Source organism: Catellatospora tritici, assembly GCF_019083965.1.
Taxonomy (GTDB): domain Bacteria; phylum Actinomycetota; class Actinomycetes; order Mycobacteriales; family Micromonosporaceae; genus Catellatospora; species Catellatospora tritici.
The window spans coordinates 57672-171855 of record NZ_JAHRCY010000018.1; the positions used below are offsets into that span (position 1 = coordinate 57672).

The 114184-nt window shown below is 72.2% G+C and carries 100 protein-coding genes (2 of these 100 only partly in view); 60 read left to right on the forward strand and 40 right to left on the reverse strand.

Annotated elements, in window-relative coordinates:
* On the forward strand, positions 1 to 60 hold the end of the coding sequence (locus KUA19_RS31475; RefSeq protein WP_308167757.1) for an alpha/beta hydrolase family protein. The gene continues 933 nt to the left of window position 1, outside the view; only the last 60 of its 993 coding nucleotides appear in the window; its start codon lies beyond the left edge, outside the window; the stop codon is at positions 58 to 60.
* Positions 54 to 761: a 4'-phosphopantetheinyl transferase family protein gene (locus tag KUA19_RS44740; RefSeq protein ID WP_217401855.1), complete on the forward strand. Its 708-nt coding sequence runs from the start codon at positions 54 to 56 to the stop codon at positions 759 to 761. The genes KUA19_RS31475 and KUA19_RS44740 overlap by 7 nt, the downstream gene beginning before the upstream one ends.
* Here the strand turns inward: KUA19_RS44740 and KUA19_RS31485 are convergent.
* The 3 genes from KUA19_RS31485 to KUA19_RS31495 form a co-directional block, all read right to left on the reverse strand.
* Positions 740 to 2188, reverse strand: a complete 1449-nt coding sequence (locus tag KUA19_RS31485) for an SDR family NAD(P)-dependent oxidoreductase (RefSeq protein ID WP_217401857.1) — start codon at positions 2186 to 2188, stop codon at positions 740 to 742. The two genes, KUA19_RS44740 and KUA19_RS31485, sit on opposite strands and share 22 nt — an antisense overlap.
* Before the next feature lie 303 nt (positions 2189 to 2491).
* Complete coding sequence (locus tag KUA19_RS31490; protein ID WP_217401859.1) at positions 2492 to 2716, reverse strand: ferredoxin; 225 nt, start codon at positions 2714 to 2716, stop codon at positions 2492 to 2494.
* On the reverse strand, positions 2713 to 3921 hold the full coding sequence (locus tag KUA19_RS31495) for a cytochrome P450 (protein ID WP_217401861.1): 1209 nt from the start codon (positions 3919 to 3921) through the stop codon (positions 2713 to 2715). The genes KUA19_RS31490 and KUA19_RS31495 overlap by 4 nt, the downstream gene beginning before the upstream one ends.
* Before the next feature lie 124 nt (positions 3922 to 4045).
* Here KUA19_RS31495 and KUA19_RS31500 point away from each other — a divergent pair, with 124 nt between their 5' ends.
* Genes KUA19_RS31500 through KUA19_RS31510 form a run of 3 tightly spaced genes read left to right on the forward strand, consistent with a single transcriptional unit; the run spans position 4046 to position 5750 of the window.
* Positions 4046 to 4843: a class I SAM-dependent methyltransferase gene (locus KUA19_RS31500; protein ID WP_308167758.1), complete on the forward strand. Its 798-nt coding sequence runs from the start codon at positions 4046 to 4048 to the stop codon at positions 4841 to 4843.
* Positions 4844 to 4845: 2 nt separating this feature from the next.
* Positions 4846 to 5355, forward strand: coding sequence for a cupin domain-containing protein (locus KUA19_RS31505; RefSeq protein ID WP_217401865.1), 510 nt, complete (start codon positions 4846 to 4848; stop codon positions 5353 to 5355).
* Positions 5352 to 5750, forward strand: a complete 399-nt coding sequence (locus tag KUA19_RS31510) for a VOC family protein (protein WP_217401867.1) — start codon at positions 5352 to 5354, stop codon at positions 5748 to 5750. Before KUA19_RS31505 ends, KUA19_RS31510 begins: the two co-directional genes overlap by 4 nt.
* Positions 5751 to 5866: 116 nt before the next feature.
* On the opposite strand, the gene KUA19_RS31515 is transcribed toward KUA19_RS31510, so the two are convergent.
* Positions 5867 to 6577 (reverse strand): helix-turn-helix domain-containing protein, encoded by a 711-nt coding sequence (locus KUA19_RS31515; RefSeq protein ID WP_254550402.1) that lies wholly within the window; start codon positions 6575 to 6577, stop codon positions 5867 to 5869.
* A 65-nt stretch (positions 6578 to 6642) separates the two neighbouring features.
* Here KUA19_RS31515 and KUA19_RS31520 point away from each other — a divergent pair, with 65 nt between their 5' ends.
* Positions 6643 to 7857 (forward strand): benzoate/H(+) symporter BenE family transporter, encoded by a 1215-nt coding sequence (locus KUA19_RS31520; RefSeq protein WP_217401869.1) that lies wholly within the window; start codon positions 6643 to 6645, stop codon positions 7855 to 7857.
* Here the strand turns inward: KUA19_RS31520 and KUA19_RS31525 are convergent.
* Both KUA19_RS31525 and KUA19_RS31530 read right to left on the reverse strand, forming a co-directional pair.
* On the reverse strand, positions 7791 to 8465 hold the full coding sequence (locus KUA19_RS31525) for a hypothetical protein (RefSeq protein ID WP_217401871.1): 675 nt from the start codon (positions 8463 to 8465) through the stop codon (positions 7791 to 7793). The two genes, KUA19_RS31520 and KUA19_RS31525, sit on opposite strands and share 67 nt — an antisense overlap.
* On the reverse strand, positions 8462 to 9199 hold the full coding sequence (locus KUA19_RS31530; protein ID WP_217401873.1) for an ATP-binding cassette domain-containing protein: 738 nt from the start codon (positions 9197 to 9199) through the stop codon (positions 8462 to 8464). Before KUA19_RS31530 ends, KUA19_RS31525 begins: the two co-directional genes overlap by 4 nt.
* A gap of 178 nt (positions 9200 to 9377) precedes the next feature.
* Between KUA19_RS31530 and KUA19_RS31535 the strand changes: the two genes are divergently transcribed.
* From KUA19_RS31535 to KUA19_RS44745, 4 genes are all read left to right on the forward strand, one after another.
* Positions 9378 to 10439, forward strand: coding sequence for a hypothetical protein (locus KUA19_RS31535; RefSeq protein WP_217401874.1), 1062 nt, complete (start codon positions 9378 to 9380; stop codon positions 10437 to 10439).
* Positions 10440 to 10590: 151 nt separating this feature from the next.
* Complete coding sequence (locus KUA19_RS31540) at positions 10591 to 11565, forward strand: hypothetical protein (RefSeq protein ID WP_217401876.1); 975 nt, start codon at positions 10591 to 10593, stop codon at positions 11563 to 11565.
* Positions 11566 to 11839: 274 nt separating this feature from the next.
* A complete protein-coding gene (locus tag KUA19_RS31545) occupies positions 11840 to 18331 on the forward strand; it encodes an RHS repeat domain-containing protein (RefSeq protein ID WP_308167765.1) in 6492 nt (2163 codons plus the stop codon).
* Positions 18332 to 18395: 64 nt separating this feature from the next.
* Positions 18396 to 19391, forward strand: a complete 996-nt coding sequence (locus KUA19_RS44745) for a WD40 repeat domain-containing protein (RefSeq protein WP_217401878.1) — start codon at positions 18396 to 18398, stop codon at positions 19389 to 19391.
* Positions 19392 to 19470: 79 nt separating this feature from the next.
* Here KUA19_RS44745 and KUA19_RS31555 read toward each other — a convergent pair whose 3' ends face one another.
* The 4 genes from KUA19_RS31555 to KUA19_RS31570 form a co-directional block, all read right to left on the reverse strand.
* The gene (locus tag KUA19_RS31555) at positions 19471 to 20616 is read right to left on the reverse strand and encodes a YeiH family protein (RefSeq protein ID WP_217401880.1); all 1146 of its coding nucleotides are present in this window, start codon (positions 20614 to 20616) and stop codon (positions 19471 to 19473) included.
* Positions 20616 to 20777 carry a hypothetical protein gene (locus tag KUA19_RS31560; RefSeq protein ID WP_217402068.1) on the reverse strand — a complete coding sequence of 54 codons (162 nt, stop codon included), beginning with the start codon at positions 20775 to 20777 and terminating at the stop codon, positions 20616 to 20618. The genes KUA19_RS31555 and KUA19_RS31560 overlap by 1 nt, the downstream gene beginning before the upstream one ends.
* Positions 20778 to 20894: 117 nt before the next feature.
* Positions 20895 to 22532 (reverse strand): RecQ family ATP-dependent DNA helicase, encoded by a 1638-nt coding sequence (locus KUA19_RS31565; protein WP_217401881.1) that lies wholly within the window; start codon positions 22530 to 22532, stop codon positions 20895 to 20897.
* Between the two features lie 74 nt (positions 22533 to 22606).
* Positions 22607 to 23146, reverse strand: coding sequence for a protealysin inhibitor emfourin (locus KUA19_RS31570; protein WP_217401883.1), 540 nt, complete (start codon positions 23144 to 23146; stop codon positions 22607 to 22609).
* A gap of 75 nt (positions 23147 to 23221) precedes the next feature.
* Here KUA19_RS31570 and KUA19_RS31575 point away from each other — a divergent pair, with 75 nt between their 5' ends.
* Positions 23222 to 23722: a DUF1990 domain-containing protein gene (locus tag KUA19_RS31575; RefSeq protein ID WP_217401885.1), complete on the forward strand. Its 501-nt coding sequence runs from the start codon at positions 23222 to 23224 to the stop codon at positions 23720 to 23722.
* Positions 23723 to 23825: 103 nt separating this feature from the next.
* Here KUA19_RS31575 and KUA19_RS31580 read toward each other — a convergent pair whose 3' ends face one another.
* The gene (locus KUA19_RS31580; RefSeq protein ID WP_217401887.1) at positions 23826 to 24890 is read right to left on the reverse strand and encodes a hypothetical protein; all 1065 of its coding nucleotides are present in this window, start codon (positions 24888 to 24890) and stop codon (positions 23826 to 23828) included.
* A 229-nt stretch (positions 24891 to 25119) separates the two neighbouring features.
* Here KUA19_RS31580 and KUA19_RS31585 point away from each other — a divergent pair, with 229 nt between their 5' ends.
* From KUA19_RS31585 to KUA19_RS31615, 7 genes are all read left to right on the forward strand, one after another.
* On the forward strand, positions 25120 to 25926 hold the full coding sequence (locus KUA19_RS31585) for a HEAT repeat domain-containing protein (protein ID WP_217401889.1): 807 nt from the start codon (positions 25120 to 25122) through the stop codon (positions 25924 to 25926).
* A gap of 31 nt (positions 25927 to 25957) precedes the next feature.
* A complete protein-coding gene (locus KUA19_RS31590) occupies positions 25958 to 27052 on the forward strand; it encodes a threonine aldolase family protein (protein ID WP_217401891.1) in 1095 nt (364 codons plus the stop codon).
* A gap of 13 nt (positions 27053 to 27065) precedes the next feature.
* On the forward strand, positions 27066 to 27677 hold the full coding sequence (locus KUA19_RS31595; RefSeq protein ID WP_217401893.1) for a nucleoside/nucleotide kinase family protein: 612 nt from the start codon (positions 27066 to 27068) through the stop codon (positions 27675 to 27677).
* A 73-nt stretch (positions 27678 to 27750) separates the two neighbouring features.
* Entirely contained in the window at positions 27751 to 29790 is a 2040-nt protein-coding gene (locus tag KUA19_RS31600; RefSeq protein ID WP_217401895.1) for a glycosyltransferase family 39 protein, read from the forward strand.
* A gap of 47 nt (positions 29791 to 29837) precedes the next feature.
* Positions 29838 to 31064 carry a bifunctional glycosyltransferase family 2/GtrA family protein gene (locus KUA19_RS31605; protein WP_308167766.1) on the forward strand — a complete coding sequence of 409 codons (1227 nt, stop codon included), beginning with the start codon at positions 29838 to 29840 and terminating at the stop codon, positions 31062 to 31064.
* Positions 31064 to 33385 carry a glycosyltransferase family 39 protein gene (locus tag KUA19_RS31610; RefSeq protein WP_217401897.1) on the forward strand — a complete coding sequence of 774 codons (2322 nt, stop codon included), beginning with the start codon at positions 31064 to 31066 and terminating at the stop codon, positions 33383 to 33385. Before KUA19_RS31605 ends, KUA19_RS31610 begins: the two co-directional genes overlap by 1 nt.
* A 143-nt stretch (positions 33386 to 33528) precedes the next feature.
* Positions 33529 to 34704 (forward strand): sigma factor, encoded by a 1176-nt coding sequence (locus KUA19_RS31615; protein WP_217401899.1) that lies wholly within the window; start codon positions 33529 to 33531, stop codon positions 34702 to 34704.
* 45 nt (positions 34705 to 34749) lie between these two features.
* On the opposite strand, the gene KUA19_RS31620 is transcribed toward KUA19_RS31615, so the two are convergent.
* The 3 genes from KUA19_RS31620 to KUA19_RS31630 all read right to left on the reverse strand — a co-directional run bounded on the left by KUA19_RS31620 (position 34750) and on the right by KUA19_RS31630 (position 36838).
* Positions 34750 to 34974, reverse strand: a complete 225-nt coding sequence (locus tag KUA19_RS31620) for a helix-turn-helix transcriptional regulator (RefSeq protein ID WP_217401901.1) — start codon at positions 34972 to 34974, stop codon at positions 34750 to 34752.
* A 13-nt stretch (positions 34975 to 34987) separates the two neighbouring features.
* Positions 34988 to 35389 carry a hypothetical protein gene (locus KUA19_RS31625; RefSeq protein ID WP_217401903.1) on the reverse strand — a complete coding sequence of 134 codons (402 nt, stop codon included), beginning with the start codon at positions 35387 to 35389 and terminating at the stop codon, positions 34988 to 34990.
* 441 nt (positions 35390 to 35830) lie between these two features.
* The gene (locus KUA19_RS31630; RefSeq protein WP_217401905.1) at positions 35831 to 36838 is read right to left on the reverse strand and encodes a hypothetical protein; all 1008 of its coding nucleotides are present in this window, start codon (positions 36836 to 36838) and stop codon (positions 35831 to 35833) included.
* A gap of 322 nt (positions 36839 to 37160) precedes the next feature.
* Between KUA19_RS31630 and KUA19_RS31635 the strand changes: the two genes are divergently transcribed.
* Positions 37161 to 40307 carry a GH92 family glycosyl hydrolase gene (locus KUA19_RS31635; RefSeq protein WP_217401907.1) on the forward strand — a complete coding sequence of 1049 codons (3147 nt, stop codon included), beginning with the start codon at positions 37161 to 37163 and terminating at the stop codon, positions 40305 to 40307.
* 52 nt (positions 40308 to 40359) lie between these two features.
* Here the strand turns inward: KUA19_RS31635 and KUA19_RS31640 are convergent, their stop codons facing one another.
* Positions 40360 to 41334, reverse strand: coding sequence for an ROK family protein (locus KUA19_RS31640; protein ID WP_217401909.1), 975 nt, complete (start codon positions 41332 to 41334; stop codon positions 40360 to 40362).
* Positions 41335 to 41481: 147 nt separating this feature from the next.
* On the opposite strand from KUA19_RS31640, the gene KUA19_RS31645 reads away from it, so the two are divergent.
* The 3 genes from KUA19_RS31645 (at position 41482) to KUA19_RS31655 (ending at position 44271) form a co-directional block, all read left to right on the forward strand.
* Entirely contained in the window at positions 41482 to 42453 is a 972-nt protein-coding gene (locus KUA19_RS31645) for a LacI family DNA-binding transcriptional regulator (RefSeq protein WP_217402053.1), read from the forward strand.
* A 234-nt stretch (positions 42454 to 42687) separates the two neighbouring features.
* Positions 42688 to 43866, forward strand: coding sequence for an acyltransferase family protein (locus KUA19_RS31650; protein WP_217401911.1), 1179 nt, complete (start codon positions 42688 to 42690; stop codon positions 43864 to 43866).
* Positions 43867 to 43935: 69 nt separating this feature from the next.
* The gene (locus tag KUA19_RS31655) at positions 43936 to 44271 is read left to right on the forward strand and encodes a cupin domain-containing protein (RefSeq protein ID WP_217401913.1); all 336 of its coding nucleotides are present in this window, start codon (positions 43936 to 43938) and stop codon (positions 44269 to 44271) included.
* 4 nt (positions 44272 to 44275) lie between these two features.
* Here the strand turns inward: KUA19_RS31655 and KUA19_RS31660 are convergent, their stop codons facing one another.
* The gene (locus KUA19_RS31660; RefSeq protein WP_217401915.1) at positions 44276 to 46708 is read right to left on the reverse strand and encodes a hypothetical protein; all 2433 of its coding nucleotides are present in this window, start codon (positions 46706 to 46708) and stop codon (positions 44276 to 44278) included.
* 389 nt (positions 46709 to 47097) lie between these two features.
* Here KUA19_RS31660 and KUA19_RS31665 point away from each other — a divergent pair, with 389 nt between their 5' ends.
* Positions 47098 to 48030, forward strand: a complete 933-nt coding sequence (locus KUA19_RS31665; protein WP_217401917.1) for a nucleoside hydrolase — start codon at positions 47098 to 47100, stop codon at positions 48028 to 48030.
* Between the two features lie 12 nt (positions 48031 to 48042).
* Here the strand turns inward: KUA19_RS31665 and KUA19_RS31670 are convergent, their stop codons facing one another.
* Positions 48043 to 48999, reverse strand: coding sequence for a phosphotransferase (locus tag KUA19_RS31670; protein ID WP_308167759.1), 957 nt, complete (start codon positions 48997 to 48999; stop codon positions 48043 to 48045).
* Between the two features lie 362 nt (positions 49000 to 49361).
* Positions 49362 to 50027: a DUF3159 domain-containing protein gene (locus KUA19_RS31675; protein ID WP_217401921.1), complete on the reverse strand. Its 666-nt coding sequence runs from the start codon at positions 50025 to 50027 to the stop codon at positions 49362 to 49364.
* A gap of 143 nt (positions 50028 to 50170) precedes the next feature.
* Between KUA19_RS31675 and KUA19_RS31680 the strand changes: the two genes are divergently transcribed.
* Entirely contained in the window at positions 50171 to 51493 is a 1323-nt protein-coding gene (locus tag KUA19_RS31680) for a M20/M25/M40 family metallo-hydrolase (protein ID WP_217401923.1), read from the forward strand.
* 51 nt (positions 51494 to 51544) lie between these two features.
* Positions 51545 to 52195 (forward strand): hypothetical protein, encoded by a 651-nt coding sequence (locus KUA19_RS31685; protein ID WP_217401925.1) that lies wholly within the window; start codon positions 51545 to 51547, stop codon positions 52193 to 52195.
* 317 nt (positions 52196 to 52512) lie between these two features.
* Here KUA19_RS31685 and KUA19_RS31690 read toward each other — a convergent pair whose 3' ends face one another.
* From KUA19_RS31690 to KUA19_RS31700, 3 genes are all read right to left on the reverse strand, one after another.
* Positions 52513 to 52704 carry a DUF5703 family protein gene (locus tag KUA19_RS31690; protein WP_217401927.1) on the reverse strand — a complete coding sequence of 64 codons (192 nt, stop codon included), beginning with the start codon at positions 52702 to 52704 and terminating at the stop codon, positions 52513 to 52515.
* A gap of 226 nt (positions 52705 to 52930) precedes the next feature.
* Positions 52931 to 53902 carry an aldo/keto reductase gene (locus KUA19_RS31695; RefSeq protein ID WP_217401928.1) on the reverse strand — a complete coding sequence of 324 codons (972 nt, stop codon included), beginning with the start codon at positions 53900 to 53902 and terminating at the stop codon, positions 52931 to 52933.
* Between the two features lie 49 nt (positions 53903 to 53951).
* Entirely contained in the window at positions 53952 to 54419 is a 468-nt protein-coding gene (locus tag KUA19_RS31700; protein ID WP_217401930.1) for a MarR family winged helix-turn-helix transcriptional regulator, read from the reverse strand.
* Between the two features lie 69 nt (positions 54420 to 54488).
* Here KUA19_RS31700 and KUA19_RS31705 point away from each other — a divergent pair, with 69 nt between their 5' ends.
* The 4 genes from KUA19_RS31705 (at position 54489) to KUA19_RS31720 (ending at position 58020) form a co-directional block, all read left to right on the forward strand.
* Positions 54489 to 55331, forward strand: coding sequence for an alpha/beta fold hydrolase (locus tag KUA19_RS31705; protein WP_217401932.1), 843 nt, complete (start codon positions 54489 to 54491; stop codon positions 55329 to 55331).
* Between the two features lie 105 nt (positions 55332 to 55436).
* Positions 55437 to 56489 (forward strand): LLM class F420-dependent oxidoreductase, encoded by a 1053-nt coding sequence (locus KUA19_RS31710; protein WP_217401933.1) that lies wholly within the window; start codon positions 55437 to 55439, stop codon positions 56487 to 56489.
* Positions 56490 to 56495: 6 nt separating this feature from the next.
* Complete coding sequence (locus tag KUA19_RS31715; RefSeq protein WP_217402055.1) at positions 56496 to 57326, forward strand: undecaprenyl-diphosphate phosphatase; 831 nt, start codon at positions 56496 to 56498, stop codon at positions 57324 to 57326.
* Between the two features lie 10 nt (positions 57327 to 57336).
* Positions 57337 to 58020, forward strand: a complete 684-nt coding sequence (locus KUA19_RS31720; protein WP_217401934.1) for an MSMEG_4193 family putative phosphomutase — start codon at positions 57337 to 57339, stop codon at positions 58018 to 58020.
* Positions 58021 to 58223: 203 nt separating this feature from the next.
* Here the strand turns inward: KUA19_RS31720 and KUA19_RS44175 are convergent, their stop codons facing one another.
* Positions 58224 to 59723: a PucR family transcriptional regulator gene (locus KUA19_RS44175; RefSeq protein WP_217401935.1), complete on the reverse strand. Its 1500-nt coding sequence runs from the start codon at positions 59721 to 59723 to the stop codon at positions 58224 to 58226.
* Between the two features lie 106 nt (positions 59724 to 59829).
* Between KUA19_RS44175 and uraD the strand changes: the two genes are divergently transcribed.
* The 14 genes from uraD (at position 59830) to KUA19_RS31795 (ending at position 73700) form a co-directional block, all read left to right on the forward strand.
* Entirely contained in the window at positions 59830 to 60327 is a 498-nt protein-coding gene (gene uraD / locus KUA19_RS31730; RefSeq protein ID WP_217401936.1) for a 2-oxo-4-hydroxy-4-carboxy-5-ureidoimidazoline decarboxylase, read from the forward strand.
* A complete protein-coding gene (gene uraH, locus KUA19_RS31735) occupies positions 60324 to 60650 on the forward strand; it encodes a hydroxyisourate hydrolase (protein ID WP_217401937.1) in 327 nt (108 codons plus the stop codon). Before uraD ends, uraH begins: the two co-directional genes overlap by 4 nt.
* 17 nt (positions 60651 to 60667) lie before the next feature.
* Complete coding sequence (gene pucL / locus KUA19_RS31740; RefSeq protein ID WP_217401938.1) at positions 60668 to 61528, forward strand: factor-independent urate hydroxylase; 861 nt, start codon at positions 60668 to 60670, stop codon at positions 61526 to 61528.
* Positions 61525 to 62379, forward strand: a complete 855-nt coding sequence (locus KUA19_RS31745) for an FAD binding domain-containing protein (protein WP_254550404.1) — start codon at positions 61525 to 61527, stop codon at positions 62377 to 62379. Before pucL ends, KUA19_RS31745 begins: the two co-directional genes overlap by 4 nt.
* Positions 62376 to 62840: a (2Fe-2S)-binding protein gene (locus tag KUA19_RS31750; protein ID WP_308167760.1), complete on the forward strand. Its 465-nt coding sequence runs from the start codon at positions 62376 to 62378 to the stop codon at positions 62838 to 62840. The genes KUA19_RS31745 and KUA19_RS31750 overlap by 4 nt, the downstream gene beginning before the upstream one ends.
* 67 nt (positions 62841 to 62907) lie before the next feature.
* Positions 62908 to 64425: an 8-oxoguanine deaminase gene (locus tag KUA19_RS31755; protein ID WP_254550405.1), complete on the forward strand. Its 1518-nt coding sequence runs from the start codon at positions 62908 to 62910 to the stop codon at positions 64423 to 64425.
* The gene (gene pucD / locus KUA19_RS31760) at positions 64422 to 66719 is read left to right on the forward strand and encodes a xanthine dehydrogenase subunit D (protein ID WP_308167761.1); all 2298 of its coding nucleotides are present in this window, start codon (positions 64422 to 64424) and stop codon (positions 66717 to 66719) included. The genes KUA19_RS31755 and pucD overlap by 4 nt, the downstream gene beginning before the upstream one ends.
* Positions 66720 to 68237: a malate synthase A gene (gene aceB, locus KUA19_RS31765; protein WP_217401942.1), complete on the forward strand. Its 1518-nt coding sequence runs from the start codon at positions 66720 to 66722 to the stop codon at positions 68235 to 68237.
* The gene (locus KUA19_RS31770; RefSeq protein ID WP_217401944.1) at positions 68237 to 69382 is read left to right on the forward strand and encodes a DUF6986 family protein; all 1146 of its coding nucleotides are present in this window, start codon (positions 68237 to 68239) and stop codon (positions 69380 to 69382) included. Before aceB ends, KUA19_RS31770 begins: the two co-directional genes overlap by 1 nt.
* Positions 69379 to 70671, forward strand: coding sequence for an allantoinase AllB (allB, locus tag KUA19_RS31775; protein ID WP_217401945.1), 1293 nt, complete (start codon positions 69379 to 69381; stop codon positions 70669 to 70671). Before KUA19_RS31770 ends, allB begins: the two co-directional genes overlap by 4 nt.
* On the forward strand, positions 70668 to 71693 hold the full coding sequence (gene alc / locus KUA19_RS31780; protein WP_217401947.1) for an allantoicase: 1026 nt from the start codon (positions 70668 to 70670) through the stop codon (positions 71691 to 71693). Before allB ends, alc begins: the two co-directional genes overlap by 4 nt.
* The gene (locus KUA19_RS31785) at positions 71624 to 72268 is read left to right on the forward strand and encodes a nucleotidyltransferase family protein (protein WP_372451906.1); all 645 of its coding nucleotides are present in this window, start codon (positions 71624 to 71626) and stop codon (positions 72266 to 72268) included. The genes alc and KUA19_RS31785 overlap by 70 nt, the downstream gene beginning before the upstream one ends.
* A complete protein-coding gene (locus tag KUA19_RS31790; protein WP_217401951.1) occupies positions 72261 to 73391 on the forward strand; it encodes an XdhC family protein in 1131 nt (376 codons plus the stop codon). Before KUA19_RS31785 ends, KUA19_RS31790 begins: the two co-directional genes overlap by 8 nt.
* A gap of 9 nt (positions 73392 to 73400) precedes the next feature.
* Positions 73401 to 73700 carry a GNAT family N-acetyltransferase gene (locus KUA19_RS31795; protein WP_217401953.1) on the forward strand — a complete coding sequence of 100 codons (300 nt, stop codon included), beginning with the start codon at positions 73401 to 73403 and terminating at the stop codon, positions 73698 to 73700.
* 3 nt (positions 73701 to 73703) lie between these two features.
* On the opposite strand, the gene KUA19_RS31800 is transcribed toward KUA19_RS31795, so the two are convergent.
* Positions 73704 to 74426 (reverse strand): SCO1664 family protein, encoded by a 723-nt coding sequence (locus KUA19_RS31800; protein WP_217401955.1) that lies wholly within the window; start codon positions 74424 to 74426, stop codon positions 73704 to 73706.
* 104 nt (positions 74427 to 74530) lie between these two features.
* Positions 74531 to 75109: a DUF3090 family protein gene (locus tag KUA19_RS31805; protein WP_217401957.1), complete on the reverse strand. Its 579-nt coding sequence runs from the start codon at positions 75107 to 75109 to the stop codon at positions 74531 to 74533.
* Positions 75110 to 75197: 88 nt separating this feature from the next.
* On the opposite strand from KUA19_RS31805, the gene mshC reads away from it, so the two are divergent.
* Complete coding sequence (mshC, locus tag KUA19_RS31810) at positions 75198 to 76439, forward strand: cysteine--1-D-myo-inosityl 2-amino-2-deoxy-alpha-D-glucopyranoside ligase (RefSeq protein ID WP_217401959.1); 1242 nt, start codon at positions 75198 to 75200, stop codon at positions 76437 to 76439.
* A 158-nt stretch (positions 76440 to 76597) separates the two neighbouring features.
* Here the strand turns inward: mshC and KUA19_RS31815 are convergent, their stop codons facing one another.
* The 8 genes from KUA19_RS31815 to KUA19_RS31850 all read right to left on the reverse strand — a co-directional run bounded on the left by KUA19_RS31815 (position 76598) and on the right by KUA19_RS31850 (position 86222).
* Positions 76598 to 77089 carry a hypothetical protein gene (locus KUA19_RS31815; RefSeq protein ID WP_217401961.1) on the reverse strand — a complete coding sequence of 164 codons (492 nt, stop codon included), beginning with the start codon at positions 77087 to 77089 and terminating at the stop codon, positions 76598 to 76600.
* A gap of 69 nt (positions 77090 to 77158) precedes the next feature.
* Positions 77159 to 77524: a hypothetical protein gene (locus tag KUA19_RS31820; RefSeq protein ID WP_217401962.1), complete on the reverse strand. Its 366-nt coding sequence runs from the start codon at positions 77522 to 77524 to the stop codon at positions 77159 to 77161.
* 69 nt (positions 77525 to 77593) lie between these two features.
* The gene (locus tag KUA19_RS31825) at positions 77594 to 78415 is read right to left on the reverse strand and encodes a GntR family transcriptional regulator (protein ID WP_217401964.1); all 822 of its coding nucleotides are present in this window, start codon (positions 78413 to 78415) and stop codon (positions 77594 to 77596) included.
* A gap of 162 nt (positions 78416 to 78577) precedes the next feature.
* Entirely contained in the window at positions 78578 to 79444 is an 867-nt protein-coding gene (locus KUA19_RS31830) for a PAC2 family protein (protein WP_217401966.1), read from the reverse strand.
* 113 nt (positions 79445 to 79557) lie between these two features.
* On the reverse strand, positions 79558 to 84435 hold the full coding sequence (locus tag KUA19_RS31835) for a diguanylate cyclase domain-containing protein (protein ID WP_217401968.1): 4878 nt from the start codon (positions 84433 to 84435) through the stop codon (positions 79558 to 79560).
* Between the two features lie 82 nt (positions 84436 to 84517).
* Complete coding sequence (locus tag KUA19_RS31840) at positions 84518 to 85309, reverse strand: META domain-containing protein (protein WP_217401970.1); 792 nt, start codon at positions 85307 to 85309, stop codon at positions 84518 to 84520.
* A 107-nt stretch (positions 85310 to 85416) separates the two neighbouring features.
* Positions 85417 to 85806 carry a hypothetical protein gene (locus KUA19_RS31845; protein WP_217401972.1) on the reverse strand — a complete coding sequence of 130 codons (390 nt, stop codon included), beginning with the start codon at positions 85804 to 85806 and terminating at the stop codon, positions 85417 to 85419.
* Positions 85803 to 86222 (reverse strand): DUF1622 domain-containing protein, encoded by a 420-nt coding sequence (locus KUA19_RS31850; RefSeq protein ID WP_217401974.1) that lies wholly within the window; start codon positions 86220 to 86222, stop codon positions 85803 to 85805. The genes KUA19_RS31845 and KUA19_RS31850 overlap by 4 nt, the downstream gene beginning before the upstream one ends.
* Positions 86223 to 86356: 134 nt before the next feature.
* Between KUA19_RS31850 and KUA19_RS31855 the strand changes: the two genes are divergently transcribed.
* The 8 genes from KUA19_RS31855 (at position 86357) to KUA19_RS31890 (ending at position 97961) form a co-directional block, all read left to right on the forward strand.
* Positions 86357 to 86695: an Imm51 family immunity protein gene (locus KUA19_RS31855; RefSeq protein WP_217401975.1), complete on the forward strand. Its 339-nt coding sequence runs from the start codon at positions 86357 to 86359 to the stop codon at positions 86693 to 86695.
* Positions 86696 to 86785: 90 nt separating this feature from the next.
* Positions 86786 to 88276 (forward strand): MFS transporter, encoded by a 1491-nt coding sequence (locus KUA19_RS31860; protein WP_217401976.1) that lies wholly within the window; start codon positions 86786 to 86788, stop codon positions 88274 to 88276.
* Between the two features lie 337 nt (positions 88277 to 88613).
* A complete protein-coding gene (locus tag KUA19_RS31865; protein ID WP_217401977.1) occupies positions 88614 to 89618 on the forward strand; it encodes a LacI family DNA-binding transcriptional regulator in 1005 nt (334 codons plus the stop codon).
* Positions 89619 to 89902: 284 nt separating this feature from the next.
* The gene (locus tag KUA19_RS31870; RefSeq protein ID WP_217401978.1) at positions 89903 to 91258 is read left to right on the forward strand and encodes an ABC transporter substrate-binding protein; all 1356 of its coding nucleotides are present in this window, start codon (positions 89903 to 89905) and stop codon (positions 91256 to 91258) included.
* A gap of 71 nt (positions 91259 to 91329) precedes the next feature.
* A complete protein-coding gene (locus KUA19_RS31875) occupies positions 91330 to 92280 on the forward strand; it encodes a carbohydrate ABC transporter permease (RefSeq protein WP_217401980.1) in 951 nt (316 codons plus the stop codon).
* 15 nt (positions 92281 to 92295) lie between these two features.
* Positions 92296 to 93183: a carbohydrate ABC transporter permease gene (locus KUA19_RS31880; RefSeq protein ID WP_217401982.1), complete on the forward strand. Its 888-nt coding sequence runs from the start codon at positions 92296 to 92298 to the stop codon at positions 93181 to 93183.
* A 191-nt stretch (positions 93184 to 93374) separates the two neighbouring features.
* Positions 93375 to 96308, forward strand: a complete 2934-nt coding sequence (locus KUA19_RS31885; protein WP_217401984.1) for a carbohydrate-binding protein — start codon at positions 93375 to 93377, stop codon at positions 96306 to 96308.
* 12 nt (positions 96309 to 96320) lie between these two features.
* Entirely contained in the window at positions 96321 to 97961 is a 1641-nt protein-coding gene (locus KUA19_RS31890) for a glycoside hydrolase family 13 protein (RefSeq protein WP_217401986.1), read from the forward strand.
* Between the two features lie 98 nt (positions 97962 to 98059).
* Here KUA19_RS31890 and KUA19_RS31895 read toward each other — a convergent pair whose 3' ends face one another.
* Entirely contained in the window at positions 98060 to 98911 is an 852-nt protein-coding gene (locus tag KUA19_RS31895; RefSeq protein WP_217401988.1) for an SCO6745 family protein, read from the reverse strand.
* 348 nt (positions 98912 to 99259) lie between these two features.
* Complete coding sequence (locus KUA19_RS31900) at positions 99260 to 99748, reverse strand: PaaI family thioesterase (RefSeq protein WP_217401990.1); 489 nt, start codon at positions 99746 to 99748, stop codon at positions 99260 to 99262.
* A gap of 97 nt (positions 99749 to 99845) precedes the next feature.
* Here KUA19_RS31900 and KUA19_RS31905 point away from each other — a divergent pair, with 97 nt between their 5' ends.
* Entirely contained in the window at positions 99846 to 100634 is a 789-nt protein-coding gene (locus KUA19_RS31905) for a DUF8692 domain-containing protein (RefSeq protein ID WP_217401992.1), read from the forward strand.
* Positions 100635 to 100674: 40 nt separating this feature from the next.
* Positions 100675 to 103533, forward strand: a complete 2859-nt coding sequence (locus KUA19_RS31910) for a helix-turn-helix transcriptional regulator (RefSeq protein WP_217401993.1) — start codon at positions 100675 to 100677, stop codon at positions 103531 to 103533.
* A 36-nt stretch (positions 103534 to 103569) separates the two neighbouring features.
* On the opposite strand, the gene KUA19_RS31915 is transcribed toward KUA19_RS31910, so the two are convergent.
* Together KUA19_RS31915 and KUA19_RS31920 are read right to left on the reverse strand one after the other, a co-directional pair.
* Positions 103570 to 104940 carry a serine hydrolase domain-containing protein gene (locus KUA19_RS31915; protein WP_217401995.1) on the reverse strand — a complete coding sequence of 457 codons (1371 nt, stop codon included), beginning with the start codon at positions 104938 to 104940 and terminating at the stop codon, positions 103570 to 103572.
* 73 nt (positions 104941 to 105013) lie between these two features.
* A complete protein-coding gene (locus KUA19_RS31920; protein WP_217401997.1) occupies positions 105014 to 105361 on the reverse strand; it encodes a hypothetical protein in 348 nt (115 codons plus the stop codon).
* 376 nt (positions 105362 to 105737) lie between these two features.
* Between KUA19_RS31920 and KUA19_RS31925 the strand changes: the two genes are divergently transcribed.
* From KUA19_RS31925 to KUA19_RS31935, 3 genes are read left to right on the forward strand one after another with little or no spacing between them, the layout of a single operon-like run.
* Positions 105738 to 107309, forward strand: coding sequence for a Na+/H+ antiporter (locus KUA19_RS31925; protein ID WP_217401999.1), 1572 nt, complete (start codon positions 105738 to 105740; stop codon positions 107307 to 107309).
* Positions 107306 to 107557, forward strand: a complete 252-nt coding sequence (locus KUA19_RS31930; RefSeq protein WP_217402001.1) for a UBP-type zinc finger domain-containing protein — start codon at positions 107306 to 107308, stop codon at positions 107555 to 107557. The genes KUA19_RS31925 and KUA19_RS31930 overlap by 4 nt, the downstream gene beginning before the upstream one ends.
* Positions 107558 to 107590: 33 nt before the next feature.
* Positions 107591 to 108535 (forward strand): GNAT family N-acetyltransferase, encoded by a 945-nt coding sequence (locus tag KUA19_RS31935; RefSeq protein ID WP_217402003.1) that lies wholly within the window; start codon positions 107591 to 107593, stop codon positions 108533 to 108535.
* Positions 108536 to 108657: 122 nt separating this feature from the next.
* On the opposite strand, the gene KUA19_RS31940 is transcribed toward KUA19_RS31935, so the two are convergent.
* The 3 genes from KUA19_RS31940 to KUA19_RS31950 form a co-directional block, all read right to left on the reverse strand.
* On the reverse strand, positions 108658 to 109287 hold the full coding sequence (locus tag KUA19_RS31940; RefSeq protein ID WP_217402004.1) for an MBL fold metallo-hydrolase: 630 nt from the start codon (positions 109285 to 109287) through the stop codon (positions 108658 to 108660).
* Positions 109284 to 110369 carry an S-(hydroxymethyl)mycothiol dehydrogenase gene (locus tag KUA19_RS31945; RefSeq protein ID WP_217402006.1) on the reverse strand — a complete coding sequence of 362 codons (1086 nt, stop codon included), beginning with the start codon at positions 110367 to 110369 and terminating at the stop codon, positions 109284 to 109286. Before KUA19_RS31945 ends, KUA19_RS31940 begins: the two co-directional genes overlap by 4 nt.
* A gap of 66 nt (positions 110370 to 110435) precedes the next feature.
* Positions 110436 to 110831, reverse strand: a complete 396-nt coding sequence (locus KUA19_RS31950) for a nuclear transport factor 2 family protein (protein ID WP_217402008.1) — start codon at positions 110829 to 110831, stop codon at positions 110436 to 110438.
* Between the two features lie 104 nt (positions 110832 to 110935).
* Between KUA19_RS31950 and KUA19_RS31955 the strand changes: the two genes are divergently transcribed.
* The 3 genes from KUA19_RS31955 (at position 110936) to KUA19_RS31965 (ending at position 113032) form a co-directional block, all read left to right on the forward strand.
* Positions 110936 to 111502, forward strand: a complete 567-nt coding sequence (locus tag KUA19_RS31955) for a TetR/AcrR family transcriptional regulator (RefSeq protein ID WP_217402010.1) — start codon at positions 110936 to 110938, stop codon at positions 111500 to 111502.
* A gap of 51 nt (positions 111503 to 111553) precedes the next feature.
* Positions 111554 to 112057, forward strand: a complete 504-nt coding sequence (locus tag KUA19_RS31960) for an NUDIX hydrolase (protein WP_217402012.1) — start codon at positions 111554 to 111556, stop codon at positions 112055 to 112057.
* A 75-nt stretch (positions 112058 to 112132) separates the two neighbouring features.
* Complete coding sequence (locus tag KUA19_RS31965; protein WP_217402014.1) at positions 112133 to 113032, forward strand: histidinol-phosphatase; 900 nt, start codon at positions 112133 to 112135, stop codon at positions 113030 to 113032.
* Positions 113033 to 113119: 87 nt separating this feature from the next.
* Here KUA19_RS31965 and KUA19_RS31970 read toward each other — a convergent pair whose 3' ends face one another.
* A protein-coding gene (locus KUA19_RS31970) for a WGR domain-containing protein (RefSeq protein ID WP_217402015.1) crosses the window boundary here: on the reverse strand, positions 113120 to 114184 show its 3' portion. It continues 357 nt past the right edge of the window; 1065 of the gene's 1422 nt are visible here — the last part of the coding sequence; its start codon lies beyond the right edge, outside the window — the gene reads right to left on this strand; it ends in the stop codon at positions 113120 to 113122.

Genomic DNA, 114184 nt, shown 5'->3' on the forward strand with positions numbered 1-114184 from the left:
TCGCGGCTGTCCGGCGACGGCACCAAGTCCGAGGTGTCGAAGTTCGAGGCCCGGTGGTGATCGCGGTCTGGTGGGCCCGCCCCGCCGACGCGGGACCGGCGCACCTTGACCTGCTCAGCGACGCCGAGCGGCAGCGCCGGGCCGCGCTGCGCCGGCCCGAGGACCAGGCCCGGCAGACCACGGCCGCCGCGCTGCTGCGCGTGGCCGCGGGCCGCGAGCTGGGTCAGGCACCCCATTCGGTACGGGTCGAGCGAGCCTGCCCCGACTGCGCCGTCCCGCACGGGCGCCCCGTGCTGCCCGGCACCGGCCTGCACGTGTCGGTGTCGCACTCCGGCGACCGGATCGCCGTCGTGCTGGGCCGGGGCGGCCCGCTCGGCGTCGACGTCGAGCACGCCGCCCCGGAACGGGACGTCGCGGGGCTGTCCCGGCTGGCGCTCAGCCCCGCCGAACTGGCCCGGGGCGTCCCCGACCAGGTCGGCTTCTACACGTACTGGACCCGCAAGGAGTCGGTGCTCAAGGCCACCGGCGACGGGCTGCGGGTGGCGATGACCAGGATCGAGGTCTCCGCGCCGCACGAGCCGCCCCGGCTGCACCACTACGATGGGCGCCCCGAGGTCGTCGCCGGGTCGTCGATGTACACGCTGTCACCGGGGACCGGCTACCAGGCGGCGCTGACCGTGCTGGACGTGGCCGGGCCGGTCGAGGTCGTCGAGCGGGACGGGTCGGTGCTGCTCGCCGGTCACCAGGGCGACGGCTTGTAGTCCTTCAGGAAGCAGCCGTACAGGTCCTCGCCGAGCTCGCCGCGCACGATCGGGTCGTACACCCGGGCCGCGCCGTCGACCAGGTCGAGCGGGGCGTGGAAACCCGCCTCGGCCAGCCGGATCTTGGTCGGGTGCGGGCGCTCGTCGGTGATCCAGCCGGTGTCCACGGCGCTCATCAGGATGCCGTCGGAGAGCATCTCGCCCGCGCTGGTGCGGGTGAGCATGTTCAGGGCGGCCTTGGCCATGTTCGTGTGCGGGTGCCCCGGCCCCTTGTACCCCCGGCTGAACTGCCCCTCCATCGCCGACACGTTCACCACGTACTTGCGCCGCGCGGGCGAGGCCGCCAGCGCCGCTCGCAGGCGGCTGACCAGCACGAACGGGGCGGTGACGTTGCACAGCTGCACTTCCAGCAGCTCGATCGGGTCGACCTCCTGCACCACCTGCACCCAGCTGTTGCTGGCGTCGAGGTCGGGCACGAGACCGCCCGCGTCGATGGCGGTGTGGGCGGCGATGCGCTCCAGCGAGGCGCCGCCGGTCGACAGCGCCAGCGAGGTCACCAGCTCCGGGCTCAGCTGCTGGTGCGGCATCGCCTGGATGGCCGCGGCCGCCGGGCTGTCACCCCGGTAGTGCCCGAACGCGATCAGCTCGGGCAGCGGGCCGTCCGGCAGCGGCGCCGACTCGGCCGCCAGCAGCTGCGCGTACGCCCCCGGCGACCGGCGCACCGTCTGCGCCGCGTTGTTGATCAGGATGTCCAGCGGGCCCTGCGCGGCCACGGCGTCGGCCAGCGCCACCACCTGGGCGGGGTCGCGCAGATCGATGCCGACGATGCGCAGTCGGTGCAGCCAGTCCGCGCTGTCGGGCTGCGCCTTGAACCGGCGCACCGCGTCGCTGGGGAACCGGGTGGTGATCGTGGTGTGCGCGCCGTCGCGCAGCAGTCGCAGCGCGATGTACATGCCGATTTTGGCGCGGCCGCCGGTGAGCAGCGCCCGTCGCCCCGACAGGTCCGCGCGGGCCTCGCGGCGCTGCCGGTTCAGATCGGCGCACGGCGGGCACAACTGGTGGTAGAACGCGTCCACCTGGGTGTAGCGCTGCTTGCAGATGTAGCACGCCCGCGCCTTGCGCAGGTGACCGGCCACCTCGCCCTCGGTCGGGGAGGTCAGGCCGAACGCGCCCGCGGTCTCGTCGTCGATGCGGCCCGGCGCGCCAGTGGCCGTCGCGGCGGTGACCGCCTCGTCGGCGGCGAGGATCTCCTCGCGCTTGTCCCGGCGGCGCTGCTGCTTGACGAACTTGAACATGCGCCCGACCGCGCGGCGCACCGCGATCGCGTCCGGGTGGTTGACCGGGAGCTTGTCGATCTCGGCGAGGACGTTCAGGCAGGCTTCCAGGCGGTCAGGGTCGATGCCCTGCCCGTGTTCGTCGACCGTCATGCCCATATCCGTCCCGTGCTCGCCCGCCATGCCCGCAAACTGTACGCAAGCCGGGCGCCGAGAGCCGAATCCCGCCGCTTCCGTGACGGCCACTGTCGGCGACGTCACCCCGTCAGGCCGCCGCCGACGGCTGAGCGGCAACGTGGCATCGAGCGTGGATGTTGGCGTGGGGCGGGCGGCACCGCACACGCGAGGTGATCTTCCGGGGCTGTTTGGCGCGATGATCGCCGTCTTCGGTCAGAACCTAGCCCTGGAGGCGAGATGGTGACCGAAGACGGCGATCTTCGTCAGGCGCGAGCCCGGTCAGGCGGGGGCGATGGTGTCGCCGGTGGTGGCGTCGGTGACCAGGATGGCCTCGACGGGGCAGCAGTCGGCCGCGTCCGAGACCTCCTCGCTCGGGTCGACCAGGTCACGCAGCGGGCGCGACTTCTTGTCGACCAGCTCGAAGTAGTCCGGCGCGGTGCCCGCGCACAGGCCCGATCCGATGCAGCGGCCCGGGTCGACCTGGACCCGCCACTGCCCGCTCACCAGCGCACCGGCAGCGCTCGCAGACCCCGCACCAGCATGCCCTTCTTCCACTCCAGCTCCCCTTCGGCAACGGCCAGTTCCAGGTTCGGGAAACGGGCGACCAGCGAGCCGATCGCCACCTGGAGCTCCATTCTGGCCAGCTGCGCGCCGACGCAGTGGTGCGGGCCGTGTCCGAAGCCCATGTGCGGGTTGCTCTCGCGGGCGAAGTCCAGCTCGTCGGGGTGGTCGAAGACCCGCTCGTCCCGGTTGGCGGAGGCGAGCGAGCCGAGCACCGGCTCCCCGGCGCGGACCAGGATGTCGCCGAGCATGATGTCCTCGGTGGCGTATCGGGCGAACGCGGCGGCGGTGCCCAGCGGGACGTACCGCATCAGTTCCTCGACGGCGGCGGGCACCCGGTCGGGGTGGGCGACCAGTTCACGCCAGCGGTCGGGGTTGGTGAGCAGCACGTATACGAAGTTCGGGAGCTGGGTGACCGTGGTCTCGTGCCCGGCGGCGAGCAGGCCCGCCGACAGCTGCACCAGCTCCTGCTCGGATAGGCGGTCGTTGTCCTCGTCGCGGGCCCGCACCAGCGCACCGAGCAGGTCGTCGGTCTCCTGAACCCGGCGCTGGGCGATGAGCTGAGCGATGTACCCCCACAGGCTGTTCAGGTAGTCCTGGATCTGCTGCGGGGTGAGCGAGGTGGTCGAGATGATCGCCTCGGACCAGACCTGGAATTTGTCCCGGTCGGCGAACGGCACACCCAGCAGCTCGCAGATGACGGCGACCGGCAGCGGGGTGGAGAAGTGCTCGACCAGGTCGCCGGGCGAGCCCTTGGCGGCGAAGTCGTCCAGCAGCCCGTTCGCGATCTCCTGGGTACGCGGCCGCAGCGTCTCGACGCGGCGGGCGGTGAACGCCTTGGCGACGAGTTTGCGCAGCCGGGTGTGCTCGGGCGGGTCCATGGAGAGCATGCCGGAGTCACCCTGGCGCGGATGGGTGCGCGGCTCGTCGCGCCCGACGCTGGCGGCCCGGCTGAACCGCGCGTCGCCCAGCACCGTGCGTACATCGTCGTAGCGGGTGGCCAGCCACGCCTCCTCGCCGTACGGCAGCCGCACCCGGGTCAGCGGCTCGGCGCCGCGCAGGTGGGCGTAGAACGGATCGAGGTTGAGGCGGTCGGCCTCGCCGAACGGATAGTTGCGGGCGGGCATGACCTGAGGCGTCTGCGTCATCGGTGTTCCCCTCACGCGACGAATCGATTTAACTACGTGGATGGTAGTGTCCGGGCCTGGCCCGGTCGATAGTTTTCGCGTGAAATCAGTCGACATTCAGGATAAGTCAGTTGAGACTGGCCCCGTGAGCCAAGATCGCACATTCGAGGAACTGCTGGCCGAGGGTGCCGCGGTGCCGGTGGACGGGTGGGACTTCTCCTGGTTCCAGGGGCGGGCCACCGAACAGCGGCCCGAGTGGGGGTACGCGAAGCTGTTGGCGCGGCGGATGGCCACCGCCCGCGCGGCCCTGGACCTGCAGACCGGCGGCGGCGAGGTGACCGGCGAACTGGAGCAGGCCCCGCCGGTGCTGGTGGCGACCGAGGGCTGGCCGCCGAATCTGGCCCTGGCCCGACGCAACCTGGCCCACCTCGGGGCGACCGTGGTCGACCACGCCGACCGTGACCCGCTTCCGTTCCCGGACGCGTCGTTCGACCTGGTGGTGAGCCGCCACCCGACCGTCACCGACTGGGCCGAGGTGGCGCGGGTGCTGACCCCGGGCGGGACATACCTGTCGCAGCAGGTCGGACCACGGTCGATGTTCGGGCTGGCGGAGTTCTTCCTCGGCCCGCTGGACGGCGGCACCGCGCGCGACCCCGAGGTGATGGCGGCGGGGGCGCGGGCGGCCGGGCTCGAGGTCGTCGACCTGCGCTCGGCCTCGCTGCGTACCGAGTTCCTCGACGTCGCGGCGGTGGTGGTCTACCTGCGCAAAGTCATCTGGATCGTGCCGGGCTTCGACGTGGCGACCCATCGTGACAGGTTGCGCGAGCTGCACGAGTTGATCGAACGGGAGGGGTCGTTCACCGCGTACAGCACCCGGTTCCTGATCGAGGCGCGTAGGCTCGGACCGGTCGGCGCGCGCGCTCGTCAAGATCGTACAGTCTGATCATGATCCAGGACGCTCATCCAGGGGCACCGTTCCGCCCGGTGCTCACCCGCCATGCCGACGCCGAGACCTGTGCCGACCCCAGCAGCGTGATCACGCTGCTGGCCGACTCGGACACCACCGCCGACGGCTTCACCAGCTACCGGTCCAGCTTCGCCATGGGTGCGGTGGGCGCGCCCGCCCACTTCCACACCCGGGCGAGCGAGCTGTTCTTCGTCCTCAGCGGTTCGCTGCGGGTGCTGGTGGGCGAGGAGATCACGACGCTGGGGGCGGGGGACTTCCTGGCCGTGCCGCCGCACACCCCGCACGCCTTCGCGGCGGCGCCGGGCTGCGAGGCCGACGTGCTGTTCGTGTTCACGCCGGGCATGGGCCGGTTCGACTACCTGCGCCTGCTGGGCCGCGTCATGCGCGGCGAGGCCGACCCGAAGGAGATCGCGGAGTCGGCGCAGCGGTTCGACAACCACTACGTCGACAGTCCCGTGTGGCGGGCCGCCCTGGCGGCGTCGGCGTGATCGACTCCAGCACCCACGTCCGGATCGCCCGGCCGTCGCGGGACCTCGTCGCCGCCGAGCGGTTCTACGTGCACGGCCTGGGCCTTTCGGTCCTGTGGCGTACCGGCGAGCGCGTTCCCGGCGAGCACGACCTGCTGATGGTCGGCCCGCGCGACGGTGCCTGGCACTTCGAGCTCACCCACGACCCCGACAACCCGCTGCAGCCCACCCCGACGGTGGACGACCTGTTCGTGGTCTACCTGGGCGAGCCGGTCGACGCGACCCTGGTCGACCGGCTCACGGCAGCGGGCGGCACCCGGGTTCGCGCGCACAACCCGTACTGGGACGAGCACGGGGTGACGATCGCGGACCCCGACGGCTACCGCCTCGTCCTCTGCGTACGCACCTGGGGCTGACCGACGAGCGGGCCCGCTCGGTTCGCGCACTTTCCGGGAACTGCACGAAAGCCGGCCGGGATTCGTGCACTTCCCCGGAAACTGCCGGGCCCGCGCTGGCGGGGCACCACGGGACGCTAGCGCGGGTAGCGGATCAGCAGGCTGGCGGTGACGGGGGTGTCGCCGACGGCGGCGTATACGTGCGGCACGTCAGCCTGCCAGGTCAGGTGCTCGCCGGGGCCCGCGAGCAACGGCGCCTCGGCGGGTCCGGCGCGCAGCACACCGCTGAAGACGGTGATGTGCTCGGTGACCCCGGCGTGGTGCGCGGGCGAGTTCTGCGCGGGGCCGGGCGGGACCGTCATCCGGTACAGCTCGAAGGTCACCCCCGGCTCGTCGAACACGTGCAGCAGCACGGCCTCGACCGCGGTGCCTCGGACCACGGCCGTCTCGGCCGCATCCAGCAGCGCGGTGATCGGCACGCCTAGCGCGGCCGTCACCGACCACAGCGTGTCCAGGGTCGGGTTGCGGGTGCCGAGTTCCAGCCCCGACAGCGTCGCCTTGCCGATCCCGGCGCGCCGGGCCAGCTCGGACAGGGACACCCCGGCCGCCTCGCGCAGGCGCCGCAGCTTCGGACCGATCTCGCCGCCCACGCCGAGGACTGGCGCAGTGCTGGTGCCCTGGCGGCCGTGCGGCGCTTCGGGGCCGGTGCCTCGGCCTGCTGCGGGAAGGTCGCGCGGCACGCCGGGGCCGGGGGCAGGGGTGATGCCGTCGCGTGGCGCTGCCGGGTCGGGGGCCGTCGTGGGCGGGTCGGGTCGGCGGCTGCGGCCGGTTGCCGGGCCTGTGGTCATGGGGCTATCGTGCCCGATGAGTGGGCGTTCCGTATACGGAACGGCAGGGTCGGGAGGGACGGGGCATGGGGCGGACGCTGCAACCGGTGCTGGCCGGGCTGGTGACGGCGCTGGTCGGGTTCGCCAGCACGTTCGCCGTGGTGCTGGCCGGGCTGCGCGCGGTCGGCGCAGACCAGCGGCAGGCCGCCTCGGGGCTGTTGGCCGTCAGCGCCGCCGCCGGTGTCGTCGCGATCGTGCTCGGGCTGCGGCACCGGTTGCCGATCAGCATCGCCTGGTCCACGCCCGGCGCCGCGCTGCTGGCCGCCACCGGCCCGGTCGCGGGCGGGTTCGCGGCGGCGACCGGCGCGTTCCTGCTCACCGGTCTGCTGATCATCGTGGCGGGGCTGTTCGCGCCACTGGAACGGGCGATCACCGCCATTCCGCGCCCGATCGCCTCGGCGATGCTGGCCGGGGTGCTGCTCAACCTGTGCCTGGCCCCGGTGCGCGCGCTGTCGGAGGTGCCGAGGCTGGCCATCCCGGTGATCGTGATCTGGGCGCTGCTGAGCCGGTTCGCGGCCCGTTGGGCGGTGCCCGCCGCGCTGGCGGCGGCGGCCGTGGCGATCGCGCTCACCACCTCGGGCACCCCCGGCGGCGTGGCGGTACGACCCGAGCTGTCCTTCACCGTGCCGACGTTGACGCTTCCGGCCGTGGTCAGCCTGGCCCTGCCGCTGTTCCTGGTCACCATGGCCTCGCAGAACGTGCCGGGCATGGCCGTGCTGCAGGGGTACGGCTACACCCCGCCGCTGCGCCCGGTGCTCACCGGCACCGGCCTGGCCACCGCGGTCGCCGCGCCGTTCGGGGCGCACGCGGTCAACCTCGCCGCGATCACCGCCGCGCTGGCGGCCGGACCCGACGCGCACCCCGACCCGCGCCGCCGCTGGGTCGCCTCGGTCACCGCGGGCGCCGGAATGATCACCCTCGGGCTGTGCGCCACCGCCGCGACGGCGCTGGTGCTGCTGTCACCGCCGGTGCTGATCGAGGCGGTGGCGGGGTTGGCGCTGCTGGGCGCCCTGGCCTCGGCGCTGGCGGGGGCGTTCACCCCGGAGCCGGGGCGGGCCGCCGCGGCGGTCACGTTCGTGGTCACCGCCTCGGGGGCGAGCCTGCTCGGGATCGGGGCCGCGTTCTGGGGCCTGGTCGCGGGCGGGTTGATGCTGCTGCTGCACGCCGAAGGGCTTCAGGCCCGGCTGCGGCGCAGGCGGGCGTACCCCCAGGCGGCCGCGGCCGACCAGAGCACCGCCTGACCCACGACCGTGACCACCTCGGCGGTCGGGTATAGGCCGGAGGTGGTCAGTCGGGTGGTCGCCATCAACGGCGGCACCAGCCACTGCAGCGGCGAGGCCTTGAGCCCCAGCACGATCGCCAGCACCGAGCCGGTGACCAGCACCGCCGCGCCGTTGCCCGCGCTGCGGGTGACCGCGCGGCTGGCCAGCGCGCCCAGCGCCACCGCGCACGGCAGCGCCAGCAGGTGCGCGACGAGCCCGATCGTGGTGCCGGAGCCGTCGTCGGGCTTGAGCGCACCCGCCAGCCACGGCGCCGCCATCGCCATCGCCACCGTCACGAGCCCGGCCGCGGTCGCGGCGAGCAGCCCGGAGGCGAGTTCGCGGCGCGGCGAGCCGACGGCGGTCACGGCCAGGCGGCGCTGCACGTCCGGTTCGACGTCCAGCAGGATCTTGGTCTGCCAGGCCAGCAGCGGGAACAGCACCAGCGCCGAGACGCCGTACGCCTCGGCGGCGCGGGCCTGGCCCCCGCCGTACAGGATGGACAGGGCGGCCGCGGCGGCGATCAGCGGCGCCACCGCCCGCCCGGTGCGGACGAAGCCCAGCAACCGCAGCCTGGTCAGTGCGATCACGAGCCGACCTCCTCGCGTACCCGCAGCACCTGATGTCCCTGCGCGCGCAGCCGCGCCACCGCCTCCGGCAGGTCCGCGGCGGTCACCGCCACCTCGACGACGCAGGTCTGCGCCGGGGCGCCGGACTCCACCGCGACGGTGCCGTCGACCACGGTCCAGCGCGTCGCGCCGGGCAGCCGCACGGTCTCGCCGCGATGGTCGCTGAGCAGCACCGAGCCGCCGCTCGCGGCGACCTCCAGCACGATCTCGGGCACCAGGTCACGGGTGGCCGCGTCCAGGCCCTCCCACGGCTCGTCGAGGATCAGCAGGCGCGGCGGCACCAGCAGGGCCTGCGCCAGACCCACCTTCTGCGCGGTGCCCTTGGACAGCTCGGGCAGCCGCACCTGCCGGAACGCACCCAGCCCCAGCCGCTCGATCCAGGCCTCCGCGGCCGCGCGCGCCGCCGGTGTCGGCAGTCCGCGTACGGCGGCCGCCCCGGTCAGGTATGCCGAGACCGTGAACGGCTGGTCGGCGGGGAAGCGCTCGGGCACCCAGCCGACCGCCGTCGGACGGTCGGCGACGCGGCCTCGGCCGGGGCGCAGCACCCCGGCCGCCAGCTGCAGCAGCGTCGACTTTCCGGCGCCGTTGCGGCCCAGCACGACGACGATCTCGCCGGGGCGGACTGTTGCCGTCACACTCCGCAGCACCCACGGGCCGCTGCGGGCGTAGCGCAGCCATACGTCGTCGAGTCGCATGTCCGCGATTGTGGCAGCCGTCCAGGCTCGCGATGCGCCGACAACGCTGGGAATCAGCTGAGCGAAGGTGAACCAGCTTCACCATATATACCAATTACGAAAGTATGTACCTTTCGCGACTTATGCGGATTACATTCCTTGTAGCCCGTTTCACATCCCCGAACGGTGGAGAGTCGCCATGCGTCCTGCGTTGCGGCGTGGTCTGCTGCTGCTGACCGCGATCGTCGTCGTAAACCTCGGCCTGCCCGTCGCGGGAGCCTCCGCCGCGGCGAAGCTCAGCCACCGCAAGGCCACCGACATGTTCCGCGACGCGGGCATCACCTGGTGGTCCAGCGGCAACTGCGCCGATCGCAACAAGCCCAGCTGCACGTCCTTCGAGGACGTCCGGCGTACCACGGTCGAGGGCCTGCTCACCCTGCGCGAGGCGAGCGACTGCGCGATCATGGTCACCGGCGGCACCGAGACCGGCCACGGTTCGGGCACCTACACCCACTGGAACGGGTGGAAGCTCGACATCAGCAAGTACAGCTGCATCGGCAACTACATCAAGAAGTACTTCAAGTACGTGGGGCTGATCAAGGGCTGGGGTTACCAGTACCGGGCGCCGTCGGGGAACCTGTACACCGACGAGGGCAACCACTGGGACATCATCTTCTACAGCTGCGGTGGCTGCGACGACGGCGCCAACATCTCGCCTTCGCCGTCCACTTCGCCCGCACCGGGTTCCCCGGCACCGAGCGCGTCGCCGTCCCTGTCGCCGTCGCCGGCACCGAGCGCGTCGCCCTCGGCCTCGTCCTCCGCGTCGCCGTCGCCCAGCCCGGCGGCGGGGCCGATCGTGCCCGTCGGGACGCCTTCGCCGTCCGTCTCGCCCTCGACCTCCCTTTCGCCGTCGCCGTCGCCGTCGGTCTCGCATTCGGGGAGCGTGGTGCCCGGGGTGTCGCCGTCCGCCTTGCCGGGCTCGCCGGCACCGAGCCCGACCGGAACACCGTCGGCCGCCCCGGCCGCGTCGCCTTCGTCGAACCCGGACGACCCGCCGTGGGGCGTCGGCGCGGCGCCGGTCACGCGACCCGACTCGGTCCGCAAGATTCCGCCGTCCGGGGTGGTGGGGCCGGGCGGGACGGTGGTCGGTGACCCGGCGCTGCCGCGGATTCCAGGCAAGGTCCTGCGCTCGGTGGACCCGGAGCCGTCCGTACCGCCCCGGATCGTCGATCCGGCCCGTATCGGTGCCCCGTTGGGGTGACCCACGCGCACTGAGCTGCGACGACCCGGCGCGGTCCGCGCGCCGGGTCGGGTAGCCGACTGGCACCCAGTCCATTTCGGAGCAGACTGAAGCTTCACGCCTGCCCGGGCGTGTGCGGCGAAATCTCTCTCCGTATAGGAAGCGAGTGCTCGTGAAGAACATCATCAAGCGGCTGCTGCCGGGGTCGGTGCTGGCCGGGCTGCTGGCGGCGCTGCTGCCCGGCGCCCCCGCGGCGGCGGCGGGCCCGCACGTGATCGACCTCGGCACGCTGACCGGCACCTGCTGCAGCCAGGCCTTCGACATCAACGACCACGGCGTGGTCGTCGGCGAGAGCCAGATCGGCACGCAGGAGAACCCACCGGAGCGGGCGTTCCGCTGGCGCAACGGACACATGCAGGACCTCGGCACGCTGGGCGGGCCCCGCGCGTGGGCGGCGGCGATCAACAACAGCGGCGAGATCGCCGGCGCCAGCGCGCTGCCCGACGGCAGCGTCCACGCCTTCCGCTGGCGTCCCGGATACGGCATGCAGGACCTGGGCACTCTCGGCGGCGACAGTGTCGCGGTCGGGATAGACGAGGCGGGCAACGTCGTCGGCTACTACGCCGACGGCACCGGGGGGCTCGGCGGCTTCCGCTGGCACAACGGGGTGATGACCGCGCTGACCACGGGGGCGGGCGACCCGTTCGTCCCCGCCGCGGTCAGCGCGAACGGCATCATCGCCGGAACGACGGCCGGGGTGGCCGCCACCTGGAAGAACGGCGTGATCCAGACCGTCTCGGGCGGCACCGCCACCGGCGTCAACCGGTTCGGTGACGTCAGCGGCGACGCCGGGCAGGGCGTGTTCCTGCGCAAGGGCGGCGTGCTGGGTGACCTGGCCCTGCCCGCGGGCAGCGCGTACGGCAGCAGCACCGACCTCAACGACTGCGCCGACGTGGTGGGCTGGCGGACCGACGGCTACCTGTTCCGGGCGGTGTGGTGGCCCAAGGGCGGTGCGCCGAAGCTGCTGCCGGGGCTGCGTGGCGGTCAGACGATGGCCTGGGGCAACAACAACAAGGGCCAGATCGTGGGTCAGTCCAATCTGAACGCGACCACCGGCGAGTACCACGCGGTGCTCTGGACGTACTGAGCATCGACGACGGCCCGTGTCCGCGCTGGCGGACGCGGGCCGTCCGTTTTGGCGGGCGGCAGGAGCTCGGCGCCCAGCCGTTACTCAGTCGTGATCTGGGGTTCCTCGAAGGGGGTCAACGCATTTTCATGATTCATGGCAACCTGTCGCTGCCCTGCGGTGGTCGATCGTCACCACCGCGCAACGGGGGAGCGCCGAGGAGGTTGCCGTGTTACAGCGGCAGGGAATCTATAGAAGCAGATGGCTCGCACGTGGACTGACCGCGTTGGCCGTCGTGACAGTGGTCGTCCACGGCACAGGTGCGGCAGTGGCCGCGCCGCGCCGCCCGGCCGCGCCGCCGGCGACGAGCCGCGTCGAGGCGGTGGCGGGCGTGTACGCCGTGCCGTCGCACTTCCAGAACCGGCCCAATCCGGCCGGGCGCAACTTCACGCCGACGGCCCCGCGGTGGCCCGCGGCGGGCACGTCGACGGTGACCGTCCAACCTGACCGGTCCCCGCGGACCCCGTCCGCCGGTGCGCCGGTGTGGGCGCGGGCGAAGGCCGGCGGCTCGTCGTCGGCCCTCGGGGTGCGCGTGTACGACCAGGCCACCGCGGCCGCGGTGGGCGTGCACGGAGTGGTGTTCACGGTGGCCGCGGACCGTTCCGGCCCGGTCACGGTGGGCCTGGACTACAGCGGGTTCGCGCAGGCCTACGGCGGCAACTACGCCAGCCGGCTGCGCCTGGTGCGCCTGCCCGACTGCGCGCTGACCACTCCTGATGCGGCGCGCTGCCGTGTTCCGTCGCCGGTGACCGGCGCCGCCAACGACGTCGTCGCCCGCAGCGTCTCCGGGGACGTCGACCTGACTCCCGCCGCCACGACCGGCGTCACCGCCCTTGCCGCCGCGCGGCCGTCCGGCGTGGTGGTGCTCGCCGCGACGTCGGACGAAGGTGAGGAGGGCGGCGCGGGCGGCACGTACGCCGCGACCGACCTCAAGCCGTCCGGAAGCTGGAGCGGCGGCGGCTCCACCGGCTCCTTCAACTACTCCTACCCGCTCCAGCCGGCCGGGGCGGCCACCTCGCTGCTGCCGAAGCTGGGTCTGGCCTACGACTCGGGCAGCATCGACGGCCAGACCGCCTCGACCCAGGCGCAGGCGTCCTGGATCGGCGACGGCTGGTCGATGCCCCGCTCGTTCATCGAGCAGTCGTTCATCCCGTGCGCCGACGACCCGGAGGGCACGGCGTCGCCGCAGAAGACCCAGGACCGCTGCTACGACGGCAAGATCCTGACGCTGTCGCTCAACGGCTCGTCCACCTCGCTGGTGTGGGACTCCGGCGCCTCGAAGTGGCGGCCGAAGCTCGACGACGGCTCGGTGGTGACCCAGGTCGTCAACTCGAACAACGGCCAGGGCACCTACAACACCGATTACTGGACCGTCACCACCCGGGAGGGCACGGTCTACACCTTCGGGCGCAACCGGCTGCCCGGCTGGAGCAGCGGCAAGGCGACCACGAACTCGGTGGACTACACCCCGGTGTTCTCGGCGCACTCCGGTGACCCGTGCTACAACGCGGCCGGGTTCAACTCCTCGGTCTGCACCATGGCCTACCGGTGGAACCTCGACTACGTGGTCGACGCGCACGGTAGCGCCATGTCCTACTACTACAAGCAGGACACCAACTACTACGGCCAGAACAAGGGCGCCTCGAACGTCAAGTACATCCGGGACAGCCACGTCGACCGGATCGACTACGGCTTCACCGACGGCAACGCCTACGGCACCGTGCCCAGCCGGATCGTGTTCAACACCGGCGACCGCTGCCTGACCGGCACCTGCCAGCCGCTGAACGCCGCGAACAAGGCCAACTGGCCCGACGTCCCGTTCGACCTGGTCTGCGCCTCCGGGGCGACCTGCTCCGCGTGGTCGCCGGCCTTCTTCTCCACCGTCCGGCTGACGTCGGTGGAGTCGCAGCAGTGGTCCACCGCGACCTCGCAGTACGTCCCGGTCGACACCTACACGCTGACCCAGACCCTGCCGCCGACCGGGGACGGGACCTCGCCCACGCTGTGGCTGTCCCAGATCGTGCACAAGGGCTCCGACCTGTCGGGCAACGCCGGTGCCGGCTCGCCCATCACCATGCCGGCGGTCACGTTCGGCGCGGTGCAGCTGCAGAACCGCGTGGACACCGTCACCGACGGGCTCCCCGCGTTCTACAAGTACCGCGTGCAGAACATCACCACCGAGTCCGGTGCCCAGATCACCGTCACCTACGGCCTGGCCAACCCCTGCACGGCGCCGGTGACCGTCGCCCCCGCGACGAACACGACGTCGTGCTACCCGGTGTCGTGGACGCCGCCGGGCTACACCGACCCGTTCATCGACTGGTTCAACAAGTACGTCGTCACCAAGGTGACCACCACCGACCCGACCGGCGGCGCGCCCGCCTACGTCAAGTCGTACAGCTACCTGGGTGGTGCCGCCTGGCACTTCGACGACAACGAGCTGGTCAAGGCCAAGTACCGGACCTACGGCCAGTTCCGCGGCTACGGCGACGTGAAGACGTTCACCGGTGACGGGGTCAACGACCCGCGGGAGCTCTCCGAGGCCACCTACTACCGGGGCATGTCGAAGAACAACAACAGCACCGTCGTCAACGTGACCGACTCCCTGGGCGGCGTGCACGAGGACCTCGACGAGCTCGCGGGCAAGGCCCTGGAGAACACGTCCTGGCTGGGCGAGGGCGGGACGGTGGACCACTCGTCCATCACCTCCTACTGGCTGTCGGCGCCGACCGCGACCCGCACCCGCACTGGCCTGCCGAGCCTGACCGCCAGGACCGTCGCGCCGGTGCTCACGCTGGATCGGCAGGCGGTCACGGGCTCGGGCGCCACGACGTGGCGCTACACGGCGACGGAGACGACCTACGACACGTCGGGCAGCTCAGCGACGTTCGGCCTGCCGCTGCGCGTCTACAACCACACCGTCCCGGCCGACCCGGCCTACGACAAGTGCACCGTCACCAGCTACGCGGCGGCGAACACCGCGAAGAACATCACCGGGCTGGAGAGCCAGGTCGAGACCGACTCCGTCGCCTGCGGCGGGTTCACCCAGGGCAGCCCCCAGTCGGTGCCGGGCTCGGTCAACACGCTGACCGCGCCCGCGTCGGTGTCCCGGCCGGCCCAGGTCGTGTCGCACGTGCGCAACTTCTACGACGACGCCACCTTCTCCACGACGTTCCCGCAGACCGGCGTGCCGACCAAGGGCGACGTCACGATGGTGCGCGAGGCGGTCGACTACACCGGCGGCGCCTTCGTCTACCAGACGACCGCGCGCTCGGTGTTCGACGCGCTCGGTCGGCAGACCCACGCCTACAACGCCAACGGCGACGACACGCAGACGGCGTTCACGATGGACAGCGTCGGCCTGACGACCGGGCAGTCCATCACGAACGCGCTCGGGCAGGTCACCTCCAGCACGCTGGCACCGGCTCGCGGGCTGACCCTGACCGCGACCGACATCAACGGGCTGGTGACCACCCAGCGCTACGACGCGCTCGGGCGGCTCACCTCCGTGTGGACGAATTCGCGCAGCACCTCGCTGCCGGCCAACCACAAGTTCAGCTACGTGATCGCCAACAACGGCGTCTCGGCGTCCACGACGCAGAAGCTGAACGACTCGTCCGGCTACATCACCTCGACCCTGATCTACGACGCGCTGCTGCGTCCGCGACAGACCCAGGCGATGACGCCGCAGGGCGGACGGCTGATCACCGACACCTTCTACAACAGCCGCGGTGAGCCCGCGACCAAGTACAACGGCTGGTGGGACGCGGCCACGACGCCCAACACCACGCTGGTGTCGGCCGCCGATCTCCATGCCGCCGTGCCGGACCAGGGCTTCCTCACGTACGACGGCCTGGGTCGCACGGTGATCGAGGTGTCGGCCAAGAACGGCGTGGAGGTCTCCCGGACCACGACCGTGTACAACGGCGACCGGACCACGGTCATCCCGCCGATCGGCGGCCTGGTCGAGACGACCGTGGTCGACGTGCTCGGACGCACCGTCGAGGTGGACCGCTACGCCACCGCGCCGACGCTGAACACGCCCGCGAACACCTTCACCGGCGTCTTCAGCGTCACCGGCGGCACCAAGCGCGCGGTGACCTACGGGTACGACAACCGCGGCAATCAGTCGACCATCCAGCAGGGCACCAACGGCCCGACCTGGACCGACACGTACAACCTGCGCGCACGGGTCGTCGCCAAGAGTGACCCGGACGCCGGTACCAGCACCTTCGTCTACGACGCCATGGGCAACCAGATCCAGTCGACCGACGCCCTCGGCAAGACCGTCTCCACCACCTACGACGCGCTCGGCCGCAAGACCGGGCGGTTCCTGTCCACGGTGGCCGGTCAGGTGCCGGGTGCCGCCGGGAACCAGCTCGCGGCGTGGATCTACGACAACGCCAACAACGCCGTGCCCACCATGGGTTACCCCAAGGGGCATCTCACCACGACGATCTCGTACGCCGGTGGGAACACGTACACGAAGCAGCAGAGCAACTACAACGTGTTCGGCGAGTCGACCGGGATCACCGTGACGGTCCCGGCCAGCGAGGGCAACCTGGCCGGGACGTACACCTTCACCCAGCTCTACACGGCCACCACCGGCCTGGCGCTGAAGGACGTCTTCCCGGCCGCCGGCGGCCTGCCCTCGGAGACCGTGCTGCACGGCTACAGCGGGGCCCTGGACCTGCCCAACACCCTGGGCGGTCTGACCGGTTACAGCCAGGGCACCTCGTACGACGCGTACGCCCGGGTGACCCAGCAGACCCTCGGGGCGGCGCCGAACCTGGCGTACGTCACGAAGACCTGGGACGACCACACCGGCCGGCTCAGCGACCAGCTGATCACCCGGGCGGTGGCCACCCCCACCAACGTCGACGAGCAGGCCTACCGGTACGACCTCAGCGGCAACATCACCAGGCAGGTCTCGACCCGCCTGGGCAGCGCCGCCAGCTCCGAGACCCGCTGCCACACGTACGACGACCTGAACCAGCTGTCGGCGTCCTGGACCGCCACCGACGACTGCGCGACGTGGCCGTCGACTCCGAGTCACGGCATGGTCGGCGACAGTCTCGGCAGCTCGTCGGCCTACTGGACCAGCTGGGAGTTCGACGACCTCGGCGACCGCAGCCAGCAGGTGCAGCACGCCTTCACCGGCGGTCCGTCGGCGGACATCACCACCGGCTACACGTACGGGACCGGCGGCGCGCAGCTGCACACGCTGACCGGCACCACGACCAGCGGTGGCAGCACCGGCTCGTCCAGCTACACCTACGACGTCGCGGGCAACATGAAGACCCGCGCCGCCGGGCTGGGCAGCCAGTCGTTCCAGTACAACGACGCCGGGCAGCTCACCTCCGTCACCGGCGGCACCGGCGGACCGTCGTCGTTCCTGTACGACGCCGACGGTGCGCTGCTGCTGCAGAAGGACCCCGGTACGACGACGCTGTACCTGGGCACGCAGCAGCTGGTGCTCAACACGACCACGGGCAACGTCACCGGCAGCCGGTACTACAACCTGCCCGGCGGCGGGCAGGTGGTGCGCACGGGGACCGGCAGCAACTACAAGTTCGCGATCGGCGACCACCAGGGCACCCCGATCCTGTACCTGGACAGCACGGCCCAGGTGCCGACGTGGCGCCAGTACACCCCGTACGGCGGAGCGCGTGGCACGGCGGTGGCGGCACCGGACAACCACGGCTTCCTCGACAAGCCGATGGACGCCAACACGGGCCTGACGGTGGTGGGATCGCGACATTACGATCCCGCGGTCGGCCGGTTCGTCACCGTCGACCCGATCCTGGAGGTCACCGACCCGAGCCAGCTCAACGGCTACGGGTACGGCGGCAACAACCCGAACACCCACGCCGACCCGACCGGAAACCGGTTCGCCGAGGACGATCCGGGTCTCGACAAGATCGCCAAGCAGCTCGACGACCTGGCCAAGGAGAAGGCCAGGCTGTTCGGCAAGGGCCGCAGCATCATCGCGGTCCAGAACACCGAGACCGGCAAGGTCGGTTGGGGCGTCAACGGCAGGGGCTGGCACGACCCGGTCACCGGTGAGCTGATGGAGGGTGCTGCCCGGGTCTGCGGCGAGGACAACGCGTGCCGCAATGTCGGCCTCGACCCGAACAACCCCGCGGACAGGGCGAAGGCCGACTTCTCGAAGCCATACAAGGGGAGTCTGGGCACGGGTGCCGAGCCCGTGCCGAACAAAGTCTGCGACGCCCGCTGCCAGCAGAATTTCGTAGAGGAGCAGTTCCCCAAGAACACCCTGGCCGCCGACGGGCCGGATGGTTCGCCCGGCACCTGGGAGAAGACCCGGGCGGCGAACGCCGCCGCGGCGGCGGCCGAGTCCGAGGCCGCACTGGCCAGGAGCGCGACAGCGTTCAGGTATGCCAGCAACGGTGTCAAGGCACTGGGCGTCGTCGGCGCGGTGGCGGCGGTCGGGTTCACCGTCTACGACATCGCGAACGCCCCGCCGGACCAGCGCGCCGAAGTGGCCGTGAAGGATGTGTCGTCGCTGGCCGGTGGTCTGGCCGGTGGCCTGATCGGGGCGGAGATCGGCGCCCAGATCGGCATCGTCGGCGGGCCGGTCGGCATGCTGGTCGGCGGGGTTGTCGGCGGCATCGTCGGCGGGATCGTCGGCAGCGGCATCGGTGCCAGCGTCGGTAACACCCTGTGCGACGCCGGGCATGCGGTCGCCAGCTTCTTCGGCTGGTAGCAGTACCCGGTAGTGTGGCCCGGCGGGGCATCCCGCCGGGCCACGCGCGCGTTAGGGTGACGCGGTGATCTACCCGTTCAACCTGTGGGGCCAGCCGCTGCGCCAGATCGAGTGCGCCGAGCTGGACGGTGCGACCCTGGTCTTCGCCGCCGGCGGCCCACCCGGCGCCGAGGTCCGCGTGTACGACGTCCGCGACGGCGATGTCCGCGCGGAGTACGGCATCGGCAGCTGGACCCACTTCCAGCAGCGCCCGCACCGCGTCGTGCGCGGTGCGGGCGGGCCCGTCCTGGCGATCGGCATCGACAACCACGGCGAGCCCGAGCCGGGTCTGGGCGGCCACTTCGTCCGCCTGCTGGACCCGCTGACGGGCGTGCCCGCTGGGCCGAGCCTGCCCAGCCCCGACGTCGTGATCGGGCTGGCGCGATTCACCGAGCATGGGCGGGACATCCTCGTGGTCGCCGACGCCGACGGCGGCTTCAGCCAGTTCGACCCGCAGACCGGCCAGGCGGTGCGCCCCCGAGTCGGCGGCGGCCACCGGACCGAGTCGGCGGCGGTGGCGACAGTGGCCGACGGCCGGACCCTCGCGGTGGCGGGCACGTTCGACGGCAGCCTCACGGTGTGGGATCTCGCGGCGGGCCGCCCCCTGTGGACGGACGACACGAGCGAGGAGTTCGCCTTCGCGGTCGCCTTCGGCTCGGTCGGCCCTGCGGCGTTCCTGGCCGTGGCCCGGTCGTCGAAGCATGTGGAGCTACGCGACGCGCTCACCGGCGTGCCGGTGGCCGAGCCGTTCCCGCTCGATCCGGACTACCCGCCGCGGCTGGGCTTCGGTGAGATCGGCGGCGCCGCGGTGCTCTACGTCGGCAGCGGGGAGCGGTTCGACTGCGTGGATCCGGCGACCGGGCGGCGCCTGCGGCCCACCCGCGAGTGGCCCGACGAGATCGCGGTCATGCAGGCCGCGGTGGTCGACGGCCGCCCGGTGCTGTTCGTGGTGGACGACTACGTGATGTGCGAGCTGGACGCCGAGACCGGCGAGGTGCTGGTCGGCTGGACCGACCGCTGACGTCGCCGCGCGGGTGCGCGGTGCGGTTGCCGGGTCGGCGTTGACGGCGCCGACCCGGCGGACGTACCCGGTTCCGTGCTCAGACGGTGAAGCCGTGGAAGAGCAGGGCGGCCAGCCCCAGGCCGACAGCGAGGTTGACCACCGTCGCGGCGCCGAAGACGGTGATCGGGCGCCACCCCGCCTCGCGCAGTGCCGAGATCCGCAGCTGCAGGCCGATGCTGACGAAGGCCAGGATCAGGAACCACACCCGCAGGTCGTTGACGACACCGATGACCTTCTTGGCCTCGGCGGCGGCCGTGTTGTTGACGTACCAGGTGCCGACGGCCGACGCGGCGACGAAGCCGAGCACGAACTTCGGGAACCGTTCCCACAGCTGGCCCAGGCCCGGCCGCTTCGCGTCGGCCGACTTCTCCACCTTGAACGCGAACCACGCCGTCAGCGCCACCGCGACCACGCCGATGAGCGCGTTCTGGGTGGCCTTGACGATGGTGGCGATCTTCAGCGCGTCCTCGCCCGCCAGCGCCCCGGCGGCGGTGACCGCGGCGGTGGTGTCGATGTTGCCGCCGATCCAGGCACCGGCCACGGCCGGGGTCAGCCCGAGCGCGTCGGCCAGCCAGGGCAGGATGAAGATCGAGGGCAGGGCGAAGACGATGACCAGGCTCGCGGCGTACGCCAGCTGCTCGCGCCGGGCCCGGACCGCGCCCGCGGCGGCGATCGCCGCGCTGACGCCGCAGATCGACACCGCCGCCGACAGCAGCGCCCGCAGCTTGTCGTCGAGGCCGAGCAGCCCGCCGAAGTACCAGGTGAACAGGAACACCGTGGTGATCAGCAGCAGCGCCTGCAGGATGGCCGGACCGGCCGCCTTGACGATCAGGCTGAGGTTGATCGAGGCGCCGAGCAGCACCAGGCCGGTCTTGATGAAGAACTCGGTACGGATCGCGTCGGCGATCCGGTCCCGCAGACCGAACAGGGTGATGATGAGGTTGCCGACCAGGCCCAGCGCGATCGCGTAGATCGGGTACTCGATCGCGAGCGAGAACTTCTCCAGGCTGCTGCCCTTGGCCGCGGCCGGGACGAGATCCTCGAGCCAACGGGCACCGGCGCCGAGGAGGAGCACGAACAGCAGGCCGAGGACGGTCCACAGCAGGCTCGGGCGGGTCGCGGGCGCCTCGTCGGCGGTGGTGTCGGCGACGGCGTCGGGGGTGACGGGTTCGGTCTGGGTCATCACGGCACCAGCCCGACGGGGATTACCCCGGTCAGCACCAGCGCGATGAGGGCGAGCCCGACGATGGTGGCGGCCCAGTCCTCGTTGACGGACCACCGGCCGACGTGCGCCACCGCGGGCGGGGGGCTGTCGGGGGTGGATGGTTCGGGTGCGTCGCTCATGAGGGAGCCCTTTCGTGGCAGGGACGGCGACGCGGTTATACTATACAACCCCGGTAGGAATAGTCGAGATTGACCGCGACCTGCTACGACAAACGACACTACCGTTGGTTTCGGACGCTAGACCGACTCCATCACCAGCAGCCGCTGCGACTGCACCACCGGCACCGACAGCGTCTTGTAGCCGACCTCGTCGAACAGCACCGTCATCCGGTCTTTCTCGTAGCCCAGCACCGTGCCCGCGCCCCAGTCGGCGTGGCGCACCTTGCTGTGCGGCGGGAACGGCACGTCGTCCGAGATCACCTCGGAGGTGCCGCCGTGGCAGCTGTCGCAGTGTCCGCACGGCTGGTTCAACTGCTCGCCGAAGTACGCCAGCAGCGCCTGCATCCGGCACCCGCGCTGCTCGGCGAAGCGCCGCATCAGGTCGATCCGGGATCGCTGACCCGCCTGGTGGCGCTCGTAGTCGGCCAGCGCCTCCCGGGCGGCCTGGTCGGGCAGGGGTGCGAAGCGCGGGACGCTGATCTCGCCCTTGACGCTGATCGCCGCCGCCCCGACCTGCTCCAGCATGGTCAGGTAGCTGGTCAGCTTGCGCGGGCCGATGCCGGTCGTCTTGCCCAGCGCGGTGCGGTTCTTCACCGGCCCGCTGTGCAGCGCGGCGGCCACGGTGCGCAGCTCGGCGAAGTCCGGCGCGCCACCGGCGAAGAAGCGTTGCAGCGCCACGTCCTCGGCGCGGTGCAGCAGCAGCGCGTGCGCGGGCTCGCCGTCGCGCCCGGCCCGGCCGATCTCCTGCAGGTAGCTGTCGGGGGAGTCGGGCAGCGCGAAGTGGGCCACCCAGCGGATGTTCGGCTTGTCGATGCCCATGCCGAAGGCCGAGGTCGCCACCATGATCGGGATCTCGTCGGCGAGGAACTCCCGGTGGCGGCGGGCGCGCACGCCGGCGGCCATACCGCCGTGGTAGGCCTGCGCCTCGTGCCCGGCCGCGGTCAGCCGCTCGGCCAACTCCTCGGCGGCGGCGCGGGTCGGCACGTACACGATGCCCGGCGGTTTGCTCGCCTCCAGCAGCTGCAGTAGGCGCCGCCAGCGGTAGGCCTCGTCGGGGCAGTGGGTGGCCTCCAGGAACAGGTTCGGCCGGTCCAGCCCGGTCCGCACCATGACCGGCTTGCGCATGCCCAGGCGTCCGATGATGTCCTCGCACACCGGCGGGGAGGCGGTGGCGGTCAGCGCCACCACCGGCGGCCGGCCCAGGCCCCGGACGATGTGGCCCAGCGCCAGGTAGTCGGGGCGGAAGTCGTAGCCCCAGGACGAGATGCAGTGCGCCTCGTCGACGGCGACCAGGGCGGGTTTGAGCGCCCGCACCTCGGCCAGCCGCTCCGGCGAGCTGAGCTGCTCCGGGGTGATGAACAGGAACCGGGCCTTCCCCTCGCGCACCTCCTGCAGCGCCGCGGCCTGCCGGGCCGGGGTCTCGGCCGAGCTGACCCGCACCGCCCGCAGCAGCGGATTGCCGCGGTCGTTGAGGTTGCCGATCTGGTCGTGCTGCAGCGCCAGCAGCGGCGAGATCACCACCGTCGGTCCCTTCAGGAGGGTGGCGGTGACCTGGTAGACCGCGGATTTGCCGCCGCCGGTGGGCAGCACGACGACGGCGTCACGGCCGCGCAGCAGTGGGCGCATGGCGTCCAGCTGAGCCGGGCGCAGCCGGTCCCACCCGAAGTGGGACCGGGCCGCGCGGCGCAGCCGCAGGGAGCGGAAGAAAATCATCATCGCGGGGAGCGTAACCACCCGAGCCGACAGCGAAACCGATCCCGTATGCCGACAGTGACGCGTATGGATGAAGATCAGTTACCGGAAGCGTCCATGACCAGCAGCGCGACCTTCTGGGTGGCGACTGGAATATCTTTGTCACTCGGGCAGTCGGTGTAGGCCGAGATCGTCTTCTGCCCGGCCCGGTCCACGGTCACCGTGTAGTTGAACGCGTCCCGGCAGTTCGACGGCTGCGGGCTGCGCGCGGCCTCCTTGGCCAGCTCCGGATCGGCGGTCAGCGTCTGTAGCTGGCTGAGCTGGTCGGCGCTGAGCGTGCCGGAGGCCTGCTTGCCCTCCCGGCCCACCTTCACCCAACTGCCATCGCGCTCGACGCTGACGCGGTCGTTGACGCCCGCGATGCCGCCGGTCTTCTCGACGGTGACCGCGACGCCCGCGACGCGGCCGTCGGGCGACTCGGTGGTGCTCTCCGGGGTGTTGCCGGTGCCGGGGTCGGCGGCGGTGGCGCAGCCCGCGCCGAAGGCGAGCAACGCGGCCACGGCCGCGACGGTGAACAGACGAATGTGGCGCCGGGTGCCGCGGGTCGCGCGGGCCCCTGCTACAGGTCCAAGGTCCATGAGTGCGAGTCTATGCATCGGGGGACCGCCGCGCTCGGCGCCGTCGCCCCGGCCGGGCTGCGATAGCCTTCGGCCGTGTTCACATATGCCGAGGTCGGCGCCACTCGCGACGAGGTGCTGCCGCGCGGGTACCACCATCTGCGCTACCGGACCGTGCTCGGCGGCCCCGAGGCGATGGCGCCCGCGGCGCAGGCGGTGCTGACCTTCGCGGCCCAGCGCGCCATCGGCGTACGGATGGACGCCGCCGGTCCCCGGGCCGTGCCGGGCCTGCGCGTCACGTCCGGATTGGGCTTCGCGAACCTGCGCGTGCAGGCACCCTGCGAGGTGGTGTGGGTCGAGGACACCCCGACCCGCGCCGGTTTCGCCTACGGGACGCTGGCGGGCCACCCCGAGTGCGGCGAGGAGTCGTTCCTGGTGGAGCTGGTCGACGGGCGGGTGTGGTTCTCGGTGACCGCGTTCAGCCGACCGGCGCTGTGGTACACCCGGCTCGGCTCGTACGGCGTGGTGGGGTTCCAGCACCTGTACGCCCGCCTGCTCGGCCGGGCCCTGCGCCGCATCGCCGCGGCCGCGCACTGAACGCGCCGTGCCGCCGCCCGGGACGGCACGCGAGCATGTTGCCGGGCAATCGGGCGTATCTTGCGGCCCATTACGCCCGATTGCCCGGCAACTTCAACGGTGCCTAAAACTGGGAGTTGGCGCTGATGGTGAAGCCGGAGGTGACCGGGGCGCCGCCGACGTTGAAGCAGTTGACGTCGCGGACCACGGTGTCGGCGCCGATGTGCGCCCACGTCGTGTTCAGGCCGCAGAAGTCCGGCGTGGTGCCGAACGCGGTGACCTGCACGGTGTCCGGCAGGAACGCGATGTTCGGGAACGTGACCAGGAACAGGCCCGCGCCCGCGCCGACCAGCGTGTTGACGCCGAGGCCCGACACCGAGTTGAAGTTGGTCGTCGGCGCGCCCACCGGCGGCTTGAACCACAGGTAGCCGAAGTACTTCGGCGGGTAGGACGGGCCGTACAGCGAGACCTTCTGCTGGTAGGTCAGGGTGAAGCGGGTGTTCATCGGCGCACCGGCCGGGGTGAAGCAGTACACCCATACCCGCTGCTCGGCCGGGATGGAGTTCCAGTTGGCGACCTTGCAGCGGGCGTTGACGGTGCCGACCGGGGTGGCCTGCACGCTGCCGTCGACCGGACCGGCGCTGCCGATGCCGGGGAAGCGGACCAGCCACTGCCCGACCGCGAGCGGGGTCACCGTGTTGGCGGCGCCGACCGCGTTGTACTGGCTGACGATGGCGCCGGTGGACTGCGTGTCGACGTACCCGAACGGGCCGAAGCCGCTGATGCCCGAGCTCTGCGAGAAGATCGCGCTGAACCCGCTGTTGTCCAGCACGCCTCCGACCTTGAAGCAGCGGATGATGACGATCTCGTCCGCGCCCGAGGGTCCGAAGTTCTCGACCTGGCAGGAGTGCGGCGCGGTGTTGATCGCGGTCACGTGCGCCACGCCGCCGACGACGGCCTGGCCGGGGAACTTGACCTGGTAGCGGCCGACGCCGATCGGGACGACGGTGGTGGCCGCGGGCGTGGTGCCGGAGGCTACGACGGCGGCGCCGTTCCACAGTACGAAGCCGAACCGGTTGGGCACCGCGGCCTGGGCCGGGGAGGCGGCCGTGAGCACGGTGGCGAGCAGGGCGAGCAGGGTGAACAACGGAGCCAGGACGCGGCGCGACCGAGAGGACGGTCTGTGCATGTCCGACACCTTTCCGTGAGGGGGACGGAGTCGCGCGCCAGCAAAGCATTGAGACGTATTGATCTGAAGGCTTCTGTCGGATAGACATCGATCGGTTCATCGCATGTTTCGTGGAGATCACGTCGCTGGCCGGGGCGGGTGAGATCGACTCGGAAACGGCACACACAGCGTGTGCGATCAGCCGGATAGTGGCTGGGCGAAGAGGCGGTCGTCCTGTCAGGATGCAGGAATGAGCGAGCTGGCTGACGACCCCGTCCGGCTGTTCTCCGCTTCGGTGCACGCGTACCACGCGGAGCCCTACGACGACGACGCCTTCCGCGATCCACTGCTGCGGCTGGCCACAGGGGGTGCGGGCACCGCCGTCGACCTCGCCCGCACCCGCCTGCGCGACGACGACACGGCCGTGCGCGCCGCGGCCGCCCGGCTGTTGCGCGTGCTCGACGAGGTCGGCGGTGACAGTGGCCGCGAGGAGGTGGCGGCGCTGCTGACCGACGTGATCGGCGAGGAGAAGGAACCCGACGTGCTGTGCGCCATGATCGAGGCGCTGGGTGGCAGCGGCCGCCCGCACGCGCTGCCGATCCTGGTCGGCCTGGCCGGACACCCCGACGGCGACGTGCGCCACCAGGTCGCCGCGGCGCTGCCCGCCGTGATGGCCGGGCCGGGCCAGGCCGAGGGGGTGGCCGCGCTGATCCGGCTGAGCGCCGACACCGAACCGCACGTGCGCGACTGGGCCACCTACGGGCTGGGCACCGAGCTCGACACGGACACCGAGGCGATCCGGGCGGCACTGTGGGCGCGCACCGGTGACACGTACGTTCCGGCGTTCGAGGAGGGCGTGCACGGGCTGGCCCGGCGCAAGGATCCGCGGGCGGTCGGGCTGGTGGCGGCGGTGCTCGCCGACGAGGGAGCCAGCGACCTGACCTTCTCCAGCGCCGCCGCGCTGGGCGACCCGTCGCTGGTGCCGCTGCTGGCGGCGTACGACCAGAGCGATCCGCTGGTCGTGGCGGCCCTGGCCGCCTGCGCCGAACCCCGGTGAGGTCCGCCGCGCCGCGTGGCATCATGGCGCGGTGACCGAGGACCCCGCCGAGCGGCGTCGCCGCGCCCAGCGCGGCTGCGACCGGATTCTGTCCGCGCACCGCGTGCCGATCATGCGCGAGCAGCTCGCCCTGCTCGACAGCCTCGACCTGGACGGCTGGCCAGACTTCTACGGCGGCGGCCCGGTCACCGAACTGGAACGTCGGGTCGCCGAGCTGCTCGGCAAGCCCGCCGCCGTGTTCTTCCCGACCGGCACCATGGCCCAGCAGGTCGCGCTGCGCTGCTGGGCCGAGCGCACCGGCAGCCCGGTGGTGGCGCTGCACCCGCTCAGCCACGTCGAGGCGCTCGAACGCGGGGCGTACGAGTCGCTCAGCGGCCTGCGCGGCGTCTTCCCCACCCGGGAGCCGCGCCAGCCCACCCCGGCGGAGGTGCGCGACCTCGACGAGCCGTACGGCACGCTGCTGGTCGAGCTGCCGCTGCGCGAGCCCGGCTTCCTGCTGCCCAGCTGGGACGAGCTGACCGAGCTGGTCGCGGCGGCCCGCTCGCGCGGGGCGCGGGTGCACTTCGACGGCGCCCGGCTGTGGGAGTCGGCGCCCCACCTGGGTCACGACCTGGCCACCATCGCCGGGCTGGCCGACAGTGTGTACGTGTCGCTGTACAAGACCCTCGGCGGCCTGGCCGGGGCCGTCGTGGCCGGTCCGGCCGACTTCGTCGCGCAGGCGCGCGCCTGGCGGCACCGCTACGGCGGCAACCTGTTCCAGCAGTGGCCCGCCGCGCTGACCGCCCTGGCCGGACTGGACCGCGAGCTGCCCCGGCTGCCGGAGTACGTAGCCCACGCCAAGGTGGTGGCCCAGGCCCTGGCGAAGCTGCCGGGCGCCCTGGTGCACCCGGCCGTGCCGCACACGCACCAGTTCCAGCTGTGGCTGCCCGGCCCGGCCGAGCGCCTCAACGAGGCCATGATCGCCCTGGCCGAGCAGCGCAGGATCTGGCTGTGCAACGCGTTCACCGACCGCGCCCCCGGTCGCGCGATGGCCGAGATCACCGTGGCCGGTCCGGCCCTGGCCTGGTCGGCCGACGACGTGGTCGAGGCGGGGCTCGCCCTGCTCGCGCTGGCCGATCCGGCCTGACAGACTGGCTTCGATGCTCACCACGTTGCTGGCACGGGTTCAGGCGTTGCGCGCCGCGCGAACCGGCCGACTGCTGGTCGGGATCACCGGCGCGCCCGGCGCGGGCAAGTCGACGCTGGCGCAGCTGCTCGCGCAGCACCTGGGCCGGGCGACGGTGGTGCCGATGGACGGCTTCCACCTGGCCAACGCCGAGCTGGCCCGACTGGGCCGGACCGACCGCAAGGGCGCCCCCGACACCTTCGACGCCGCCGGGTACGCCGCGCTGCTGCGCCGCCTGCGCGACACCGTCGACGAGACGGTGTGGGCGCCGACCTTCGACCACGTGCTGAACGAACCGGTCGCCGGAGCGGTGCCGGTGCCGCCGGAGATCGAGATCGTCATCACCGAGGGCAACTACCTGCTGCTCGACGTCCCGCCCTGGGACCGCGTCCGCGACCTGCTCGATCTGGCCGTGTACCTGACGGCCGACGACGCCGAGCGGGTCGACGGCCTGCTGTCGCGTCAGCGCGCCAAGGGCCTGGACGAGGCGGCCGCCCGAGACTGGGTGTTCCGCAGCGACGAGGCGAACGCGCGACTGGTCGCCGCGACCGCCCCACGCGCCGACCTCCGCCTGCATCGAGCATGACCGCAGGTGATCCCGAGGTGACATCCAGCTTCGGCTGACGTGCCGTCGAGGCGGTGTCGTCACGCTCGGTGGCATGACCAGCACCCTGACGCCAGTCACGGCCCCGGCGCCCGACACGGACCCACCCCCGGCCGCCCCGCCGCCCCGCTCGTGGCTGCGGCACGCCCCGCTCGCGGCGCTGCTGCTCGGCACCGCGCTGCTGTATCTGGTGGGCCTGTCCAGTTCCGGCTGGGCCAACCCGTACTACTCGGCCGCGGCCCAGGCGGCGTCGCAGAGCTGGAAGGCGTTCTTCTTCGGCTCGCTGGACGGGGCGAACTTCATCACCGTCGACAAGACCCCGGCCGCGCTGTGGCTGATGGGCCTGTCGGTGCGCGCGTTCGGGGTCAACTCGTACGCGATCCTGCTGCCGCAGGCGCTGTGCGGCCTCGGCGCCACCGCGCTGCTGTACGCCACCGTGCGCCGGTTCGCCGGTCCGGCCGCGGGCCTGATCGCGGGGGCGGTCCTGGCCACCACCCCCGTCGCGGTGCTGATGTTCCGGTTCAACAACCCCGACGCGCTGCTGGTGCTGCTGCTGGTCGCCGGGGCGTACGCGGTGACCCGGGCGCTGGAGTCCGGGCAGACCCGCTGGCTGGCCTGGGCGGGCACCGCGGTCGGGTTCGCGTTCCTGGCCAAGATGCTGCAGGCGCTGCTGGTGCTGCCCGCGTTCGGGCTGGTCTACCTGCTGTTCGGGCCGCCCCGGCTGGCGGTGCGGTGCGGGCAGCTGCTGGTCGCCGCCGCCGCGATGATCGGCGCTGCGGGCTGGTGGGTGCTGGTCGTGGAGCTGTGGCCAGCCGGGTCGCGGCCGTACATCGGCGGCACGCAGCACGACAGCGTGCTGGAACTGGCCCTGGGCTACAACGGGTTCGGGCGGCTGACCGGCGAGGAGGTCGGCAGCGTCGGCGGCGCGGGCGGCTGGGGCGAGACCGGGGCGCTGCGACTGTTCGGCAGCGACCTGGCCGGGCAGGCGGCCTGGCTGATCCCGGCGGCGCTGGCGCTGCTGGCGGTCGGGCTCGCGGTCACCTGGCGACGGCCGCGCACCGACCTGGTCCGGGCCGGGTTCGTGCTGTGGGGCGGCTGGCTGCTCGTCACCGGTCTGGTGTTCAGCTTCATGGCCGGGATCTTCCACGCGTACTACACCGTCGCGCTGGCCCCGGCGATCGGCGCCCTGGTCGGCGGGGGCGCGGTGCTGCTGTGGCGGCTGCGGGACCGGTCCTGGGCGGTGGCGGTGGCGGCGGCGGTGCTGACCGCGACCGGCTGGTGGGCGTACACGCTGCTGGGCCAGGCCGCCGACTTCGTGCCCTGGCTGCGCTGGCTGATCCTGGTCGGCGCCCTGGCCACCGCGTGCGCGCTGCTGGCCACCCACCTGCTGCCCGCCTGGTCGCAGCGCGGCGTCGCGGTGCTCGCGCTCACCCTCGGCCTGGCCGGTCCGGCCGCGTTCGCGGTGCAGACTGCCGCGTCGGCGCACACCGGCGCCATCCCGAGCGCGGGCCCGTCTGTTGCCGGTGCCTTCGGCGGCATGCGCGGGGGTCCCGGGGGCTTCGGCAACCGCGGCGGCATGCCGGGCGGGTTCGGCGGCGGTCCGGGCGGCCAAGGCCAGCCCGGCCAGGGCGGTCAGGCTCCGGGAAACCAGAGCCAGGCCGGTGGTCCGGGTCAGGGGACCGGTGACGGGCAGCGGTTCGGTGGCGGGGGTACGCGCGGCGGCATGGGTGGCCTGCTCAACGCCACCACTCCCAGCGCGGAGCTGCAGGCGCTGCTCACGGCCGACGCCGACCGGTACGACTGGATCGCCGCCACCGTCGGCGCCAACAACGCGGCCGGATACCAGCTGGCCACCGGCCGGGCCGTGCTGGCGATCGGCGGCTTCAACGGCACCGACAACTCCCCGTCGCCGGCCCAGTTCCAGGAGTGGGTGAACGAGGGCCGGGTGCACTGGTTCCTCGGCGGCAGCGGCTTCAACTCGACCAGCGGCAGCGACGTGGGCAGTCAGATCGCGGCCTGGGTCGGGCAGAACTTCACCGCCCGGACCGTCTCCGGCGCCACCGTGTACGACCTCACCGAAGGAGCCGTGTCGTGACCGCACCGACCCCGACCAGGCGCGCACCCGTCGAGACTGCTTCGCTGGTGGCTCCTCTCGGCGGTCCGCCTGGACAGCGGCCCACCGTCGACTCCCCACCAGCGCCCACCACGCCGGTGCTCGACGTGGTGGTGCCCGTCTACAACGAGCAGACCGACCTCGGCCCCAGCGTGCGGCGCCTGCACGACTACCTGCGCGCCACGGTGCCCTACCGGTTCCGGATCACGATCGCCGACAACGCCAGCACCGACGCCACCCCGGCTGTCGCCTCGGCCCTGGCCGCCGAGTTCGCCGAGGTCACCGTCGTACGGCTGGAGCAGAAGGGACGCGGGCGGGCGCTGCGGCACGTCTGGTCGCACTCGGACGCGGCGGTGCTGGCGTACCTCGACGTCGATCTGTCCACCGACCTGGCCGCGCTGCCGCCGCTGATCGCGCCGCTGCTGTCGGGCCACTCGGATCTGGCCATCGGCACCCGGCTCACCCGGCAGTCGCGGGTGGTGCGCGGCACCAAGCGCGAGGTCATCTCACGCGGCTACAACCTGCTGCTGCGCGGCACCCTGGCCGCGTCGTTCAGCGACGCCCAGTGCGGATTCAAGGCGATCCGCGCCGACGTCGCCCGCGAGCTGCTGCCGCTGGTCGAGGACACCGGCTGGTTCTTCGACACCGAACTGCTGGTGCTGGCCCAGAACAGCGGCGCGCGCATCCACGAGGTGCCGGTGGACTGGGTCGACGACCCCGACAGCCGGGTCGACCTGGCCGCCACGATCCTGGCCGACCTGCGCGGCGTCGCCCGGCTCGGCCGCAGCCTGCTCACCGGGGCGCTGCCGCTGGCCCGGCTGCGCGCCGAACTCGGCCGCGCCCCGCTGGCCCCACCCGAGAGCTCGCTGCTGCGCCAGGTGGTCCGGTTCGGTCTCGTCGGCGTCGTCAGCACCCTGGCCTACCTGCTGCTGTACGCGCTGGCCCGGCCGTACCTCGGCGCCCAGGGCGCGAACCTGGCCGCGCTGGCGCTGACGGCGGTCGCCAACACCGCCGCCAACCGGCGACTCACCTTCGGCATCCGCGGCGCCGCCGACGCGCTGCGCCACCAGGCGCAGGGCCTGCTCGTCTTCGTCCTGGGCGCGCTACTCACCAGCGGGGCGCTAGCCGCCCTGCACCTACTCGCCGGCGCGACCACGCGTACGGCCGAACTCGCCGTCCTGGTGACGGCAAATCTGCTGGCCACGCTGTTACGGTTCACGCTGCTGCGGTCGTGGGTCTTCAAGGGAGAACACTGATGTCCACACCCGACCCGGTCGCCCTGTTCGCCGCGGCGCCCGACCCGGTGCCCGCGACGGCGACCGAACCCGTCCCGCCCGCGCGGACCTGGCGACCCAGGCTGCCGCTGCTGGCGCTGCTGCTGGGCACCGCCGCGCTGTACCTGTGGGACCTGTCCGCCTCCGGCTGGGCGAACAGCTACTACGCGGCCGCGGTGCAGGCGGGCACCCAGGACCTCAAGGCGATGCTGTTCGGCTCGCTGGACGCGGGCAACTTCATCACCGTCGACAAGACGCCCGCGTCGCTGTGGCTGATGGCGCTGTCGGCCCGGATCTTCGGCTTCTCCAGCTGGAGCATCCTGGTGCCGCAGGCGCTGTGCGGGGTCGGTGCGGTGGCGCTGACGTACGCGGCGGTGCGGCGCTGGGCCGGGGAGGCCGGTGGGCTGCTCGCCGGGGCGGTGCTGGCGCTGACCCCGGTGGCGGCGCTGATGTTCCGCTTCGACAACCCCGACGCGCTGCTGACCCTGCTGCTCGTGCTCGCGGCGTACGCGGTGACCCGGGCGCTGGCACGCGCCTCCACCTGGTGGCTGGTGGCGGCCGGGGCGGCGGTCGGGTTCGGCTACCTCACCAAGATGCTGCAGGCGCTGCTGGTGCTGCCCGCGCTGGGGCTGGTGTATCTGATCTGCGCGCCGACCCGCTTCTGGCGGCGGGTGTGGCAGCTGCTGGCCGCCTTCGGGGCGATGATCGTGGCGGCGGGCTGGTGGGTGGCCCTGGTGGAGCTGTGGCCCGCCGGGTCGCGGCCGTACATCGGCGGGTCGACGAACAACTCCATCCTGGAACTCACCCTCGGCTACAACGGGCTGGGCCGGTTGACCGGCAACGAACGCGGCGGCCTGACCGGCGCGATGTCCGGCGGGACCGCGGGGATGCCGGGCGGGATGTCCGGTGCTGGGATGCCGGGCGGCGGGCGCGGGTTCGGCGGCTTCGGTGGCGACGCCGGACTGACCAGGCTTTTCAACGACACCATGGGGGCGCAGGCGTCCTGGCTGCTGCCCGCCGCGCTGATCCTGCTGGTGGCGGGGTTGGTGGTGACATGGCGGCGGCCACGCGTGGACGCGGCGCGGGCCGGGCTGATCCTGTGGGGCACCTGGCTGGTGCCGCACGTACTGGTGTTCAGCCTGATGGAAGGCATCGTGCACGAGTACTACACGGTGGCGCTCGCCCCGGCCCTCGGCGCCCTGGTCGGCGGCGGCTCGGCTCTGCTGTGGCGGCTGCGCGCGGTCGCTCCGGCCGCCGGCCCGGCGACGATGGTCGGTGTCTCGGGTCCGGACCTCGCCGCAGACGCCACCTTCGGAGTCGGCGGCGGCGCATCCGACGATCGCCCGCCGAGGACGGCGATCTCCGCCGCCGGGGCGGGTCCGTGGGTCGGGTGGGTGGCGCGGGCGGGGCTGGCCGCGGCGGCGGCGGTCACCGGCTGGTGGGCGTACGAGCTGCTCGGGCGGGTGGACTGGCAGACGTGGCTGCGGCCGGTCGTGCTGGTGCTGTGCCTGGGCGGGGCGTTGGCGTTGGTCGCACCGTGGCGCGGGGCTCGGGCGGGCCGGTTCGCGCTGGCAGGGGCGGTGGCGGCGGCGCTGGGCATGCTGGCCGGACCTGCCGCGTACGCGGTGCAGACGGCGACCACGCCGCACACCGGCAGCATCCCGCTCGCCGGACCGGTCAGCTCGGCCGGGTCGGGTGGCATGCGCGGTTTCCCCGGCGGCTTCCGCCCGGACGGCCAGGGCGTGCCCGGCCTGCCCGGGACGAACCCGGATGACGGCACGAACGGCCAGGGCACCACTGCTCAGGGTGCGACCGGCCAGGGCTCCAGCGGTCAGAATCCGGCCGGTCAGGGCGGGGTCGGGCAGTCGGGCCAGGGGCAGGGCACCGCCGGACGGGGCGACGGCGGGTTCGGCTTCCCGGGTGGCGACTTCGACGGCATGCGCGGCGGTGGTGTGCCCGGCGAGGCCCCGGCCGACCCCGAGCTGGTGGCGCTGCTCAAGGGCAGTGACCGGACCTGGGCGGCGGCCGTCTCCGGGGCGCAGAGCGCTGCGGCGCTGGAGCTGGCCAGCGGCAGGTCGGTGCTGGGCATGGGCGGCTGGTCCGGCGACCCGGCCCCGACGCCGGCCCAGTTCCAGCAGTGGGCGCAGCAGGGCCGGATCGGCTACTTCGTCGGTGGCGGCCAGGGCGGTTTCGGCGGCCGGGGCGGCAGCAGCGCGGAGATCGCGACCTGGGTGCAGCAGCACTACACCGCGCTGACCGTAGGCACCCAGACCATCTACGACCTCTCCAAACCCCTCTCCTGACCCCCGCCGCCCCAGCGGCGACCGCAGTGAGGTTTGGCAGGGCCCCTTCTTCGTCGCAAACCGATAAGAAGGGGCCCTTCCTTATCTTCCAAGCGGGTGGGAGGGGGATGCCCGTGGGGGCATCCATTGTGTTGACTATGGGGATGCGTTCGTGGGAGGGCGAGTTCGCCGAGTTCGCGGCGGCGTTGGGTCCGGCGCTGCGGCGCCAGGCGTACGCCAGGTGCCGCGACTGGGCTCTGGCGGAGCAACTGGTGCGGCGGACCCTGCTGCGGCTGTACCGGCGCTGGCCGTCGCTGGGCTACGAGCCGCCGGAGGCGTTCGCGCAGCGTACGCTGCTGCGCGCGCTGCGCCGCTTCGGTGAGGGGGCGCCGCCGGAGGGCCCGGAGCCCCCGTCCGGCCTGGCCTCGGCCGAGCTGATGGAGACGGGGTGGCGGCTGCGCCGCCGCGAGCGCTGGCTCAGCGCGGTCACCACGGTGCTGGTGGCGGCGGGCATCGGGTACGGCATCGTGGTGCTGCGCCCCGATCCGGGCGGCGGACCGCTGCCCGAGGTGGTGGGCTGCATGGATGTGGCGCCGCCGGAGACGCCGCTGCCGTCGCTGACCCGCGAGGCCCCGGCCCAGCCGCCGCAGGCGGGCGAGCGGGGTGTGGGCAGGTTGGCGACGCTCGCCGGTGATCTGCCGTTGCCGCAGGACGAGCCGGTGCCCGCGGACAAGGATCGGTCCGAGAAGTTCGCCTGTCTGATGGCCGATCTGATCGCGACCAGGCTCAATCCGATGGGGCTGCGGCGGGTGGACCTCAGCCTGGCCGACGGCGGCGACAAGCGCCCGCTCGCGGCGCTGTCCGATCCGGAGCTGGCGCCGGGGGCGCTGACGGTGAGCCTGCAGCTGGTCGGCACGTCGGGCTACGGCACGCTGACGGTGTCGGTGGCGCCGACGACGATGGTGCCGGGGCTGAGCCACTGCCAGCGGCTGACCTGGTGCGGGTTCAGCAGCACCACCGACGGCGACGGCCTGATCGAGCAGTACGGCCTGCGCGACGACCCGCCGGACCGCCGGGCCGGTTTCAACCTGGGCACCGACGCGCAGCTGTGGACGGTGCTGCTGTTCACCGGCCATACGCTGATCATGGTGACCATCACCAACACCCCGGACGTGAACGCGGCGCAGGCGTCGAGCCAGCGCAACCCGCCGCTGGGCATGCTGATCACGAACTTCGCCATGGAGGAGCGGCTGGCGATCTTCGACCCGCCCGAGCCTTCGGTCGACCCGTCGGCCGAGCCGTCGTCCACCGGCCGTCCGCTGGTGGACGGCGAGCACTAAGAAATCTCCAACAGCCAGGATCCACCGAGTCGGAGGCGAGCGCGTTCAGGATCGGGCCGGGTCGTCCGTCGTGTCCGTCCGGTCGGGCTGGAAGATCTCCTCGATGGTCAGGCCGAAGACGTCGGCGATGGTGAACGCCAGGGGCAGGCTGGGGTCGTACCGCTCGGTCTCGATGGCGTTGATGGCCTGTCGGGAGACTCGGCACCGGTCGGCCAGATCGGCCTGGCTCCACCGGCGGGCCGCTCGCAGTTCGCGCAGTCGGTTCCTCATGGGTGGGGCGCCCTCATCGGCGCAGGCGGGTGCGCAGGTCGGCGATCGTGAGCCAGATCGCCACCCCGCCGAGCAGGATCAACTGGGTGAGCTGGTGCAGCTGGATGATGCGCGCGGCGTCGAGCACCGTGGCCACCTGCAGTGCCACGAGAACTGCCGCGAAGGCGATGGCCATGCTCTCGAGCTGGACCTTGCGCAGGTACTCGTCCGCGCGCCGGAACGCCCGTACCAGGATCCAGACCACCGAGAGCACGAACACGGTGGTGGCCGCGATCCACCAGGCCTTCTGTGCGGCGCTCTGATCGGGATTGCTGCCCAGCGCCAGGGCGACGGGGCCCAGAACGGCCACGGGTAGGCCGTCGATGAGGACCGCGCGGCGGGCCGCACGCGTCACTAGATCCTGCTGTTTCGCCATGGCACAAAGGTAAAGCGTCCCTTCCATACAGTCAAGCCAACCTGACATCGTGGAAGGTAAGCCTTACAGCCCCGTATGCAGTTCCCTGGACTCGGTTCGGTTCGCTAGATCGCTGTCAGTGGTCAAAACAGCAGGGTCCAGCCGATGTTCTGACCGACGACACCGATCATCGCGGCGCAGACACCCGAAGATCGCCTTCTCCGGTCATTCTCCGGGCGTCTTCAGAGGCCGAATCCGAGATTCCGACCGCCAGCCGCGATCATGCCAAGGGCGACAACGTGCAAGATCGCTGCCAACGGTCATTCTCCGGGCGAGCCGAAGCACCGAATGCGAGCCGAAGCACCGAATCCGCCGCTCGCACCCGCAAGTGACGCCCGCCGACCAAATCCGGCCCCGCTCCACGCGATCCAACCGGAATCGGCGATCGCACAGAACCCCCGACTACGGCAATGTGATCTTGACGATCCGGATCTCGTCATCGTTGTCGCTGACCGCTGCCACCACCTCGCCGCCGGGGGTGACGGAAAAGCTGCTGAACTGGCCGCTCTCGAGAAACTCCACGGTGCGATCAGGGCCGCCGACCAGCCAGAGCCCCGTCCGGTTGCCGAGATGGGCCGCCAGCAGAACGCCGCGCGGTCCCGCCGCGCCGATGCTGTAGACCTTGTCGAACCCGGTGGCGAGCTCGCTGACCGTTCGGGCACTGAGATCGACCTCGTACACGCCGCAACCACCGCCCGGTCGCTCCGGCGGTGGGCCCGATCGGCATACCGAATCCGACTGGCCGGCCACCACGAATGCCTTCGTGCCCGACACCGCGATGCCCGGCACGTAGCCGTGCCTGGCGCAGCCCAACGGCCCGCCGAGCAGCCGCTCCACGTCCCACGTCGACTTGCCGGTGGGGGTCAGCGGGCCGACGGGGATCCAGCTTCCGGCGTCGTACATCCGCAACGCGGGGCACGCCACGGCTCCGATGTCGGGATCGCGGAAGACGAGTACCCCGGTGTCGTCGCGCGACGGTGGTGACAGTGCCTGCAGCGACGGGAGCGCGGCGAGGTGGGACAGCTTCGAGGCCACCGGGTCGATGCGGACCAGTGTCTCGGTGGTCGCGCCTTCGCATCCGGCGATGCCGACCAGGTCACCGTCGACGAATCCGGTCACTTCGTAGAGGGTCGGGGCGCGGCAGTCGTCGGAGTCGAACTCCAGCGTCCGGCCGATGCCGTTGGTCAGGTTCACCACGTGCGTCGAGGGCTCGGGGGCCGAGGATCCGCCCGAATAGCCGTAGGTGACGTAGAGGGCCGTCGTCGCATCCACCAGGACGGGTGGACCGCCCAGCGCTTCCACGCGGGCGTGAATGGACGCTTCGCCGACCGGGGTGATGACGTCGGACTGCCCGCAGGCCCCGAGCAGGCTCACGAGCGCCAGGGTGGCGGCGATGCGAAGTCTGGACACGGCCACTCCTGTTGTCGTTCGGCAAGCCGCGCCGGATTCTGCCGCATCGCGGCACGTCATGGGGGGCGGGCAGCCGCCTGGCTCACTTCTTGCCGAACATCCAGCGGATGGCCACCACCAGCAGCAGGATGCCGATCACGATGCCGAAGACCCGGGTGTACAACGCCTCGCTGGACATCGCACCAGCGTAGTGAAGCCCGAGGGCGGAGCAGAAGGGTGCCGCGCGGCATTCTTGGTCCGAAGTATTGACATGTTTCAGTTAAGAGGCTTGTCTGTTCCTTGCACGTTGACAACGTTGTCTCCGTCCCTGAGGAGAACAGGCATGTCCCGATCCCGGCAACCCCTGCGGCGCCTGGCATTACTCGCCGCCGTGAGCCTCGTCGCCAGCGCCGCCGCCACCGCCGTGGCCGCCCCCGCGCACGCGGCGAACCTCAACCTCACCCAGTACGTCAACCCGTACATCGGCACCGACGACAGCAACTCGCCGAACCCGGTCGGCGGCGGCGCGGGCGGCAGCACCGTCCCCGGCCCGGTCCTGCCGTTCGGCATGGTGCAGTTCAGCCCGGACACCCCGACCGCCTCCCCGTCGGGCTACCGGTTCAGTGACAGCCAGATCCAGGAGTTCAGCCTCACCCACTTCAACGGGGCGGGCTGCTCCAACAACGAGGACATCGGCATCCTGCCGATCACCGGCGCGCTGGGCACCTCGCCCGGCACCGCGTGGACCAACTACCAGGCCACGCAGGTCAAGGGCAGCGAGATCGCGCAGGCCGGGTACTACAAGGCGGTGCTGTCGACGTACGGCAACACCGCGGCGGAGCTGACCGCCACCACCCGTACCACCATGATGAAGGTGACCTACCCGGCCACCACCAGCGCCCGCGTGCTGATCAACACCAGCCGCAGCGCCACCGGCAACCGCAGCGGCTCGATCAGCATCAGCGGCTCGAACGTCACCGGCCAGGTCACCGCGGGCGGCTTCTGCGGCTCGTCGAAGACGTACCAGATCTACTTCGCGATGGCGTTCGACCGGGCCCCCAGCGGCGTGGGCACCTGGAACGGCGGCACCATCACCGCCGGGTCGACCTCCACCAGCGGTACCAACACCGGCGGCTACCTGACCTTCGACACCAGCTCCAACGCGGTGGTGCAGGTCAAGACCGCGATCTCGTTCGTGAGCATCGCCAACGCGCAGGCCAACCTGTCGGCGGAGAACTTCGGCTGGGACTTCGCCTCGGTGCGCACCGCGGCCGACACGGCGTGGAACAACATCCTCAACCGGGTGCAGGCCACCGGCGGCAGCGCCACCGACCTGCAGAAGTTCTACACCGCGCTCTACCACGTGCTGCAGAACCCGAACATCGCCAGCGACACCAACGGGCAGTACCGCGGCTTCGACAACGCGGTGCACAGCGCCTCGCACCCGGTGTACCAGAACTACTCCGGCTGGGACATCTACCGCTCCTGGGCGGCCCTGGTGGCGCTGATCGCGCCCACCGAGGCCAGTGACATCGCCAAGTCCATGGTGCTCGACGGCCAGCAGGGCGGCCTGCTGCCAAAGTGGTCGCAGCAGAACCAGGAGGACTTCATCATGAACGGCGACCCGGGCCCGATCGTGGTCGCCAGCCTGTACGCGTTCGGCGCCCGCTCGTTCGACACCGCCGCCGCGCTCACCCTGATGAACAACAGCTCCAACGGCGGCACCGCCCAGGGCAGCGCCATCCGCGGCCGCCAGGGCGAGTACACCAGCCAGCACTTCATCGACGAGGACCCGTCCGACTCGCTGGAGTACTCGGCGTCGGACTTCGCGGTGGCCCAGTTCGCCCAGGCGATGGGGGACACGGCGAAGTACAACACGTACATGCAGCGGGCCCAGTGGTGGGCCAACGTGTTCAGCCCAGAGTCGCAGTACATCCACCGGCGCAACGCCGACAACAGCTGGACCTGGCCGCTGGACCCGGCCAGCCCGTCGGGCTACACCGAGGGCAACGCCGCGCAGTACACCTGGATGACCACGTACAACTACGGCAGCCTGATCGCGCTGATGGGCGGCCCGCAGACCGCCGCGCAGCGCCTGGACCACCACTTCACCCAGCTCAACGGTGGCCTGAGCCTGCCGTACTTCTACATCGGCAACGAGCCCGAGCACAGCGTGCCGTGGGCGTACAACTACGCGCAGAAGCCGGCCGGCACGTCTTCGGCGGTGCGCCGGGTGATGACCGAGTCGTTCACCACCGGCGCGGGCGGCCTGCCCGGCAACGACGACCTCGGCGCCACCTCGGCCTGGTACGTCTGGGGCGCCCTGGGCATGTACCCGCCCACCCCGGGCGCGGACGTGCTCGCCCTGCACGGCCCGCTGTTCCCGTCGATCCTGATCCAGCGCTCGGCGGGCAACATCCAGATCAACGCCACCAACGCGGGCAGCGGCAACCAGTACGTCCAGTCGTTCTCCCGCAACGGCACCGCCAGCAGCAAGAACTTCCTGCGCTACCCGGACGTCGCGGCCGGGGCCACGCTGCAGTTCACCATGGGCTCCAGCGCGAGCTCGTGGGGCACTGGCGCGTCCGACGTGCCGCCGTCGTTCAACGACGGCTGGAGCGCCCCGGCGCCCGCCCCGGCCCTGGGCACCAACCTGGCCGCGGGCAAGGCGACGACCGGTTCGGCCGCCTGCGGCACCGCCGAAGGCCCGGAGAAGGCCGTCGACAGCTCGCTGACCAACAACAGCAAGTTCTGCACCAGCGCCGCCACCAAGTTCCTCCAGGTGGACCTCGGCTCGACGCAGAACGTGTCGTCGTTCGTGGTCAAGCACGCGGCGCTGGGCGGTGAGCAGAGCGGCTGGAACACCGGTGCGTTCAACATCCAGACCAGCACCGACGGGTCGACCTGGACCACGCGGGCCACGGTCTCGGGCAACCGCACCAGCCGCACGTACCACCCGATCGGCACGGTCGGCGCGCGCTACCTGCGGCTGAACATCACTACCCCGGCCAACGACGGCAACGGCGCCGCGCGCGTCTACGAGTTCGAGGCCTACGGCCCCGGCGCAGGCCCCGTGAACGTGGCGCTGAACAAGACCGCCACCGCCGACTCGTCCTGCAACGCCAACGAGGGCCCGGCCAAGGCCGTCAACGGCACCTGGACCGGGGGCAACACCGACAAGTGGTGCTCACTGGGCACCAGCAAGTTCTGGCAGGTGGACCTGGGCGGGTCGTTCCCGGTCAGCTCGATCGTCATCCGGCACGCCGGGGCGGGCGGGGAGAACACGGCCTGGAACACCAAGGACTTCAACCTGCAGGTGTCGTCCGACGGCAGCAGCTGGACCACGGTGGCCACGGTCACCGGGAACACGGCCAGCACCACCACGCACGCGGTCAGCGCCACCGGCCGCTATGTACGGCTGAACATCTCGGCGCCGACGTCCACCACCGACAACGCCGCCCGCATCTACGAGGTCGAGGTCTACTCCTGATCTCGGCGGGCTGAACGCGGGGTCGCCGCCTGGTGCGGCGACCCCGCCTTGGTCAGGACCAGTAGGTATCCCGCTCGTGGATGAGCGCGGCCGCGCCGATGAGCCCTGCCGAGCCGCCGAGCTGGGCCGTCTGCAGGCCGATGCCGCGCAGGAAGCCCATCCGGCCGAAGTGGTCCAGCCCGGCGCGCAGCGACGGAAACAGCAGATCGGCCGATTCGGCCACGCCGCCGCCGATCACCACCTGGCTGAGCTCGCACATTGCCGCCGCCGACACGATCCCGGCCGCCAGCGCCCGCCCCGCCCGTTCGTAGGCGGCGACCGCCACCGGGTCCCCGGCGCGGGCCGCGTCGGCCAGGTCGCGGGCGGTGCCCGCACCGATCGCGTGCCAGCCCTCGCGCAGCGCGTACCGGACCATGCTCGGGCCGCTGGACAGCGCCTCGACGCAGCCCTGCCCGCCGCACGGGCACGGCTCGCCGTCCAGGTCGACCACCATGTGGCCGACGTGGGCGGCGTTGCCGCCGACGCCCAGGAACGGCCGCCCGCCGTGGATCATCCCGCCGCCCACGCCGGTGGAGACCACCAGCACCAGCAGGTCGTCGTGGCCGCGCCCGGCGCCGCGCCAGTGCTCGCCGATGGCCGCGCACGCCCCGTCGCCCGCCAGCCGCACCGGCACCCCCGGCACCGCCTCGCGCAACCGGTCCACCAGCGGAAAGCCCCGCCAGGCGTGGATGTTGACGGGGCTGATGGTCGCGCCGACCAGGTCGAACGGGCCCGCGGTGCTGGCGCCCACGCCGACGATGGGCCGGTCCCCGGCCGCGTCGACCATGCGCTTGACCAGGTCGGCCAGGGCGGCCCAGACCTGCTCGGCGGCGCCGGGCCCGGGGCCGGGTTGCGGCGTCGCGATGCGGTCGGCCAGCACCACCACCCCGTCCGCTCCGATCAAGGCCGCGGCCAACTTGGTTCCGCCGATGTCCACGGCGAGGGCGAGCGTCGAGGGATCGGCGCTGTCAACGGCGGTGTCAGTCATGAAGTCTCCTGGAAGGAAATCTTGTCCAGCAGAGTATGACAACGTTGTCCGGGTCGCGTACACCCACAAGCCCACTACCGAGTACCGTTTTCTGCCGTGACCACTCACAGCGGAACCGGAGCGGGCCGGGCGGGACGGCGCCCGACCATGGTCGACGTCGCGAAACAGGCCGGCGTCAGCCTCAAGACCGTGTCCCGCGTGATCAACGGCGAGCCACACGTGCAGCGGGCCCTGGCCGACCGGGTGCTCGCCGTCGCCGCCGAACTCGGCTTCCAGCGCAACCACATGGCCAGCGCGCTGCGCGCCGGCCGGGCCAGCGCCACCATCGGCCTGCTGATCGAGGAACTGGCCAACCCGTTCTACTCCACCATCGCCCATGTCGCCGCCGAGATCGCCCGCGAGCGCGACACGCTGCTGCTGTCGGCCAGCTCCGAGGAGGATCCGGCCCGCGAGGAGCAGTTGCTGCGCGACCTGTGCTCGCGCCGCGTCGACGGCCTGCTCGTCGTGCCGACCCACGGCGACCACGGCTACCTGCGCCCGCAGGTGGAGCTGGGCATCCCGGTCGTGTTCCTGGACCGCCCCGGCATCGGGCTGTCCGCCGACGCGGTGCTGCTGGACAACCGCGGCGGCGCCCGCGCGGGCATGGCCCGGCTGCTGGCGGCCGGACACCAGCGGGTCGGCGTCCTGCTCGACTCCACCGGCGTGCACACCATGAGCGAACGGTTGGCGGGCGCGCGCGAGGCCCTGGCCGAGGCGGGGGTACGCGACGACCCGGCGCTGGTCCGCGACGGCGTACGCGACCCCGCGGGCTCGGCGGCCGCGGTCGCCGAGATGCTGGAGCGCCGCGACCCGCCGACGGCCTTCCTGGCGCTGAACAACCGCATCACCGTGGGCGCGGTGCAGGAGCTGTGGCGGCGGGGGAGCGCGGCCGGTCTGGTCGGGTTCGACGACTTCGAGCTGTCGCACCTGATGCCTCGACCGCTGACGGTCATCTCGTACGACACCCGCGAGCTGGCCCGGCAGGCCACCCAGCTGCTGTTCGCCCGCATCGACGGCGACCGCACCGCCCCCCGCACCATCGTCCTGCCCACCGAACTCATCGACCGCGGCCTGGCCTGAGCCCGCCCGCCGCGGCGGCGGCGGTCGATGATGCAGTTTCACGAAAACTGCCCGAAAATCAGCTCAGATTCGTGCACTTTCCCTGAAAACTGCACCCAGCCCGCACCCGGCAGGTCGTGACTTTGGTGGTGGGGCTGCCGTGGATTAGCATGACCGCCGCTGCCCGGCAGCTCCTGCACACCCCTGCACCAAGACCGGGACGGTCCGCCGCCCGGGTCGTAAGGAACCCAGCTCATGAGCACCGCCACGGGCGTCACCGCCGATGCCACCGTCGAACTTCCCCGCGTCGTCGGGCCGGTCCAGCACCGGTCGCCGGCAGAGCAGTCGGCGCGGCCCGGCCGGGAGGGCGGTGGTGACCGGTTGCGGGCGCTCGACGGGCTGCGCTGGCTGGCCGCGCTGTCGGTGGTCGCGTACCACTATCTGGCCTTCGGTCGCAAGACCGGCGCCTGGGGCGTGCGCCCGGCCGAGATCTTCCCGGTGCTGAGCCAGCCCGCGTCGTACGGCTGGCTCGGGGTTCAGGTCTTCTTCCTGATCAGCGGTTTCGTGATCTGCATGTCGGCGTGGGGGCGCGGGGTGTCGCACTTCTTCGTCTCGCGCGCCTCGCGGCTCTACCCGGCCTACTGGGTCTCGGTCCTCCTGATCACCGCGGTGGTGACGCTGTGGCCGGTCGTCGTCGAGCCGCGCACGGCCCGCGAGGTGCTGGTGAACCTGACCATGCTGCAGACGCCGCTGGGCGCCCCGCACGTGGACGGCCTCTACTGGACGCTCTGGGTCGAGCTCGTCTTCTACCTGCTGTTCTCGGTCCTGGTGTGGCGCGGCCTGACCTACCGCAGGGTGCTCGGGTTCTGCATGATCTGGACCGTGGCGGCGGTGCTGCTGCCCGCCCTGAAGATGCCACTGGTGAACACGCTGGTGATGCGCGACTACGCGCCGTACTTCGTGGCCGGGATCGTCTGCTACCTGATCCACCGGTTCGGGCCGTCCCCGCTGCTGTGGGGCGTCCTCGGCGTCAACTGGATCATCGCGGTGTACCGGATGTATCCAGAGCAGGCGGAGCACGTACGGGTGATGGGCGGCACGACGCCGGCGGCGACCTGGCCCGCCCTGCTCATCATCACCGGCGCGTTCGCCCTGGTCGCCGCCATCGCGCTCGGCTGGTTCAGCTGGGCCCGCTGGCGCTGGCTCACCACGCTGGGCGCCCTGACCTACCCCACCTACCTGCTGCACGAGTATCCGGGCTGGACCGCGTTCCGGCTGCTGGTGGGCGAACTGCCGCCGCTGCTGATCGTCGCCCTGGTCTTCACCGGCGTCATCGTGCTGGCCTGGGTGGTGCACCGCTACTTCGAACGGCCCGCCTCCCGGCTGATGCGCCGCAGCCTGAACCAGGCCTTCGCCCGGATACCGCAGGCGTGAAACGCGGGATGCCGCAGGCCTGAAGCCCGGTCGGGCGGGCGGCCGCCGGGGGCGCCTACGCTGTCGGCCATGCGGGTGATCGAGAACGCTGGGCGCTGGAGCGCGCCGGCCGCCGGGTCGGCCAACGACTGGACGGAGCACTTCGCCAACGACGACCTGTCGGTCGGGACGTACTGCATTCCGGCGGGTGGGGTCGACGACCAGTCGCCGCACACCGAGGACGAGATCTACGTGGTCACCGCGGGTCGGGCCCGCATCACGACGCCGTCGGGCGACGCCGAGGTCGGGCCCGGGTCGGTGATCTTCGTACCGGCGCACGAGCCACACCGCTTCGTCGACGTCACCGAGGACCTGGCTCTGCTGGTGCTGTTCGCCCCCGCCTACGGCCGCAGGCGGGGGCAGTGAACACCTAGGACTTCAGCTCGGTGACCGTCACCTCGGTCTCGTCGTCGGGCGGGCCGCCCTGCACCGGCACGTCCGGCACCTCGGGCGCGGGCAGCTCGGCCAGCGCCTTGGCCATGTCGTCCACGCCCTGCCACATCGCCGGGTCGTCCCAGTAACCGGTGTGGCGGCGGGCCAGCGGCCGCGGTTGGCCGTAGATGTACCAGCAGGTGCCCGGGTCGGGCAGCACGACGTCCACGTTGGCCGGGATCAGCGGGTCGAGCGCGAGGCCGCCGATGAAGTCGGTCTCGTACGCGTAGTTGCGCCACACCCTGACCCGCGACTGCAGCCCGCGCAGCACCCCGTCGCCGAAGTAGGCCGGGAACGCCCAGCCGTACAGCGTGCGCAGCGGCGAGCCGAAGGTGGCCAGTGAGAACAGGCCACCGGCGGGCAGGTTGTCCGGCTGCAGCAGGGCCGCCGCCGCGATGACGGTGCCCTGGCTGTGCGCGGCGACGACGACCCGACCGCCGCTGGTGTGCAGCCGCCACAGCCGCCGCTGCAGCTCGGGCACGGCCCGCTCGGCGTACGACGGCGGGGCGAGCGGGTGGTAGGCGCGCGGCCAGAACGTGGAGATGTCCCACAGCACGCCGATGCGCCGACGGCTGGCCAGGTTGGTCCAGCCGCGCCGCAGCAGCAGCACCACCAGCACCGGCAGCGCCGCCGCCAGGTACGTGCCGACGGTGACCGTCCACTGGGTGCCCCAGGGCAGCTCGTGGAAGTACCAGTAGCGGATCTGGATCGCCACCAGCAGGATCAGGCCGACTGCCGCCATCGAGGTGAGCAGCCGGTCGATGTGCCGGGCCATGCCCGCGATCTTGCGGGCGCGCACCACTCCGGCGGTCCACCGGGTGGCGCCCGCGCCCTCCACCGCGCTGTCGTACCAGCCCTGCTCGGCGGTGGGCCGGGGGTAGCGCTTCTCGTCGAGGTAGAACGCCAGCGTCTCCTTGCGCCGCGGGCTGTCCAGGCCCGCCCGCCAGTAGGAGACCAGCTCGTACACCACGAAGACGGCGATCAGCGCCAGTGGGGGAAGGGTGAGGTACTGGTGCAGCGTGGCGACGATCGGGTACACGTACAGCGTGTCGTGATCGACGGCGAGGCCGGGCAGCAGCAGCCGCGAGGAGACCTCGGCGAACACGTCGATCACCCGCAGCATCGCGCCCAGCAGCACCGCGTTGAGCAGCGCGATGCTGACGGCGAGCACCACGAACGGGCCGTAGATGAAGAACGTGCCCTTGCGCCAGCCGCCCAGCAGCGACGAGACCAGCACCAGGCCCAGCGAGCCGAACAGGCCGATGAAGCCCGCGTTGATGGAGTTGCGCATGCCGGGCAGGTAGCTCCACTGGGTCGCCGTGTCCACGCTGGGCTGCAGCACCGCGAAGACGGCCGCGGCCACCAGCGCCGCCGCCGCGACGACCAGCAGCGTGCCGGTGAGCACCCGGTGTACGCCGTCGACGGCGGTGACGAGCAGGGCGCCCAAAACCGCGCCGCCGCCGAGAATCAGCGCCGCCGTCCACCACTGCTCCTGCGCGAAGTCGACCCCGGCCTCGTGCCCGATGGTGTGCGCGGTGTGCACCAGCACCAGCGCGATCCAGCCCGCCGCCGCGGCGACGTGTGCGCAGCCCTGGTCGAACGCGCTGCGGCGACCGTCCCAGAAGCCGCGGTCGGCCAGGCCCCGGCGCGGCTGGGCGGCGCTGACCGCCTCCCGCGCCGGCTCCTGCCCGGCCAGGAACGGGGGCTTGATCTCCTCGTACCGGCTGATGGTGCGCAGGGTGAGGATGGCCAGCCCCACGATGACCAGCAGCGGCAGGATCGCGCCGATGGCGACCCGCTGGGCCGGATGCGCGGCCAGCACCGGATCACGCAGCCAGCTCAGCAGCCAGATCTGGCCCGCGCAGTCGTCGCGGGCGCCGCACTGGTAGCCGATCAGCTCCATCGAGGCGAGCGCGGTGATCAGCACGACGTTGACGGTGATGCCGAGCGCGGTCCAGCGCACCGCCGTCCGGTGCAGCCGGAACAGGAATCCGTTGCGGTGGGTGCGCGGCGAGCACATCCAACCGGCCAGATTGGCCAGTGCGAACGGCAGCAGCAGCAACCACAGCACACGCGAGCCGCTGCGCGAGGTCAGCCCGCCCCACGAGTACGCCTCGATGTGGCGGCTCGGCTGGTCGCGCTCGGGGTCGGGTGGTGTGGCCGGACGGGCGGGCAGGTCGGCGGTGCGGTAGAACCCGGCGATGCGGTCGCCGGAGACCTGCTGCGGGGCGAGGTCGCCGAGCAGGTCCTCGGCGGTGGTGCCGCCCACGCCGTGCAGGCGCAGCTCGGTCACCCCGCCCAGGTCGACAGGGGGTGGGATCAGGCCCGACGGGCGACCCACGGGTGAGGAGCCGTAACGCGGCACAGGCATAGCGACACCCTGAGGTCGAGGTCGCCGGTCCGCAACCGTCCGAATCGGCATACCACCCCCCGCGATCGGCCCCGACCGCGATTTCCCCCCGCGATTCCCCCCCCGCGATTGCCCTCCAAGATTGCCTCCTCGCGATTGCCCCGCGATCGGCCGCCGACCGCATCGGTAAAGGAGCGTGGCATCGCCGCAGGCGATGTAGCGACGCGCCGATGCGGTCGGCTTCAAAGGCCGATCGCCGCGCTCGCGGAGGCGAGCGCCAGCAGCAGAGCCGATCGCCGCGCCCGCGGAGGCGGGCGCAAACAGTAGAGCCGATCGCCGCGCCCGCGGAGGCGGGCGCAAACAGTAGAGCCGATCGCCGCGCCCGCGGAGGCGGGCGCCAGAATCGGAGTATGGCCGACGCCCTGCTGATCGACTGTGACCCCGGTATCGATGACATGATCGCGCTGCTGGTCGCCTGCGCCGGTCCGGAACTCGACCTGGTCGGGGTGAGTACCGTGGGCGGCAACGCGGGGCTGGCCCGCACCACCCGCAACGCCCGCGCGGTGCTGGCCCTGGCCGGGCGTGCCGACATCCCGGTCGCGGCCGGGGCGGCCCGGCCGCTGGTCCGGTCGTCGACCGGCTTCGGCGCGCACGTGCACGGCGAGGACGGTCTGGGCGGCATCGACCTGCCCACCCCGCCCGGCGGACCTGATCCACGCCACGGCGCGGCCTTCCTGGCCGATTCGATCCGCGCCGCGTCTCGCCCGGTGACCCTGGTCGCGATCGGACCGCTGACCAACATCGCCCTGCTGTACGCGACGTTCCCCGACGCCGCGGCCCGGCTGGCCCGCCTGGTCGTGATGGGCGGGTCGGTCGGCACGGGCAACATCACCCGGGCCGCCGAGTTCAACATCTGGTGGGACCCCGAGGCAGCCCACCGGGTGCTGACCGACCCGGGCGTCGAGGTGCCGACGACGCAGGTCACGCTCGACCTGACGTTGCGGTGCACCCTGCCCGACGCCGCGGTCGCGCGACTGCGCGCGGGCGGGCCGGTCGGCGCCCGCTGCGCCGACGCGCTGGACTTCTACGGCCGCGCGTACCGCGAGCAGGGCTCCGGCGACGTCACGCCGGTGCACGACGCGATCGCGGTCCTGGCCGCGCTGCGCCCGGAGCTGATCCGCTCCCGCCCCGCCCGGGTGCTGGTCGACACGACCACCGGCGCCGAACGCGGCGCCACCACGGTCGAGGCCGGCCGGGCCGGGCCGGTCGCGGTCGCCGACGACGGCGACGTGCCCGCGCTCCTGGACGAGGTGGTCCGGCGCCTGTCCCGGCTCGACCGCTGACCGGCCGCGAGGTCAGGCCGACAGCAGCCCGACCTCCTCGGCGAGCAGCCGCGCGATGTACTCGACGCGCCGCTGGTCATCGATGGCGCGGCTGGGCACCTCGACGTGCATCAGCAGGTACAGGTACAGCCGGTACAGCGCCAGGCGCCGGCGCTCGGACGGCGAGAACGTCTCCGGGCGCCCGGCGGCGCGGGCGTACCCGCGCACGAATGCGTTGTCCGGCTCCTCCTCGATGCGGCGCGTCACGGCGGGGGAGACAAAGTCGACCAGCGGATCGCCGTAGAGGTAGCGCTCGCCGTCCACGACGCCGGTCAGCCGCCCGTCGACGGCCAGCACGTTGCCGTCCCACAGGTCGAAGTGGACCAGTGCGGGCCGCGTGACCTCGTCCAGCACCTCCGCGTACGACGCGACGACCGTCCGGATCGCGTCGGCGGGCACCGGCAGCGCCACCTGCCAGTCCTCGGCGTCGGCCAGCATCGCGTCCACCATCGCCGCGAAGGCCCCGCTCCAGGTGGCGCCCTGCGGGCGCGGGCCGGGGTAGCCGAACCGGTCGCCGGTCACCTCGTGCACCGCCGCCATCGCGGCGCCCAGCTGCTCGCGTACGCCGTCCTGCGGGCTGTCGAGCTCGGTCAGCGCGGCGCCGGGCAGCAGGGTGGTGAACAGCCAGCCGTCGCCGTGGTGCAGCACCCGCGGCACCGGCACCCGCGGCGCCCGCTGCTCGATCAGCCGGAAATAGCACGCCTCGGACTCGATCATGCCTGCCTCGTACCGCAGCAGCGGCACGTCCCCGTCCGGCCCGACCTTGAGGACGACGTCGCGGCCGTCCGCCAGCCGAGCCCGCCACACGGCCGCGAACCCGCCGCCGGACAGCTCCGCGCAGTCGACGACCGCCGCCGTCTCGCCGAACGCCGCCCGCGCGTACGCCGCCACGTCATCGCCGCCCAACTCCCGCTGCGTCGGACTACGCACAGCTCCCGCCTCTCGTGATCGCGTTCTCCCGGACCCGGTCCGCTCCGCGAACTCGTTCTCCGCTCGCAGCCCGACCAGCGGGTCGGGGCGGCCGCCCGGCCGGTAGCGCCGCGGCCGGGCCGACCCGCCGCCCGGCTTGGCCGACCGGCGACGGCACGGGCTGACCGGTCCTGCCGCCGCCCAAGATACGCGCGAGAGCGCTCTCATGGGCGGGTGCGTCGTGCAGTTTCGGGGAAACTGCACGAATCTTGGGCCGAATTCCAGCACTTTCCCCGAAACTGCAGCAGCGCACCGCGCACCGCGCACCGCGCACCGCGCACCGCGCACCGCGCGCTGCCGGGCGTTCGGCGGGCGGCGCGGGTTCAGACGTGGGCGGGTTCGGGCAGGACGGGGTGGCGCAGGCCGGGGTGGCTCGGGGGCAGGGTGCGACGCATGACCCACCAGCTCACGGCCAGACAGGCGGCGATCAGCGGCCAGGTCAGCGCGGCGGTGGAGAACGCCAGCTCTTTGGTCATCCCGGCCCAGGCCAACGGCAGCCACACCGCCAGCCGGAGCAGGTACTGCCCGACCCAGACCCAGCTGCCCCGGCTGTACGCCCGCAGCAGGTCTGGATCGTGCCGCCACCTGCCGCCTTGCAGCAGGACCAGCCCGACCACCACGCCGAGCAGCGGCCAGCGGATGACGATGCTGACCGCCCAGGCCAGGGCGCTGGCGGCGTTGGTGGCGATGCGGATGAGGAAGAACGCCTCGGCGTGCCCGGTGTACAGCGCGATCAGCGCGGCGAAGCCGATGCCCAGCAGCCCGATCAGCACCGCGCGGGGCTTGTCGCCCGCGCTGATCCGCCACACCGCGAGCAGCACGCTGATCGCGGCGGCCGCGCCGACGCCCCACTCCAGCGCGTGGGCGCCGCCGAGGCTGTACCCGATGCCGAAGGCCAGTGGCCCGACGGTGGCGTCGATGGCGGCCCGGCGGCCGCCGAGCAGGTCGGCGAGGCTTTCCGCGGCGGGGTCTCGCGGCGTGCCGGTCACTGCGGTCTCCAGGTGTTAGCGCTAAGTTAGGAAAGGCTTGCCTACGACATGCGGGCCTCAGCGTAGCCGCTCAGGCCCCGACCCGGAAGGCCGCGGCCCCGCTCGACTGGGCCGGGGCAGCCGGACCTGGTAGGAAGATCCTTATGAGTACTGCCGCCACCGATGAGGTTATCGACCTCTGCCGCGACCTCATCCGCATCGACACCACGAACACCGGCGACCACGCCACCAGCGCCGGCGAGCGGGCCGCGGCCGAGTACGTCGCGACCAGCCTCAGCGAGGTCGGCCTGCACCCGCAGGTGGTGGAGAGCAGGCAGGGCCGGGCCAACGTGATCACCCGCATCCCGGGGCGGGACAGCTCCCGGGGGGCGCTGCTGGTGCACGGTCACCTCGACGTCGTGCCGTTCGACGCCTCGGAGTGGTCGGTGCACCCGCTCTCCGGCGAGATCAAGGCCGACGGCGCCAGCGGGGACTGCATCTGGGGCCGTGGCGCCGTCGACATGAAGGACTTCGACGCGATGTCGCTGGCGGTGGTACGCGACTGGCAGCGCACCGGCTACGTACCGCCACGCGACATCGTGCTGTGCTACACCGCCGACGAGGAGGCGGGCAGCGAGTTCGGTGCCACGTTCCTGGTCGAGAAGCACCCGGAGCTGCTGGAAGGCTGCACCGAGGCGGTCGGCGAGGTCGGCGGTTTCTCGTACACGGTGAGCAACGACCTGCGCCTGTACCTGGTGCAGACGGCCGAGAAGGGCATCGACTGGCTGCGCGTGTTCGCCACCGGCCGCCCCGGCCACGGCTCGTTCGTGCACGACGACAACGCGGTGACCGCGTTGTGCGAGGCGGTGGCCCGGGTCGGGCGGCACCGGTTCCCGGTGGTGGTCACCCCGACCGTGCGGGCCTTCCTGGCCGAGGTCGCCGACGCGCTGCAGATCGAACTGGACCCCGACGACCCGGAGGCGGCCATCGCCAAGCTGGGACCGATCGCCACGATCATCGGGGCGACCATCCGGAACACCGCGAACCCGACCCGGCTGGCGGCCGGGTACAAGGACAACGTGATCCCCAGCCGGGCGGGCGCGACCATCGACTGCCGGACCCTGCCTGGCCAGTTCGACCTGTTCCGCGAGCAGTTGGCGGAGGTGCTCGGGCCGGACCTGGAGATAGAGTCGATTCACCGCCAGAACGCGCTGGAGACCACGTTCGACGGGGCACTGGTCGACGCCATGGCGCTGGCCCTCAAGGCCGAGGACCCGGGAGCTCGGGCGGTGCCGTACATGCTGTCGGGCGGGACCGACGCCAAGTCGTTCGCCCGGCTGGGGATCCGCTGCTTCGGGTTCGCCCCGCTGCGGCTTCCCGCAGAGCTGAACTTCTCCGCGTTGTTCCATGGCATCGACGAGCGCGTCCCAGTCGAGGGACTACAGTTCGGCGTGCGGGTTCTCGACAGGTTCCTGCGCCAGAGTTGAAGCCCGTCGGTGCACCGACTCTGTCTCGTCGTATGAAGGAGTAACCGAGTAATGAGCGACAACCACGCTGCCGTCGAGGCCGCGCTGGAAGAGATGATCACCACGGCCCGAGCGCACCTGGCCGCCGTTCGCGACGCCAAGGGTGAGGTCGACAGCGACGAGGTCTGGCGGGCCTATGTGGCGTTCAACAACGCCGCCGTCGCCTACGACGACGCCCTCTCGGAGACGTACGGCGAGCCGCTGCCCTGGGAGGTGGAGCCGATCGACCTGGAGAAGGCCGACCGGTTCATGGCCGACCTGGTGGCCGCGGAGCAGGCCCCGACCGACCCGCACCCGCGCGTGATCTCCGTTCGCCAGCGCCGGGACTACCTGGTGCCGAGCGTCTCGGCGCTGATCAACGCCGCCGAGCTGGCCCGCCGCGAGGCCGGGCTCAGCGACGGCGACTCCGAGCCCGTCGCCACCGTGGCCGACGCGCTGCTGGAGCTGCTGCAGAGCTCCGACGGCTCGCTGGCGGCGCTGGACATCCCGGAGCTGGAGCCGCTGGACGGCATCGTCACCGTGGCCGAGGTGGAGAACTCGCTGGAGCCCGACGACTTCGAGGAGTCCGACGCCAACGGCCCGTTCACCCTGGGCGCCCAGGACAAGCTCGTCGCCCGCCTCGACGAGCACCTGAACGGCGACATCATGGAAGACCAGGACTGATCTTCCGCGACGAGCGAGCAGCGCGCACCCGCCGGGTGCGCGCTGCTTTCGCTACCGGGATCGGCGCTGCTTTCGTTACCGGGATCGGATGGTGTGCGCCGCAACACCAGGTCATACGCGGGGAGCGGCGCCGCTTGGTGCGGCCGACTCGCTCGGCGACGCGCGCACGCTGGTGACCGGGGGCGGCGGGTCGGCGGTGTCGTCCTGACCCTGATCGCGCTGTCCGCGTCGACCGCCTGTGCGTCGGACTGAAGTCGACCGCCTGTGCGTCGGACTGAATGGGTCGGCTTCGTCGTCAGGATAGGTCGGCTTCGTCGTCAGGCGGAGGGGCCGGGGAGGATGGCCAGGCGAAGCGGGCGACGCAGGAGCACCTGGCGGGTGCCGTCCTTCATGAGCCGGACCCGGGCCAGTTCCCACCCGCCGTACTCCGCCTGGATGGCCAGCCGCACCGCCGCGGTCAGCCGATCGATGTCTGGTGGCAGCCGCAGCGGTGCGTATTCGTAGTCCATGTGCTCGATCGTGCTCCTTGACGGGCGGGCACGGCAAGCACGGAGTCACACCGCGAGCTGCGAAATCACGCCCGCCGGGGACATCACTCGCCCAAACCTCCCGAAACAACCCCAACCCGAACCCGGATGTGCTGCAGTTTCGGGGAAACTGCGGCAATCGGGGCCAAGATTCGCGCAGTTTCCCCGAAACTGCAGCGGCGCCACCGGCGGCGGTGCCCGGCACGGGTCAGGCTTCGAGTTCGGGGTATGTGATGGCGATGGCCGAGACGTCGTCGAGGGCGCGGGCGATCTCCGGTGGCAGCACCATGTCCTCCACCTGCAGCGCGGCCATGAGCTGGCCGACGTCGCGGGCACCGAGGATCGGCGCGGTCACCCCGGGCCGGTCCCGTACCCAGGCCAGGGCCACCTCGGCGGCGGTGACCCCGAGTCCGTCGGCGGCCGTGGCGACCGCCTCGACGATCGCCGAGCACCGTGGCTGCAGGTACGGCAGCACGAACCGTTCGAAGTGCGGCGACGATCCGCGCGAGTCGGCGGGTCGTCCGTGGCGGTACTTGCCGGTCAGCACCCCGCGTCCCAGCGGCGACCAGGGCAGCACCCCGATGCCCAGCGCCGCGCAGGCGGGCAGCACCTCACGTTCGATGCCGCGCTGGAGCAGGGAGTACTCCATCTGCGTGGCGACGATGGGGGCGCGGCCGGGCCAGGCCTTCTGCCAGGTGGCGGCCCGCGCGGTCTGCCAGCCGGAGAAGTTGGACACCCCGGCGTAGCGGGCCCTGCCGGTGGCGACCGCGTGGTCGATGGCGGCGAGCGTCTCCTCCCAGGGGGTGTCCGGATCGCTGCCGTGCACCTGCCACAGGTCCACATAGGATGCGCCGAGTCGGCGCAAAGTGGTGTCCAGCGTACGCAGCAGGTGCCCACGGGAGCCGTCGTAGCGGCGCCCGGCCCTGGCGCGCAGCCCGGCCTTGGCGACGATGAGGATGTCCTCGCGCGACACCATGGCGTCCAGCAGGGTGCCCAGCACGGCCTCGGCCTCGCCGTCGGCGTATACGTCGGCGGTGTCGATCAGTGTGCCACCGGCGTCCACATACGCCTTGAGCTGGGCACCGGCGTCGTCGGGGTCGGTGTCCAGACCCCACGTCATGGTGCCCAGGGCGAGGCGGGAGACCATCATCCCGCTGTTGCCGAGTGGCCGCTGCTGCATGGTCTGAACTGTATTCGCCTTCGATCGGGGCTGCCGATCCGTGGTCCGGTCAGGCGGTGCCACCAGGGCGGCGCAGTTTGGTCAGCGCGGTCGGGCCCAGCCGGCGCGCGAGGGTGTCCAGCGCGGCCGTGACCTCCGCCAGTCGGCCGGGGTCGTCGGTGCCCAGGGCGGCGGCCAGGGCGACGTCGATGCCGGTGGCACGGATCTCGGCCACCCGTTCGGACACCTGGTCGGCGGGGTGGACGAGCTGGCGTCGGCGGTCGGCGGGGTCGGTGCGGGTTCGCACCGCTCCGGCCTCGCGCAGCCGGGCGACACTGCCGGAGACCGCGCTCTGCGGGAACCCGGTGCGCTCGGTGATCTCGCTGATGGAGCTGCCGGGATGGGCCGCGACGTCGGCCGCGACGATCAGGACGGTCCGCTCCGCGGCCTGGTACTGCCCGTCGGCCGGGGCGGGGATGGCGTCCTCGCCGATCTTCATCAGCGTTCGCCCGAGCAGGAACAGGTCGACTCCGTTCATGGCCGCAGTCTACATCTTTTCTGATGCATCACTCTTGATGCATCAGAAAAGATGGGTTATCGTTCCGGCATGACGATCACGAATGCGGCGGGCGCCGCGACCCTGTCCGTGCCGGGTGCCGAGCTGTACTACGAGGTGCGCGGCTCCGGCCCGCTGCTGCTGATCTCGCAGAGCGGGGAGGGGGACGCGGGACGCAGCGTCGACCTGGTGGACCGGCTCGTGGCCGACTACACCGTGGTGACGTACGACCGACGCGGCCTGTCCCGCAGCACCCTGAGCGACCCGGCCCGGCCGGGCACGCTGGCCGACCACGCCGACGACGTGCACCGGCTGCTCGCGGCGCTGACCGACCGGCCTGCCCGGATGCTCGGCTGCAGCCTCGGCGCGGTCATCGGCATGCACCTGGCCGTGCGGCACCCGGCACAGCTCGAGGTGCTGGTCGCGCACGAGCCCGTCGCGCCCTGGTTGCTGCCGCCCGCCGAGCGGGCCTTTCATGAAGAGGAGCTGCGGGACCTGCAGCGGCTCTACCGGGCCGAGGGCCTGCGGGCGGTGTTCGGGCAGATAGCCCGGGTGCTGGGCATCGACCCGGCCAACCCCGACGCCGAGCCCGGCCTGACCGCGCACCCGCTGGACGCCCGCCGCGCTGCGAACTTCGACGTCTTCATCGAGCACGACTTCACCGCGATCGTGCGCGACACCCTCGACCCGGCGGCGTTGCGGGCCGCGGGTGTGCCCATCGTGCCCGTCTACGGCCGCACCACCCCGCACCACGTCTTCGACCACCGCTGCGCGATGGAACTGGCCGCGCTGGTCGGCACCGCCGCGGTCGACTTCCCGGGTGGGCACAACGGCAACACCACCCACCCGCGGGCGTACGCGGAAAGGCTGCGCCAGGTGCTGGGCGACGTGTGACGACGGCACGGGGACCGGATCCGCCCTGTGCTTCACATGATCGCTACTAGCCGGTAACCTGACCTCGTCCCGCGCCGGTGCGGGCACCGACCTGGGAGGCGCGCCATGAAGCTCGGACTCAACATCGGATACCTCACGCCCTGGTCGACCCCGGCCACGCTGGTCGAGCTGGCGCAGGAGGCCGACCGGCTGGGCTTCTCGAGCGCCTGGGTCGCCGAGGCTTACGGTTCCGACTCGCCGAGCCTGGTGACCTGGATCGCCGCCCACACGCAGCGCATCGACGTCGGCAGCGCCGTCATGCAGATCCCCGGCCGCACCCCGGCCGCCACCGCGATGACCGCCGCCACCATCGACACCCTGTCCGGCGGCCGGTTCCGGCTCGGCCTGGGCGTGTCCGGGCCGCAGGTCTCCGAGGGCTGGCACGGCGTGCGCTTCGGCAAGCCGCTGGCCCGCACCCGGGAGTACGTCGACATCGTCAAGCTGGCCCTGAGCCGCAAGCAGGTCAGCTACGACGGCGAGTTCCACACCCTGCCGCTGCCCGACGGGCCGGGCAAGTCGCTGCGGCTGAACTTCCACCCGCTGCGCACCGAGATCCCGATCTACCTGGCCGCGGTCGGCCCGAAGAACCTCGAACTGGCGGGCGAGATCGCCGACGGCTGGCTGGCCGTCTTCTTCGCGCCCGAGTTCGCCGCCGAGCAACTGGCCGCGATCGAGCGCGGGCGGCAGAAGGCGGGCAAGACGATCGACGGTTTCGACATCGTGCCGACCGTGCCGGTGGTGGTGGGCGACGATGTGAACATGTGTGCCGAGCTGGTCCGGTCGTACGCGGCGCTGTACGTCGGCGGCATGGGCAGCCGCCAGCAGAACTTCTACAACCAGCTGGCCACCCGCATGGGCTACGGCGAGGCTGCCGCCCAGGTGCAGGACCTGTTCCTGGCCGGGCGCCACCGCGACGCCGCCGAGGCCGTGCCGATGGAGTTCATCGACCGGACTTCCCTGCTCGGTCCCAAGGACCGCATCGCCCGGAGACTGCGTGACTTCGCCGACGCGGGCGTGACTACGCTGTCGCTGGCGCTGTTCGTCGCAGACGCCGACTCCGGCCGGGAGACGTTGCGTACTGTTGCTGAGGCGTACGCGGAGAGTGGACTGGGAGACTAGGTGGAGATCACGATCTGGCAGGCGATCATCCTAGGCATCGTGGAGGGCATCACCGAGTTCCTCCCGATCTCCTCAACCGGTCACCTGACCATCACCGAGAAGCTGATGGGCCTGCCGATCGACGACACGGCTGTCACCGCCTTCACCGCCGTGATCCAGATCGGGGCGATCGCGGCGGTGCTGGTCTACTTCGCCAAGGACATCGGGCGGCTGGCCTCGGCCTGGTTCAAGGGCGTCTTCTCCAAGGACGCCCGCGACGACCTCGACTACCGCCTGGCCTGGTACGTCATCGCGGGCTCCATCCCGATCGGCATCGTCGGCTTCCTGGGCAAGGACCTGATCACCGGCCCGCTGCGCAGCCTCTGGTTCGTGGCCGGGTCGATGATCGTGTGGGCGGGCGTGATGGCCTTCGCCGAGTACGCCGCCACCCAGATCCGCGACGAGAAGCAGCTCACCCTCAAGGACACCCTGATCATCGGCTTCGCCCAGTGCCTGGCCCTGATCCCGGGCGTCTCGCGCTCCGGCGCCACCATCACCACCGGTCTGCTGCGCGACCTCGACCGGGTCACCGCCACCCGGCTGTCCTTCTTCCTCGGCGTGCCCGCCCTGGTCGCCGCGGGCATCTACGAGCTGCCCGAGGCGCTGGGCAGCGACGCCGTCAGCAGCACGGTCCTGGGCGTCGGCACGCTGGTGAGCTTCCTCGTCGCGTACGCCTCGATCGCCTGGCTGCTCAAGTTCGTCGCGCACCACACGCTGATGGCGTTCGTGTGGTACCGCGTCATCCTGGGTGGCGCGATCATCGCGCTGCTCGCCACAAGCACCATCAGCGCGACCTAGGCTTGCGGACGTGGCCACGCTTCTACTGCTGCGACACGGTCGCACCACCGCCAACGCCGACGGCATCCTCGCCGGTGACCTGCCCGTCGAACTCGACGAGTTCGGCATGGAGCAGGCCCGCCAGGCCGGTGCCCGCCTGACCGGCCTGCCGCTGGCCGTGGTGGTGAGCAGCCCGCTGCTGCGCTGCCGCCAGACGCTCGAGCTCGCCCTGCCGGGCACCCCGGTCGCCACCGAGGACGGCCTGCGCGAGTGCGGCTATGGCGAGTGGTCCGGCCGGGCGCTCAAGGAGCTGGCCGACAACCCGCTGTGGGCGACGGTGCAGCACCATCCGGCCGCGGTGACGTTCCCCGGCGGCGAGGCGATGGCGGCGATGGCCAACCGCGCCGTCACCGCCGTACGCGCGTGGGACGCGCGCATCACCGAGTCGCACGGGCACGAGGCGGTGTGGCTGGCGTGCAGCCACGGCGACGTGATCAAGGCGATTGTGGCCGACGCGCTGGGCATGCACCTGGACCTGTTCCAGCGCATCCAGGTCGAGCCGTCGTCGATCACCGCGATCCGGTACACCCCGCAGCGGCCGTTCGTGCTGCGCGTCAACGACACCGGCACCTCGCTGGACGCCCTGGTGCACAAGCACCGGCCCCCGGCCGAGGAGACCGCCGAGGGCGACGCCGTGCTCGGCGGCGGCGCCTGACCCGTCCCACTCCGAGCCGCCCGGCCGACCGCGCCGCAGGGCGCCCGGTCGGGCTGCTGGGCACCCGGTCGGGGCTGCAGTTTCGGGGAAACTGTTGGAATCATGGCGCGATTCGTGCAGTTTCCCCGAAACTGCACGCGCCCAGCGCCCAGCGCCCAGCGCCCAGCGACCGGAGGACGCGGCGGCGTGGCGGGCGTGGGTGCTCAGGTGGTGGCGCGCAGGGCCAGGTAGAGGTCGACGCGGTCGGGGAAGTGGTCGAGGTCGCGGCCGGTCAGGGCGCCGATGCGGCCGATGCGGTAGCGCAGCGTGTTGACGTGCAGGTGCAGCGCGGCCGCGCACCGGGTCCAGGACCCGTCGCAGTCGAGGAAGGTGCGCAGGGTGTGCACGAGGTCGGCGCGGTGGGTGCGGTCGTACTCGCTCAGCGGTGACAGCAGCCGCTGCGCGAACGCCTCCCGGACCTGCCGGGGCACGCTGGCCAGCAGCAGCTCGTGCGAGGCCAGCTCGGCGCTGCCGACCACGCGCACCCGGCCGGGCCGCCGCGCCGCGTAGGTGAGCGCGTGCTCGGCCTGGGCCAGCGCGGCGGGCAGCCCGGCCAGGTCGGTGGCGGCTTCGCTGATCCCGGCGGTCAGGCGCAGTCCGCGTACCGCCGAGACGAGGTGGCGGGCCTGATCACGGAGCGCGGGTTCGGCACCGGCGACCACCGCCACCGCCCGCTCGCCGTCGGCGCACACGACCGCGGGCGCCGGTTGCAGCAACTCGGCCAGGAGCGCGGCCGCCTCGGCACCGGCGACGACCGCGGCCAGCACGGTGTGCGGCCCGGTGTCGGGCAATCCGCAGGCCCGTAACGCGGCCGCGACCTCGGCTCGGGCGGCGCCGGTGCGCAGCGTCGCGACGAGTTGGCCCGCGAGGCGGTGTTCCAGACGGCGGGCCCGGTCGTGTCGGGCGGCGTCGAGCGCGGCCAGGGCGACGAGGTTCTCCACCGGGGTCGGGTCGCCCTCGACCGCGACGAACTGCCCGAGCGGCCGCTCGCCCGGCGGCACCGCGTCCAGGTGGAACTCGCGCCCGCCCGCCGCACACCGCACCGGCAGCGTGGCAGCGCGCAGGAACTCCCGGGCCAGGCGCGGTCCCAGACCCGCCGCCCCGGTCGCGCGGGCGCCGCCCGTTTCGGTCGCAGCGGTCGGGTCCAGTGGCGGCCCGGTGACGACGCGGCCTGTGCTGCTGAGCAGCCAGGCACCGGTGGCAGGCCATACCTCGGCGAGGTCGGCGCCGGCGGCGAGGCTGGCGACCAGGCCGCGCTGACGGCCGCGGGCGGCCACGGCGTCGGCTTCGCGTTCGGCCCACAGCACCGCGCTGATCCGGTCGGTGACCTCGCGGAACGACACCTCGGCCGGGACCGCGAACAGCGGCAGCCCGTGCCGGGCGCAGGCCTGGACAAGGTCGGCCGGGACGGGCCCGTGTCCGCCCTCCCCGGCACCGAGCGCGGCCACCCCGGCGTGGGCCAGGCGCGACACGAACAGTTCCGAGTCCGCCGGTTCGCGGCGCCACATCATGCCGGTGAGCACCACCTCGCCGCCGGTCAGGTAGCGGGTCGGGTCGAGCAGGTCGGTGGTGTACGCCAGCGTCAGCGGCCGGTCGAGCTCGCCCGCGCCCACGAGCACCGGCAGCCGCGACCCGGGCTGTTCCAGCACGTCACGAAGCCGCATGGGCACCTGCTCTCGTAGTAACCTCCGAAGAGGGTAACCAGGCATTGTTGCGGTTTCAGTACATCTGACGCTTCAACGGTACGGGGCGGGTCGGTTGACTCAACGCATGTCGACAGCCGCGTTCAACGAGCTGCCAGCGCCGCGGGCCGAGGCGGAACTCCTCGCCTGCTGTGCCAGCCCGGCATGGGCGGCGCAAGTGACGGCCGGGCGGCCGTACCCGGACGAGGACGCGCTGGTGGCGGCCGGAGAGGTGGCGCTGGACGGGCTCGACTGGGCGGAGATCGAGCGGGCGCTGGCGGCGCATCCGCGCATCGGGGAGCGGGCTCGCGGCGACAGCCGGGAGGCGGCCTGGTCGCGGCGCGAGCAGTCGGGCGCGGCCGACGCCGACGCGACGACGGCTCAGGCGCTGGTCGCGGCGAATCGGGCGTACGAGGAGCGGTTCGGTCACGTGTTCCTGATCTTCGCCAGCGGGCGCTCGGCGGAGCAGATGCTCGCGGCGGCACGGGCGCGGCTGGAGCACGACGCGCTCGCCGAACGGGAGGTCGTACGCCGTGAGCTCAGCGCGATCACCGTCCACCGGCTGCGGAAGTTGATGAGCTCATGAGCCTGTCGACGCACGTGTTGGACACCTGCCGAGGGGAGCCCGCGGCGGACGTGCCGGTGACCCTGCAGCGACTGGGGCAGTACGGCTGGACCACCGTCGCGTCCGGGACCACCGACGCCGACGGGCGGCTGCGCGACTGGGTGCCCGCCGAGCAGTGGCTGCCCGGCCGCTACGGGCTGCGCTTCGACGTCGCCGCGTACCAGGGGCTGGGCAGTTTCTTCCCCGAGGTGACGATCGTCTTCGACGTCGCCGACGCCACCCGCCACCTGCATCTGCCGTTGTTGTTGAGCAAGTTCGGCTACACCACATATCGAGGCTCCTGATGATACCGGGGTTCCTGATGACGATCCGCCTGGGCGCCAACTGCTACGGCAAGGCCGAGTGCCGCCTGGTGCGGGTGGACCGCGACGGCCCGCAGCACCGGCTCACCGACCTGACGGTCAGCACCTCGCTCGCGGGCCGCCTGGACGCGACCCACCTGACCGGCGACAACACCGACGTGCTGCCCACCGACACGCAGAAGAACACCGTGTACGCCTTCGCCCGCCAGGGCATCGCCTCGATCGAGCGGTTCGGGCTGGACCTGGCCCGGCACTTCGTCAGCGGCCCGATCGAGCAGGCCCGGGTGACGGTCGAGTGGCATCCGTGGCAGCGGCTGGGCGAGCACTCCTTCGCCCGGCGCGGCGACGAGACCCGGCTCGCCACCGTCACCGCCGACGCGGAGCGGGCGTGGGTGGTGGGCGGGCTGACCGGGCTGGTGCTGATGAACACGACCGACTCGGAGTTCCGCGGGTTCGCCCGGGACCGGTACACGACGCTGCCGGAGGCGGCCGACCGGATCCTGGCGACGGCGGTCGACGCCCGGTGGCGGTTCGACGGCCTCGACGCCGACTGGGACGAGGCCTACGACACCGTGCACGCGGCACTGGTCGACGCCTTCACGCAGACCTACAGCCGCTCGCTGCAGCAGACGCTGTACGCGATGGGCGAGCGGGTGCTGGAACGGGTGCCGCAGGTCGCCGAGGTGCGGCTGGCGCTGCCGAACCGGCACCACTTCCTGGTCGACCTGTCGCCGTTCGGGTTGGACAACCCGGGTGAGGTGTACTTCGCCGCCGACCGGCCGTACGGGCTGATCGAGGCGACGGTGCTGCGCGACGGCGCGACCCCGGCCGGGCTCGCGTGGGAGTGGGCCGGGCGATGATGGACTTCCTCACCCCGATGACCTGGGCGGACGCGCTGGCGGCCAAGGCCGAGCGGCCCGAGGCGGTGCCGGTGGCCGGGGGCACCGACGTCATGGTGGAGCTGAACTTCCGCCGCCGCCGACCGCCGGCGCTGCTGGACCTGACCCGGGTGCCGGAGCTGTCGGCCTGGGGGCGCGACGGCGACGTCCTGCGCGTCGGCGCGGGGGTGACGTACACGCGGATCATCGACGAGTTGGGTGGGCTGCTGCCGGGGCTGGCGGCGGCCGCGCGCACGATCGGTTCGCCGCAGATCCGCAACCGGGGCACCCTCGGCGGCAACCTCGGTTCGGCCTCGCCCGCCGGGGACGGGCACCCGCCGCTGCTGGCGGCCGGGGCAGTGGTCGAGCTGGCGTCGGTACGCGGCACCCGCGAGGTTCCGGTCGTCGACTTCTTCACCGGCCCCAAACGCAGCGTGCTCGCCCCGGACGAGCTGATCGCGGCGGTGCTGGTCGCCTCGGCCGACGGGCCGGAGCAGTTCGCGAAGATCGGCACCCGCAACGCGATGGTGATCGCGGTCAGCTCGTTCGCGCTGGCGCTGCACCCGGGGCGGCGCTCGGTCGGCACCGGGATCGGCTCGGCCGCGCCGACGCCGCGCCGCGCCGCCGAGGCGGAGCAGTTCGCCGCCGCGCACCTGCCCTGGGACGGTCCCGAGCCGCTCGACCCGGACCTGGCCCGCCGTTTCGGCGAGCTGGTGTCGGCCGCGGCCGCCCCGATCGACGACGTCCGCGGCACCGCCGCCTACCGCAGGCACAGCCTGTCGGTGCTGGCCCGGCGCACGCTGACCTGGGCCTGGGAGGAACTGTGCGGGTGACGTGCACGGTCAACGGGGTGCCCCGCACCGCCGACGACGTCTGGGAGGGCGAGAGCCTGCTGTACGTGCTGCGCGAGCGGCTCGGCCTGCCCGGCAGTAAGAACGCCTGCGAGCAGGGCGAATGCGGCTCCTGCACGGTGTACCTGGACGGCACCGCGGTGTGCGCGTGCCTGGTCGCGGCGGGACAGGCGGTCGGCCGGGAGGTCGTCACCGTCGAGGGGCTGAGCGGCGGCCCGGACGCCGAGCCGGGGCCGGTGCAGCGGGCGTTCCTGGCGACGGGCGCGGTGCAGTGCGGGTTCTGCACGCCGGGCCTGATCGTCGCGGTGGACGACCTGCTGGCCCGCAACCCGCACCCGACGGATCCGCAGATCCGCGAGGCCCTGGCGGGCAACCTGTGCCGCTGCACCGGCTACGAAAAGATCATGGAAGCGGTACGACTCGCGGCGGGGGATGCGGCATGAGTGAGCGAATCATGGGCTCCGGGCGGCGCGTGCCGCACCCGGGTTCCGCGCCGAGTGGGAAACCCGCATGAGCGGCCGGGACGAGCACCTGATGGCCCCGCCGAACCTGCCGCTGCGGGTGCTGATCTCCGACTGCGCGATCGCGACAGTCGACGCCGACGGCACCGAGCACGAGCGCGGGCACGTGCTGATCGAGGGCGACCGGATCGCGGCGGTCGGCGTGGGCGGGTACGCCGGGCCGGTGGACCGGGTCATCGACGGGCGGGGCTGCCTGGCCACGCCGGGGCTGGTCAACACACACCATCACCTGTACCAGTGGGCCACCCGGGGGCTCGCCCAGCAGCGCGACCTGTTCGGCTGGCTGGTCGAGCTGTACCCGATCTGGGCGCGGCTGGACGACGAACTCGTGCACGCCACCAGCGCGGCCGGGCTGGGCTGGCTCGCCCTGTCGGGCTGCACCACCGCCGCCGACCACCACTATGTCTTCCCACGCGGCACGGGTGACCTGATCGGGGCCCAGGTGCGCGCGGCGGGCGGGATCGGCGTACGGCTGCACGCCTGCCGTGGCTCGATGGACCTCGGCGCCAAGGACGGCGGGCTGCCACCCGACCACGTGGTGGAGTCGACCGACGCGGCGCTGGCCGGGACCGCCGAGGCTATCGAGCGCTACCACGACCGGTCCCCGTCGGCGATGGTGCGGGTGGCGGTGGCGCCCTGCTCGCCGTTTTCGGTCACGTCGGAGCTGATGCGCGAGGGAGCGGCGCTGGCCCGCGCGCACGGCGTACGGCTGCACACCCACCTGGCCGAGACGCTGGACGAGGAGCGGTTCTGTCGCGACCGCTTCGGCTGCACCCCGGTCGAGTACGCCGAGAAGCTGGGCTGGCTGGGCGAGGACGTGTGGCTGGCGCACGGGGTGCACCTGGACGCGGCGGCGATCGCCCGGCTGGGCGCGACCGGCACCGGGATCGCGCACTGTCCCAGCTCCAACGCCCGGCTCGGCGCGGGCATCGCGCCGGTGCGCGACCTGCTCGACGCGGGTGCGCCGGTCGGGCTGGGCGTCGACGGGGCCGCCTCGCAAGAGGCGGGCGCGCTGGGCCCGGAACTGCGCCAGGCCCTGCTGTCGGCCCGGCTGCGCGCCGCACACACGGCACCCGGCACCGCTTCGACCGGCGCCGACCCGTCGGCCCACTCCGGCGCGGCAGCCCGCTCCGGCACGGGGGCGAGCGGGGACGCGGGGGGGCGCGCCGGGGACGGTGTGGCGGCGGCCGCGCTCACGGCGCGGGAGGCCCTGGCGCTGGGCACGATCGGCGGCGCCCGCTGCCTGGGCCGGGAACGGGAGCTCGGCTCCCTGGAGGTGGGCAAGCTGGCCGATGTCGCGCTGTGGCGGCTGGACGGGCTGGGCCACGCGGGCATCGCCGACCCGGTGGCGGCACTGGTGTTCGGGCCGCCCGCGCCGCTGGAGGCGCTGCTGGTCGGCGGCGCGACCGTGGTTCGTGGCGGGCGTCTCACCAATGCCGACCAGGGCACCCTCGCCCGCGAACTGGCCCGGGTCAGTCGTCGTCTGAGTGCGGAGGTGCGCCCGTGACGGTGCCGGATCGAAACGCGGTGGTCCGGGTGGTGGCCCGGCCGAGCGGCCTCGACATGCGGGTCGGGGGCGGGGTCGGCGCGAGTCCGCAGCGGCCGGACGGGCGGCTCAAGGTCAGTGGCGAGTTCGCGTTCTCGTCCGATCTGTGGGCCGACGACATGCTGTGGGGGGCGACGCTGCGCAGCCCGTACCCCCGGGCGAAGCTCACGGGCCTGGACCTGACCGCGGCGGTCGCGCTGCCGGGGGTCTACGCGGTGCTCACGGCCGAGGATGTGCCGGGACGCCGGGTGTACGGCCTGGAGCACGCCGACCAGCCCGTCCTGGCCTCCACCGAGATCCGCTACCAGGGCGAGCCGATCGCGATCGTGGCCGCCGACCACCCGGAGACCGCCCGCCGCGCCGCCTCGCTGATCAAGGTCGGCTACGAGGTGCTCACCCCGGTCACCGACCCCGACGCCGCGCTGGAACCCGGTGCCGATCGGGTGCACGCCGACCGGCCGAACCTGCTGCGCCACGTGCCGATCCGCAAGGGCGACCCGGCCGCGACCGCCCCGATCGTGGTCACCGGCGAGTACCGGGTCGGCATGCAGGACCAGGCGTTCCTCGGCCCGGAGTCCGGGCTGGCGGTGCCCGCCGAGGACGGCGGCGTGGACCTGTACATCGCGACCCAGTGGCTGCACGTCGACCAGCAGCAGGTCGCGGCCTGCCTGGGCCTGCCGCAGGAGAAGGTGCGGCTGACGCTGGCCGGGGTCGGCGGCGCCTTCGGCGCCCGCGAGGACCTGTCCATGCAGGTGCACGCGTGCCTGCTCGCGCTGCGGACCGGACGCCCGGTGAAGATGGTGTACGGCCGGGAGGAGTCGTTCTTCGGCCACGTGCACCGCCACCCGGCCCGGCTGCGCTACGAGCACGGCGCCGACCGCGACGGCCGCCTCGTCTACGTGAAGGCCAGCATCGTGCTCGACGGGGGCGCGTACGCCTCCAGCACCGGCGCGGTCGTCGCCAACGCCGCCACCCTCGGCATCGGCCCCTACGACGTGCCGAACGTGGTGATGGACGCCTACGGGCTCTACACCAACAACCCGCCGTGCGGGGCGATGCGCGGCTTCGGCGCCGTGCAGGCCTGCTTCGCGTACGAGTCCCAGATGGACAGACTCGCCGCCGAGCTCGGGCTGGACCCGGTCGAACTGCGGGTGCGCAACGCGCTGACCACCGGCGACCGGATGCCGACCGGGCAGCTGGTGGAAGGCCCCGCCCCGGTCGCCGAGCTGCTGCAACTGGTGCGGCAGCGGCCGCCCGCCCCGGCCGAGGCCGACTTCCCGCCCGGCGGCACCGCCAACACGACGCGGGGCGAGGGCGTGGTGCGCGGGGTCGGCTACGCCATCGGGATCAAGAACGTGTGCTTCTCCGAGGGGTTCGACGACTTCGCCACCGCCCGGGTGCGGCTGGAGCTGGTCGGCGGGCGCCCAGCGGCGCTGGTGCACACGGCCGCGGCCGAGGTGGGGCAGGGGCTGGTCACGGTGCAGGCGCAGATCGTGCGTACCGAGCTGGGCGTGGAGCAGGTGACGATCGCGCCCGCCGACACGAACGTGGGCAGCGCGGGCTCGTCCTCGGCCTCCCGCCAGACCTACATGACCGGCGGCGCCGTCCGCGCCGCCTGCATCGCCCTCCGCGCACGCCTACACAACCGCCTGACGGCGTCAGGAAGGGCCCCTTCCACATCAGATAACGATAAGAAGGGCCCCTTCCTTACTCCTGAAGAATGGGTGGAGGCGCTGGAGGAGGGGGCGGTCGAGGAGACGGTGGAATGGCGCCACAGGCCCACCCACCCACTCGACCCGGAAACGGGCCAGGGCGACGCCCACGTCCAGTACGCCTTCGCGGCACACCGGGCGACAGTCGACGTCGACACCGAGCTCGGCCTGGTCAAGGTGGTCGAGATCGTCACCGCGCAGGACGTCGGCAAGGCGGTGAACCCGCAGGCGGTGGCCGGGCAGATCCAGGGCGGCACGGCGCAGGGGCTGGGGCTGGCGCTGATGGAGGAGATCCAGGTCGTCGACGGAATGGTGCGCAATCCGTCCTTCACCGACTATCTGCTCCCTACGATCATGGACATGCCTCCGATGCGGCTCGACGTGCTGGAGCTGGCCGACCCGCACAGCCCGTACGGTCTACGCGGGGTGGGCGAGCCGCCCACCATCTCGTCCACGCCCGCGATCGTGGCCGCGATCCGCGCCGCCACCGGCGCGGCCCTGACCCGGGTGCCGGTGCGCCCCGAGCACATCGTTGGAGCCTGAATGACCGAGATCCTTAGCGCCGAGGCGGTCGAGTTCGTCGCCGAGCTGCAGCGGCGGTTCCGTCCTCGCCGCGATGAGCTGCTGGCGGCGCGGCAGGCCCGGCAGAAGGAGATCAGCCGCAGCGGGCGGCTGGACTTCCGCGCCGACACGGCCTGGATCCGCGAGTCCGACTGGGCCGTGGCCCCCGCCCCGGCCGACCTGGTGGACCGACGGGTGGAGATCACCGGCCCGACCGACCGCAAGATGACCATCAACGCGCTCAACTCCGGCGCCAAGGTGTGGCTGGCCGACCTGGAGGACGCCAACACCCCGCACTGGGCCAACGTGGTCGGCGGCCAGCAGAGCCTGTACGAGGCCGTCCGCCGCACCATCTCGCTGCAGCAGGGCGACAAGCTGTACGCGCTGCACCCCGGCCCGCTGCCGACCATCGTGGTGCGCCCGCGCGGCTGGCACCTCGACGAACGGCACCTGCCCGTCGACGGCGCCCCCGGCGTGGCCGCGCTGGTCGACTTCGGCCTGCACTTCTTCCACAACGCCGCCGAGCTGCTGCGCCGGGGCAGCGGGCCGTACTTCTACCTGCCGAAGTTGGAGAGCAGTGCGGAGGCGCGGCTGTGGCAGGACGTGTTCACGGCCGCGCAGGAGCTGCTCGGCATCCCGTACGGCAGCATCCGGGCCACCGTGCTGATCGAGACGATCACGGCCGCGTTCGAGATGGACGAGATCCTCTACGAGCTGCGCGACCACGCCAGCGGTCTGAACGCCGGGCGCTGGGACTACCTGTTCAGCCTGATCAAGAAGTTCCGCGAGCACCAGCGGTACGTGCTGCCCGACCGGGGCTCGGTGACGATGGCGGCGCCGTTCCTGCGGGCGTACGCGCAGCTGCTGGTCAAGACGTGTCACCGGCGCGGGGCGTACGCGATCGGCGGCATGGCCGCGTTCATCCCCAACCGCCGCGACCCGAACGTCACCGCCAACGCGCTGGCCAAGGTGCGCCAGGACAAGGAGCGCGAGGCCGCCGACGGCTTCGACGGCTCCTGGGTGGCCCACCCGGACCTGGTCCCGGTCTGCCTGGAGGTGTTCGAGAAGGCCCTGGACGGCGCCCCGAACCAGTTGCCCCGGCAGCGGCCCGACGTCGAGGTCGCCGCCGACGACCTGCTGGATGTGTCCACGGTGCCGGGCCGGATCACCCGGGCCGGGGTACGCGCCAACATCGACGTCGGCATCCGCTACCTGCAGGCGTGGCTGGGCGGCAACGGCGCGGCCGCGATCAACAACCTGATGGAGGACGCCGCCACCGCCGAGATCTCCCGCTCGCAGCTGTGGCAGTGGCTGCGCCACGAGGTGGTGCTCGACTCCGGCGAACGGGTCACCCGCTCGCTGCTGCAGGAGCTGATCGAGGCCGAGATGCTGGAACTGGGTCCCGAGTATGCCATCGCACGCGGCCTGTTCGAGCAGGTGGCGCTGTGTGACGAGTTCACCCCGTTCCTGACCCTGCCCGCCGGGGAGCTGATCGACTGATGCTCAACCCGGCGGCGTACGCGGAACTCGACCGGCGGCTGGCCGCCGACGACGCACAGTGGCGCGAGCGGTATCCGGGCGAGCCCGCGACCCGCCAGCCGCTGCACACCGTGTACGTCCCCGCCGACCGGATCCGGGCCGACCTGGTGCCGCGCTGGGGCGAGCAGGCGCTGGCGGCGCTGGCCGAACACGGGCTGCCGTACCCGGAGGAGCTGCGCGAGCGGGTGAGCCGGAAACTGGCCACCGAGCCGATCGAGGACCTGCGCATCGACTTCGAGGACGGCTACGGCGTACGCGAGGACGAGACCGAGGACGCGCACGCCCGCGCCATGGCGGCCTTCGTGGCCACCCGGCCGACCCCGTTCATCGGCATCCGGATCAAGAGCCTGGAGGCGCCGACCCGGGCGCGGGCGGTGCGCACCCTGGACCGGTTCCTGGACGCGCTGGGCAGCATCCCGCCCGGGTTCGTCATCACCCTGCCGAAGGTCGGCTCGGTGGCGCAGGTCGAGGCGATGGTCTCGCTGTGCCGCAGGCTGGAGCCGATGTCCGGGCAGCTGAAGTTCGAGTTGCAGATCGAGTTGCCGCAGGCGGTGCTCGGCGCCGACGGGACGGTCCCGCTGGCCCGCATGATCCACGCCAGTGCGGGGCGGTGCACCGGGCTGCACTACGGCACGTACGACTACTCCGCCGCGCTCGGCATCGCGCCCGGCCACCAGGCCGCCGACCATCCCGCCGCCGACCACGCCAAGTCGGTGATGCAGGTGGCGGCGGCGGGCACGGGCGTACGGCTGTCCGACGGCTCCACCAACGTGCTGCCGGTCGGGGACACCGCCGCCGTCCACGCGGCCTGGGCCGTGCACGCCGCGCTGGTGCGCCGGGGCCTGGCACGCGGCTTCTACCAGGGCTGGGACCTGCATCCGGCGCAGCTGGCGACGCGCTTCGGCACCGCGTACGCCTTCTTCCGCGACGGCGCCCCGGTCGCGGCCCGGCGGCTGCGCGACTACCTGGACCGCCGTGACAGCGGCTACCTCGACGAACCGGCCACCGCCCGGATGCTCGCCGCGTTCCTGCGCCGCGGCCTGCACTGCGGCGCCCTCGACCCGGACGAACTGGACCTGGAGCTGTCCACATTGGATGCGCTATGAGCGACCTGATCTTCCGGTCCTACCGGGTGCTCACGCCGGAGGGCGAGCGGCCCGCCGACGTGGCGGTGTCGGGCGGGCGGATCGCGGCCGTCGCCGGGCACGGGGCGCTGACCGGCCACGAACTGATCGACCTGGGCGAGTGCGCGCTGCTGCCAGGCCTGGTCGACACGCACGTGCACGTCAACGAGCCCGGCCGCACCCAGTGGGAGGGCTTCGACACCGCCACCCGCGCGGCGGCGGCCGGGGGCGTCACCACCATCGTCGACATGCCGCTCAACAGCATCCCGCCGACGGTCGACATCGCGGCGCTGGCGGTCAAACGGGCCGCGGCGGCCGAGCAGTGCTACGTCGACGTCGGCTTCTGGGGCGGGGCGGTGCCCGGCAACACCGACCACCTGCCCAAGCTGCACGAGCACGGGGTGTTCGGGTTCAAGGCGTTCCTGATCGACTCCGGGGTGCCGGAGTTCCCGCCGCTGGACCCGGCCGGGCTGGAGCAGGCACTGCGCGCCGTGGACGCGCTGTTCGTGCTGCACGCCGAGGACCCGGCCCTGGTGCGTACGCCGGAGCACGCCGCGCACTTCGCCGACTTCGTCGCCAGCCGCCCACCGCAGGCCGAGGCCTCGGCCGTCGCCACCGCGATCGACCTGGCCCGGCGCACCGGCGCCCGGGTGCACATCCTGCACCTGGCCGCCGCCGAGGCCGTCGCCGTGATCGCCCAGGCCAAGGCCGACGGGGTACGCGTCACCGCCGAGACCTGCCCGCACTACCTCACCCTGCGCGCCGATCAGGTGCCCGACGGCGCCACCGAGTTCAAGTGCTGCCCGCCCGTACGCGACGGCGCGCACCAGGACGCGCTGTGGCAGGGGCTGCGCGACGGGGTCATCGACGCGGTCGTGTCCGACCACTCGCCGTGCCCGCCTGAGCTGAAGGCGGGCGACTTCGCCTCCGCCTGGGGCGGCATCGCGTCGGTGCAGCTCAGCCTGCCCGTGGTGTGGACCGCGGCGGTCACCCGGGGGGTGCCGCTGGCGCAGGTCGTCGGCTGGATGGCCCAGGCGCCCGCCGACCTGGTCGGCCTGTCCGGCAAGGGCCGGATCGCGGTCGGCGCCGACGCCGACCTGGTCGCGTTCGACCCGGAGGCGGAGTTCACCGTGGACGCCGCCGCGCTGCTGCACCGGCATCCCGTCTCGCCGTACCAGGGGCGGCGGCTGCGCGGGGTGGTGCGCGACACCTGGCTGCGCGGGCGGTTGGCCGGCGCGGAACCGATCGGTCGACTGCTGGAGCGCCCATGACGTTCGAGGAATCACTGGACCTGGCCTCGCGGGCGCTCGGCGGCAGCGTCGTGTCGGCCAACGACGAGTTCTTCGCCGAGCGCGACAATCTGATCAACCCGTGGGCGCCGAGCTTCACCCCGCGCACCTTCGGCGCCAAGGGTCAGCTGTACGACGGCTGGGAGACCCGCCGCCGCCGCGAACCCGGCCACGACCACGCGATCGTGCGGCTGGGCACGCCCGGCACCGTGCACGGGGTCGTCGTGGACACCGCGTTCTTCACCGGCAACTACCCGCCCGAGGCGTCGGTCGAGGGCTGCCTGCTCGCGGGCTATCCGTCGCCGGAAGAGCTGGCCGAGGCGGACTGGTTCTCGCTGGTGGCGCGCTCGCCGTTGCAGGGCGACACCCGCAACCGGTTCCCGGTCGAGCAGCCGCGCCGCGCCTCACACGTGCGGCTGAACATCTTCCCCGACGGCGGGGTGGCCCGGCTGCGCGTCTACGGCACCCCCGCGGTCGACCCCGACCTGCTGCCCGACGTGTTCGACCTGGCCGCCGCCGAGTACGGCGGCCGGGTGCTCGACTGCTCCGACCGGTTCTACGGCTCGCCCGGCAACCTGCTGCTGCCCGGCCTGGCCGCCAGCATGGGCGAGGGCTGGGAGACCCGGCGCCGCCGCGACGGCGGCAACGACTGGGTCCGCGTCCGGCTGGCCGCCCCCGGCGTCCCGAGCCTGATCGAGCTGGACACCTCCCACTTCAAGGGCAACGCCCCCGGCTGGGCCGCGCTGACCGGGCCCGACGGTGAGCAGATCCTGCCGCGTACCCGGCTGCAGCCCGACACCCGGCACCGATTCCGCCCCGCCGTCGCCGCCTCCGTCGAGGAGGTGCTGCTCGACGTCTATCCCGACGGTGGCCTGGCCCGGCTGCGGGTCTACGGCGCCCTCACCGGCGACGGCCTGGCCCGGCTGGCCCAGGCGTGGCAGGACGCCGACCCCGAGCCGACCGCCTCTGGGCACGCCGTCGGCACCGCGGCGGGTGTGCGGTGAGCGCGGCGGGGCTGCTGCTGGCGGCGGGCGCGGGGCGGCGCTACGGCATGCCCAAGGCGCTGGCCCCGGTGCCCGGCGGCGGTGAGCTGCTGGTGCAGCGTGCTCTGCGCACGCTGTGCGAGGGTGGCTGCGACCCGGTGGTGGTGGTGCTCGGCGCGGGCGCGCAGGACGTGCCGCCGCTGCCCGACGCGCGGGTGGTGGTCAACGAGGACTGGGCCACCGGCCTGGGCTCGTCGCTGCGGGCCGGGCTGGACGCGCTGCCCGAGGAGGTCGCGGCGGTGGTGGTGCTGCTGGTGGACACCCCCGGCATCACCCCGCAGGCGGTGCGCCGCATCGCCGCCGGGGCACGCCCCTCGACACTGCGGGTGGCCACGTACGGCGGCGAGGGCGGGCATCCGGTGCTGCTCGGGCGCGAACACTGGGACGGGGCGGCCCGGCTGGCCGTCGGCGACGTCGGGGCGCGGCCGTACCTGGTGAGCCAGCTGGTCGAGGAGGTGCCCTGCGACGACATCGCCGACGGCACCGATCTGGACCTGCCCGAGACCGACTCGGCACCGCGGGCCCCCGATGCGTGACGTGCTCGACGAGCTGCACCGATGGTGGGCCGAAGGGGCCACCGTCGGGCTGGCCACGGTCGTGCACACCTGGCGCTCGGCGCCGCGTCAGCCCGGTGCGGCGATGCTGGTCGCCCCGGACGGCGAGGTCACCGGCAGCGTCTCCGGCGGCTGTGTCGAGGCGGCCGTATACGAACTGGCCGTGGACCCCGACCGGCTGCCGGTGCTGCAGCGGTACGGAGTCAGCGACGACGACGCGTTCGCGGTCGGCCTGACCTGCGGCGGCATCATCGACGTGTTCGTGGAGCGGGTGTCGCGGCAGACCTTTCCCGAGCTGGGTGCGGTGGTGGCGTCGATCCGGGCGGGGGAGCCGGTCGCGGTGGTCACCTGCGTCGAGCCCGCCGACCACGACCGGTTCGGGCGGCGCCTGGTCGTCTGGGCCGACCGGACCGGCGGTTCGTTCGGATCGTCGCGACTGGACGCGGCCGTGGCCGACGACGTCCGGGGCATGCTCGCCGCCGGCCGCACCGGCACCCTGCGGTACGGCGACGAGGGGCAGCGGCGCGGCGACGAGCTGACGCTGTTCGTGGCGTCGTACGCCCCGCCGCCTCGCATGATCGTGTTCGGGGCGATCGACTTCGCCGCCGCCGTGGCCCGGATCGGGTCGTTCCTGGGGTTCCGGGTGACCGTGTGCGACGCCCGGCCGGTGTTCGCCACCGCGCGGCGGTTCCCGGCCGCCGACGAGGTGGTGGTGCAGTGGCCGCACCGCTACCTGGCCGAGCAGGCCGAACAGGGGCTCGTGGACGAGCGGACCGTGCTGTGTGTGCTCACCCACGACCCGAAGTTCGACGTGCCGCTGCTGGAGGTGGCGTTGCGGCTGCCGGTGGCCTACGTCGGGGCGATGGGCTCCCGGCGTACGCACGAGGACCGGTTGGCCCGGCTGCGCCTGGCCGGACTCACCGACGAGGAGCTGGGACGGCTGCGCTCGCCGATCGGGCTGGACCTGGGCGCGCGTACCCCCGAGGAGACCGCCGTCAGCATCGCCGCCGAGATCGTCGCCAACCGGTGGGGCGGCTCCGGCGCGGTGCTGTCCGAGGTCGACGGGCCGATCCACCATCGCACCGCGGGTGCGGCCGCGGACTAGGATGGCGCGGTGACTATCGAGGTGGTGGACGCGCCGGCCAAGGGGCGCTACGAGGCACGTGACGGCGAGACGCTGGCCGGGTTCATGACCTACCAGGTCACCGGCAAGATCATCGCGTTCACGCACACCGAGGTGTCCCCGGAGTACGAGGGCCAGGGCATCGGCGGCGCCATCGCCCGCCGCGTCATGGACGACGCCCGCGCCGCCGCCCGCACCGTGGTGCCGATCTGCCCGTTCCTGGCCGGATGGCTGGAGCGCCACCCGGAGTACGCCGACATGGTCGTCACCGACCACCGCCGGGTGAAGTAAGTCTCAGATCGGCGGCCACGGGATCGCGTGGCGGTCGTCCGGCGGCTGCGGCAGGGTCCCCTCCGCGACCAGGTGCTTCACCCGGGTCTGCAACGCCTCGACCTCGGCCGGGGCGAGCAGATCGGCCAGGATGCCCGCGTCGAACCCGCGCAGCGCCTCGGCCACGTCCGGGGCGACGGCCCGGCCCGCGAACCCCCACAGCACCGTGCGCAGCTTGTCCTCGGTGTGGAAGCAGATGCCGTGGTCCACGCCGTACAGTTTCCGGTCCGGGGTGGCCAGCACGTGCCCGCCCTTGCGGTCGGCGTTGTTGACCACCGCGTCGAACACCGCCATCCGGGCCAGCCCCGGATCGTCGGCGTGCGCCAGCAGGTACGGCCGACCCTCGTCGTCCTGGGCCGCCGCGATCGGCAGCCAGCCCTGCGGCAGCTCGTCGGCGGGCACGAAGTCGACCGGCGGCTCGGTCACCTCGTCCAGCCACAGCTGGCACGAGCCAGGGCCGAGCGGCCCGTCGCGCATCACCGTGGTCGGCACGATGTCCCAGCCCAACCGGTCGCTCACCGCGTACGCCGCGACCTCGCGCGCGGCCAGTGTGCCATGTGGGAAGTCCCACAGTGGCCGCTCACCACGCACCGGCTTGTAGACCGCCCGGAAGGTGTGCCCGTCGGCGGTGAGAATCACACGCAGGGTGGTGTTGGAGGCCTCGACCAGCCTGCCTTCGATCTCCATGTCGGCGCCGCGCAGCAGACGCCCGAGCTCGGTCTTGTCGTCGACGGGAGGGATGGCCCGACCTCCTCGGCTGCTCTGCGTGCCGTCTTTTCCGCGGTGTAGCGCTATCTGCGGTGGTAGCCGTTGTGCCGGGGGCACAGGTGCCCGGCCGGATCCAGCGGCTGGCCACACAGGGGGCACGGCGGCCGCCCTGCCGCCACGACCCGCTTGGCGCGGTCGATGAAGTTCCGCACCTCCTGCGGCGTCAGCCGCACCCGCAACCGGTCGAGGTCGTCGGAGATCTCCGGTGCGTCCTCGGCGTCGGCTTCGTCCCCGGTGTCGGTCTCGGCGTCGAACTCGACCTCCTCGGCCGCGATCGCCTCGATCACCACCGTACTGGACTCCACGTCGAAGGCCAGCCCGAGTGTGCCGACGCGGAACTCCTCGTCGACCGGCGCCTCCAACGGCTCGTTGTCCGTCGGGAGCTCGGTGCCGGGCAGGTCCGCCCCGAAGCGGTGATGTGCCTCGGTGAGCAGCTCCTCGAGCTTCTCGGCCAGCAGCGCCACCTGCATCTTCTCCAGCGCGACGCTTACCAGGCGGCCCCCGCCGCGTGCCTGCAGAAAGAACGTGCGCTCACCGGGCGGACCCACTGTGCCTGCCACGAACCGCTCCGGCGGCTCGAACGCGTACACCTGATGGGTCATGCCTCGACCCTAGCGTCACGTTCGGCCAACCGGGTAACCCCTCGAGGCTAGATCCGCTCTCGGCAGAATGCTGGTTACGCTGGCGGACATGGAATCGTGGTCCGGACTCGACGTCCCGCGCCTGCCCGGCGCCGGTCAGCCCCTCGTTCTCTTCGACTCCGCACGCCAGGGCGCCCACCCGAGCCGCCCCGACGGCGGGCACGCGACCATGTACGTCTGCGGCATCACCCCGTACGACGCGACCCACCTGGGCCATGCCGCCACCATGATCACGTTTGACCTGGTGAACCGGCTGTGGCGGGACGCCGGGCACGAGGTCACCTACGTGCAGAACGTCACCGACATCGACGACCCGCTGCTGGAGCGGGCCAACCGCGACGGCGAGGACTGGAAGGTCCTGGCCATGCGCGAGACCGCCCTGTTCCGCGAGGACATGGAGGCGCTGCGGATCATCCCGCCGGCCCGCTACGTCGGCGCCGTCGAGTCGATCCCGGCCATCGTCGAGAAGGTCGTCGAACTGCTCGACACCGGTGCCGCGTACCGCCTCGACGACGGCACCGGCGACGTCTACTTCACGATCAGCTCCGCCCCCCGCTTCGGGTACGAGTCGAACCTCTCGCGTGAGCAGATGCTGGTCTTCGCCGCCGAACGCGGCGGCGACCCCCAGCGCCCCGGCAAGTACGACGCGCTCGACCCGCTGCTGTGGCGCGGCTCGCGCCCCGGCGAGCCGTCCTGGGACGGCGGCCCGCTCGGCGCCGGCCGCCCCGGCTGGCACATCGAGTGCGCCGTCATCGCCCTCGGCCTGCTCGGCGACACCATCGACGTGCAGGGCGGCGGCAACGACCTGCTGTTCCCGCACCACGAGTGCTCGGCCGCCCACGCCGAGGTGCTCACCGGCAAGGCGCCGTTCGCCGGGCACTACGTGCACGCGGGCATGATCGGCCTGGACGGCGAGAAGATGAGCAAATCCCGCGGCAACCTCGTCTTCGTCTCCCGGCTGCGCTCCGACAACGTCGACCCGATGGCGGTCCGGCTCGCCCTGCTGGCCGACCACTACCGGACCGACCGCTCGTGGACCGACGACCTGTTCAAGACCGCCGAGGCCCGGCTGGCCCGTTGGCGTCGCGCCGCGCAGGCCGCCGCCGGACCGTCCGGAGCCGAGTTCCTGGCCGGGGTGCGCGGCAAGCTCACCGACGACCTGGACACCCCCGGCGCGCTGGCCCTCATCGACGCCTGGGCCGACGACACCCTCGCCGGAGCGGGTACCGACCCCGACGCCCCCGCCCTCATGGCGAAAACCCTCGACGCCCTCCTCGGCATCGCCCTGTAGGTAAGGAAGGGCACCTTCTTATCGCTCTGCGTAGAGGAAGGTGCCCTTCTTAACCCGCTCCCGCGGCGGTCGGTGTCCCGTCGTTTCCACCCGGGGGCATCGTGTCGGGCCGAGGCTACTTCGCTGTCCCGTAGCGATGACTCGGGGCCGGACCGCGGTCACGCGGCCTGGCGGGTGAGGGCCGCCCGCCTTAGGTGCTCCAGATCGTCGATCATGCGCAGCAGCCCGGAGCGGGACATCGAGATGAGGTCAGTCCGGCCCGCCACGGCGTCGCAGGCCACGACGGCGGGCGTCTCGACCCGTCGGCCGTCGGCGAGCTCGATCCACAGGATCTCGGACCCCGCGGCGGCGCGCAGCGTGAACGCCGTGACCTCGGCCAGCGCGACGCGGCGCAGCCGCATCCCGTCGCCGACCACCAGCGTGCCGTCGCCCACGTGGACGCCGCACATGAGTTCCATGGCCTTCACGACGGCGGCCGCCAGCCAGAGCACCGCGAACACCAGCACTTTCAGCCCGTCATCGCCCGTGGCGTAGCCCGCGAACAGCAGACCGGAGAAGATCAGAAAGATCCAGAACCAGACGAGGGTACGGCGGCGGTCGCGCGGACGCGGCGTGAGGCGGCGCGTACCCGGCGGGGCGAAGATCTGCACGGCTCGGATGGTGCACGACGTGCGCACATGCCGCCACCCGCCGATCAGGCGCCGGATTTCCTGCCGCAGTCAGGCGCGCGGGCGGGGCTGCGGGCGGGAACGGGCGGGCGGGCGCGGTGCCTGCGGGGGCGCGGCCCGCCGTGGCGCGGCAGGTCGGGCCGCGGCGGCGGCCTCGCGGCGCAGCGTCAGCGCGACGTGGCCCAGGCGGGCGGCCAGCGCGAACACGCCCAGGCACAGCGCCCCGAGCAGCAGCACGCCGGTGCTGGCCACGCCGTCGGCGATCCCGACGACCAGGATGGCCAGCAGCGCCAGTCCGATCACGAGCACGACCAGGGCGCCGAGGGTGGCCACGAACGCCTGCGGCGACTTGCGGCCGGTGTCTCCCGGCCCGAAGGCGCCTCGCTTACCTGCGGGAACGTCTCGGCGAAGGGTCATGCGTCCCATCCTTGCGACCGGTGCGCTCACGCGCAGGCGAAAAACTGTCGGCCACCCGACATTAAGGGATCAGCCCAGCACCAGGCCCGGATCCGGGTCTCCGTCGAGGTCCGCGTCCGGGCGTGGCGCGGGCACCCGATAGTCCTCCGTGAGTGTCGTCATCGGTCCGGGCCAGGTGGACTGCGCGACCTCGATGGGGCGGTGGTCGGCGTCGTAGGCCACGTGCAGCAGGTGCAGCACCGGCGTATCGGGGCGGATCTGCAGCACCTCGGCCTCCTCGCGGGTGGGCAGCCGGGCGGTGATGGTGTCGGTCGCGGTGACGTAGCGGCGGCCGGTCACCTCCTCGACCTCCTGGTACAGCGGGCGGCCGAACGATTCGAAGCGCTCCAGCCCGGTGCCCGCCGTGTCGGTGGGGCGTAGCCACGAGGCACCCACCTCGACAGTGGCGTCCTGGGTGCGCACGATGTGGCGCCGCACCACCAGTTCGGTGCTGTCGGAGACGCCGAACGCGTCGGCGACCTCCGCCGGGGGAGTGGCCCGGCCGACCTCGGTGAGCTGCTGCCGGTATCGGGCGGCCAGGTCGGCGTGGTATCCGCGCTGGGCGCCGTAGCGGCCGCGGGACAGCCGGTTGAGGCGGCGCCGGGTCCCGCGCACGAACGTGCCGGAGCCCGGCTTGGTGATCAGCAGGCCCTCGATGCGCAGCTGGTCGATGGTGCGCTGCACGGTCTGCTTGGCCACTCCGTACATCTGGGCCAGGGCGGGGATCGAGGGCAGCTGCTCGCCCGCGGCCCAGTCGCCCCGTCTGATCTTCGCGCGCAGCTGGGCGGCGATCTGGCGGTGCGGATGTTCCGCCGCGCCCGGATTGATCCCGCCGATGCCCGTCTCGGTCATGATAGGGATCATGCCGTACGAATGTCCGAATACCTAGCGTCCTAGGACGACCTAGTCAACGTGTCGCGCCCCAAAGATCGTCCAAGTTGCCGGGCACTCGGGCGAAAAGCAGCGCAAGATACGCCCGAGTGCCCGGCAACTTGGACGATCAAGCCGGGGAGGTCACCAGGTGCCGTGGGTGGGGCCGTGGGAGCCGCCGCGGCGGCGCAGGTACTTCTCGAACTCGACCGCGATCTCGTCACCGGACAGCGGCTTGATCGCGTCGCCCGCGCGCTCCTCGAGGTCGCGCAGGTATTCGGCCAGCTCGGCGTCCTGGGCGGCGGCGGCGCGGACCCGGTCCTCCCACTCGGCCGACTCCTCGGCGAGGTCGGCCATGGGCACGGGCAGGTCCAGCACCTCCTCCAGGCGGTGCAGCAGCGCCAGCGTGGCCTTCGGGCACGGCGGGTTGCTGGCGTAGTGCGGCACGTGCACCCAGAACGACATCGCGTCCAGTTCGGCGCGACGGGCACTCTCCTGGAGCACCCCCACGATGCCGGTCGGTCCCTCGTACCGGGTGGGGGTCAGCTTGATCTTCTCCTCGGCCGCGGACTTGCCGGTCACGGTGCCGCTGATCGGCAGCGGGCGGCTGTATGGCACGTCGGCCAGCAGTGCCCCCAGCAGCACCAGCTTCTCCACGCCCAGGCTGTGGCAGATCTCCAGCACCTCGCCGCAGAAGGTGCGCCAGCGCAGGCTCGGTTCGATGCCGCGGATCAACACCACGTCGTGCTTGGCCCCGGGCGGCGACGCCACCAGGAACCGGGTGCTCGGCCACTCGATGCGCCGCTCCTCCTCGACCAGCGTGATCAGCGGTCGGTTGACCTGGAAGTCGTAGAACTCCTCGGGGTCGACCACGGCGACCTCACGGGCGTCCCACACCTGCTCCAGGTGTTCCACCACGGCGGTGGAGGCGTCAGCGGCGTCGTTCCACCCCTCGAAGGCGGCGATGGCGACAGGGGAGCGCAGGACAGGAAGGCCGTCGAACTCGGTCACGCCTGCCAGCCTACGGCGAAGCGCCGTATCGTCCAGGCGAGTCGCCGCCGCTGGCGCGTCGCGCCGGTCACATGGGCCGCATCGAACCCGCCTGATCCGGGTCGGCCCCGGGGTCAGGCGGCGGCGCTGACCTGGTTGCGGCCACTGCGTTTGGCGCGGTAGAGCTCGACGTCGGCCAGCCGGACCAGGCCCTCGGCGTCGCGGCCCGGACCCGGCGTCATCGACGCGACCCCGACGCTGACCGTCACGATTCCGTCACTGGTCACCGCGTGCGGCTCGTCCAGCGCGGCGACCGCCCCGCGCAGCCGCTCGCCGACCTGCCGGGCCCGCTCCACGCCGATGCCCGGCATGAGCACCGCGAACTCCTCGCCGCCGTAGCGGGCGACCAGGTCGATCTGGCGCAGGTTGCGGGTGAGCGCACCGGCGACGCGCTGCAGGCAGTCGTCGCCGGCAGGGTGGCCGTAATGGTCGTTGTACGGCTTGAAGTGGTCGATGTCGACCATCGCCAGCGCCAGCGGCGCCCCGGTGCGCGAGGCGCGTTCCCACTCACCCGCCAGCCGCTGCTCCCAGCGGCGCCGGTTGGCCAGCCCGGTGAGCGCGTCGGTGCTGCTCAGCAGCTCCAGGCGAGCGTTGGCGGCGGTGAGCTCCTCGGTGCGCTGGGCGACCTTGCGCTCCAGCGAGGCCAGCACCGAGGCGTTGTCCAGGGACACGGCGAGCTGCCCTGCGATGAGCTGGACCGTGTCCAGTCGGTCGGCCGAGAACGCCTCGCGGATCAGGTGGTTCTCCAGCAGCAGCAGGGCCTGCCAGGTGCCCCGGTTGACAATGGGCACGGCCAGCAGCGAGCAGGTGTCCAGCCCGGCGAAGTACGGGTCGCGGGCGAAGCGGTCGTCGTGGGCGGCGTCGCCGACGACCAGCGGTTCGCGGGTGCGTTCGACGTACCGGATGACGGAGGCGGGCGCGGCGGGTCGGTCGCCGGGCTCCCGCGCGGGCAGGGCCCAGTGCTCGCCGTCGCCGTCTCGCCGCAGCAGGTGTACGGCGGTGGCGCCGGTCATGTCGCTGAGCACCTCGACCACGCGGGCGCGTACGCCGTCGAAGGTGGTCTGCGAACTGAGCGCCTGCGACGCCGCGAGAATGCCGAGCAGGTCGATGGTGCTGGTGAGGATGGGCCGCTGCGGTTCGGCGGCCGCCGTGGCGGGGGTCGTGCCGTCCGCGGTGGGCGGGCGGGCCCGGTCGAGCTGGTCGACCTTCGCGGCGGCCCCCCAGGCGAGGTAGGCGTGCCGGGCGCGGTCGAGCAGGTTCTGCCCGGCGATGGGCATGTCGTTGGCGAGGTAGAACCGGGCGGCGCGTTCGAGGATGAGGGCGCGGTGCCAGGGGCGCTCGCGGGTGGCGGCCTCGCGCTGGGCGGCGTCGAAGGCGCGGGCGGCGGCCGGGAAGTCGCCGTGCGCGGCGGCGTCCTCGGCGCGTACGAGCAGCAGCAGGTGCTCGAAGTTGCCGGGTGCGTCGGCGGCTCGTTGGGCCAGCCACGCCGCGCACTCGTCCAGTTCGGACAGCAGTTCGTCGCGTTCGGCCGGTTCGGCGGCGCGGGCACGGCTGGCCAGGTCGAGCGCGCGCAGCAGCTGGGTCAGCGCGACCGGGTAGGTGGCCGGGTTGGTGTGGATGAGCGCGGCCGCGGCGGTGGCGTGGTGGTGCAGCGCGGCCGGGTCGTCGAACAGCACGGCGGCCAGGGCCCGGGTCAGGTGCATGTTGGACACGGCGACGACGTTGCCGGCCAGGCTGTCGAGCACCGTCTGCTCGTCGGCGTAGGCCTCGACGTGTTCGCCGCGCAGCACGGCGGCCAGCCGCCGGTACGGCAGGTAGACGTCGGTGGACTGGTCGTTGCCGGTGCGGGTGGCGAAGGCGAGTCCCGCGTCCACCTCGGTGAGGTAGCTGTCGAGGGTGGGGGCGTAGTCGAGCAGGCCGTACACGGTGACGTAGTAGGTGTGGCAGGCTTTCTGCAGGTCACCACCGTGCAGCAGTCCTTCGCGGGCCAGTTGTGCCTGCCGGACGGCGTCTTCGAGGGGCTCGTACCAGTGGCCGGTGCTCAGGGCGTAGAGGAAGCGGGCCTGGGAGGTGTCGGGCTCGTACCCACGGGCCTCGGCGGCGGCGAGGAAGCGCAGCATCGCGCGGTGGCCGGTGCGGTAGTCGCCGCGGCGGCCGACGGTGACGAACATGGTGTGCGCGACGGGTCCGGCCAGGGTCGCGACCGGACCGTACTTGGCCCAGCAGCGCAGCGCCTGCATGGTCAGCCAGCACAGGATGGTCTGGTCGCTGAAGAACGCCGGGGCCATCATCTTGTTGATCAGCGAGGCCGCGGCGAGCAGCCGCGGGTCGGTGAGCTCGGGGTGCGCCAGGTCGGCCGCGACGTCGCCGCGGTCGAGCCAGTCGCCGAGCCGGTCCAGGTCGGCTTCGATCTCGGCGTCCATGCGTTCGCGCGGCGGGGCGTGGATGCCGAGTTCGTCGAGCATGTGCAGGCCGAGAGCGACGGCTTCGGCGGCGCGGCCCTGGTTGGTGAGGCTGAGCACCCGGACCAGGGTGGCATCGGCGCAGTCGGCGGGGTCGGTGCACAGGCCCTCGATGATCCGGTACACCTGGTCGGCTTCGTCGAGGCGGCCGAGGCCGTACAGGGCGGCGTGGCGGGCGGTGTGCAGGCCGAGGAGCTCGGCGGTGTTGGCGGGGTCGGTCAGGGGGATCGCGGCGGCCAGGAAACGCTCGGCGGCGGCGTGGTTGCTGAGCAGACGGGAGCGTTCGGCGGCGCGGGCGAACAGCGCGGCGGCGCGGCGGCGTTCGGTCTGGTCGGTGATCCGGCCGGCGACATGGAGGTACTGCTGGGCGGCGAGGTCGGCCAGGCTCGGCTGGGCGGACAGGCGGCGGGCCAACTCCAGACGCAGCTGGGTCAGCCTCGGTCCGGGCAGGCTGTCGAGGATGGCCTGGCGGACCCGGTCGTGTCGGAACCGCAGCACGTCGGCGGGGTCGCCGGGTTCGAGCACCAGCAGGCCGTCGTCGAGGGCGGGCACGAGCAGTTCCTCGATGGCCGCGGCGCTGCGTTGGGACATGGTCTGCAGCAGGTTCAGGTCGGCTTTGCCGCCCAGGCAGGCCATGATCTCCACGGCGCGGCGGGTGGGTTCGGGCAGCGCGTTCACCCGGGCGGTCCACAGGTCGGTCACGTCGGCCTGGCGCAGGTGACGGGACAGGGTGGCGCCGTCCCAGGACCAGCCGTCCTCGCGCAGTTGCAGCACGCCGTCGCGCCGCAGCGAGTTGACCAGTTCGACCGTGTCGTACGGGTTGCCCTGGGTGCGCTGGGCCACGGGTCCGGCCAGCTCGGCCGCGTCGTGCGGGTCCAGGTGCAGCAGGTCGGCGACGAGTTCGGTGGTGCTGTCGGCGGTCAGGTTCGCCAGCCGCAGCCGCTGCGGTTCGACCCCTTGGCGCCGCCAGCGGGCGATCATCGCCGCGAGCGGGTGCGTGGCGTCGACCTCGTCCTCTCGGTAGGCGCCGACCAGCAGCAGCCCGTCGGGTGGCCCTTCGGACACCAGCAGGTCGATGAACCCGAGCGGGGTCCGCGCGGCCCACTGCAGGTCGTCGATGAACAGGACGATCGGGCGTTTCGGTGAGGCGGTCGCGATCAGCACGTCGACACCGGTGCGCTGGGTGCGGGCCTGGGCGTGTACGGCGTCGCCGACGCCCGGGTCGCCGTCGAGGTGCAGCAGGGCGCCGAACTCGGGCAGGACCGCGGCGAGCAGCCCCACGTTGTGGCCGACCGTGGTGAGCAGCCTGTCGCGCAGCTCGGCCAGCTCCTCTTCGGGCTCGGCCAGCAGCAGCCGGCCCAGCGCCCGCAGCGCCTGGCGTACGGCGTCGTAGTCGCGGTCGTGGCGGTGCGGATCGAACTTGCCGGACACGAACCAGCCGCCGCCCGCCGAGGCGATGGCGCGCAGCTCGTCGATGAGCGACGTCTTGCCGACGCCCGCGGCTCCGGTGACGAGCAGTCCGTGGCTCAGCCCGCTCATCGCGTCGGCGAACGCCGTGCCCAGCGCCTGGATCTCCGGGTCGCGGCCGATGATGCGCGACTGCGGGAGCAGTCGCAGCGGCACGTCGTTGGCGCCGACCCGCAGCCCGGCGGGGGCGCCAGGCGGGGCGTCGCGCAGCAGGGCCAGGTCGTGGGCCAGGCCTTCGGCGGTCTGGTACCGGTGGTCCGGTTCCTTCTCCAGCAGGTGCATGATGATCGCCGACAGCTCGGCGGGGACCCGCGGATCGGCTTCGGCGGGCGGCACCGGGCGGCGGGCGAGGTGTGCGTGGCTGAGCCGCAGCGGGTCGCCGGTGCCGAACGGCGGGGCGCCGGTGGCCAGCTCGTACATGGTGGCGCCGAGAGCGTAGAGGTCGGCCCGCTGGTCGACGGGGCGTCCGGTGCGCCCGGTCTGCTCCGGGGCCAGGTACGGCAGCGTGCCGACGATCTCGTTGTGGTGGGTGAACTCGGGCCTGATCTCGGCGAACGCGGTGGCGAGCTCGAAGTCGACCAGGCACACGCCGCCGCCGGGCGGCAGCACGACGTTGGACGGGCAGATGTCGCGGTGCACGACGTGCCGTCGGTGGATCTCGGCCAGGGTGCGGGCCAGGTCCAGGCTGACGGTGACGGTCTCGGCCCACGGCAGCGGCTTGCCGCGCTGGTCCAGGGTGGTGCCGCCGGGGTCGACGAGCACCAGGGTGCCCGGCTCGGCGAGGGCGTCGGCGAGCTGGGCGACGCCGGTGACGCCGCGCAGGCGGTGCAGGATCGCCAGCTCGTGGTCGGTCCGTTTCACGGCGTCGGGGCCGAGGGCCTCCTTGACGATCACGGATCCACCGCCGGGCAGCGACCGCCGCTTGACCAGGGTGCGGTCGCTGCGGTGCAGCTGTTCGGATCGTGCGGCGCCGAGCGGCGGACTGTCACGTCGCTGGTCGTCGTTCGCCGCCGAATCCGTCAAAACACCCAATTCTCCGTGGTACGCGCATGCGAAATGTCGCTGTCACCAAGAATAGACTGTTTGTCGCTATCGAACCCCGACGTCACCCGGCGCGCAGGGACAGACCGGCGCGGTCCGGGCCGGTGAGGTCGAGCCGGTCGGCGGTGATCTTCCAGGTCACCTCGCCGCGCAGCGTGGCCAGCACCGCCCGCTCCAGCCGGTTCACCTCGTCGGCGCAGGCCATCTTCGTCGTGCGCAGCGCTCCGAACACGATCCGGTCGCCGCGCACCTCGGCCGTCCCGCCGAGCTGGTTGCAGCCCGTCGATCCGGTCACCTTGCCGTCGGCGAACTCCAGGTACGCCTCCGCGCCGCCGGGAACCGAGCCCGCCGCGTCGCCCGTCACCACCGTGTCCACCGTCCACCGGGTGCCGGTCAGCGGCCGGTCCGGTGTCGCGGTCTCCTGGTCCTGCATGGTGATCTCCGTCTTGCCGTCGCTGAGCTTGAGCACGTCACCGTTCAGGGTCCAGGACGGCCCCGCGCCGAGGAACGCGCCAAGCCAATTGTCCTGCTCGTGTCGGGGCTGGTCACAGCCCATGTCGGTGGTGGCCGGCTCGCCGACCGTCAGCCTGCCGTCGTCGAACGAGGCCTTGCCGCCCAGGTGGTTGCAGCCGGCGTTCAGGCTGACCGTGCCGTCCGGCTGCACCATCAGCCTGATCCGGGTTCCGCCGACCAGCGGGCGCGGGGTGCCGTTCTCGGTCACCGCCGTGGACAGGAACGTGCGGTCGGCCAGCGCCGCCCCCGCGCCGGGACCCGGCGAGCCGACGTCGCCCGGCTGGGCACAAGCCCCGGCCAGCAGCGCGGTGAGCAGGATCGCGGCCGTACGCACACTAGACATGCCACCTTCGACCGCCCGAGCGCGCTTCCGGTTCCCGACCCGCCCCGCCACCGGCCGCCCCGGCCCGCCACCGGCCGCCCCCAGCCGAGCTGTCGGACCTCGGCAGGTCAGCGCCGTGCAGAAGAGACCGGGGCCGGTCCTGGCGGGGGCGCGTCGGCGGGGTGGCGCAGGGCGCCGCGCAGCAGCAGCCGGATCCCCAGAATCGCCGCCGCGGCGGCCATCGCCTGCCAGGAAGCCGGAAGCGAGAGCCGCAACAACCCGGCCGCCAGCCAGAAGTCCAGCGCCACCGCCAGCGCCAGCCGCGCCGGACCGCGCGTGGCCAGCACCAGGCCGCCCGCGACCAGCCCCGCCGCGACACAGGCCAACGAAGCCAGGTCGATCAAGTGGGCGATCGCGCCGGTTGCCTCGGCGGCGCCGATCCCCGCGGCGGGAGGGTCGATCGCCGTCGCGCCACCGATCGCCGCGACGATGGCGCAGCCGCCCCCGACGGCGATCACGCCGTCCCCCGACTGCCCGGGGGGCCCAGGTCGGCGGACGGATTCAGCCGGGGGCTGCCCGCCGCCGCGATCTCGGCGCGCTCCTCCTTGATCTCGCGGTTGAGGAAGAAGTTCAGCGCCGTCCGGATCGCCGCGATCGCGGCCAGTTCGCCGATCTCGCGCAGCGTCGGTGCGATCGCGGTGCGCAGGATGTCCCCAGCCAGTTGAAACTCCAGCCCGAGCGCCAGGAAGCGACCCAGGCCCAGCCGGATCGGCACGAAACTCTCGGTACGGCGTATCCGGATGGCGGCGTTGACGAACTGCGCGAACGCCACCGTGGCGCCCACGAAAATGACCAGGGCGCCCGCGAACTCGACCAGCTTGACCAGCAGGTCGACCACCCCGGCCAGCGTCAGCTCATCCAGCACGTCACCCATGCGCCCCGTCCCTGTTCCTGCCCGGTCCGTCGCCGTCCCGCCGAGCTATGCCTATCAGCTCCAACGGCCCACGCGTCGCGGATCGCGGGTACTCGCCCAGGCCGGTGGGGACCGGTTGTGGGACGCTACGCCGCATGACTCCGTTGAAGCTCATCGAAACGGACTCCGGCAAGTACTCGCTGCTGCTCATCGCGGGCGAGACCGGGGTCGACGAGGTGATCTACGAGCTCGGTCACGAGCCGAACGGCTACTTCTGGGCGGGCATCGCCGAGCTGCTCGTCGAGCACGAGGCCCCCGACCTCGGCGAACGCTTCTCCTACGACCCGGAGGCCGGAATGTTCTGCGCCCGCGGCACCGACCGCGCCGCGCTGGCGGAGCTCGGTGAGCTGATGAGCGGCGCGGCCACCGACGCCGACCGGCTGCGGGCGCTGGTGGCCCTGGCCGCGGCGACCGGATTCGAGTTCGACGACTGAGATCGGCTGAGATCTTGACGACCCGGGCGGATGCGGCACGATTACCGCGAACGAGCCGGGAAAGGGACAAGCCGCCGGTAGGCTCGGACCATGTACAGCGGCGCGGGTGACGACTACCGACCCGATCCGCGCCGGTGGCACGCGCTGAGCGTGTGCCTCATCGGCGGCTTCATGGCCCTGCTCGACGTCAGCATCGTCAACGTGGCGCTGCCGTCGATCCGGATGGGTCTGGACGCCGGCGCCAGCGACCTGCAGTGGATCCTGTCCGGGTACGCGCTGGCGTTCGGCCTGCTGCTGGTGCCCGCGGGCCGCTTCGGTGACATGCACGGACGGCGCAACGCGTTCGTCGCCGCGGTGGCCCTGTTCACGCTGTCCAGCGCCGCGGCCGGGCTGGCCCGTACCGCGCTGTGGCTGGTGCTGGCCCGGCTCATCCAGGGCGCCGCGGGCGGGATCATGAACCCCCAGATCAGCGGCCTGATCCAGCAACTGTTCCGGGGCGCCGAACGCGGCCGGGCCTTCGGCATGCTCGGCGCCATCGTCGGCATCTCCACCGCCATCGGCCCGCTGCTGGGCGGCCTGCTCATCCAGGCCGCCGGGGTCGCCGAAGGCTGGCGCTGGGTGTTCTACGTCAACATCCCGGTGGGCGTGCTGGCGATCATCATGGCGTACCGCTTCATCCCGGGGTTCTGCGACAGCCGAAGACGCCGGGAGAGTTTCGACCCCGTCGGGGTGCTGCTGCTGGCGCTGGGCGTGGTGCTGGTGCTGCTGCCGCTGATCCAGGGGCAGTCCTGGCCGGGGCGCGGCAAGTGGCTGCTGCTCGCGGCCGGGCTGGTGGTGCTGGCCGGGTTCGTCGCCTGGGAGCGCCGGTACGCCCGCGCCGCCGCGGGCACCCCGATGGTGGACCTGAGCCTGTTCCGGCGCCGGTCGTACGCCCTGGGCACCCTGCTCGGCCTGGTCTACTTCGCCGGGTTCACCGCGATCTTCTTCATCTTCACGCTCTACCTGCAGCAGGGCCTCGGCTACACGGCGCTGCAGGCGGGCCTGGCCACGCTGCCGTTCGCGCTCGGGTCGGCGGTCTCGGCCGGAGCGGGCGGGCGGGTCGTGACCCGCGTCGGGCGTACCCTCATCGCGGTCGGGCTGGGGCTGGTCGCGCTCGGGCTGGCCGGGGTCGAACTCGCGGTCGAGCTTGTGCCCGGCCGCGCCGACGGCTGGGCCACCGCGTTGCCGCTGCTCATCGCCGGGGTCGGCAGCGGCCTGGTGATCGCCCCGAACCAGACGCTGACCCTGGCGGAGGTACCCGTCGCCGGGGCGGGCAGCGCCAGCGGCGTGCTGCAGACCGGGCAGCGCATCGGGGCCGCGGTCGGCATCGCCGCGATCGGCGCGATCTTCTTCGCCGGGCTCGCGTCCTCGCAGGGCGACTTCGCCACCGCGTTCCGCCACGGTCTGCTGCTCACGATCGCGTTCGTACTGGCAGCACTGGTGGTCGCCCTGATCGACGTGCACGCGGGCCGCCGCGCCGCCGGCGACTCCCACGAACCGATCGCAGCCGCCCAAGCCGCCGACCCCCGGTCCGCCCGCTGACCGCAATACCTGACCTCGTGGGATACCTGACCTCGTGGGATACCTGACCTCGTGGGATACCTGACCTCGTGGGCGATCGGCACTCGCGGGCGGAAGACGGGCCGGGCCGTGTCCGTGCGGTGAGGTGACCCGAAGCCGGGATCCTCCGGACCGTTTTGGTGGATGATCGCGGTCTCCGGTCGTTCCGTGGGCTCAGGACGCATATTCCGTCCTCAGACAGCGATCTTGGACGGTTGCGCGGGACGCGGGCGAAGAGCGGGTTCTGGCGGGATCGATAGTTGCAAGAGGTTGCGTTCGGGTATCGAGTTTTTGCATTAGATCCCGTAAGCTGTCGGGTGTGACGAGCAGACTGGCGGCGGTGGCCAAGTTCACCGGGGTGTCCGAGGCGACGGTCAGCCGCGTGCTGCACAACAAGCCCGGGATCGCCCCCGCGACCCGCGATGCCGTGCTCACGGCCCTGGACGTGTTCGGCTTTCCCCGCCCCGAGCGCATCCGCGCCGAGCGCGGCCGCCTCGTCGGCCTGGTGCTCCCCGACCTGCAGAACCCCATCTTCCCGGCCTTCGCCGAGGTCATCGCACAGGCCCTGATCAAGCGGGGGCTGGTGCCCGCGTTGTGCACGCGCACCGCAGACGGGGTGTCGGAGTCGCACTACATCGAGATGCTGCTGTCGCACCAGGTCGGCGGGATCGTCTTCGTGGGCGGCAGCTATGCCGACGCGGGGCCGGAGCAGTGCCGCAAGCTGGAGGAACGCCGACTCCCGATCGTGCTGATCAACGCCGCGGACGAGAACCTGGGCGTGCCGCGCGTGTGCGTCGACGACGAGCTGGCGGTGGAGCAGGCGCTGACGCACCTGACCGCGCTCGGTCACGAGCGGATCGGGCTGGTGCTGGGCCCGCCCGGACACATCCCGTCGGCCCGCAAACTCGCCGCGTACGTGCGGTTCTTCGAGCGGCGGGGGCAGTCGCGGCAGTGGCGGCGCTGGGTGGAGCACACGATCTTCTCGACGGAGGGCGGGCGTGGCGCGGCCGCGCGGTTGCTGGCCGAGGGCGTGACCGGGGTGGTCTGCGCCAGTGACGCGCTGGCGCTGGGGGCCATCCGCGCCGTACGCAAGCAGGGGCTTTCGGTGCCGCAGGACGTGTCGGTGATCGGATTCGACGACTCGACCTTCATGGGCGTGACCGACCCGCCGCTGACCACGGTGCGTCAGCCGATCGAGCCGATGGCGAGCGCCGCGGTGGCCGCATTGATGGCACAGATCGAAGGTGGTGTGGTCGACCGGGGCGAGATCCTGTTCGACCCGGAGCTGATTGTGCGCAGCTCAACCGGCCCGTGCCAGTCATGATCAGTCCGAAGTCGACAACGCCCTGCTCAGCGCGTTAATGCATCGACAAGTTTCGTGTTTGCGAGGTTGTGCAACTCGAAGACGATCTTCTGGTCAATTTTTTGCAACAACCCATGGACTTCTTGGGCTCGCGCGGTCTAACCTTCTGCTCACGCCGAAACGCTCGGAAACCTCGGAGCAACGCGGCGGCAATGCGCAAGCAACAACCGGAGGTGTCGCGTCTCCGGTCGACCCGGGCTGCCCCCAGCTCGGTAACTGTGCATCCCAAGAAGGGAATTTTGACGATGAACCGTCGCACGCTCGGCAAGTCCGTCGCGCTGGCGCTGATCGCCGGCACGGCGCTGCTCGGCGCCGCCTGCTCCGGCGAGGACAAGCCCGCCGAGTCCAACGGCCCCGTGACGATCACGGTCAACGGCAAGCCGCCGGCGACCGACGCGGTCAACCTGGCCAACTTCGAGGCCGACGTCAAGGCGTTCGAGGCGAAGTACCCGAACATCAAGATCGACGCCAAAGAGGGGTTCATGGACCCCCAGACGTTCGCCACCAAGCTGGCCGGCGGCCAGCTGGAGGACGTCTTCTACGTCTACTTCACCGACCCGCAGGCGCTGATCGCCAAGAAGCAGGTCTCTGACATCTCGGCCTACCTGGACACCGTCCCGCAGGTGAAGGACATCCAGGAGCAGCTGATGAAGGTCTTCACCGGGCCGGACGGCAAGGTGTACGGCCTGCCCTCGGCGAACTACTCGCTGGGCCTGGTCTACAACCGCACCCTGTTCACCAAGGCCGGTCTCGACCCGGCCAACCCGCCGAAGACCTGGGAAGAGGTCCGCGCGGCCGCCCAGAAGCTGAAGGCGCTCGGGGACGGCGTGGTCGGCTACGGCGACTACAGCAAGAGCAACACCGGTGGCTGGCACTTCACCGCCGAGCTGTACTCCGTCGGTGGCGACATCGCGGTCAAGGACGGCGACAAGTGGAAGGCCGCCTTCAACAGCGACAAGGGCAAGCAGGTCCTGCAGCAGCTGAAGGACATGCGCTGGACCGATGACACCATGGGCAGCCGCCAGCTGCTGGAGTGGGCCGACCTGATCCAGATGGCCGCCTCGGGCAAGCTCGGCATGTACATCGGCTCGTCGGACAACCTGCCGGTGATCGTGAACCAGTACAAGGGCAAGTACGAGGACTACGGCCTGTCGGTCATGCCGGGCGGCCAGGGCACCCTGGGCGGCGGCGACGGCTACATGTTCAAGGCCGGCCTCAGCCCGGAGAAGATCAAGGCCGGTCTGACCTGGCTGTCCTTCAAGACGATCAACCCGGACCGGATCATGGCGGACAACGAGAAGGCGTCCAAGGCGGGCCAGCCCGTCGGCCTGCCGCAGCCCAACATCTGGACCGGTGCCTCCGCTGCCAAGCGCGAGGAGGCCACCAAGAAGTTCGCGAACGTCCCCTCGGACAATTTCGCGCCGTTCGTCGCTGGATCCGCGAGCATCCCGCTGAAGCTGGAGCCGCCGCTGGCGCAGCAGGTCTACGCGGTGCTGGACACGGCGATGCAGAAGGTCCTGACCGACCGCAACGCCGACATCGCGAAGCTCCTCGCTGACGCAGAGGCCCAGGTCAACACGATCCTGGCCGCAGCCAAGTGACGAACAGGCCCCGGGCCGGGGGATTGGCGGCCCGGGGCCTACCCCTTGTTCGAACAGAAAGGGCGGGCGCGATGACGGTCCTGGCACCCGAAGCCACGGCACGGCCGGTGGCGCAGGAGCGGCCCCGGCGCACCAGCGGGCCGAGCTTCGAGCGGCTGCGGCGGCGGATCGGCGACAACCTGCAGGCGTACGCGTTCCTGGCGGCCGGTCTGGTCTGCTTCGGCCTGTTCTCCTGGTATCCGCTGGTCAAGGGCATCATCCTCAGCTTCCAGCAGGACAACTTCGTCACCCCGCCCTACTGGGTCGGGCTGGACAACTACCAGGCGCTGTTCGCCGACCCGCTGTTCGGCACCGCCTGGGTGAACACGCTGGAGTTCACCGCCCTGGCGCTGCTGTTCGGGTACGCGGTGCCGTTCGTGGTGGCGCTGGTCATCAACGAGTTCCGGCACGCCAAGGGCTTCTTCCGGGTGGCCGTGTACCTGCCGGTGATGCTGCCCCCGATCGTCAGCGTGCTGCTGTGGAAGTACTTCTACGACCCGGGCTCGGGCTTGTTCAACGCGGTGCTGAGCTTCCTGCACCTGCCCACCTCGGAGTGGACCCAGTCGCCGAAGATGGCGATGGTCTCGCTGGTGCTGGTGTCGACCTGGGCCAACATGGGCGGCGCGACGATCATGTACCTGGCCGGGCTCGCGGGCATCCCGAGCGAGCTCTACGAGGCCGCCGAGCTCGACGGCGCCAGCGTCTGGCAGCGGGTGCGGCACGTGACCATCCCGCAGATGCGCTTCATCATGCTGGTGCTCCTCCTGCTGCAGATCGTGGCGACCATGCAGGTGTTCATCGAGCCCTTCCAGCTCACCGGGACCACGAACCCGGACACCATCACGGTGATGGTGCTGATCTACCGGTACGCCTTCACCGTCAACAACGACTTCGGCCTGGCCGCCGCGATGAGCGTGCTGCTGTTCATCGTGCTCGGCGCGTTCTCGGCCGTGTACCTGCGACTGACCCGCAAGCCCGACTGAGAGCAGGTGCCGCAGATGAGTTCCTCGACCCGATCGCTGATCTCCGACGCCGACCTGCGGCGCGGCCGCAACCGGCTGGTGTACCGCGTGGTGCTGGGCGTGCTGGCCGTCGCCTTCACGCTGGCGTTCATCTTCCCGCTGTACTGGATGTTCTCCGGCGCGTTGAAGTCGCCGCAGGAGCTGGTGCAGCCGGTGCCGACGCTGCTGCCGCAGGAGTGGCACTGGTCCGCCTTCGCCGACGCGTGGCAGCGGCTGCAGGTCGGCCACTTCCTGTTCAACACCGCCTACTACGCGTTCTTCGGCTGGCTGATCCAGCTGCTGGTGGACGTCGCGGCGGCGTACGCCCTGTCGAAGCTGCGCCCGGTCTTCGGCAAGGTGGTGCTCGGCGGCATGCTGGCCAGCCTGATGCTGCCCGCCGCCGCGCTGCTGGTCCCGGCGTACCTGACCGTGGTCGATGTGCCGATCGTTGGTCTCAACCTGCTGAACAGCCCCTGGGCGCTGTGGCTGCCCGGCGCGGCCAACGCGTTCAACATCTACGTGCTCAAGCGGTTCTTCGACCAGATCCCCGACGACCTGCTCGAAGCCGCGAGCATCGACGGGGCGGGGCGGCTGCGCACGCTGTGGAACGTGATCCTGCCGCTGTCGCTGCCCGTGCTCGCCGTCATCTCGATCTTCGCGATCATCGGATCGTGGAAGGACTTCCTGTGGCCGCTGCTGGTGCTGCAGGACCCGCAGCAGCAGACCATCAGCGTGGCGCTGAGCCGGTTGTCCTTCACCGGCCAGGTGCCGCAGAACGAGCTGTACGCGGGGCTGGCGATGGCCAGCATACCGATGATCATCGTCTTCATGATCTTCCAGCGCCGGATCCTGAACGGCCTGTCCGCCGGAGCCATCAAGGGCTGACGGCACACCTGACACGGTCGAGCGCCGCGCCCGGCGGTGCTTGACCGGCACCGACACCGACCACCAGCCCACCGCCACCGGTGAGCCGATGGCCGCTGCCCGGGACACGGGGGAACCCCATCACCGCAGGGAAGGAGTAACGCACCATGCACCGCTCCACTGTCGTACCAGGGAAGACTGCACGCAATACCTTGCGCCTCGCGCTGGCCGCGGCGGCCGCCGCGGCGACCGCGCTGGTCACCGGCGTGCTCGCCGCGCTGCCCGCCGAGGCGGCCAGCACCACCTACCAGGCCGAGTCGGCCGCGTTGTCGGGCGGCACGACCGTCGCCACGGACCACACCGGCTATACCGGGTCCGGGTTCGTCGGCGGTTACACCGACGGCAACAAGGGCAACGCGAACACGACCTTCACGGTCAGCAACTCCGGTGCCGCCAGCCGCACGCTGACGCTGCGCTACGCCAACGGCACCACCGCGACCAAGACCCTGTCGCTGTACGTCAACGGCACGAAGATCAAGCAGATCGGCCTCAACGCCACCGCCAACTGGGACAGCTGGGGCACCGAGGTCGAGACCGTGAGCCTGCCCAACGGCAGCGCGACGGTGTCGTACAAGTTCGACACAGCCGACTCGGGCAACGTCAACCTGGACAGCCTGACCGTCGCCGACATCGCGGCGCCGCCCGCGGGCCAGTACGAGGCCGAGTCGGCCGCGCTGTCCGGGGGCACGGTCGTGGCCACCGACCACCCCGGGTTCACCGGGTCCGGGTTCGTCGGCGGTTACACCGACGGCAACAAGGGCAACGCGAACACCTCGTTCACGGTGAACGTGAGCGGCGCCGGGTCGCGGACGGTGACGCTGCGCTACGCCAATGGCACCGGTGCGACGATGACCCTGTCGCTGTACGCCAACGGCACCAAGACCGGGCAGCTCAGCCTGCCCGCGACGGCGAACTGGGACACCTGGGGCACGGTCGCGTCGTCGGTGAGCCTGAACAACGGCAACAACACCGTCGCGTACAAGTTCGACACGACCGACTCGGGCAACGTCAACATCGACAACATCACCGTGTCCGGTACCGCGGCCAGCCCGTCGGCCTCGCCGTCGCCTTCGCCGTCCCCGTCGCCGACCGGCCAGCCCGGCGGCCAGCCGTACGAGCTGGAGACCGGCTTCCTGTCCGGCGGCGCCTCGGCCGCGACCAGCACCGGCGGCTACAACGGCACCGGCTACGTGACCGGCCTGACCACCGTCGGCGCCCGCGTGATCCGCACCGTCAACACCACGGCGGCCGGGTCGGCGGCGACCACGCTGCGCTACACCAACACCAACGGCGCCAGCCGCACCGTGTCGGTGTACGTCAACGACCTCAAGACCGGCCAGCTCACGCTGCCCGCCGGGTCCGGCTGGCTCACCGTGGCGCAGAACCTGACCCTGCGCGCCGGACTCAACATCGTCACCTACCAGTACGACTCCGGCGACTCCGGCAACGTGCAGCTCGACACGCTGTACGTGACCGGCGGCGCGGCCCTGGCCAGCCGGGGCGCGACGGTGCCCTACACCACCTACGAGGCCGAGAGCGGCAGCACCAACGCGTCGGTGATCGGCCCGGACCGCACATACCTGACCGAGGCGTCGGAGGCGTCGGGCCGCAAGGCGGTCAAGCTGTCCAGCACCGGCCAGTACGTGCAGGTCACGCTGACCAATCCCGCCAACGCGCTGGTGATCCGCTACTCGATCCCGGACAACGCGGGCGGCACCGGCAACACCGCGCCGCTGGCGCTGTACAACGGCACCACCAAGGTCACCGACGTGACCATGAGCTCGGTGTACAGCTGGGTGTACGGGGCGTACCCGTACAACAACAACCCGGCCGGGGGCGAGCCGCACCGCTTCTTCGACGAGGTGCGGGTGACCCTGCCGAGCACGTACGCGGCGGGCACCGTGGTCAAGCTGCAGAAGGACTCGTCCTCCTCGGCGGCCTACTACACCATCGACCTGATCGAGGGCGAGGTCACCCCGGCCGCGCTCACCCAGCCCGCGAACTTCCTGTCGGTGACCGACTACGGCGCCGTGGTCAACGACGCCGGGGACGACACCAACGCGTTCAACAGCGCGATCTCGGCGGCGCAGAGCCAGGGCAAGGGCGTATGGGTGCCCTCGGGCACGTTCGTCATCAACGCGCGGCTCAACCTCAACAACGTGAGCGTGCGCGGCGCCGGCGAGTGGTACACCGTCATCAAGGGCACCAACGGCAAGGGCGGCTTCTTCGCCACCGGCTCGAACGTGCGCCTGGGCGACTTCACCATCGCCGGTGACGTGCGCTACCGCGACGACGCGGCGTTCGACACCGGCATCGAGGGCAACTTCGGCACCGGCTCGCTGGTCCATCACGTGTGGATCGAGCACACCAAGGTCGGCATGTGGCCCACCACCGGCACCAACGGCCTGTACACGGTCGGCGTGCGGATCCGGAACACCTTCGCCGACGGCGTGAACATCAACGGCGGGGCGAACAACGTCCGGATCGACCAGAGCGTGCTGCGCAACACCGGTGACGACGCCCTGGCCATGTGGTCCAACTCGGCCCCGGTGGCCAACAGCGCGTTCACGTTCAACACCGTCAACCTGCCGATGCTGGCCAACGGCGCGGCCATCTACGGCGGCACCGCCAACCGGATCGAGGACAACCTCATCACCGACTCGGTGTACGCCGGTGCCGGTATCGCCATCAGCACCTGGCACGGGGCGCTGGCGTTCAGCGGCACCACCTCGGTGCAGCGCAACACGCTGACGCGTACCAGCAGCTACGAGCGCAACTGGGGCTCGTCGCTGGGTGGTCTGTGGATCTACGCCGAGGCGACCGACATCACCGCGCCGGTCCTGGTCAAGGACGTCACCATCACCGACAGTCAATACCAGGGCATCCTGCTCAGCTACCTGAAGAACATCACGAACCTGACGCTGGACCACGTCGCCGTCAACGGGGCCGGGACGTACGGCATCGAGCTCAACGCCGCGGGCAGCGCCTACCTCACCTACGTCACCGTCACCGGAGCCGCGAGCGGCGGTCTGATCAACCGGACCGGCTACACGCTCAACCTCGGCCCCGGCAACAGCGGCTTCTGACCGAACAATTCAATGAGAGAGCAGGTACCCGTGTTTCACAACGACTCCCGTGACTGGTGGCGCCACGCGGCCATCTACCAGGTCTACCCGCGCTCCTTCGCCGACGCGAACGGCGACGGGACGGGCGACCTCGCGGGCATCCGCGCGAAGCTCGGGTACCTGCACGACCTGGGCATCAACGCGATCTGGTTCAGCCCGTGGTACCCGTCGCCGATGGCCGACGCGGGCTACGACGTGGCCGACTACCGTGACATCGACCCGAGCTTCGGCACCCTGGCCGAGGCGGAGGCGCTGATCGCCGAGGCGCACGCGTACGACATCCGCATCATCGTCGACATCGTGCCCAACCACTGCTCCGACGCCCACGCCTGGTTCCAGCGGGCGCTGACCGAGGGGCCGGGCTCGCCGATGCGGGAGCTGTTCTGGTTCCGCGAGGGCCGGGGCGAGCACGGCGAGCTGCCGCCCAACGACTGGCAGTCGGTGTTCGAGGGCCCGGCCTGGACCCGGGTGCCCGACGGGCAGTGGTACCTGCACCTGTTCGCCTCCGAGCAGCCCGACCTGAACTGGGACAACCCGCTGGTGCGGGCGGAGTTCGAGGACATCCTGCGGTTCTGGTTCGACCGGGGCGTGGACGGCATCCGGATCGACTCCGCCGCGATGTGCGTCAAGGACCCGGACCTGGCCGACTTCGACCGCAACAGCCCGCCGGACCCGCACCCGTTCGTCGACCGGGACGAGATCCACGACATCTACCGGGGCTGGCGCGTCATCGCCGACTCGTACGAGGTGCCGCGCGCCCTGATCGGCGAGGTGTGGCTGGCCGACATCGAGCGGTTCGCCCAGTACCTGCGCCCCGACGAGATGCACGCCGCGTTCAACTTCGACTTCCTGGGCGCCCCGTGGGAGGCCAAGGCGCTGCGCGCCTGCGTCGACGCGACGCTGGCCTCGCACGCCCCGGTCGGCGCACCCAGCACCTGGGTGCTGTGCAACCACGACGTGACCCGCACCGTCACCCGCTACGGCCGGGCCGAGACCCGGTTCGACCACGCGCTGCGCCAGGCCCGGCACCAGCTGCCGACCGACCCGGCACTGGGGCTGCGCCGGGCACGGGCGGCGGCGCTGCTCACCCTGGCCCTGCCCGGCTCGGTGTACGTGTACCAGGGCGAGGAGCTGGGGCTGACCGAGGTCGAGGACCTGCCCGGCGCGGTCCGCCAGGACCCGATCTTCCACCGCTCCGGCGGCAACGACCCGGGCCGCGACGGCTGCCGGGTGCCGCTGCCGTGGTCGACCGAAGGGGCCTCGCTCGGGTTCAGCCCCGAGGGCGGGCAGCCCGCGTGGCTGCCGCAGCCGGGGCACTGGGCCGGGCAGACGGTCGCGGCGCAGCTGGCCGACCCGGACTCGATGCTGCGGCTGTACCAGGCGGCGCTGGCCCTGCGCGGGGCCGAGGCCGGACTCGGCGACGGCCCGATGACCTGGCTCGACAGCGAGGACCAGGTGCTGGCCTTCTCTCGCCCCGGCGGCCTGATCTGCGTCGTCAACTTCGGCGAGAACCCGGTCGACCTGCCCTGGCACACCGAGCTGCTGCTGGTCAGCGGGCCGCTGGCCGACGGTCAGCTGCCGACCGACACCGCGGTCTGGCTGCGCACGGCCTGAGGTGACCACCCGCGGCGGCAGATGAGCGGTCTGCCGCCGCGGGTTCCGCTGACCTGCCCGCACGCGCCGCATTCCGGTCGGCAGGGTGACTGCTCGCCTCAGATCGTGGCGGGGTCGGGCAGGTGGACCGGGTTGATACGGGGGATCGCCGTGAAGGTCACCTCGGCCAGCGGGCTGAGCAGCTCCATCAGCCGTTGGGTGCGCTCCTGCCCGAATCGCGCCCACACCCGCACCGCATCGCGGTCCGTGGCGTGCTCGACCGCCGCGTACGCCGCGCTCCCGGCCTCCGTCGCCGCCCCGGCGGCGTCCAGCCAGCCGCGCTCGGTCAGCGCGGCGACCGCGCCGTCCCACTCGTCGTCGGTCCAGCCGCGATAGGACTGGTACTCCGCCCGCGCCTCGGGCTCCGTCCGCCAGACCGCCGACTCGACGCCGCTGAACCCGTGGGCCACCAGTGCCGCCACGTGCCCGTCACCGCGGTGCTCCCGCATCGTCGTCGCGACCTGCCACAGGCGGGCCAGCGGGTCGTCGGATCGCGCCAGCGCCATGTTGGCCGCGCCCAGCGCGTGACCGGCCGGGTCGAGCAGGTCCGCCGCGCCCTCGGCCAGGTCCGCCATCTCGCCCAGAGCGCCCAGGTCCACGTCGGCGAGCAGCCGCGACAGCGCGGCCGTCGCGCCGGCCACCCGCGCGGTCAGCGCCGCCGCGGGCGTCGCTCGGGACCACACGTCGGGCAGGGCCCGCTCCACCATGGCGGGCGCGAAACCGTACGCCGTGGCGATGCCGAGCGGGGCGTCGATCGGGCCGAGTGGTGCCATCCGGCCGCCGAAGTAGCCCCGCCAATAACCCCGCAGACCGACCTCCGCGTACGCCGCGAGGGCCTCCGGGGTGAAGTAGGTGACCGTGTGGATCGGTTCTAGCCGGGCCCACATCTGGCGTGCGACATGCGGATTCATCGGGCTCCTCCACGACCGCGGGCACGCTGCGCCGCGGACCCGTGGCCCATTCTGGCCCGCGAAGCTACCCGTGGGTAGCCCCTGTTCGTCACATCGAGAGCCGGTCGACGCTGCGACGGCTTGGGGCTGAGGGTTGCCGATGATCGTCGTGCGCGGTCAAATACTCGGCTATAGGTCCAGGTTCTGACCTCGGATAGCGATCATCGGCTCGAACAGCCCGAAGATCGCGACTTCCGGTCACTTCGCTGCGCCGGATGCCGGGCCGGAGCTCGACTTCCGGGCCGGAATGGCGATCCGCAACCCGAGCGGGTGGGGAATCGCGGTGTCGGCTCCGCGGGACCGGCCCGGTCAGGTGGTGCGGTGGCGGGCGAAGTGGTCGAAGGTGACCGCGATGAAGACAGCGGTGGCGCGTAGCACCGGCTCGGCGGCCGCGTCGTCGATCATCGCCTCGGCGCTCAGGTGCACCTTGCGCCCGTCGGTGCCGGTGCAGTACGCCCTGATGTGCAGCGTGGTGCCGATCGGCACCGGCCGCAGGTAGTCGACGGACAGGTTCGCGGTGACCGCGGGCCGTCCCAGCAGCAGCGCCGCGCTGCCGAACGCCTCGTCCAGGGCGGCGGACAGCAGCCCGCCGTGGGCCAGACCCGGCGCGCCCTGGTGATCGCGGGTCAGCTCGACGGTGCTGTGCACCGACACCCCCTCGCCGACCACCACCCGCGAGCGCAGCCCGGTCGGGTGGGCCGGGCCGCAGCCGTAGCAGTGGTGGAAGTGCGACGGCAGCACGCTGCCGGGCCCCGGGGCTTCGGGGTGGGGGAGGGGCGCCGTGCTCGACCGCTGCATGGCCCGAGGGTAGCGCGCGGGACGGGCGTAACTAGTTGAGCTGATTTCGCCGTTATATCCATAACATGACGAGATCGACGACAAAAGAAGTGACACGATGAGAATCGACCTTCCGGCGCCCCGCAAGCTGCTGTCCGCGCTGCTGTGGACCGTTGCCGCGCTGCACCTGCTCAGCTTCGGCAGCAACTTCGTCTACCACGGGCTGGGCCTGCACCACCCCATCCCGGCCTTCACCTGGATAACGATCTTCGTGAATGTAGACAAGGAGAAGAACCTGCCGACCTGGTTCTCCTCCGGGATGCTGGCCCTGTGCGGCCTGATCCTGTGGCAGGTGGCCGGCACGGTGAAGGCGGCCGGCGAGCGCTACGCCAGGCACTGGCGGATGCTGTCGGTGATCTTCCTCTTCCTGTCGCTGGACGAGATCACCCAGCTCCACGAGCTGAGTCGCAAGATCGGGATCATCACCGCGGCCAAGGAGGCGTACCTGTCCTGGATCGTGGTGGCGGCGCCGTTCGTGCTGGTCTTCGCGCTGTCGTACCTGAAGTTCCTGTTCCACCTGCCGCGGCGCATCCGCCTGCTGGTCACCGGGGGCGCGGTGCTGTTCGTCTCCGGCGCGGTCGGGCTGGAGATCGTCGGGGCGTTCATCGGGCGCAAGGTCAGCGACGACACCGGTCCGGGCTGGGCGTACCTGCAGTACCTGATGGCCGCGTCGGCGGAGGAACTGTTCGAGATGCTCGGCGTCGTGGTCTTCATGTATGCCATCGGCTGTTTCCTGCACGAGCGCCAGCAGGCCGCCACCGGCACCGCCACCCCGGTCCAGCGCCCGGTCGCCCGCCATGCCCGTGCGGCCGTCGGTGCTGCCGCCCCGGACGGCACCATGCGGTGACGTGCCGCGCGGGCGGTCGGCGCTCGCTACGCTTGGTCCCGTGGAGTCTGGTTTGCCCTATATGGCGGGCCGGGACGCCGAACGGGACCAGCTGTTCGCCGCCGCGCGCGCCGCCGCAGCCGGGCACGGCAGCGCCGTGCTGCTGCAGGCCCCGGTCGGGCTGGGCAAGACCACCCTGCTGGATCACCTGGCCGCCGAGTGCGCCCGGCTCGGCATGCGGGTGCTGCGCGGCACGGCCGAGGAGCTGGAGCAGGAGCTGCCGTTCGCGGCGATCTCCACGTGCGTGGCCGACACCCGTACCATCGCCGCCGACCCGGACCTGGCCCACGTCGCGGCCCTGCTGCGCGGCGAGGGCGCCCTGACCCACAGCGCCACCGCCGCCAACCATGAGCTGGCCCTGACCGAGGCGATCCTGGACCTGACCGACCGGTGGCTCAGCCGGGGCCCGCTCGCGCTGCTGCTCGACGAGGCCCAGTGGACCGACCGGGCCAGCGCCGTGGTGCTGCACCGGCTGGCCCGCACCATCGAGCAGACCCCGCTGCTGCTGGTCATCGCCGCCCGGGTGGTGGCCCAGGGCGAGGCCCTGGACGGCCTGGAACGCAGCCTCGTCGGCCGGGGCGCCACCGTGCTCACCCTGCCGCCGCTGACCCCCGAACAGACCCGCGCCCTGGTCGAGCACCGACTCGGTGCCATACCGTCCCCGGCGCTGCTGGCCATGCTCGACGCGGCCGGCGGCAACCCCACCTACCTCGGGGCGATCCTGGCCGACGCGGTCAAGGACGGCACCGTCGTGGTCGCCGACGGGCGGGCGGACCTGGCCGCCGGTGCCCGGCGGGACGGCGTGCCCCGGCCGCTGGCCGAGATCGCCGCGCACGAGCTGGAACTCATCCCGCGCCGCTACCGCGAGGCGGTGCAGACCGCGGCCGTGCTGGGCGCGACCGTGGACGTCGGGCAGCTCGCCGCCGTGCTCGACACCCCGGTGATGGACCTCGCCGACGTCATCTCCGACGCCATCCGGGCCGGGATGCTCGTCGAGACCGAGCAGACGCTGCGGTTCCGGCAGAACCTCACCCGCCAGGCGCTGGCGCAGAGCCTGCCCGCGGCGGTGCGCGCCGCGCTGCACCAGCGCGCCGGACGGGTGCTGGAGCAGCAGCACGCGCCCGTCGAACAGGTCGCCGCGCACCTGCTCGCCTCGGGACGGCTCGAAGGCGACGACATCGCCTGGATCGAGGCCAACGCCGACGTGCTGCTCGTGCGCGCCGCCGAGCCGACGGTGCGACTGCTGCGCCAGGCCCTGGCCTCGGTCACCGGCCAGGCGGCGGACCTGACCGCGCGGCTGCGCCGTCACCTGGTCCGGGCGCTGCTGTGGGCGGGCGACCCGGTTCAGGCCGAGACGCAGGCCCGCGAGGCGCTGGCGGGCGACGTGCCCGCCGACTCGGCGTGCCGCACCGAGCTGCGCTGGCTGCTCACCCAGGCGTGCTACCGCCAGGGACACCTGCAGGACACCATCGACACCGTCGCGGCGGCCCTGGCCGACCCGGACACCACCGTGGGGCAGGCCGGGCGGCTGCGTGGCACCGCCGCGGTGTGCCTGCTGCTCCTGGGACGCTACGACGAGGGTATGGCCTGGGCCGACCGCTCCGTCGCCGACGGCGAGTCGGCCGCCGACGACGCGGCGATCGGCATCGGCAGCATGGCCAAGGCGTTCGCGTTGAGCCGCGACGACCTCACCGAGTCGCTGACGCTGGTGGACCGGGCCATCGGCTGCCTCGGTCCCGGCATCCAGCCCGACCTTCAGGTCGACCCGTACACGCTGAAGGCGTTCTGTCTGATCGAGCTGGACCGCCTCGCCGAGGCCGACGAGGCGAGCGCCACCGCGGTACGGGTCAACCAGCGCTCCGGCGGCATGTATCTGACCAGCGCGTACGTCGCCCGCGCCCACCTGCGTTTCCTACAGGGGCGCTGGGACGACGCGCGAGCCGAGTGCCGCACCGGCCTGGACGGGCCCGACCCGCTCGGGCACGCCTCGCGGCTGTGGGCCTTCGACGCGCTGATCGGGGTGCACCGCGGCGAACCGGGCGCGGGGCTGGACGTCCCCGCCATACCGGTGGCCCCGGAGGACGACGGCGGCAACCGGGTGCTGGTCCAGTGGGCGCAGGCGCTGGGCGAGGAGGCGCTGGGTGGCTACGACAAGGCCTTCGAACTGCTGCATCCGGCCTGGGTCCAGGCGGGCGGCGTGTGGGGGCAGCGGCTGATCTACCGGATCACCGCGGATCTGGTCCGCACCCTGGTCGCGCTCGGCCGCGACGGCGAGCTCGCCGAGCTGGTCGAGGCGCTGCGCGAACTGGTCGACAGCCAGCCGGTGCCCAGCCTGCGCGGCTGCCTGGCCCTGTGCGAGGGCACCCGCAGCGGCGACCCGGCGCCGCTGGCCGAGGCCGTGGTCTGGTTCCGCCGTGCGGGCTGGCCCCTGTACGAGGGCTACGCCCACGAGGCCGTCGCGGTGGCGCACGCGAACAACGGCGCGACCGCCGACGCCCGCGCGGCCCTGCGCCGGGCGCTGGCGGTCTACGCCGAGGTCGATGCCGACTGGGACGTCGGCCGGGCCAAGGCGCGCGCCCGGCAGGCGGGGCTGCGCACCGGCGTACGCGGCACCCGCAACCGGCCCAAGCACGGCTGGGCCGCGCTCACCGACACCGAGCTGCGGGTGGCCGAGCAGGTCGCGGCCGGACTGTCCAATCCCGACATCGCCGCGCAGATGTTCCTGTCCCGGCGTACCGTGCAGTCGCACGTCTCCAGCATCCTGGCCAAACTCGGCCTCACCTCACGCGTCGAACTGGCCGTGGCCGTCCATTCGGCCGCCGACCGCACCCACCCGGTGACGGAGCAGCCGGGCGGGTGAGCAGACGGTGCGCACAGCTGACGCGCCGAACCCTGATCAGCGGCCGCGCCAGCCCGCCGGATCCACGCCGCCGGGCACGTCGGCGCCCGCGTCGTACGGGGTACGGGTGAAGACGAAGCTGCCCAGGTCCAGATGGTCGACGGTGCCGTCGGCGCGGCGCACCACGCGCAGCGTCTCCCCGGCGTAGTAGCCGTCCAGACCCAGCCAGGTGCCGTCGGGCTGCGCCTTCAACCGGGCGCCGCGACCCGTCCCGACCAGCGGGCCGAGTTCGAGGTCGCCGTCGGCGCACAGCTTGAGGCCCACCCCGCCCGGCCCCCAGTACCAGGGTCCGGTCAGCTCCAGCAGCGCCGGGTCGAACTCGGCCAGCGGCTGCCACGGCTCGGGGATGCGCGGCTCGTGCTCGCACACGATGCGGACCAGGTCCGCGCCCAACCCGCCGATCGATATGCCGGAGGTGGTGTTCGCCAGCACCACGGCGGCGATCCGTTCGGTCGGGCTGAACCACAGCACGGCCAGGAAGCCGGGCATGGAACCGGTGTGCCCGGCCAGGATGCGGCCGTGGTCGCGCTTGAGCTGCAGACCCAGGCCGTACCCGCCCTCCCACTGGTCACCGTCGGGCGGGCTGGCGGCGGTGCGCATCAGCTCGACCGCGGCGGCGGGCAGCACGGCCGGGTGGCCCTCGGCCAGGAACGCCGCGAACCGGCACAGGTCGGTGATGGTCGACCAGAGCTGGCCCGCCGGCGCCAGTCGGCCGGCGTCCTCGGTCGGCTCGGGCAGCAGCACGTCCGCCCACGGGTGCACCGCCCAGCCCAGCGCGTGCGGGGCCTGTGGCAGCAGCGAGGTGCGGGTCATCCCCAGCGGCGTCAGGATCTCCCGCTGCAGCACCTGCTCCAGCGACTGCCCGCGCAGCCGCTCCACCAGCGCGCCCAGCAGCGCGAACCCCGGGTTGGAGTAGTGGAACCGGTGCCCGGCCGGGTGCTTGCGGTAGTCGTCGTCGAGGATGTCGCCCAGCTCCGGTCGCAGGTCGCCCGGGGTGCGCTCCCACCACGGCGCGGGCGTCTCGGCGGCGACGCCGCTGGTGTGGGCCAACAGCTGGAAGATGGTCGCCGAGCCCGCGGGGGCGTCGGGCAGGTGCCGCGACAGCTGGTCGTCGAGGTCGATCAGGCCTTCCTCGCGCAGGCGCAGCACCAGTACGGCGACGAAGGTCTTGGTCAGCGAGCCGATCCGGTACTGCGTGTCGTCCCCCGGCACCGCGCCGTCGACCAGGCCGTAACCCTCGCTCCAGACCCTGGCGCCGTCGCGTAGGACGGCCGCGGTCATCGAGGGCGCCCGGCCCTGGGTCTGCGCGGTGGCGATGCGGTGCAGCAGGGCGCGGCTGGTGGCCGGCAGCAGTGTCGTCTCAGGCATGCGGCACATCGTGCCATGCGTGAAGGGACCGGCGGGGGTACGCCCGCCGGTCCGAGGGACGGATGACCGTGGCTCACCAGCGGTTGCCGCCGTGGTGGTTGTCGCCGTGGTGGTTGTTGCCGTGATGGTTGTTGTGGTTGTTGTAGTGGTGGTTGTTGTAGTGGTGGTGGTCGTTGTACCAACGACACTTGTACGACGTGTAGCGGTGGTGGTGGTGCCAGTACGTCTGCCGGTAGCAACGTCGCCCCGTGTCGGGCGCGGCCGCCGTCGTGTCCTGAACGGACACCTGCCCGACGGCCGGTGCCGCCGCCGCCGCGGGTTTGGCCATGACCGCCGCGCCGGTGAGCATGACCAGTACGATCCCGATCACGGTCACCAGCGCCCGCAACCGGGCCCCTGCCACCTGAACTGCCTCCTGCATCGCGGTGCCTCCTCCCTGGAAGCTGTTGCGTGGATCACACCATTGAAGAACGGCCTTTTGACCTGGTCAAAGGCGTGTAAGGCAGATCCGCCGCCAGCCCGGCCGCCACTCGAGGAGGTTCACCCGGCGTTCACGGAAGGCCCCTACTAACCGGCAGGTAGATCGGATACCCGGGCGGTAACCCGGCGCCACGCGTCCGCTTGGCGACACACGCTGACCTGGGTGAACTTCGAGTGAACAGAAGCGGTGGCCGCTCTGGTTCCTACGATGCGGGAGAGGATTCTTACCTACCGGCCGGTCAGCGGGATTACCGGACGGCAGGCAGGCAGCCCCGGCTGCCGTCCGGACCAAGCACCGCAGCCCCTAGGCTCTATCCGTGAATGCGCTGCTGGTAGCGGTGGTATTGGCCTCGGTGGTAGTCGCGGTGACCGCGCTGTCGCGCAGGTACGGCTTGCTCAACCCGATCGCGCTGGTGATCGTGGGCCTGATCCTCGCCCTGGTGCCGGGCTTCCCGGCGCTGCGGTTGGAACCGGAACTCGTCCTCATCGGCATCCTGCCGCCCCTGCTGTACGTCGCGGCGCTGGAGACCTCGGTGCCCGCGTTCCGGTACAACCTGCGGCCCATCCTGCTGCTGGCCGTGGGCCTGGTCATCGTCACGACGGCCGCCGTCGGCCTGACCGTGCACGCGCTGATGCCGAACGTGCCGCTGGCGGCCTGTCTGGCGCTGGGTGCGGTGGTCGCCCCGCCCGACGCGATCGCCGCCACCGCCGTGGCGCGCCGGATCGGGCTGCCCCGCCGGGTGGTGACCATCCTGGAAGGCGAGAGCCTGCTCAACGACGCCACCGCGCTGGTGCTGTTCCGGGTCGCGGTCGCCGCCGCCATCGGTGCCGCCGTCGGTCCGATGGCGATCGCCGGTCAGGTGCTGACGGCCGCGGGCGGCGGCATCCTGGTGGGCGCGGTCGGGGCGCTGGCCGCCGCGTACGTACACCGCAAGACCACCGACCCGCTGCTGGACAACTCGATCTCGCTGATCACGCCGTTCGCGGTCACCGCGGTGGCCGAGTCGATCCACGCCTCGGCCGTGGTCGCCGTCGTCGTCACCGGCCTCTACCTCGGCCACCGGATGCCCACGCTGATGTCGGCCCAGTCGCGGCTGCAGATGAGCGCGTTCTGGAAGATGGTCACGTACATGGTGGAGGGGCTGGTCTTCCTGCTGGTCGGCCTGCAGCTGCGCGACGTGCTGGAGAACCTGCAGGCCCCGGCCGACCAGGTGCTGTGGCTGACGCTCGCGGTGCTGGCCACCGTCATCGGCGTCCGCTTCGTCTGGATGTACCCGGCCACCTACCTCACTCGACTGCTGCCCCGGGTCCGCCGCCGCGACCCTGCCCCGAACATCTCCATCCCCACCGTGCTCGCCTGGGCGGGCATGCGCGGCGTGGTCACCCTGGCCACCGCGCTGGCCCTGCCCGCGACCCTGGCCGGGGGAATGGAGTATCCCCGGGCGCTGTTCGTGTGGCTGGCGTTCGCGGTGATCGTCGGGACGCTGGTGCTGCAGGGCATGACCCTGCCGGCGGTGGCCCGGCGGCTCGGGGTGCCCCGGGACGACCCCACCCGCGACACTCTCGCCGAGGCGCAGGTGCAGCAGCAGGCCAGCAAGGCCGCCCTCGAGCGGCTGGAGCAGCTCGCCGAGCGGGCCACCCCGGACGTGGTGGCCAAGCTGCGTGACCTCACCGAGCGCCGGTCCAACTCGGTATGGGAGCGCCTGGGCGGCAATCGGGAAACCCCGTCCGCCACCTACGTGCGGCTGAGGCGGGAGATGCTGGAAGCCGAGCGGGCGGTGTTTCGGACGGCACGGGACGCGGGAAAGATCCCCGAAGAGGTTCTGGTCCGGGCTCAGCGGGACATGGACCTGGAAGAGTCGATGCTGCATCGGATGGGAGAAGCATGAGCTGCGAAGACCTGAAGACCGCCGAGAACCCGCCGCCCACGGCTGAGGGCTGCGAGGAGTGCCTGCGCGACGGCACCGGCTGGGTGCACCTGCGCCGCTGCCTGACCTGTGGGCACATCGGCTGCTGCGACTCCTCGCCGCAGAAGCACGCCACGCTGCACTACCACGAGACCGAGCACCCGGTCATCCAGTCGTTCGAGCCCGGCGAGGACTGGCGCTGGTGCTACGTCCACGAGGTGGTGGGCTGACCTGAGCACCGCCCGGCCGGTACGGTGCCGGGCATGGTGATCGAGGTCGACACGGAGCGGGCCGACGAGGCGCTGCTGCGGCACATGTACGAGATCCGCCGGGTCTGCCACCGGGCGGTCGCGCCGCAGGAGGAACCGCCCGACCAGGCCTGGGGCGTCGCGTCGATGCGGGTCACCCCACCCGGCGAGCAGCGCTGGCACGGCGTGGTCGGCGACCCGGTCGTCGCCTTCGCCGGACTCTACCTGCCGCCCGGCGTACCGACGGGGTTCCTGCGCATCTGCGTGCTGCCGGAGCACCGCCGCCGCGGGTACGGTTCCGCGCTGCTGAACACGGCGCTGGACCGGGCCCGTGCCGCGGGCCGTACCCACATCACGGGCGTCTACGGCGACCCGGCGGCCGCCGGGTTCACCGCCGCGACCGGCGCCGAGCGCGGCCACAGCGTGATCGCCTGCCGCCTGGACCTGCCCGCACACCTGCCCCCCGTGCCGGTCCCCGGCTACCGCGCGGTCTCGTGGACCGGCGCCACCCCCGCCGACCTGCTCGACTCGTACGCGCGGGCGCGCAACGCGATCGCCGACGCCCCGACCGACTCCGGCGGGCGGCTGCACGACGAGTGGACGCCGGAGCGGGTCCGCGACGAGGAGGCGGCCGTCGCCGAGCGCGGGCAGCAGCTGCGCGTCACCGCGATCGTCGCCGACTCCGGCGAGATCGCCGCGCTGACCCAGCTGGTGGTGCCGCCGCCGCCGCAGAAGATCGTGTCCACCGAGGACACCGCCGTCGTGGCCGCACACCGGCGGCGAGGGCTCGCGACCTGGGTGAAGGCCGAGTCGCTGGCGCTGCTGGTGGCCGACCGCCCGGACCTGGAGGTGGTCAAGACCTCGAACGCGGGCAGCAATACGGGCATGCTCGCGGTCAACCGCGCGCTGGGCTTCACCGTCACCAGCACGTGGACCAGCGTCGTCTACCACCTCACCTGATCCACCCCGACCCGCGCGCCGCGTCGACGCCGGACGGGCGTCGGTGCGGGGGAGAGCGTTAAGAAGGGCCCCTTCTATCACGTAATGCGATAAGAAGGTGCCCTTCCTTACCCCGCAAGGGGTCAGTGGCCGCGGGCTAGCCAGGCGTCTAGGTGGGGGGATTCAGCGGCGATGGTGGTGGTGTCGCCGTGGCCGGTGTGGACGGTCGTGTCGCCGGGCAGGGTGAGCAGACGGCCCCGGATGGACTCGATGATCGTCCCGAAGTCGCTGTAGGAGCGTCCGGTCGCCCCGGGGCCGCCCTGGAACAGGGTGTCCCCGGAGAACAGGGCCTTCAGCGAGGGTGCGTACAGGCAGATCGCGCCGGGGGAGTGGCCGGGGGTGTGCAGCACCCACAGGTCGGTTCCGGCGACGGTGAGGCAGTCGCCGGAGGCCAGCTCGCGGTCGGGTGCCCGGTCGGGGTGGGTCTGGTCCCACAGCATCCGGTCGTCGGGGTGCAGCATGATCGGCGCGCCGGTGAGCCGGGCCAGCTCCGGGGCGGCGTCGATGTGGTCGTTGTGCCCGTGCGTACTCACGATGGCCACCACGCGGCGCCCGCCCGCCGCCGCGGCGATGGCCGCCGCGTCGTGGGCGGCGTCGACGACCAGCACGTCGGAGTCGTTGCCGATGAGCCAGACGTTGTTGTCGACCTCCCACTCGCCGCCGTCGAGGCGGAACACGCCGTGGGTCACCACTAGCTCGATGCGGGCGGTCACAGCAGCACCACCGAACGCAGCACCTCGCCGCGGCCCATCTTGGCGAACGCCTCCTCGACCTGGTCCAGCGCGATCGTCTCGGAGACGAACGCGCCGAGGTCGAGCCGTCCCTGCCGGTACAGCTCCAGCAGCACCGGGAAGTCGCGGGACGGCAGGCAGTCGCCGTACCAGGAGGACTTGAGGGCGCCGCCGCGACCGAAGACGTCGAGCAGGGGGAGTTCCAGCTTCATGTCGGGGGTGGGCACGCCGACCAGGACGACGGTGCCGGCGAGGTCGCGGGCGTAGAAGGCCTGGCGGTAGGTCTCGGGTCGGCCGACCGCGTCGACGACGACGTCGGCGCCGAAGCCGCCGGTCAGCTCCTGGATCGCGACGACCACGTCGGACTGCCCGCCGTTGACGGTGTGGGTGGCGCCGAGCTGCCGGGCCCACTCCAGCTTCCGGTCGTCGAGATCGACGCCGATGATGGTAGTGGCCCCGGCCAGGCGGGCACCGGCGATCGCGGCGTTGCCGACGCCGCCGCAGCCGATGACGGCGACGCTGTCGCCGCGGGTGACCGCGCCGGTGTTGAGCGCCGCACCGAGCCCGGCCATGACGCCGCAGCCGAGCAGCCCGGCGACCTCCGGCGGCACGCTCGGATCGACCTTGGTGCACTGCCCGGCCGCGACCAGCGTCTTGTCGGCGAACGCGCCGATGCCCAGGGCGGGCGCGAGCGGGGTGCCGTCGGCGAGGGTCATCTTCTGCTTGGCGTTGTGCGTGGCGAAGCAGTACCAGGGGCGGCCGCGTCGGCAGGCCCGGCACTGCCCGCAGACGGCGCGCCAGTTGAGCACCACGTAGTCGCCCGGCGCGATCTCCGTGACGTCGGCGCCGACCGCCTCGACCACCCCGGCCGCCTCGTGGCCGAGCAGGAACGGGAAGTCGTCGTTGATGCCGCCCTCGCGGTAGTGCAGGTCGGTGTGGCATACCCCGCAGGCTTGCACCGCCACCAGCGCCTCACCGGGCCCGGGGTCGGGGACGAGCACGGTCTCGACACCCACCGGCGCGTTCTTGGCGCGGGCGACGACACCGCGTACCTCATGCACCACCGTGACCTCCTTGGCACGTGGACGAAGTTCACGGCGATGTTACCCGCGTCACGCCCGCGGCACCCCCTACGACCGGCTCAGCAGCTCGGTTATCGCGCGGTGGTCGTGAAAGTCGCGGGTGTGCGTGATCAGGCCGTCGCGCACCCGGAACAGCTGGATGTTGTCGACGGAGGCGGTGTGGCCGGTGGCGGGGTCGGTGAGGTCGTAGCCGTACTCGACGATGATCACCTCGGGGTCGGTGGTCTCGTGCACCAGCACGTCGCGTACCGCGAACGCCAGCCGCAGCGTGCCCGCGCGGGCGAGCTGGGCGGCGATGGCGTCGCGGCCGACCAGCCGGATCGGCTGGGGTGGGGCGAACGGGATCTCCACGACGGCGTCGGGCGCGTACTGCTGCGCCAGATCCTGCCACCGGTTCTCGTGGATGAGCCGTACTCGCTGGTCGAAGAGCTCACGTGGGGTCATGACGAGGTCCTTTCGGGGTCGAGGCATAATCGGAGTGATCACTCCGCTAGTCGCTTTCGACTATACGGACTGATCACTCCGCTTGTCCACCGCCCGGAGGATGCATGTCTGCCCAGGACAAACCGCTGCGCGCCGACGCCGCCCGCAACCGTGCCCGCCTGCTGGAGGCCGCCGAGCAGGTCTTCGCCGAACGTGGGACGGGCGCGCCCGTCGAGGAGGTCGCGCGTGCGGCCGGGGTCGGCGTCGGCACCGCCTTCCGGCACTTCCCGACCAAGGAGAGCCTGCTGTCAGCCGTCTACCTGGCCCGGCTGGAACGGCTGGGCGACCGGGCCGCGGGGCTGGCCGAGGCGGACGATCCGGTCGGGGCGCTGCGGACGTTCTTCGCCGAGACCGTGGAGCAGGCCGCCTCCAAGAACGCCCTCGCCGAGGCGCTGTCCGCCGCCGGGGTCGATCCGCGCGCGGCGGCGTCGGCGACCGGAGCGCGGTTGCGGGAGGCGTTGGGCGGGCTGCTGCACCGCGCCCAGCAGGCGGGGGTACGCCCCGAGCTGACCGTCGCCGACCTGATGAGCCTGCTCATCGGCGCCTCCCGCGCGGTGGAACCGCTGGCCGCCGACCCGGCCGCGCGCGCCCGCGTCATCGGTGTCATCCTCGACGGGCTCACCGCCGCCTGAGCCCCGGTCCGAGGGACGGCGAACCGGCGACCGGCTGGTTATGCTGCCCCGATGCCGATCTCGGAGTACGTCGCGAACCTGCGCAGCCACGTCGGAAACAGCCTGCTGATGCTGCCCAGTGTCAGTGCGGTCGTGGTGAACGAGCGCGGTGAGCTGCTGCTGGGCCAGCGCAGCGACAACAGCCGCTGGTCCCTGATCGCCGGTGCCATCGACCCCGGCGAGCAGCCCGCCGACGCGGTCGTGCGCGAGGTGTACGAGGAGGCCGGAATCCACGTCGCCGTCGAGCGGCTCGCCGGTGCGGCACTGCACCCGGTCGTCTACCCGAACGGCGACGAGTGCCAGTACCTGAACCTGTGGTTCCACTGTCGTGCGATCGGCGGCACGGCGCGGGTCAACGATGACGAGTCGCTCGCGGTCGGCTGGTTCTCCCGCGGCGCGCTGCCGCCGGTCGACGAGTGGGTGCGGTTGCGCATAGACGAGACGCTCGACGGCGACTCGGCCTGGTTCGCCCGGCCCGGCACCGCCCACCCGGCCCTTGGCCTGCTCGACGCGTGATCGTGGCGTCCCGGGCTGTGGCGTGTCCGGCCCCCGCCGTCATCCCGCACCGCGCCGTGGACTAGAGCTGACGTCATGGGCGACTACCACGTGCACCTGCACCCGCACGAGCCACGGCCGGAGCATGGCCCGCCGCCCGGCGAGTACCCGCCGGGGCACGTCGACGCGTTCGTCGAGCGGGCCCTGTCGCGCGGCGCGACCGAGGTCGGGTTCACCGAGCACCTGTACCGCTTCGTCGAGTTCGCCCCGGCGATCGAGGGCTTCTGGGCCGAGGGGGCGCGGCAGGACCTGACCGAACAGTCCCGGCAGATGTACTACGACGAGCTGAACCTGCACCTGGACCGGTATGTCGAGGCCGTCACCGGTGCCCGCGACCGGGGTCTGCCGGTGCGCCTGGGGATGGAGGTCGACTGGTTCCCGGCGCACGCGGACCGGATCGCCGACATCCTGGCGCAGTACCCGTTCGACTTCCTGGTCGGCTCGGTGCACTGGGTCGGCGAGTGGGCCCTGGACCACCCCGCCGTCACCTACGAGTACGAGCGCCGCGGCGTACGCCGCGCCTACGAGGACTACTTCGCGCTGGTCACCGAGCTGGCCGAGGCCGGGCTGGTGCAGGTGCTCGGCCACGCCGACGTGGTGAAGAAGTTCGGCCACCGGTGTGAGCAGGAGCCGGTCGACCTGTACGAGCGGCTGGTCGCGGCCGTGGTGCGCGGCGGGATCGCGATCGAGGTGAACAGCGCGGGGCTGCGCAAACGGATCGCCGAGCCCTACCCGGCGCCGACGCTGCTGCGGATGTTCCATGCGGCGGGCGTGCCGATCACGCTGGCCAGCGACGCGCACGAGCCGCACGAGGCCGCCGACCGCTTCGACGACATCACCCGGTACGCCCGCGCCGCCGGATACCGCGAGCAGCTGGCCTTCGCGGTCGGCGGCGCGGCGCGGCTTGTGCCGCTGTCCGACCCGGACGTCCGCTGAAGCCGACCGGCACGTGGCGGACGGCGCGGAGTGGGGGCACCGCCGCACCCGAGAGCTGGACGGCTGCGACGGTGCCCGGTATCGAAATTAGACCAGTTTCCGGATCTCGCCAAAGGCGCGGTAGAACCCGCCCCGGCTCGCCTCGCGCACCTCGCTGACCAGGTACCGGGCGCCCGCCTCGCGGATGCCCTTGGGGAACTGCACCTGCCACGAGCTCTGGAAGCCCGAGGAGACCACGCGCACCCGCAGGCGGCCGCCCTCCTCGACGCATTCGAGCACCACGCCGCCGCTGCTGTCGGTGGTCGTCTCGATCGCGGTCGGCGCGGCGACCGCCGGGGCCTGCTGCGGCGCCTTGATGTCGACGACGGTCGGCACGGTGCCCTGCTCGGCCGCGCGGATCGCCGGTTCGGAGGCGTCGATGCAGGCCAACGAGCCGTCCGTGGTGACGATGTAGAGCCGCTCGTCGTGGTACTGCATCGAGTAGGCCGAGCCGCAGCCGGTGCCGAGCTTCCACAGGCGGTTGCCCGCGTCGTCGAAGCAGTACACCGAGGAGCTGTTGTCGCCGGCGAAGATGAACTTGCCGTCGGGGCTGGTGGCGCACGAGAAGACGGCGGCGTCGCAGGAGTACGTACGCCGGTGCGCACCGTCCTTGGCCAGCTCGACGACCTTGCGGTCGGAGGTGCCCGCGTACAGGGTCTGCTCCTCCTGCCAGCCGAACAGCACCGCGCTGGTGCGGTGCTTCCAGACCACGTCGCCGGTCTGCCAGTTGTAGCTGGTCACGCCACCAGAGTGGCCGTGGTGCACGGCGGTGGCGTCGCAGCGGACCATCCAGCCCGAGGAGCCCTCGCTCTGCTTGCGCCACAGGAACTCGTCCTCGTGGTCGATCGCGGCGACCCCGCCGCGCGCGTCGGACACGCCGAGCACGCCGTCGTGGATGTCGAGCCAGTAGATGTCGATGTCGGGCGCGATCTGGTACGCCACCCGCGGCATCTTGCCGGACAGGTCGTACACGTTGCCGTCGTCACAGCCCGCGTACAGCCACGCGTCGTCGGCGACGATGCACTTGACCCCGTCGGGCAGCTTGACCTGCGAGATCACCTCGGCGTCGTGGTTCAGCGTGGTGATCACGCCCGCCTCGTTGCCGACCATGCA

What these genes read in the sequence shown, in the direction of transcription:
- KUA19_RS31485 (WP_217401857.1), bottom strand. Translation starts at nt 2,188, where the DNA reads ATGACGGTCGACGAACACGGGCAGGGCATCGACCCTGACCGCCTGGAA.
- KUA19_RS31495 (WP_217401861.1), bottom strand. Translation starts at nt 3,921, where the DNA reads ATGACGCAGACGCCTCAGGTCATGCCCGCCCGCAACTATCCGTTCGGC.
- KUA19_RS31505 (WP_217401865.1), top strand. Translation starts at nt 4,846, where the DNA reads ATGATCCAGGACGCTCATCCAGGGGCACCGTTCCGCCCGGTGCTCACC.
- KUA19_RS31515 (WP_254550402.1), bottom strand. Translation starts at nt 6,577, where the DNA reads ATGACCACAGGCCCGGCAACCGGCCGCAGCCGCCGACCCGACCCGCCC.
- KUA19_RS31520 (WP_217401869.1), top strand. Translation starts at nt 6,643, where the DNA reads ATGGGGCGGACGCTGCAACCGGTGCTGGCCGGGCTGGTGACGGCGCTG.
- KUA19_RS31530 (WP_217401873.1), bottom strand. Translation starts at nt 9,199, where the DNA reads ATGCGACTCGACGACGTATGGCTGCGCTACGCCCGCAGCGGCCCGTGG.
- KUA19_RS31535 (WP_217401874.1), top strand. Translation starts at nt 9,378, where the DNA reads ATGCGTCCTGCGTTGCGGCGTGGTCTGCTGCTGCTGACCGCGATCGTC.
- KUA19_RS31555 (WP_217401880.1), bottom strand. Translation starts at nt 20,616, where the DNA reads ATGACCCAGACCGAACCCGTCACCCCCGACGCCGTCGCCGACACCACC.
- KUA19_RS31560 (WP_217402068.1), bottom strand. Translation starts at nt 20,777, where the DNA reads ATGAGCGACGCACCCGAACCATCCACCCCCGACAGCCCCCCGCCCGCG.
- KUA19_RS31565 (WP_217401881.1), bottom strand. Translation starts at nt 22,532, where the DNA reads ATGATGATTTTCTTCCGCTCCCTGCGGCTGCGCCGCGCGGCCCGGTCC.
- KUA19_RS31570 (WP_217401883.1), bottom strand. Translation starts at nt 23,146, where the DNA reads ATGGACCTTGGACCTGTAGCAGGGGCCCGCGCGACCCGCGGCACCCGG.
- KUA19_RS31580 (WP_217401887.1), bottom strand. Translation starts at nt 24,890, where the DNA reads ATGCACAGACCGTCCTCTCGGTCGCGCCGCGTCCTGGCTCCGTTGTTC.
- KUA19_RS31585 (WP_217401889.1), top strand. Translation starts at nt 25,120, where the DNA reads ATGAGCGAGCTGGCTGACGACCCCGTCCGGCTGTTCTCCGCTTCGGTG.
- KUA19_RS31595 (WP_217401893.1), top strand. Translation starts at nt 27,066, where the DNA reads ATGCTCACCACGTTGCTGGCACGGGTTCAGGCGTTGCGCGCCGCGCGA.
- KUA19_RS31600 (WP_217401895.1), top strand. Translation starts at nt 27,751, where the DNA reads ATGACCAGCACCCTGACGCCAGTCACGGCCCCGGCGCCCGACACGGAC.
- KUA19_RS31610 (WP_217401897.1), top strand. Translation starts at nt 31,064, where the DNA reads ATGTCCACACCCGACCCGGTCGCCCTGTTCGCCGCGGCGCCCGACCCG.
- KUA19_RS31615 (WP_217401899.1), top strand. Translation starts at nt 33,529, where the DNA reads ATGCGTTCGTGGGAGGGCGAGTTCGCCGAGTTCGCGGCGGCGTTGGGT.
- KUA19_RS31620 (WP_217401901.1), bottom strand. Translation starts at nt 34,974, where the DNA reads ATGAGGAACCGACTGCGCGAACTGCGAGCGGCCCGCCGGTGGAGCCAG.
- KUA19_RS31625 (WP_217401903.1), bottom strand. Translation starts at nt 35,389, where the DNA reads ATGGCGAAACAGCAGGATCTAGTGACGCGTGCGGCCCGCCGCGCGGTC.
- KUA19_RS31635 (WP_217401907.1), top strand. Translation starts at nt 37,161, where the DNA reads ATGTCCCGATCCCGGCAACCCCTGCGGCGCCTGGCATTACTCGCCGCC.
- KUA19_RS31640 (WP_217401909.1), bottom strand. Translation starts at nt 41,334, where the DNA reads ATGACTGACACCGCCGTTGACAGCGCCGATCCCTCGACGCTCGCCCTC.
- KUA19_RS31645 (WP_217402053.1), top strand. Translation starts at nt 41,482, where the DNA reads ATGGTCGACGTCGCGAAACAGGCCGGCGTCAGCCTCAAGACCGTGTCC.
- KUA19_RS31650 (WP_217401911.1), top strand. Translation starts at nt 42,688, where the DNA reads ATGAGCACCGCCACGGGCGTCACCGCCGATGCCACCGTCGAACTTCCC.
- KUA19_RS31655 (WP_217401913.1), top strand. Translation starts at nt 43,936, where the DNA reads ATGCGGGTGATCGAGAACGCTGGGCGCTGGAGCGCGCCGGCCGCCGGG.
- KUA19_RS31660 (WP_217401915.1), bottom strand. Translation starts at nt 46,708, where the DNA reads ATGCCTGTGCCGCGTTACGGCTCCTCACCCGTGGGTCGCCCGTCGGGC.
- KUA19_RS31665 (WP_217401917.1), top strand. Translation starts at nt 47,098, where the DNA reads ATGGCCGACGCCCTGCTGATCGACTGTGACCCCGGTATCGATGACATG.
- KUA19_RS31680 (WP_217401923.1), top strand. Translation starts at nt 50,171, where the DNA reads ATGAGTACTGCCGCCACCGATGAGGTTATCGACCTCTGCCGCGACCTC.
- KUA19_RS31685 (WP_217401925.1), top strand. Translation starts at nt 51,545, where the DNA reads ATGAGCGACAACCACGCTGCCGTCGAGGCCGCGCTGGAAGAGATGATC.
- KUA19_RS31690 (WP_217401927.1), bottom strand. Translation starts at nt 52,704, where the DNA reads ATGGACTACGAATACGCACCGCTGCGGCTGCCACCAGACATCGATCGG.
- KUA19_RS31695 (WP_217401928.1), bottom strand. Translation starts at nt 53,902, where the DNA reads ATGCAGCAGCGGCCACTCGGCAACAGCGGGATGATGGTCTCCCGCCTC.
- KUA19_RS31700 (WP_217401930.1), bottom strand. Translation starts at nt 54,419, where the DNA reads ATGAACGGAGTCGACCTGTTCCTGCTCGGGCGAACGCTGATGAAGATC.
- KUA19_RS31705 (WP_217401932.1), top strand. Translation starts at nt 54,489, where the DNA reads ATGACGATCACGAATGCGGCGGGCGCCGCGACCCTGTCCGTGCCGGGT.
- KUA19_RS31710 (WP_217401933.1), top strand. Translation starts at nt 55,437, where the DNA reads ATGAAGCTCGGACTCAACATCGGATACCTCACGCCCTGGTCGACCCCG.
- KUA19_RS44175 (WP_217401935.1), bottom strand. Translation starts at nt 59,723, where the DNA reads ATGCGGCTTCGTGACGTGCTGGAACAGCCCGGGTCGCGGCTGCCGGTG.
- uraD (WP_217401936.1), top strand. Translation starts at nt 59,830, where the DNA reads ATGTCGACAGCCGCGTTCAACGAGCTGCCAGCGCCGCGGGCCGAGGCG.
- uraH (WP_217401937.1), top strand. Translation starts at nt 60,324, where the DNA reads ATGAGCCTGTCGACGCACGTGTTGGACACCTGCCGAGGGGAGCCCGCG.
- pucL (WP_217401938.1), top strand. Translation starts at nt 60,668, where the DNA reads ATGACGATCCGCCTGGGCGCCAACTGCTACGGCAAGGCCGAGTGCCGC.
- KUA19_RS31745 (WP_254550404.1), top strand. Translation starts at nt 61,525, where the DNA reads ATGATGGACTTCCTCACCCCGATGACCTGGGCGGACGCGCTGGCGGCC.
- KUA19_RS31755 (WP_254550405.1), top strand. Translation starts at nt 62,908, where the DNA reads ATGAGCGGCCGGGACGAGCACCTGATGGCCCCGCCGAACCTGCCGCTG.
- aceB (WP_217401942.1), top strand. Translation starts at nt 66,720, where the DNA reads ATGACCGAGATCCTTAGCGCCGAGGCGGTCGAGTTCGTCGCCGAGCTG.
- KUA19_RS31770 (WP_217401944.1), top strand. Translation starts at nt 68,237, where the DNA reads ATGCTCAACCCGGCGGCGTACGCGGAACTCGACCGGCGGCTGGCCGCC.
- allB (WP_217401945.1), top strand. Translation starts at nt 69,379, where the DNA reads ATGAGCGACCTGATCTTCCGGTCCTACCGGGTGCTCACGCCGGAGGGC.
- alc (WP_217401947.1), top strand. Translation starts at nt 70,668, where the DNA reads ATGACGTTCGAGGAATCACTGGACCTGGCCTCGCGGGCGCTCGGCGGC.
- KUA19_RS31790 (WP_217401951.1), top strand. Translation starts at nt 72,261, where the DNA reads ATGCGTGACGTGCTCGACGAGCTGCACCGATGGTGGGCCGAAGGGGCC.
- KUA19_RS31800 (WP_217401955.1), bottom strand. Translation starts at nt 74,426, where the DNA reads ATGGAGATCGAAGGCAGGCTGGTCGAGGCCTCCAACACCACCCTGCGT.
- KUA19_RS31805 (WP_217401957.1), bottom strand. Translation starts at nt 75,109, where the DNA reads ATGACCCATCAGGTGTACGCGTTCGAGCCGCCGGAGCGGTTCGTGGCA.
- mshC (WP_217401959.1), top strand. Translation starts at nt 75,198, where the DNA reads ATGGAATCGTGGTCCGGACTCGACGTCCCGCGCCTGCCCGGCGCCGGT.
- KUA19_RS31820 (WP_217401962.1), bottom strand. Translation starts at nt 77,524, where the DNA reads ATGACCCTTCGCCGAGACGTTCCCGCAGGTAAGCGAGGCGCCTTCGGG.
- KUA19_RS31825 (WP_217401964.1), bottom strand. Translation starts at nt 78,415, where the DNA reads ATGACCGAGACGGGCATCGGCGGGATCAATCCGGGCGCGGCGGAACAT.
- KUA19_RS31840 (WP_217401970.1), bottom strand. Translation starts at nt 85,309, where the DNA reads ATGTCTAGTGTGCGTACGGCCGCGATCCTGCTCACCGCGCTGCTGGCC.
- KUA19_RS31850 (WP_217401974.1), bottom strand. Translation starts at nt 86,222, where the DNA reads ATGGGTGACGTGCTGGATGAGCTGACGCTGGCCGGGGTGGTCGACCTG.
- KUA19_RS31855 (WP_217401975.1), top strand. Translation starts at nt 86,357, where the DNA reads ATGACTCCGTTGAAGCTCATCGAAACGGACTCCGGCAAGTACTCGCTG.
- KUA19_RS31860 (WP_217401976.1), top strand. Translation starts at nt 86,786, where the DNA reads ATGTACAGCGGCGCGGGTGACGACTACCGACCCGATCCGCGCCGGTGG.
- KUA19_RS31870 (WP_217401978.1), top strand. Translation starts at nt 89,903, where the DNA reads ATGAACCGTCGCACGCTCGGCAAGTCCGTCGCGCTGGCGCTGATCGCC.
- KUA19_RS31875 (WP_217401980.1), top strand. Translation starts at nt 91,330, where the DNA reads ATGACGGTCCTGGCACCCGAAGCCACGGCACGGCCGGTGGCGCAGGAG.
- KUA19_RS31880 (WP_217401982.1), top strand. Translation starts at nt 92,296, where the DNA reads ATGAGTTCCTCGACCCGATCGCTGATCTCCGACGCCGACCTGCGGCGC.
- KUA19_RS31890 (WP_217401986.1), top strand. Translation starts at nt 96,321, where the DNA reads ATGAGAGAGCAGGTACCCGTGTTTCACAACGACTCCCGTGACTGGTGG.
- KUA19_RS31895 (WP_217401988.1), bottom strand. Translation starts at nt 98,911, where the DNA reads ATGAATCCGCATGTCGCACGCCAGATGTGGGCCCGGCTAGAACCGATC.
- KUA19_RS31900 (WP_217401990.1), bottom strand. Translation starts at nt 99,748, where the DNA reads ATGCAGCGGTCGAGCACGGCGCCCCTCCCCCACCCCGAAGCCCCGGGG.
- KUA19_RS31905 (WP_217401992.1), top strand. Translation starts at nt 99,846, where the DNA reads ATGAGAATCGACCTTCCGGCGCCCCGCAAGCTGCTGTCCGCGCTGCTG.
- KUA19_RS31915 (WP_217401995.1), bottom strand. Translation starts at nt 104,940, where the DNA reads ATGCCTGAGACGACACTGCTGCCGGCCACCAGCCGCGCCCTGCTGCAC.
- KUA19_RS31920 (WP_217401997.1), bottom strand. Translation starts at nt 105,361, where the DNA reads ATGCAGGAGGCAGTTCAGGTGGCAGGGGCCCGGTTGCGGGCGCTGGTG.
- KUA19_RS31930 (WP_217402001.1), top strand. Translation starts at nt 107,306, where the DNA reads ATGAGCTGCGAAGACCTGAAGACCGCCGAGAACCCGCCGCCCACGGCT.
- KUA19_RS31935 (WP_217402003.1), top strand. Translation starts at nt 107,591, where the DNA reads ATGGTGATCGAGGTCGACACGGAGCGGGCCGACGAGGCGCTGCTGCGG.
- KUA19_RS31950 (WP_217402008.1), bottom strand. Translation starts at nt 110,831, where the DNA reads ATGACCCCACGTGAGCTCTTCGACCAGCGAGTACGGCTCATCCACGAG.
- KUA19_RS31955 (WP_217402010.1), top strand. Translation starts at nt 110,936, where the DNA reads ATGTCTGCCCAGGACAAACCGCTGCGCGCCGACGCCGCCCGCAACCGT.
- KUA19_RS31960 (WP_217402012.1), top strand. Translation starts at nt 111,554, where the DNA reads ATGCCGATCTCGGAGTACGTCGCGAACCTGCGCAGCCACGTCGGAAAC.
- KUA19_RS31965 (WP_217402014.1), top strand. Translation starts at nt 112,133, where the DNA reads ATGGGCGACTACCACGTGCACCTGCACCCGCACGAGCCACGGCCGGAG.